107 protein-coding genes, 2 tRNA genes, 1 rRNA gene and 1 other annotated feature (1 of these 111 running past the window's edge) are annotated in these 115,343 nt (G+C 38.4%); of the genes, 30 read left to right on the top strand and 80 right to left on the bottom strand.

The window, feature by feature from the left end; translation table 11 throughout:
* The 7 genes from BAU15_RS11765 to BAU15_RS11735 form a co-directional block, all read right to left on the bottom strand.
* Positions 1-2: a 2-nt sliver of an alpha-N-arabinofuranosidase gene (locus BAU15_RS11765; RefSeq protein WP_161842937.1), read on the bottom strand. It extends 1,438 nt beyond the left edge of the window; a 2-nt sliver of its 1,440-nt coding sequence is all that appears in the window; the start codon is cut by the window's left edge — 2 of its three bases fall inside, at positions 1-2; its stop codon lies beyond the left edge, outside the window.
* Positions 3-35: 33 nt separating this feature from the next.
* Positions 36-1,007, bottom strand: a complete 972-nt coding sequence (locus tag BAU15_RS11760; protein WP_161842936.1) for a glycoside hydrolase family 43 protein — start codon at positions 1,005-1,007, stop codon at positions 36-38.
* Between the two features lie 6 nt (positions 1,008-1,013).
* On the bottom strand, positions 1,014-2,447 hold the full coding sequence (locus tag BAU15_RS11755; RefSeq protein ID WP_161842935.1) for a glycoside hydrolase family 43 protein: 1,434 nt from the start codon (positions 2,445-2,447) through the stop codon (positions 1,014-1,016).
* Entirely contained in the window at positions 2,448-3,059 is a 612-nt protein-coding gene (locus BAU15_RS11750; RefSeq protein ID WP_161842934.1) for a DUF624 domain-containing protein, read from the bottom strand.
* A 13-nt stretch (positions 3,060-3,072) separates the two neighbouring features.
* Complete coding sequence (locus BAU15_RS11745) at positions 3,073-3,909, bottom strand: carbohydrate ABC transporter permease (RefSeq protein WP_161842933.1); 837 nt, start codon at positions 3,907-3,909, stop codon at positions 3,073-3,075.
* Between the two features lie 15 nt (positions 3,910-3,924).
* A complete protein-coding gene (locus BAU15_RS11740) occupies positions 3,925-4,854 on the bottom strand; it encodes a carbohydrate ABC transporter permease (RefSeq protein WP_161842932.1) in 930 nt (309 codons plus the stop codon).
* A 159-nt stretch (positions 4,855-5,013) separates the two neighbouring features.
* On the bottom strand, positions 5,014-6,354 hold the full coding sequence (locus BAU15_RS11735; RefSeq protein ID WP_161842931.1) for an ABC transporter substrate-binding protein: 1,341 nt from the start codon (positions 6,352-6,354) through the stop codon (positions 5,014-5,016).
* Positions 6,355-6,700: 346 nt separating this feature from the next.
* Between BAU15_RS11735 and BAU15_RS11730 the strand changes: the two genes are divergently transcribed.
* Positions 6,701-7,591 carry an ArsR/SmtB family transcription factor gene (locus BAU15_RS11730; protein ID WP_161842930.1) on the top strand — a complete coding sequence of 297 codons (891 nt, stop codon included), beginning with the start codon at positions 6,701-6,703 and terminating at the stop codon, positions 7,589-7,591.
* A gap of 196 nt (positions 7,592-7,787) precedes the next feature.
* Here BAU15_RS11730 and BAU15_RS11725 read toward each other — a convergent pair whose 3' ends face one another.
* Positions 7,788-8,588, bottom strand: a complete 801-nt coding sequence (locus tag BAU15_RS11725) for a helix-turn-helix domain-containing protein (protein ID WP_161842929.1) — start codon at positions 8,586-8,588, stop codon at positions 7,788-7,790.
* A gap of 133 nt (positions 8,589-8,721) precedes the next feature.
* Between BAU15_RS11725 and BAU15_RS11720 the strand changes: the two genes are divergently transcribed.
* From BAU15_RS11720 to BAU15_RS15795, 3 genes are all read left to right on the top strand, one after another.
* On the top strand, positions 8,722-10,884 hold the full coding sequence (locus BAU15_RS11720; protein ID WP_161842928.1) for a glycoside hydrolase family 3 N-terminal domain-containing protein: 2,163 nt from the start codon (positions 8,722-8,724) through the stop codon (positions 10,882-10,884).
* Positions 10,885-12,291 carry a PTS transporter subunit EIIC gene (locus BAU15_RS11715; RefSeq protein WP_161842927.1) on the top strand — a complete coding sequence of 469 codons (1,407 nt, stop codon included), beginning with the start codon at positions 10,885-10,887 and terminating at the stop codon, positions 12,289-12,291.
* Positions 12,292-12,603: 312 nt separating this feature from the next.
* Positions 12,604-13,179: a helix-turn-helix domain-containing protein gene (locus BAU15_RS15795; protein WP_237580190.1), complete on the top strand. Its 576-nt coding sequence runs from the start codon at positions 12,604-12,606 to the stop codon at positions 13,177-13,179.
* Between the two features lie 91 nt (positions 13,180-13,270).
* On the opposite strand, the gene BAU15_RS11705 is transcribed toward BAU15_RS15795, so the two are convergent.
* The 10 genes from BAU15_RS11705 to BAU15_RS11665 all read right to left on the bottom strand — a co-directional run bounded on the left by BAU15_RS11705 (position 13,271) and on the right by BAU15_RS11665 (position 25,119).
* Positions 13,271-14,920, bottom strand: coding sequence for a DUF2326 domain-containing protein (locus BAU15_RS11705; RefSeq protein ID WP_237580189.1), 1,650 nt, complete (start codon positions 14,918-14,920; stop codon positions 13,271-13,273).
* 50 nt (positions 14,921-14,970) lie between these two features.
* Complete coding sequence (locus BAU15_RS15940) at positions 14,971-15,207, bottom strand: ABC-three component system middle component 6 (protein WP_420022127.1); 237 nt, start codon at positions 15,205-15,207, stop codon at positions 14,971-14,973.
* Entirely contained in the window at positions 15,194-16,168 is a 975-nt protein-coding gene (locus tag BAU15_RS11700) for an ABC-three component system protein (RefSeq protein ID WP_161842925.1), read from the bottom strand. The genes BAU15_RS15940 and BAU15_RS11700 overlap by 14 nt, the downstream gene beginning before the upstream one ends.
* 528 nt (positions 16,169-16,696) lie before the next feature.
* The gene (locus BAU15_RS11695; protein WP_161842924.1) at positions 16,697-18,097 is read right to left on the bottom strand and encodes a sensor histidine kinase; all 1,401 of its coding nucleotides are present in this window, start codon (positions 18,095-18,097) and stop codon (positions 16,697-16,699) included.
* Complete coding sequence (locus tag BAU15_RS11690) at positions 18,084-18,743, bottom strand: response regulator transcription factor (protein ID WP_161842923.1); 660 nt, start codon at positions 18,741-18,743, stop codon at positions 18,084-18,086. Before BAU15_RS11690 ends, BAU15_RS11695 begins: the two co-directional genes overlap by 14 nt.
* 19 nt (positions 18,744-18,762) lie before the next feature.
* Positions 18,763-19,803, bottom strand: a complete 1,041-nt coding sequence (locus tag BAU15_RS11685) for a hypothetical protein (RefSeq protein ID WP_161842922.1) — start codon at positions 19,801-19,803, stop codon at positions 18,763-18,765.
* Positions 19,793-21,127, bottom strand: coding sequence for an HlyD family secretion protein (locus tag BAU15_RS11680; protein WP_161842921.1), 1,335 nt, complete (start codon positions 21,125-21,127; stop codon positions 19,793-19,795). Before BAU15_RS11680 ends, BAU15_RS11685 begins: the two co-directional genes overlap by 11 nt.
* A gap of 3 nt (positions 21,128-21,130) precedes the next feature.
* The gene (locus BAU15_RS11675; RefSeq protein ID WP_161842920.1) at positions 21,131-21,973 is read right to left on the bottom strand and encodes a carbohydrate ABC transporter permease; all 843 of its coding nucleotides are present in this window, start codon (positions 21,971-21,973) and stop codon (positions 21,131-21,133) included.
* Positions 21,966-22,826: a carbohydrate ABC transporter permease gene (locus BAU15_RS11670; protein ID WP_161842919.1), complete on the bottom strand. Its 861-nt coding sequence runs from the start codon at positions 22,824-22,826 to the stop codon at positions 21,966-21,968. The genes BAU15_RS11675 and BAU15_RS11670 overlap by 8 nt, the downstream gene beginning before the upstream one ends.
* 22 nt (positions 22,827-22,848) lie before the next feature.
* Positions 22,849-25,119 (bottom strand): ABC transporter substrate-binding protein, encoded by a 2,271-nt coding sequence (locus tag BAU15_RS11665; protein ID WP_161842918.1) that lies wholly within the window; start codon positions 25,117-25,119, stop codon positions 22,849-22,851.
* 300 nt (positions 25,120-25,419) lie between these two features.
* Between BAU15_RS11665 and BAU15_RS11660 the strand changes: the two genes are divergently transcribed.
* Entirely contained in the window at positions 25,420-25,752 is a 333-nt protein-coding gene (locus BAU15_RS11660) for a PadR family transcriptional regulator (RefSeq protein ID WP_161842917.1), read from the top strand.
* Entirely contained in the window at positions 25,739-26,338 is a 600-nt protein-coding gene (locus BAU15_RS11655; protein ID WP_161842916.1) for a DUF2812 domain-containing protein, read from the top strand. Before BAU15_RS11660 ends, BAU15_RS11655 begins: the two co-directional genes overlap by 14 nt.
* 296 nt (positions 26,339-26,634) lie before the next feature.
* Here BAU15_RS11655 and BAU15_RS11650 read toward each other — a convergent pair whose 3' ends face one another.
* Positions 26,635-27,096: a helix-turn-helix domain-containing protein gene (locus BAU15_RS11650; protein ID WP_161842915.1), complete on the bottom strand. Its 462-nt coding sequence runs from the start codon at positions 27,094-27,096 to the stop codon at positions 26,635-26,637.
* A gap of 407 nt (positions 27,097-27,503) precedes the next feature.
* On the opposite strand from BAU15_RS11650, the gene BAU15_RS15790 reads away from it, so the two are divergent.
* Positions 27,504-27,692, top strand: a complete 189-nt coding sequence (locus BAU15_RS15790; protein WP_237580188.1) for a hypothetical protein — start codon at positions 27,504-27,506, stop codon at positions 27,690-27,692.
* 1,050 nt (positions 27,693-28,742) lie between these two features.
* On the opposite strand, the gene arsC is transcribed toward BAU15_RS15790, so the two are convergent.
* The 10 genes from arsC to BAU15_RS11595 all read right to left on the bottom strand — a co-directional run bounded on the left by arsC (position 28,743) and on the right by BAU15_RS11595 (position 37,276).
* Positions 28,743-29,150 carry an arsenate reductase (thioredoxin) gene (arsC, locus tag BAU15_RS11640; RefSeq protein WP_161842914.1) on the bottom strand — a complete coding sequence of 136 codons (408 nt, stop codon included), beginning with the start codon at positions 29,148-29,150 and terminating at the stop codon, positions 28,743-28,745.
* A 2-nt stretch (positions 29,151-29,152) separates the two neighbouring features.
* Complete coding sequence (gene arsB / locus BAU15_RS11635) at positions 29,153-30,235, bottom strand: arsenite efflux transporter membrane subunit ArsB (protein WP_161842913.1); 1,083 nt, start codon at positions 30,233-30,235, stop codon at positions 29,153-29,155.
* A gap of 9 nt (positions 30,236-30,244) precedes the next feature.
* Positions 30,245-31,303, bottom strand: a complete 1,059-nt coding sequence (locus BAU15_RS11630; RefSeq protein WP_161842912.1) for an arsenite efflux transporter membrane subunit ArsB — start codon at positions 31,301-31,303, stop codon at positions 30,245-30,247.
* Positions 31,304-31,330: 27 nt separating this feature from the next.
* Entirely contained in the window at positions 31,331-31,654 is a 324-nt protein-coding gene (gene arsD, locus BAU15_RS11625; RefSeq protein WP_161842911.1) for an arsenite efflux transporter metallochaperone ArsD, read from the bottom strand.
* 81 nt (positions 31,655-31,735) lie between these two features.
* Complete coding sequence (arsA, locus tag BAU15_RS11620; RefSeq protein ID WP_161842910.1) at positions 31,736-33,463, bottom strand: arsenite efflux transporter ATPase subunit ArsA; 1,728 nt, start codon at positions 33,461-33,463, stop codon at positions 31,736-31,738.
* Positions 33,464-33,476: 13 nt separating this feature from the next.
* Positions 33,477-33,842 carry an arsenite efflux transporter metallochaperone ArsD gene (arsD, locus tag BAU15_RS11615; protein WP_161842909.1) on the bottom strand — a complete coding sequence of 122 codons (366 nt, stop codon included), beginning with the start codon at positions 33,840-33,842 and terminating at the stop codon, positions 33,477-33,479.
* On the bottom strand, positions 33,820-34,170 hold the full coding sequence (arsR, locus tag BAU15_RS11610) for an As(III)-sensing metalloregulatory transcriptional repressor ArsR (protein ID WP_161842908.1): 351 nt from the start codon (positions 34,168-34,170) through the stop codon (positions 33,820-33,822). Before arsR ends, arsD (BAU15_RS11615) begins: the two co-directional genes overlap by 23 nt.
* Positions 34,171-34,350: 180 nt before the next feature.
* Complete coding sequence (locus BAU15_RS11605) at positions 34,351-34,614, bottom strand: type B 50S ribosomal protein L31 (protein ID WP_161842907.1); 264 nt, start codon at positions 34,612-34,614, stop codon at positions 34,351-34,353.
* A gap of 98 nt (positions 34,615-34,712) precedes the next feature.
* A complete protein-coding gene (gene rho / locus BAU15_RS11600) occupies positions 34,713-36,008 on the bottom strand; it encodes a transcription termination factor Rho (RefSeq protein WP_161842906.1) in 1,296 nt (431 codons plus the stop codon).
* Positions 36,005-37,276: a UDP-N-acetylglucosamine 1-carboxyvinyltransferase gene (locus BAU15_RS11595; RefSeq protein WP_161842905.1), complete on the bottom strand. Its 1,272-nt coding sequence runs from the start codon at positions 37,274-37,276 to the stop codon at positions 36,005-36,007. The genes rho and BAU15_RS11595 overlap by 4 nt, the downstream gene beginning before the upstream one ends.
* A gap of 192 nt (positions 37,277-37,468) precedes the next feature.
* Here BAU15_RS11595 and BAU15_RS11590 point away from each other — a divergent pair, with 192 nt between their 5' ends.
* The 3 genes from BAU15_RS11590 to BAU15_RS11580 all read left to right on the top strand — a co-directional run bounded on the left by BAU15_RS11590 (position 37,469) and on the right by BAU15_RS11580 (position 38,762).
* On the top strand, positions 37,469-37,636 hold the full coding sequence (locus tag BAU15_RS11590; protein WP_161842904.1) for a hypothetical protein: 168 nt from the start codon (positions 37,469-37,471) through the stop codon (positions 37,634-37,636).
* A 123-nt stretch (positions 37,637-37,759) separates the two neighbouring features.
* Positions 37,760-38,224 carry a hypothetical protein gene (locus BAU15_RS11585; RefSeq protein ID WP_161842903.1) on the top strand — a complete coding sequence of 155 codons (465 nt, stop codon included), beginning with the start codon at positions 37,760-37,762 and terminating at the stop codon, positions 38,222-38,224.
* A gap of 127 nt (positions 38,225-38,351) precedes the next feature.
* Positions 38,352-38,762: a hypothetical protein gene (locus tag BAU15_RS11580; RefSeq protein WP_161842902.1), complete on the top strand. Its 411-nt coding sequence runs from the start codon at positions 38,352-38,354 to the stop codon at positions 38,760-38,762.
* A 150-nt stretch (positions 38,763-38,912) separates the two neighbouring features.
* Here BAU15_RS11580 and BAU15_RS11575 read toward each other — a convergent pair whose 3' ends face one another.
* The 4 genes from BAU15_RS11575 to chvE form a co-directional block, all read right to left on the bottom strand.
* The gene (locus BAU15_RS11575) at positions 38,913-39,779 is read right to left on the bottom strand and encodes a class II fructose-bisphosphate aldolase (protein WP_161842901.1); all 867 of its coding nucleotides are present in this window, start codon (positions 39,777-39,779) and stop codon (positions 38,913-38,915) included.
* 302 nt (positions 39,780-40,081) lie between these two features.
* Positions 40,082-41,284, bottom strand: a complete 1,203-nt coding sequence (mmsB, locus tag BAU15_RS11570; protein ID WP_161842900.1) for a multiple monosaccharide ABC transporter permease — start codon at positions 41,282-41,284, stop codon at positions 40,082-40,084.
* A 1-nt stretch (position 41,285) separates the two neighbouring features.
* Positions 41,286-42,818 carry a multiple monosaccharide ABC transporter ATP-binding protein gene (gene mmsA, locus BAU15_RS11565; protein WP_161842899.1) on the bottom strand — a complete coding sequence of 511 codons (1,533 nt, stop codon included), beginning with the start codon at positions 42,816-42,818 and terminating at the stop codon, positions 41,286-41,288.
* 213 nt (positions 42,819-43,031) lie between these two features.
* Positions 43,032-44,126, bottom strand: coding sequence for a multiple monosaccharide ABC transporter substrate-binding protein (chvE, locus tag BAU15_RS11560; RefSeq protein ID WP_161842898.1), 1,095 nt, complete (start codon positions 44,124-44,126; stop codon positions 43,032-43,034).
* A gap of 285 nt (positions 44,127-44,411) precedes the next feature.
* Here chvE and BAU15_RS11555 point away from each other — a divergent pair, with 285 nt between their 5' ends.
* From BAU15_RS11555 to BAU15_RS11545, 3 genes are read left to right on the top strand one after another with little or no spacing between them, the layout of a single operon-like run.
* On the top strand, positions 44,412-45,350 hold the full coding sequence (locus BAU15_RS11555) for an ABC transporter substrate-binding protein (RefSeq protein WP_161842957.1): 939 nt from the start codon (positions 44,412-44,414) through the stop codon (positions 45,348-45,350).
* 12 nt (positions 45,351-45,362) lie between these two features.
* The gene (locus BAU15_RS11550) at positions 45,363-46,817 is read left to right on the top strand and encodes a sensor histidine kinase (protein WP_161842897.1); all 1,455 of its coding nucleotides are present in this window, start codon (positions 45,363-45,365) and stop codon (positions 46,815-46,817) included.
* The gene (locus BAU15_RS11545) at positions 46,810-48,381 is read left to right on the top strand and encodes a response regulator transcription factor (protein ID WP_161842896.1); all 1,572 of its coding nucleotides are present in this window, start codon (positions 46,810-46,812) and stop codon (positions 48,379-48,381) included. Before BAU15_RS11550 ends, BAU15_RS11545 begins: the two co-directional genes overlap by 8 nt.
* Positions 48,382-48,454: 73 nt before the next feature.
* Here the strand turns inward: BAU15_RS11545 and BAU15_RS11540 are convergent, their stop codons facing one another.
* From BAU15_RS11540 to BAU15_RS11430, 23 genes are all read right to left on the bottom strand, one after another.
* The gene (locus tag BAU15_RS11540) at positions 48,455-50,065 is read right to left on the bottom strand and encodes a CTP synthase (protein WP_161842895.1); all 1,611 of its coding nucleotides are present in this window, start codon (positions 50,063-50,065) and stop codon (positions 48,455-48,457) included.
* 264 nt (positions 50,066-50,329) lie between these two features.
* The gene (locus BAU15_RS11535) at positions 50,330-52,036 is read right to left on the bottom strand and encodes a hypothetical protein (protein ID WP_161842894.1); all 1,707 of its coding nucleotides are present in this window, start codon (positions 52,034-52,036) and stop codon (positions 50,330-50,332) included.
* Positions 52,037-52,039: 3 nt separating this feature from the next.
* Positions 52,040-54,655 carry an ABC transporter permease gene (locus BAU15_RS11530; RefSeq protein WP_161842893.1) on the bottom strand — a complete coding sequence of 872 codons (2,616 nt, stop codon included), beginning with the start codon at positions 54,653-54,655 and terminating at the stop codon, positions 52,040-52,042.
* Positions 54,656-54,670: 15 nt separating this feature from the next.
* Entirely contained in the window at positions 54,671-55,333 is a 663-nt protein-coding gene (locus tag BAU15_RS11525) for an ABC transporter ATP-binding protein (RefSeq protein ID WP_161842892.1), read from the bottom strand.
* A 147-nt stretch (positions 55,334-55,480) separates the two neighbouring features.
* Complete coding sequence (locus BAU15_RS11520) at positions 55,481-56,488, bottom strand: sensor histidine kinase (RefSeq protein ID WP_161842891.1); 1,008 nt, start codon at positions 56,486-56,488, stop codon at positions 55,481-55,483.
* A 2-nt stretch (positions 56,489-56,490) separates the two neighbouring features.
* Positions 56,491-57,150 carry a response regulator transcription factor gene (locus tag BAU15_RS11515; protein ID WP_161842890.1) on the bottom strand — a complete coding sequence of 220 codons (660 nt, stop codon included), beginning with the start codon at positions 57,148-57,150 and terminating at the stop codon, positions 56,491-56,493.
* Positions 57,151-58,178: 1,028 nt separating this feature from the next.
* Complete coding sequence (locus tag BAU15_RS11510; protein WP_161842889.1) at positions 58,179-59,558, bottom strand: glycoside hydrolase family 32 protein; 1,380 nt, start codon at positions 59,556-59,558, stop codon at positions 58,179-58,181.
* A gap of 4 nt (positions 59,559-59,562) precedes the next feature.
* Positions 59,563-61,182 carry a type 2 periplasmic-binding domain-containing protein gene (locus tag BAU15_RS11505; RefSeq protein WP_161842956.1) on the bottom strand — a complete coding sequence of 540 codons (1,620 nt, stop codon included), beginning with the start codon at positions 61,180-61,182 and terminating at the stop codon, positions 59,563-59,565.
* 44 nt (positions 61,183-61,226) lie between these two features.
* Entirely contained in the window at positions 61,227-62,111 is an 885-nt protein-coding gene (locus tag BAU15_RS11500) for a carbohydrate ABC transporter permease (protein WP_161842888.1), read from the bottom strand.
* The gene (locus tag BAU15_RS11495; protein WP_161842887.1) at positions 62,111-63,025 is read right to left on the bottom strand and encodes an ABC transporter permease; all 915 of its coding nucleotides are present in this window, start codon (positions 63,023-63,025) and stop codon (positions 62,111-62,113) included. Before BAU15_RS11495 ends, BAU15_RS11500 begins: the two co-directional genes overlap by 1 nt.
* A gap of 120 nt (positions 63,026-63,145) precedes the next feature.
* Positions 63,146-64,006: a fructokinase ScrK gene (gene scrK / locus BAU15_RS11490; RefSeq protein WP_161842886.1), complete on the bottom strand. Its 861-nt coding sequence runs from the start codon at positions 64,004-64,006 to the stop codon at positions 63,146-63,148.
* 27 nt (positions 64,007-64,033) lie between these two features.
* Positions 64,034-65,005, bottom strand: a complete 972-nt coding sequence (locus BAU15_RS11485; protein ID WP_161842885.1) for a LacI family DNA-binding transcriptional regulator — start codon at positions 65,003-65,005, stop codon at positions 64,034-64,036.
* Positions 65,006-65,227: 222 nt separating this feature from the next.
* Complete coding sequence (locus BAU15_RS11480; protein ID WP_161842884.1) at positions 65,228-65,407, bottom strand: DUF6440 family protein; 180 nt, start codon at positions 65,405-65,407, stop codon at positions 65,228-65,230.
* A gap of 289 nt (positions 65,408-65,696) precedes the next feature.
* On the bottom strand, positions 65,697-66,350 hold the full coding sequence (locus tag BAU15_RS11475; RefSeq protein ID WP_161842883.1) for a hypothetical protein: 654 nt from the start codon (positions 66,348-66,350) through the stop codon (positions 65,697-65,699).
* Positions 66,351-66,560: 210 nt separating this feature from the next.
* Complete coding sequence (locus BAU15_RS11470) at positions 66,561-67,034, bottom strand: hypothetical protein (RefSeq protein WP_161842882.1); 474 nt, start codon at positions 67,032-67,034, stop codon at positions 66,561-66,563.
* 474 nt (positions 67,035-67,508) lie between these two features.
* The gene (locus tag BAU15_RS11465; RefSeq protein ID WP_161842881.1) at positions 67,509-68,561 is read right to left on the bottom strand and encodes a HAMP domain-containing sensor histidine kinase; all 1,053 of its coding nucleotides are present in this window, start codon (positions 68,559-68,561) and stop codon (positions 67,509-67,511) included.
* Positions 68,558-69,229 carry a response regulator transcription factor gene (locus tag BAU15_RS11460; RefSeq protein ID WP_161842880.1) on the bottom strand — a complete coding sequence of 224 codons (672 nt, stop codon included), beginning with the start codon at positions 69,227-69,229 and terminating at the stop codon, positions 68,558-68,560. Before BAU15_RS11460 ends, BAU15_RS11465 begins: the two co-directional genes overlap by 4 nt.
* A 975-nt stretch (positions 69,230-70,204) precedes the next feature.
* Entirely contained in the window at positions 70,205-71,545 is a 1,341-nt protein-coding gene (glnA, locus tag BAU15_RS11455) for a type I glutamate--ammonia ligase (protein WP_161842955.1), read from the bottom strand.
* A gap of 59 nt (positions 71,546-71,604) precedes the next feature.
* On the bottom strand, positions 71,605-71,988 hold the full coding sequence (locus BAU15_RS11450) for a MerR family transcriptional regulator (RefSeq protein ID WP_161842879.1): 384 nt from the start codon (positions 71,986-71,988) through the stop codon (positions 71,605-71,607).
* 363 nt (positions 71,989-72,351) lie between these two features.
* Positions 72,352-73,608 carry a GTPase HflX gene (gene hflX, locus BAU15_RS11445; RefSeq protein ID WP_161842878.1) on the bottom strand — a complete coding sequence of 419 codons (1,257 nt, stop codon included), beginning with the start codon at positions 73,606-73,608 and terminating at the stop codon, positions 72,352-72,354.
* Positions 73,601-74,542, bottom strand: a complete 942-nt coding sequence (gene miaA, locus BAU15_RS11440; protein ID WP_161842877.1) for a tRNA (adenosine(37)-N6)-dimethylallyltransferase MiaA — start codon at positions 74,540-74,542, stop codon at positions 73,601-73,603. Before miaA ends, hflX begins: the two co-directional genes overlap by 8 nt.
* Before the next feature lie 7 nt (positions 74,543-74,549).
* On the bottom strand, positions 74,550-75,284 hold the full coding sequence (locus BAU15_RS11435; protein ID WP_161842876.1) for a glycerophosphodiester phosphodiesterase: 735 nt from the start codon (positions 75,282-75,284) through the stop codon (positions 74,550-74,552).
* Positions 75,285-75,447: 163 nt separating this feature from the next.
* Positions 75,448-75,963, bottom strand: a complete 516-nt coding sequence (locus BAU15_RS11430) for a hypothetical protein (protein WP_161842954.1) — start codon at positions 75,961-75,963, stop codon at positions 75,448-75,450.
* A 181-nt stretch (positions 75,964-76,144) separates the two neighbouring features.
* On the opposite strand from BAU15_RS11430, the gene clpP reads away from it, so the two are divergent.
* Positions 76,145-76,738: an ATP-dependent Clp endopeptidase proteolytic subunit ClpP gene (clpP, locus tag BAU15_RS11425; protein ID WP_161842875.1), complete on the top strand. Its 594-nt coding sequence runs from the start codon at positions 76,145-76,147 to the stop codon at positions 76,736-76,738.
* Between the two features lie 159 nt (positions 76,739-76,897).
* Here the strand turns inward: clpP and BAU15_RS11420 are convergent, their stop codons facing one another.
* Positions 76,898-77,386, bottom strand: coding sequence for a gamma carbonic anhydrase family protein (locus BAU15_RS11420; protein ID WP_161842874.1), 489 nt, complete (start codon positions 77,384-77,386; stop codon positions 76,898-76,900).
* 463 nt (positions 77,387-77,849) lie between these two features.
* On the opposite strand from BAU15_RS11420, the gene BAU15_RS11415 reads away from it, so the two are divergent.
* Entirely contained in the window at positions 77,850-78,038 is a 189-nt protein-coding gene (locus BAU15_RS11415; protein ID WP_161842873.1) for a type II toxin-antitoxin system HicA family toxin, read from the top strand.
* A gap of 34 nt (positions 78,039-78,072) precedes the next feature.
* The gene (locus BAU15_RS11410; RefSeq protein ID WP_161842872.1) at positions 78,073-78,453 is read left to right on the top strand and encodes a type II toxin-antitoxin system HicB family antitoxin; all 381 of its coding nucleotides are present in this window, start codon (positions 78,073-78,075) and stop codon (positions 78,451-78,453) included.
* Between the two features lie 187 nt (positions 78,454-78,640).
* On the opposite strand, the gene efrB is transcribed toward BAU15_RS11410, so the two are convergent.
* Both efrB and BAU15_RS11400 read right to left on the bottom strand, forming a co-directional pair.
* Positions 78,641-80,407, bottom strand: coding sequence for a multidrug efflux ABC transporter subunit EfrB (gene efrB / locus BAU15_RS11405; RefSeq protein ID WP_161842871.1), 1,767 nt, complete (start codon positions 80,405-80,407; stop codon positions 78,641-78,643).
* Complete coding sequence (locus tag BAU15_RS11400) at positions 80,404-82,134, bottom strand: ABC transporter ATP-binding protein (RefSeq protein WP_161842870.1); 1,731 nt, start codon at positions 82,132-82,134, stop codon at positions 80,404-80,406. Before BAU15_RS11400 ends, efrB begins: the two co-directional genes overlap by 4 nt.
* A 475-nt stretch (positions 82,135-82,609) precedes the next feature.
* On the opposite strand from BAU15_RS11400, the gene BAU15_RS11395 reads away from it, so the two are divergent.
* The 3 genes from BAU15_RS11395 to BAU15_RS11385 all read left to right on the top strand — a co-directional run bounded on the left by BAU15_RS11395 (position 82,610) and on the right by BAU15_RS11385 (position 84,873).
* Complete coding sequence (locus BAU15_RS11395) at positions 82,610-82,822, top strand: DNA-directed RNA polymerase subunit epsilon (RefSeq protein WP_161842869.1); 213 nt, start codon at positions 82,610-82,612, stop codon at positions 82,820-82,822.
* A 1-nt stretch (position 82,823) separates the two neighbouring features.
* A complete protein-coding gene (rnjA, locus tag BAU15_RS11390) occupies positions 82,824-84,500 on the top strand; it encodes a ribonuclease J1 (protein ID WP_161842868.1) in 1,677 nt (558 codons plus the stop codon).
* A gap of 160 nt (positions 84,501-84,660) precedes the next feature.
* Positions 84,661-84,873, top strand: a complete 213-nt coding sequence (locus BAU15_RS11385) for a hypothetical protein (protein WP_161842867.1) — start codon at positions 84,661-84,663, stop codon at positions 84,871-84,873.
* A 197-nt stretch (positions 84,874-85,070) separates the two neighbouring features.
* Here the strand turns inward: BAU15_RS11385 and BAU15_RS11380 are convergent, their stop codons facing one another.
* Entirely contained in the window at positions 85,071-86,582 is a 1,512-nt protein-coding gene (locus BAU15_RS11380; protein ID WP_161842866.1) for a helix-turn-helix domain-containing protein, read from the bottom strand.
* 387 nt (positions 86,583-86,969) lie between these two features.
* Here BAU15_RS11380 and BAU15_RS11375 point away from each other — a divergent pair, with 387 nt between their 5' ends.
* Positions 86,970-87,521 (top strand): TetR/AcrR family transcriptional regulator, encoded by a 552-nt coding sequence (locus BAU15_RS11375; protein WP_161842865.1) that lies wholly within the window; start codon positions 86,970-86,972, stop codon positions 87,519-87,521.
* A gap of 282 nt (positions 87,522-87,803) precedes the next feature.
* On the opposite strand, the gene BAU15_RS11370 is transcribed toward BAU15_RS11375, so the two are convergent.
* The 9 genes from BAU15_RS11370 to BAU15_RS15870 form a co-directional block, all read right to left on the bottom strand.
* Positions 87,804-88,004 carry a cold-shock protein gene (locus tag BAU15_RS11370; protein WP_161842864.1) on the bottom strand — a complete coding sequence of 67 codons (201 nt, stop codon included), beginning with the start codon at positions 88,002-88,004 and terminating at the stop codon, positions 87,804-87,806.
* A gap of 150 nt (positions 88,005-88,154) precedes the next feature.
* A complete protein-coding gene (gene radC / locus BAU15_RS11365; RefSeq protein ID WP_161842863.1) occupies positions 88,155-88,850 on the bottom strand; it encodes a RadC family protein in 696 nt (231 codons plus the stop codon).
* 58 nt (positions 88,851-88,908) lie between these two features.
* Positions 88,909-89,568, bottom strand: a complete 660-nt coding sequence (locus BAU15_RS11360; RefSeq protein WP_161842862.1) for an HAD family hydrolase — start codon at positions 89,566-89,568, stop codon at positions 88,909-88,911.
* Complete coding sequence (locus BAU15_RS11355) at positions 89,561-90,871, bottom strand: bifunctional folylpolyglutamate synthase/dihydrofolate synthase (RefSeq protein ID WP_161842861.1); 1,311 nt, start codon at positions 90,869-90,871, stop codon at positions 89,561-89,563. Before BAU15_RS11355 ends, BAU15_RS11360 begins: the two co-directional genes overlap by 8 nt.
* Positions 90,872-90,989: 118 nt before the next feature.
* Positions 90,990-93,635: a valine--tRNA ligase gene (locus BAU15_RS11350; RefSeq protein ID WP_161842860.1), complete on the bottom strand. Its 2,646-nt coding sequence runs from the start codon at positions 93,633-93,635 to the stop codon at positions 90,990-90,992.
* A gap of 401 nt (positions 93,636-94,036) precedes the next feature.
* Positions 94,037-94,257: a binding site (T-box leader), on the bottom strand.
* Positions 94,258-94,366: 109 nt separating this feature from the next.
* On the bottom strand, positions 94,367-94,864 hold the full coding sequence (gene tpx, locus BAU15_RS11345; protein ID WP_161842859.1) for a thiol peroxidase: 498 nt from the start codon (positions 94,862-94,864) through the stop codon (positions 94,367-94,369).
* A 117-nt stretch (positions 94,865-94,981) separates the two neighbouring features.
* Positions 94,982-95,590 (bottom strand): CPBP family intramembrane glutamic endopeptidase, encoded by a 609-nt coding sequence (locus tag BAU15_RS11340; RefSeq protein WP_161842858.1) that lies wholly within the window; start codon positions 95,588-95,590, stop codon positions 94,982-94,984.
* A 233-nt stretch (positions 95,591-95,823) separates the two neighbouring features.
* Positions 95,824-96,471: a redox-sensing transcriptional repressor Rex gene (locus tag BAU15_RS11335; RefSeq protein WP_161842857.1), complete on the bottom strand. Its 648-nt coding sequence runs from the start codon at positions 96,469-96,471 to the stop codon at positions 95,824-95,826.
* An 82-nt stretch (positions 96,472-96,553) separates the two neighbouring features.
* The gene (locus BAU15_RS15870) at positions 96,554-96,682 is read right to left on the bottom strand and encodes a hypothetical protein (protein ID WP_272927918.1); all 129 of its coding nucleotides are present in this window, start codon (positions 96,680-96,682) and stop codon (positions 96,554-96,556) included.
* A 166-nt stretch (positions 96,683-96,848) separates the two neighbouring features.
* On the opposite strand from BAU15_RS15870, the gene BAU15_RS11330 reads away from it, so the two are divergent.
* Genes BAU15_RS11330 through BAU15_RS11320 form a run of 3 tightly spaced genes read left to right on the top strand, consistent with a single transcriptional unit; the run spans position 96,849 to position 97,923 of the window.
* On the top strand, positions 96,849-97,172 hold the full coding sequence (locus BAU15_RS11330) for a PadR family transcriptional regulator (protein ID WP_161842953.1): 324 nt from the start codon (positions 96,849-96,851) through the stop codon (positions 97,170-97,172).
* 52 nt (positions 97,173-97,224) lie between these two features.
* On the top strand, positions 97,225-97,572 hold the full coding sequence (locus BAU15_RS11325) for a DUF1048 domain-containing protein (RefSeq protein WP_161842856.1): 348 nt from the start codon (positions 97,225-97,227) through the stop codon (positions 97,570-97,572).
* Positions 97,573-97,578: 6 nt separating this feature from the next.
* A complete protein-coding gene (locus tag BAU15_RS11320) occupies positions 97,579-97,923 on the top strand; it encodes a DUF1048 domain-containing protein (protein WP_161842855.1) in 345 nt (114 codons plus the stop codon).
* A gap of 74 nt (positions 97,924-97,997) precedes the next feature.
* On the opposite strand, the gene thiI is transcribed toward BAU15_RS11320, so the two are convergent.
* The 3 genes from thiI to BAU15_RS11305 form a co-directional block, all read right to left on the bottom strand.
* Positions 97,998-99,212 carry a tRNA uracil 4-sulfurtransferase ThiI gene (thiI, locus tag BAU15_RS11315; protein WP_161842854.1) on the bottom strand — a complete coding sequence of 405 codons (1,215 nt, stop codon included), beginning with the start codon at positions 99,210-99,212 and terminating at the stop codon, positions 97,998-98,000.
* Positions 99,213-99,224: 12 nt separating this feature from the next.
* A complete protein-coding gene (locus tag BAU15_RS11310; RefSeq protein ID WP_161842853.1) occupies positions 99,225-100,367 on the bottom strand; it encodes a cysteine desulfurase family protein in 1,143 nt (380 codons plus the stop codon).
* Between the two features lie 219 nt (positions 100,368-100,586).
* A complete protein-coding gene (locus BAU15_RS11305) occupies positions 100,587-102,308 on the bottom strand; it encodes a septation ring formation regulator EzrA (RefSeq protein ID WP_161842852.1) in 1,722 nt (573 codons plus the stop codon).
* 341 nt (positions 102,309-102,649) lie between these two features.
* On the opposite strand from BAU15_RS11305, the gene BAU15_RS11300 reads away from it, so the two are divergent.
* Positions 102,650-103,999: an aspartate kinase gene (locus tag BAU15_RS11300; protein ID WP_161842851.1), complete on the top strand. Its 1,350-nt coding sequence runs from the start codon at positions 102,650-102,652 to the stop codon at positions 103,997-103,999.
* A 150-nt stretch (positions 104,000-104,149) separates the two neighbouring features.
* Here BAU15_RS11300 and BAU15_RS11295 read toward each other — a convergent pair whose 3' ends face one another.
* The 3 genes from BAU15_RS11295 to BAU15_RS11285 are packed head-to-tail and all read right to left on the bottom strand — an operon-like array spanning position 104,150 to position 106,370.
* Positions 104,150-104,677 (bottom strand): pyrophosphohydrolase domain-containing protein, encoded by a 528-nt coding sequence (locus tag BAU15_RS11295; protein ID WP_161842850.1) that lies wholly within the window; start codon positions 104,675-104,677, stop codon positions 104,150-104,152.
* 7 nt (positions 104,678-104,684) lie between these two features.
* Positions 104,685-105,527 carry a Cof-type HAD-IIB family hydrolase gene (locus BAU15_RS11290; protein WP_161842849.1) on the bottom strand — a complete coding sequence of 281 codons (843 nt, stop codon included), beginning with the start codon at positions 105,525-105,527 and terminating at the stop codon, positions 104,685-104,687.
* A gap of 9 nt (positions 105,528-105,536) precedes the next feature.
* Entirely contained in the window at positions 105,537-106,370 is an 834-nt protein-coding gene (locus tag BAU15_RS11285; RefSeq protein WP_161842848.1) for a DUF72 domain-containing protein, read from the bottom strand.
* 88 nt (positions 106,371-106,458) lie between these two features.
* On the opposite strand from BAU15_RS11285, the gene BAU15_RS11280 reads away from it, so the two are divergent.
* Positions 106,459-107,427 carry an asparaginase gene (locus tag BAU15_RS11280; RefSeq protein WP_161842847.1) on the top strand — a complete coding sequence of 323 codons (969 nt, stop codon included), beginning with the start codon at positions 106,459-106,461 and terminating at the stop codon, positions 107,425-107,427.
* A gap of 195 nt (positions 107,428-107,622) precedes the next feature.
* On the opposite strand, the gene BAU15_RS11275 is transcribed toward BAU15_RS11280, so the two are convergent.
* Together BAU15_RS11275 and BAU15_RS11270 are read right to left on the bottom strand one after the other, a co-directional pair.
* Positions 107,623-108,360, bottom strand: coding sequence for an acyl-ACP thioesterase domain-containing protein (locus BAU15_RS11275; RefSeq protein WP_161842846.1), 738 nt, complete (start codon positions 108,358-108,360; stop codon positions 107,623-107,625).
* Between the two features lie 184 nt (positions 108,361-108,544).
* A complete protein-coding gene (locus BAU15_RS11270; protein WP_161842845.1) occupies positions 108,545-109,873 on the bottom strand; it encodes a C1 family peptidase in 1,329 nt (442 codons plus the stop codon).
* A 271-nt stretch (positions 109,874-110,144) separates the two neighbouring features.
* Between BAU15_RS11270 and BAU15_RS11265 the strand changes: the two genes are divergently transcribed.
* From BAU15_RS11265 to BAU15_RS11255, 3 genes are all read left to right on the top strand, one after another.
* Positions 110,145-110,531, top strand: coding sequence for a GntR family transcriptional regulator (locus BAU15_RS11265; RefSeq protein ID WP_161842844.1), 387 nt, complete (start codon positions 110,145-110,147; stop codon positions 110,529-110,531).
* Complete coding sequence (locus BAU15_RS11260) at positions 110,528-111,907, top strand: PH domain-containing protein (protein ID WP_161842843.1); 1,380 nt, start codon at positions 110,528-110,530, stop codon at positions 111,905-111,907. Before BAU15_RS11265 ends, BAU15_RS11260 begins: the two co-directional genes overlap by 4 nt.
* 167 nt (positions 111,908-112,074) lie before the next feature.
* Positions 112,075-112,145 (top strand) — tRNA-Thr (locus BAU15_RS11255).
* A 169-nt stretch (positions 112,146-112,314) separates the two neighbouring features.
* Here BAU15_RS11255 and BAU15_RS11250 read toward each other — a convergent pair.
* Positions 112,315-112,965, bottom strand: coding sequence for an HAD hydrolase-like protein (locus tag BAU15_RS11250; RefSeq protein ID WP_161842842.1), 651 nt, complete (start codon positions 112,963-112,965; stop codon positions 112,315-112,317).
* A 133-nt stretch (positions 112,966-113,098) separates the two neighbouring features.
* Here BAU15_RS11250 and BAU15_RS11245 point away from each other — a divergent pair, with 133 nt between their 5' ends.
* Entirely contained in the window at positions 113,099-114,073 is a 975-nt protein-coding gene (locus BAU15_RS11245; protein ID WP_161842841.1) for a ring-cleaving dioxygenase, read from the top strand.
* A gap of 218 nt (positions 114,074-114,291) precedes the next feature.
* Complete coding sequence (locus BAU15_RS11240; protein WP_161842840.1) at positions 114,292-114,912, top strand: flavin reductase family protein; 621 nt, start codon at positions 114,292-114,294, stop codon at positions 114,910-114,912.
* 141 nt (positions 114,913-115,053) lie between these two features.
* Here the strand turns inward: BAU15_RS11240 and BAU15_RS11235 are convergent.
* Together BAU15_RS11235 and rrf are read right to left on the bottom strand one after the other, a co-directional pair.
* Positions 115,054-115,127 (bottom strand) — tRNA-Asn (locus BAU15_RS11235).
* Positions 115,128-115,136: 9 nt separating this feature from the next.
* Positions 115,137-115,252: ribosomal RNA gene (rrf, locus tag BAU15_RS11230) — 5S ribosomal RNA — on the bottom strand.
* Positions 115,253-115,343: the final 91 nt, after the last annotated feature.

The raw sequence follows: 115,343 nt of genomic DNA, 5'->3' as shown, positions 1-115,343 counted from the left end.
ATTTGATTGCCTCACTTTTCAAAGTTTATCGTCCATTATAATTTTGTATTTGCCACAGGTTCACCTAAGAATGGAAAGCCATCCTCAGTCCAAGTAAATTCTTGAGCGATAGCATGACGATTCGGATTGTCTAAAGGGTCACCCATTTTATTTTTTTCTGGCCTTGCGTGATACACGATAATATCTTTTGTGCCATCTTCGCTAACTGTAAATGAATTATGTCCGGGCCCATATTGCTCATTTGTTTCTGAACTAACAAAGATTGGCTGATCCAATTTATGCCATGAATAGCCATCTAATAAATCACTCGTCTCATCAGCCCATAGTAAGCCTATTGCATAATTTTCATCAGTAGCACTTCCAGAATAGGTGATGAAAACTTTCCCATTTCTAATCAAAACGGCAGGTGCTTCGTTGACTAAGAATCCGATTTTTTCCCAACCGTATTCCGGAATAGACAACAGTAATTGCTTCCCTTTTAAAGTCCATGGGTTAGCCATTTTAGACAGATATAAGTTTGAATTCCCTGGGATTCTTGGATCTAATTGGGCCCACACATAATAAAGTTCTTTATTATGTTCAAAAACTGTCGCATCTATACTAAAACTTTCAAACTGGGGCTTAATTTGACCTTTTTCAATCCACTCTGTATTCATTGGCGATTCATTACTATTTTCAATCACAAACATCCGGTGATGGTTTTCTCTATCTCTCAACTCGCCATGGTTACTGGCTGCAAAGTAGATGTACCATTTATTTTCTATAAAATGAATTTCAGGTGCCCAAATTAATTGACTCATCAGACCGATTTCATGAGCCTGCCAAACAGTAATAATTTCACTATTAGACTCTAAATCTTCCAATTTTTTTGCTCTTCTCAGTTCGATTGACTGATAACCTGGAACAGAACCTGTAAAATAATAATAGCCATCTGTATGTTTATAAACCCACGGATCTGCCCGCTCGAATACAATTGGATTTTCATAATAAACTTGTTTTTCACTCATTTTTTTTTACTCCTTAGACTGAATTAAATAGAGAGGAACTCCTTCTTCCGAAACCCCTGTATAGGACATTACTTGTTTCTCCTGATTTTCATCCCACACAGAAATAAACTTTCCTCTATATTCTTTCTCATTAATTTTTATTATTGAATCTTTCTCGATATTATCTGATGATAACGTCCAGCCACCTGTAATTTTTCCTGACAGCTTACCATTTTCCAGCGTAACTTCCTTTGGCTCCACTATTGAATCACTAATTTCTTTTGAAAATTCAAGTAATCGATAGCTTCCATTAACCATAGAAGCAGTATAATTCGCTATCTTTTCGTTAGCGTAACGCACGGGTGTTACAATTGGCCAACCATCCTCTGTAAAATAAAATTGGTGAACTCGGACTTCATGATTTTCTCCACCATTTGGAAATCTCGTATGAAAAATAAGATAGTAGGCATTTTGCTCTTCATTGTAAATAGCTGAATTATGACCTGGCGATACATAACCGGCATTTGTTAAACCATCATCTTCTTCATAAAGAAAGTTGCCCATCAATTTATTACCATAATTTTCAATACTCACATCATCAAAAGTCGTCCCCTCGGATCCTTTCGCTTCAATCATTTCTTGTCCCGACCCATCAATATATGGACCCTCAACAGACTTAGATCTAGCAACACGCATATTGTATCCGCCAAATGAATCGAGACCACCAAATGATGTAAACAAATAATAATATTCAGTTTCAGAGTTATAGAGAATATACGGCGCTTCTATTCGACTATGATTACCGCCTAATAACTTTGTACCGTATGAATTTTCATCAATCGGTAACCCTGTGTCGCCATCCATTTCCATGATATAGATTCCCCCGGAGTAAGAACCATAAACCATCCATAATCTATCATCATTGTCATAAAAAACATGAGGATCAATTACATTTGGGTCAACTGTCGCATCGTAAGTTTTATCAAATTGTGGAGATGTTCCCGAGTACAAAAATGATTCAACCTTTTTATAAGGTCCTTCAATCGAATCAGCTACCGCTACTCCTAGAACTGATAAGGGCGAGGTACCCTGACATAAACAGTAATACATATAGTACTTCCCATTTTTCAGTTGTTGGATATCTCCAGCCCATAATGTATCAGTTTTAGCATAATCAAATTCCTCTTCCAATTCCTTTCGGATATCTTCAAATAAGTTTGTTTGATTTACATTTTCAGACAATTGATTCCAATGAATTAAATCTTCGCTCTTCGCAAATTGCGTATGTGACCCTAGAATATAATAGCTTTCTTCTGCTTTAATTATTGAAGGATCATGAACACTCACATTTTCAAATTGAGGATCTTTTAACACTTGTTCGACTGGTTCTTCATTCTTACAACTAGACAATAGAGACAGTGTTAATAAAGATATTCCCATACGTAAAATCAGTTTTTTCATCTACAAGTTCACCAGCCCTTTCTTTTTAAAAGCAGAAAGAAACAAATGACTTGTCACATAAATGAACGATGGGATTGCAAAAAAGATAAACCATGAATAAGCTAGACTAATCACGAAGAAACAGATAAATAGAATAAAACTAATCACTACCTGTAGTGGCGAAACAAGTAAACTAGCGAATGAAATTTTCAGCTTACTCATTCTTTTTTCTTTTGGAAAAAGATCATCCAACAAAAAGTAATTTATTACTGCTAGACAAATGACGCTTATCAATATAATCAAGGGCCATTGAAATAGGGCCTTCATCAAACTGTCTTGTTGAATAATTACCAAATCAAAATATAGAGTACTCACAAATATCGGCACTACAAGTACTTGCCACGTATACTTCTTGAGTGTCTGCCCATATTGCTTTATAAAGAACACCGTGATTTCTTTATAGGAGTATTCTTCATCAAATAAATGTGGCAGATGCAACACATGAATCAATGCCGCAGTACTTGGAATTAAACCAACCACTCCTACACCAATTAGTGTTCCTATAAACCAAAAACTATTTAGCAAAAATAAAATAACTATCAAATTGATTACTTTCATTAATTTTTGTGTCATAGGACTCTCCTCACTAACCCTTCATTCCTGATAAAGCCACGGATTCGATAATTTGTTTTTGGAAAATAATAAAAACAATTAACACTGGTAAAAGGGAAACCACAGACGCAGCCATAATTAATGGATAATCAGTTTGGATTGCATAGGCTGCATTTAAGTTTGCGATAACTACTTGTAATGTTTGTTTTTCTGGACTATTTAAATAAACCAAAGGTGCTAAATAGTCATTCCAGACACCCATAAACCACAAAATGAATTGTGCGGCTACAGCTGGGCGGATTAGTGGGAAAATCAATTGGAAAAACATTTTTAAGTAGCCCGCGCCATCAATTTTTGCCGCCTCAACGACTGAATCGGGAATATTTGATAAATACTGTCTTAAAAAGAAAATCATTGTGATATTACCAAACATACCAGGAACAACTAATGGCAAAAGAGTATCTACCCAGCCAATTTTTGAGAACATCATAAACTGCGGGATCATGACTGCTGGATAGGGAATCATCAATGCTGCTAATAACATTAAAAACAAAGCATTCTTATAGGGCATTCTGAGTTTGGCAAAAGAGAATGCTGCCATGCTTGATGTAATTGTTCCAATAATCGTAACTGATAATGAGACAATAACCGTATTCTTGATACCAGATGCCAATGTATCAAGCTCAACTAGCCTTTTATAAGCGTCCCACTTTACAGGATTAGGAATCCACTGTGGTGGAAGTTGAAATACACCCGATTTTTCTTTTAATGAAGTCGAAACCATCCATAAGAGTGGCCCAACCATAACAATTGCTCCGATAGATAGAACAATAATGATTAATATATTGGTAAAGTTCCTTTTTTTCGTCATTGAAAGCCCCTCCTGTTAATCCATTGAATAGCTTGAACGATTATTCATATAAAATTGGAATGCTGTAACAGCAAATACTAATACGGCTAAGATAAGCGCCATACTACTTGCATACCCCATTTGCCAATTTTTGAATGCTTTTTGCCAGATATACCAGACAATAGTCGCTGAACTATATTTTGGCCCACCTGTTGGTGTCATAATATTGATTTCTGTAAATATTTGGGAGCCACCAATAATATTCGTTACCACTAAGAAAAAGGTGACTGGCTTCACCATTGGCCAAGTGATATTTCTGAATTTTTGATAGGAAGAAGCTCCATCTAACTCTGCTGCTTCATAATAAGTCTTTGGAACACTCTGAATAGCCGCTAAGTAAAGCAGCATTGAATATCCTAAACCTTTCCAAACACTCATGATAATAATCGCCGGTTTGACAGTATCAGGATTTTGCAGCCAATTTGGACCATCGATACCAAATACTGCAAGAACCTGGTTAACTAAACCAAAATCTCCATTGTAGGCCCATTGCCACAGAATTGAAATTGCAGCTAATGAAGAGATAACGGGAATATAATACACCGTTCTAAAAATAGTCGTCCCTTTAATTCCACGACTCAAAGCCGAAGCCAAAATGAACGATAAAAATAATCCAATTGGAATACCTAACATTAAATACAAAGTGTTAAAAAGTGTTCTATAAAAATAATCATCTTTGAAAAGCTTTTTAAAATTGTCAAACCCAATAAAATTCATCTGACCAAGACCATTCCAGTCAGTAAAAGCAGCATAGGCAGAATAAACTAAGGGAATTAATGAAAATAGAATAAATCCTAAAACTGGTAAAAGGACGAATAAAAATGCCACTCTATGCTCTCTTTTATATAAATTACTTTTTGGCCGTTCATTTCTTTTCTTCTTATTTGTTTTGGTTGACAGCTCCATGATAGTGCCCCCTTTTAAATTAATGACTCCAAAAGATTGAGCTAGAACGCTTACCACTCGCAACCGTTCTAGCTAATTTTCTCTCTATAACTCAATCTTTAAATGCATTGATAAGTCCATTAGAACGCATGGCCACCAATATATTCATTTGATTATCTTTTATTTCGCAGCTTCTTGTTGTTGGATTGCCTCATCTAATTTTTCTTGCATACGAGGTTGCACTTCTTTGACATAATCAGCTGCTGTTTGATCTCCGTCTAAAACCGTTTGGATATTGATAAAGAATTCATCATACCATTCCGCATTATAGGTTGTTGCTGCTGGCATTGATCGTCCATAGTCTTGAACAATTTGAAGGAATTCTTCTTTGTTATTCGGTACCTTATCTGTTTCAGAAGCCCATTTTTCTGCCATATCAATCAAATTAGGAATTTGAATCTGTGCGTCTACTAACTGTTGTTGTCCTTCTTCAGAAGCACTCAAATATTCCACAAGTTTAACAGCCTTTTCAGGTGATTTTGTTTTACTAGATACACCAATTCCTAGAGAACCAATATAAGTAGCTGATTTACCAGTTGAGCCTGCAGGCCAAGGAATCAAATCATATTCGAAGTCCAAACCACCATAAGTACTCATATCCCACGGTCCCACTGGGAAGAATGCAATTTCCCCATTCATCCATCGTTGATAAGTATCTAGTGTTTGAGCATCAGATATTGACGGTGTTAATTTGTATTTGTTCTGAATGTCTGCAAAAAATTGTAGAGACTCTGCAAACTCAGGTGTATCAACGGTTACTTTTGTTTTATCTTCATTAATCCAGTCACCGCCATTACTCCAGGCAAATGCTTGTAAACTCCAATTGACATTAAATCCTGTAGCCCACTGATTCAAATTACCATCACCATCTGTATCTTTTGTTAACTCTTGTGACACTTTGATAAATTCGTTCCAAGTATAAGGTGTGTCTTTATCTGGTAACTCGATTCCCGCATCTTCAAACATTTGTTTGTTATAACCTAGAGCAAAAGGTCCTACATCCTTAGGTAATCCATAAAGCGCTCCACTACCAACTTTCTCTCCATCATAACGATAACTATTAACTCCATATTCCCAAACATTAGACAAATCAAAATCAGATTTCTCAATCTCATCTGTAATATCTAATAAAACCCCATTATCTACATAGGGCATCAAATTACCTTGTTCTATATAAAATACATCCGGAAGATTTCCTCCAGATATTGCCGCTTGCAATTTAGTTGCATATTGATCCGCATCAGTTGAAATAATTTTTACTTTCACATCTTCGGCTTCTTCAAATTTTTTAATCGCCGCACTATATGCCTTCTTCTCATCTTCACCACCACGGAACATAAAGGTTATTTCATCTTTACCACTCGAACCACTACTCTCTTTCGTTCCACTTCCACATGCACCCAAAATTAATGTACTAAGAGTAATTGCTGCAGCTGTTAAAAATAGTTTATTTGCTTTCATTTTAAGACTCTCCTTCTTCATGATTTGTTATCCTTAGATAGTAGATAACTTTTTGATAAGATACATTGCTGACATTAAAAATTTTTGCAGATCCGATGAAACTCAAAAATAAACGAATTATTCCAAACTTAAGTAATTTCTCAAAAATGCAACACCTTTCAATTTATAAGTAAATAATAAAACGAAAAGAAATCGCTGTCAATAGTAAATATGTTAAAAAACAGCAATAATATTAAATATCGATTAATATATTTATTAATTATGAAGAAAAATAATGATTATATTTACAGTTATTAATGAATATGTTAACATAAGGACAAATAATCGATTTAATGAGGTGAAATAGATGCAATTAGAGATTAACGCTGAGGCATTGCCCGTTTATGAAGCATTAGCAAGCAATGTCAGAATCAAAATTATCCAGCTTTTAGCCAAGAATAAAATGAACGTCAAAGAGTTAGCCGCTGAATTAGGGCTAAGTAGCGCAATTGTCACGATGCACATTAAGAAGCTTGAAGAAGCCAAGCTGATTAAGACGGAAAAAGTTGGCCAGCAGAAAATTTCTAGCCTACGGATAGACAAAATTGAGATTAATTTTCCGGAAAAAATCTTTAATGCCTTTGATACGAAGGAAAGTGCTATCCCTGTTGGACACTACACAAATTATTCGATTGAACCAACGTGTGGTCTTGCAACCCTAAGTGATTTCATCGGCCCAGTGGATGAACCAAAATATTTCATGGATCCTAGTCGGATGGACGCGCGGATTCTTTGGTTTACTAAAGGATTTGTTGAATACCAATCACCAAACTTTCTAACTGCCTCAGAAAAACTTGAGATGTTGGAGATTTCCATGGAGATTTCTTCAGAGTTTCCATTTTCTAACGACAATTGGCCTTCAGATATCACTTTCACTTTAAATGGTGTTGAATTGGGTACTTGGACAAGTCCCGGTGACTTTGCCGATATTCGCGGAAAATACACACCAGATTGGTACCCAGATAATTTAAATCAATATGGAATTCTAAAAACGATTCGTGTGATGAATCATGGGACCTATATGGAAGGTGATCCTATGTCAGAAATTCGAATTGCTGATATTCCTAGCCACGAAGATACTTGGCATCTAAAAATTGAAGTCAAAGAAGATGCCAAGCACATCGGTGGCTGTACCCTATTTGGCAAAGGCTTCGGTAATTATGATCAAGATATTAAAATCAAGACTTTCTACAGTTAAAATAGCTTGGATAGTTCATCAAACAAAAAACTCGGCGTACAAGTAAATGTACACCGAGCTTTTTGTATACTCTGAAAATTTGATGATTGCCACTAAATCAAAAAAAGTTTCAAAATTAATTCATAAAAGAGATAAATAATTACACACGTTTTTATTTTTACGCTAAAAATTGTTATTACCTCCAATACAAATAGTCTCACTTACTGATAGAAGTATATTTTTTTCGAAGTTGTTTAGGTGACATTCCTGTGTGCTTAATTACATAGTTAGAGAAATAGCTAGGAGTTTTGAAGCCAGCTAAATAAGCAATATCAGTCATTGAATCCTTCGTAAAAATCAATAATTTTTTTATATGGTTAATCTTTGTTTCATCAATGTAACCTAAAATTGTTTTACCTGTTTCCTTCTTGAATACTTTCATTAAATACGGTTTACTTACGCCCATTTTTCTGACGAGGTCATCAATGACAACCTCTTGCCAATTTGTTTGGATATAGGCTAAGCATTCTGACACATAGACATTTTGAACATTAAAATCCTTTTGAAAATTTCGAGCCCTTGGATGAAAAAAATATAGTAGCAAATAAATTAGCTTGCTCAGTTGATACTCAATAAAATAAGCTGAAACTGCATTCTGACTAATATGTTCATTAAAAATATCTTCAATAATTGGTGCTATTTGCTTGGTAATCTCCCCATCTGAAATCATTGGAATGTGATTCTTTGCAAGCTCATCAAATAACTCGTCTACTAATTCAAATCGTAATGTATAGCATGAATAAGGAAGAATTCCCTGCGTCGTTTGCCCAGGATATCTAAAAATTAAATCTCCTTTTTTTACAGTATAATACTCACCATCTATATACATCCCCCCTCGGCTTTCCGTGATAACCTCTATTTCATAAGAATCAACTAAGCGATGTTCGATGGGCTCAGAAACATACGTATCAATGGGTCTACTAAAGAAGTAACTATCTACTATTTTTAAATCTTTCATAGTTTCATTAATCCCTCCTAGGTTGCTATTTTGTAAAAAAAAGTAATCATATATAAAGAAACCGATTGCAATCATTGTTATTCTTATTACGAACTTAAGCGATTCACCATAGTATATTATAAAAAAACTGGATGTGAAAGTATTGAAAGCTACCTCAGGAATTTTCGAAGATTCATTTATCAAAAGTCTGTTATCCAAGATGACTATTGAAGAAAAAATTGGGCAAGTCAATCAGGTCGGAACCTCGATTTATGGTGGTAAAGAAGAACATTACGAAAAATTAGTGCGCAATGGATCTGTGGGTTCCTTTTTATCAATAAAAGAAATTGAAAAAGCGAACAAACTACAAAAAGTAGCAGTCGAAGAAACTCGACTAGGTATCCCCTTACTATTCGCAGAGGATGTTGTTCACGGGTTCTTAACCACCTTCCCTATTCCATTAGCAGAGTCTTGTACATGGAATTCAGAACTAATAAGAAAAACAGCAGAAATCGCAGCAGAAGAAGCAGCGGCAGCAGGAATTCATTGGACCTTTGCGCCTATGGTCGATGTCAGCAGAGATGCTCGTTGGGGACGAGTAGCAGAATCATTTGGTGAAGATACCTTTCTAACTGAAGAATTTGGGGCAGCTAAAGTCACTGGATTCCAAGGAAATCTCTGTAATGGACAACTAGACCGAAATCGACTAATCGCTTGCGGAAAACATTTTGCTGCTTACTCTGAAGCAGAAGCTGGCCGTGATTACAATACAGTTGATCTCTCTAGTTATAAACTAGCAAATGTGTACCTTCCTCCTTTTAAGCGTTTAATCGATGAAGGTGTTCTAACAATTATGAGTAGTTTTAGTCTATTAAACGGCATACCGGCAACTACGAATAAAAAACTTTTGATCGATATACTACGAGAAAAGCTATCTTTTTCAGGCCTATTAATTTCTGATTGGAATGCATTGCAGGAAACAATTACTCATGGATTTTCAAAAGATTATGAAGACGCAGTCAAAAAAGCAATCGACTGCCAACTAGATGTCGACATGTCTTCCTTGCTTTATCTAAATACTTTGAAAGAATTAATCCATCGTCAAGTAATCAACGAGTCTTCATTAGATAAAGCTGTTTATCGATTACTCTCATTAAAAGTCAAACTAGGGTTATTTGAAAATCCCTATCGCTCCTCTCCAGAGCATTATGCGACTATTATCAATAAAAGCAAAGAATATCGAGAGACAGCTCGACAAGTAGCTGAAGAATCCATTGTGTTATTAAAAAATGAAGAGTTACTCCCCCTTAAAAACACTGATAAAGTAGGCTTTACTGGAAAGTACTTAAACGATCATAATAGTATGCTGGATACTTGGGCTTGCAAAGGAAGTGCTCAAGAGATTATTACAGTTGCTCAGGCAGTATCTGAGAAAAAAAATAAACAGTATTTTATATTAGAGGACGCCTATAATGACTTCAAGAAGGATCGTTCCTTCAAAAAGGAGACTATAAATCTGATCTCTAAACTAGATAAAATTGTCGTGGTCTTGGGTGAAAAAGCTACCGATTCTGGTGAAGCTAAGTCAAAAGCAATCTTAGGTATAGAGCAAGATCAATTAGAATTTACAAAAGCCATTTCAACTGTTAATCCAAATATAATTGTGGCTTTAATGAACGGCCGGCCTATGATTGTTTCAACCCTATTGCCTTACGCTAAGTCTCTTGTTGAAACGTGGCATTTAGGTTGTGAAGCTGGCTCCGCCATCTTAAATATTTTAGAAGGAAAAATAAATCCTTCTGGAAAGCTGACAATGACTTTTCCACGTCACGAAGGACAGTTGCCCATCTATTATAATCATCATCATACAGGGAGACCCTATCAGCTCGAAAAATTCAATACAACTAGATATATTGATATATCCAATGAGCCAGAATTCCAATTTGGCTTTGGCTTAAGTTATACTAATTTTTCAATAGATAATATGCAAGTTTCAAAGCTGAAAAAAAACAGTTGGCAAGTTTCCATTGATGTCGCTAATCTAGGAGATAGGGATGGTCAAGAAGTAGTTCAACTTTACATTGGTGCTAAGTTTGGTACCTATGCCCGACCTGTGAAGGAATTGCGAGACTATCGAAAAATAAAGTTAGTAGCTAAAGAAAAAAAGACTCTTTGTTTCCAAATTGATCGTGATACATTCGCCTATTACGATGAACTTTTTAATAAACTAGTTGATGCTGGTGAGTATCTGATCATGATTGGAAACAGTTCACAAATAGAACAAAAAAATATGACAAGAATTGAGGTCGAAGAGTAAATGAGCTATCAAAATGAGGCAAAAGAAATTATCAAAGGTGTAGGTGGTAAAGAAAATATTGCTGCGCTCACGCATTGCGTTACCAGGTTACGTTTTGTTTTGCACGACGAAAACAAGGCAGAAAAATCATTACTGGAGAGTTTAGAAGTTGTAAAAGGGACTTTTAAGGCAAATGGTCAATACCAAGTAGTCATTGGCCCAGAGGTTTCAAAAGTTTATGATTCAGTCATTGAACAAACCGGATTAGAAAGTATGTCTAAACAAGAAGTCAAAGATGTTGCAGCAGTGGTCAGCTTAAACCCGTTGCAACGTGTCATCAAAATTTTAGGTGACGTATTTGTCCCTATCTTACCCGCTATTGTAACTGCTGGTTTGTTGATGGGTTTAAACAATTTGTTAACCAATCCGGGAATATTTTTTACTGGATCTGTCATTGAAACTTTCCCAGGAATAGCTGACTTGTCTAGCATGATAAATACCATCGCCAACACATCTTTCCAATTTTTACCTGCACTGATTACTTGGTCAACAGTAAAATATTTCAAGGGAAGTCCTTTACTGGGAATCGTTCTAGGACTAGTATTTGTTCATCCTGACTTAATGAACGCTTGGAACTATGGACAAGCATTAACTTCTGGAGACATCCCACAGTGGACTATACTAGGATTTTCAATCACTAAAATGGGATTACAGGCACAAGTTCTTCCAGCATTAGTCTCAGGTTATGTCTTAGCAAAAATGGAAATAGGGTTACGTAAACGAGTACCTGAAACCATTCAATTATTAGTTGTCGCTCCTGTTGCTATTCTAATTACCAGTATTTTAACTTTTGTTATTATTGCACCAGTAACAATCTACATTGGTAATACAATTGTTGGAGGCATTGTTTGGCTATTCAGTCACGTACCTTTCTTAGGTGGAATCGCATATGGTACGGGTTTAGCACCATTAGTTGTAACTGGAATGCATCATGCCTTTTTACCAATTCATATTCAATTAATGGCGAATGGTGGAGACTACATATGGCCTATCGGAGTTATGTCAAGCTTAGCTCAAGGCTCCGCAGCAATTGCTATGAATTTCTTAATTAAAGATAAAAAGTTAAAAGGTGTCGGTTTAGCTGCTGGGCTTTCTGCTTATATGGGCATCACCGAACCAGCCATGTTTGGTATTAATCTAAAATATAAATTTCCATTTGTCTTTGCTATTCTTACTTCTGGATTAATCGGTGGGTTCATGGCTACTCAGCATGTGATAGCAACCTCCGTGGGAATCAGTGGTCTTCCAGGGTTCTTATCTATCCCATTAGAATTTTGGCCAACTTTCTTCATTTGTATGGCTCTAAGCTGTGTCGTTTCTTTCTGTTCAACTTATTTCTATGGGAAAATGAAAAATCAATCGATATAAATAAGTGACAGCTATAATTTAAAGGCGAGTGTAGTATTCATTCTATGCTCGCCTTTAGATTACCCTCTCCTTCTCCACTTACCATCAAATAATTTCGGCCTTTGCTCCAAACGATAAGTAGTATGAATCATCACAAATAGTAATCCTTTTTATATGATTCTCCTTCATGCTATACTCATCTATGGAACACTTAGAGCATCTAGAAATCCTGATTTATCAACCATGCAAGCAGGCCTTGCGCCTTGTCAAACAGAGCTTTCTTGAATAACTACGCTCATTGGACTACCTTAGTAATGAAAGGAGACAAATGAAATGTTTGCACAAATTTTGAAAGAACGAAGAAATGAATTAGGGATTACCCAACAGGAAATGGCAGACAAGCTGTTCGTGACCCGACAGACTGTCTCGAACTGGGAAAACGGTAAAAACTTTCCAGATATTCCTACCCTAATCTCAATCAGTGAAAACTATTCTCTGTCTCTCGACTACATGCTAAAAGGAGATCCTGAGTATATGAAAAAAGTCGACGAAGATTACAAATTGATCAAAAAGAAACGAACGGAACGCATCGCCACCTACATTGCTACCCTCTCGATAATAGCCATTTTATTGCTAAGTATTTTGTCTATATTTTTTGGCGATAAATTCAACGAGAATATCATGGGTTCTCTGGGCATCGCTGTCTGTATCCCCTTAGCACTCTCCAGCTATATCATCTATAAATCGTTCTATAAAAGCGATCACAAGGGACCACAACCTTTATTCATTCCGAAAGCCTACGGAATCGGTATTTCCATAAATCCCAATCATCCTGTTGGCAAATTAATCTGGATACTCTTAGGAGTCGCGCTAGTAGCGTTACTGATTTATAGTTTGTTTTACGAATGAGATCCACTGAACTAGTTCACGCTAAAAAGCTCTGACCCAGTCATAGAGTCAGAGCTTTTTCACATGCACACGCTTAATAAATCCCAAATCCTCAACGCGCTTCAATCTTGAACAGTTTTGACTTTTGAGATAACTCAACAACAATATGCGCATCCGCTAAAACTGTTTCTGGTAATTTATCTTTTAGGATGGACGCTACCAGCTGAACATTATTTTCTTGAACAAATCTGGCGACCTTTATCAATTGATTGTCATGCATGAGCTCTTTTTTATCATTCAATAAGAAATTAAATGTCGGCAAATTTTCTGAATTCGAAAATAAGATATTGGCTAGATCAAAGCAAATGATTTCGCCTTGTTTTTTGCCAGAACTCAGGTTGGCATTGAAGGCATTAAAAACATACACTGAACGTCCATTTTTTTCTTCAATATCGTATTTAAGAGCGTAACGCTCTCCATAAAGTTTAAATGAAATAGTCGAGAATAGCTTATTGAACTTTTCAAGCTGCCCTTTTAATTTTGATTCAAACTCTTCCGAAAAGAGATTTTTATCGATCTTTTCAATTTCCGAAGATAGAGTCGCTATCTCCGTTTCGACAGTCTCAAGTTGGGCAATCACCGTTTCAAATTCACCTTTTTGCCTGTGTTGCTCATTTAATTCGTAAATAACTTTTTCAAGTTCTTCAAAAGAATTTCCTTTTGTTATTTTTTCTGCCAATGTTTTCTCATTTTCTAGAAGACTATTGATCACCACTTCGCAGACACCAAGGGCCGCTTCAATCTTAGGCAAATCTTGAGCAATAAATTTTACTTTTTCGATAATCATTGTATTATGATATGCAACCAATTCTTCAAAAGACTTCTGAATGTCAGAAACATTATGCGTCGCTTCTTGATAGAGTGCGCCTAAAGCTACTACATCAATATCTGCGTGTTCCAACTCGAGCTCCGTTACAGCCTCATTAATAAGCTCTTTTCTAATCATCAGTTTGCTCAATTCAGAACTTTTTTTATTTAGATTGTATTTCACTCTATTGAGTTCTTCTAAATCTTGCTCATAATCTTCATTCAGATTAAAGCGCTCCTTTTTCTTATTTAATCTGCCAATTTCAGCATCTATTAAAGTGAGCGCCACTTCATATGCTGATTTTGTTTGGACCTTTTCCAATCGCTTCTTGAACATTTCTTCCTGCTTTATCTTTGCAGTAAGTACTTGTTTCCGCTCACCATCCACTACTCTACAGCCTAATAAATAAAGGTATAACGCTTCATACTCAGTATTTGCCGTAAATTTATCCAGTGTTTTCGTTGTGTTATTTATGCTAGTATCTTTATATCTGATATTATGAGAAATAATTTGTCTGAACGTCGGTTTGTCGACTGTTTTATCGGGGAAAAGCTGCCGTTCTAGCGCTTCCTCAAATTCTTTAGCCAGTACATCCTCCCCATTAATCTTTCTGATTGCTTTACTTGCAGTGAGAAAATTTCTTTCTATAGATACTTCCTTTGCTGCAGGATCCGCTAAATTTTCAGATAGAATCAGTTTCACTCGAACATCTTCAGTAAACAAAAAGTCCTTTACCAGACTATAGGTCTGTTTTTGATTCTCATCATCTGTATAAATTAGTTTAGACTTCGCACCCAAACAGAAATCTATTAACTTTAGGACTGTCGTTTTCCCAACATTATTTCCTGTCGTCTTCGTCTCGCCCAGCGGTGTGTCATCAACAATTAAATTCATCCCATTTTTAAATTTGAGCGCTCGAATCACTCTATTTGGCGTAAGCAAAGTCAATTCTTTGAGGTACATAATTTAACGCTCCCCTCCTCATTAACCCTTGCTGACTCAATCAAAAATAACCAGTCAAGACACAAGATAAATGTGGTGAATGAGAGATCATTCTTCTTTTTCACTTCTTGATATAACTTAATAAGCGGTAATCCATCCTTTTTATTCAAAACAGCCAATAATAGAGAACTATTATAGTAAATACTCAGTTTAGGGTTGATATTATCAGGTAGTAACATAATTGTAGCCCTCCGGATTCTCAAATATTTTGCATTTTATAAAGGCATCTACCACTAATATCGACGCACAAAGTTCGATTTCTTCATATGGAATCCCGTTGTAATTTTTACTTTTTATGATTAGTTCTATCAGATTATCAATCACTTGAAAAAATATTTCCTGCCCACTACTATCATTTTCCTTACACAAATTCGTGTACAATTTTCGAATCGTCATAAGCACGGAAAAACTTTTATTCGTTCCTAACTTATCAAACTCCGTATATTTTTCATTGATTTTACTATAAAAAATTTTGTAGTCATCAATCGTTGAGGCGCTACTTACTAAGTCGTTATACTCTATTTTCCTTTCGATCTCGAATGAATTAATTTCTGGTGATTCGTAAGGAATAGCAAGATCTTCTTTCGATAAAATAGTAATAATTTCGGTCAGATTGCTATCAATTTTTATTATATCTGCTCCAGGGCCAAGCTCTTCATTAATAAAATTATAGAGCTTTTTTTGCTTACTAAGAGGTAAATTTAGAACGATATTCACAATCGATTTCACATCATAGATATCCGAGAGAGGCGTGAACTCAATCCCTTGAATCGTAGGATACATCTTCGAGCGCAACTCCTTACCATCACCTGTCAAAGCCACAAATAAATACCGATAGCCCAAATAAGTGGTTGTATCAAGTTTACTTAATGAATGCTCAATCTTTTGTTTCGTGCAGGTTGAAGACACCTGAACAATTACTTTATTTAATCTGTCAATTAAGTCTATCCCTTGCGCATTTTGCTTGAGTGCATTGAGGTTCACGAATGAATAGTCAAACAAGAGATTCAGTAACTGGGTATAAAAGACTTCTGAATGAATATTTAGATTCAAGATGTTCAACTTCCCACGCGTTTTGATTCGATAGGACAAGATCATTAATTTTTCTTCAATATAGTCAAAATACGTACTTCTCTTCATGAATACCCTCCTTCACACTTCATAGCAGCCGCACTGAGTATAACACCTTTAACTAACCAATACACGAAGTAGTCAGATATAGGTAGATTTTTCTGCTATTTGAATGACTAACCTGAAAAAAGACTACTCCAAGAAATGGTCTACTAAACTTTGTCTTACCGCTATTTTGATTATTCTGCACCGTTTATGTCTTCATTCAACTCCTCCATAAAACTTAAGAATCTTTGATCTTCTTATAGAATCGTCACTTCTTGATAATCAACAATCAATTTATCATGATGAGTGAATTTATCTTGATAGATGATAATTTACAGAGTACATGATAATTTCAATCACCTACTCTGTTAAACCGAGCTTAACGTAGTTTATCTATTTTCTCCAAAAGCCAACTATTTTCAATCACTAAAACATCGCCACTACAGAATATTTCTCCCACTCTACTCTATTTACAGAAAAGAAGAGCTAATCTTCATGACCAGCTCCTCTACTTACTTTATTCCGACCCCTAACCAACAATCTACTCATCCGTCACAAAAATATCCGATAGATAAATGCTCCGTCTTTCATCTCACACGTTGATTGATAGGTGTAAAATAGCAACATCGACTTTACTAGATACAAGCCTAGTCCGTGAGAAGGATAGTCTGATATTTTATCAGTAGTTACAAAGGGTTTGTGCAAATCTTCGATACTCAAATTGTCCTGTTTTGAAGCCATTTGATTAGTAATCTCAAAACATTTCTTAGATATTTTAATCTGAATCGTACTCTGTTCTGGCGCATACTTAATGGCATTTCCTAGCAAGTTGGAAAATAACTTCTTCAGTTTATTCGTGGGGATAGTCATCATCGCGTCATCATCGATGGTCATCTGAATATTTTGTTTTTTATCCTCCAGCATTTCGCTATATACCTCACTAATTTCTTCCAGTACAGGCACGATCCTCACTTGCTCATTAGTGACAGCTTCATCCACTCGACTCAGCTCCAGGAGTTCGCTTACCAAACGATTCATTCCGGTTAAATAGTCCAATTGTTTCCGTAGTTCTTGCTGTTTCTCAGGATTGCCTTCTTTTGCGTAGATGTTATTCAATGACAATCGCATATTCATAATGGGCGTTTTCAACTCATGGGTAATCCCACTCATAAATAAACGGCGGCTATCTTCCACTTTTTTTACATGCGTAACCTCATCTTCTAAATCCTGCATGGTTTGTCTAAGCTTGGCGTACATTTTGTAGATGTGATTATTCAGCGCTTGTAGCTCATCGCCTTGCTTTTCTATCTGGTTTAAAGGATACGTTTCAGCGGCCATTTCTTCCACGATTGTATTTATTTTTTTGATTTTTCTCGTAAAATATTTCGCATATCCGAGGGCAATTAGACTGGAAACAACTAACGTAATCAAGACGAAGTAAGGGGCAATTGATCGCAGTACACCGACAATTTCATTTTGTGACAACGCGATTGGGTAATAGATGATAATGGTCGTATCCTTCCCATCAATCACCAGACTCGCATCCTTTCGAAAATTCTTTTTAGGATCTATTATCATTTTTGTGTTCGTTGTGACAATAGTTCCAGACTCTGCGACTTCTTCTGTCTCTTCGAATGGCTCAACTTCCGCTTCTTTGGGAAGAACAGGCTCCCTTGTTGTTCCAACCTGCCAGGTATTTTCATCAATCTGAATCGTATAGCCCTGTGCCACATACCGATCTAATGCTTTTGGGTCATCCTTTTTGATGAGCGAGATAATCTTAGTGGACTCCTTCTCAAAATTCGTTTCCTGCGTATCGTAAATCAATGAATCCGCAAAATAACCGACAATTAAAAACAACAAGCCTGTCGTTAGAAAGATCCCGGCCAAAGTCATCAGCCACGTCTTCACAAAGAGCGAACGTATCTTAAAAATGCGTTTAAGCTTTTTCAATTTTATAGCCCACTCCTTTAACGGTACGAATTAAATCCGACCAGGTCTTCTTCCGGATATTTTTGATATGCACATCAATATTACGGATATCGCCATAGTATTCATATCCCCAAACCAAGGTAATCAATTCCTCTCGTTCATAGACCCGACCTTGGTTAGATAACATAACTTGTAAAATATCGAAATCCTTAGCCGATAGTTGCAGCGGTTCCCCAGCAAGGTAGGCTTCGTAATTTTTTGGAATCAAGGTCAAGTGTTTATACACCACTTTTCCTGCCTCTTCCCCATACACTCGCCTTAAGAGAGATTTAATTTTATAGGACAAGATATTCAGTGAAAAAGGCTTCACTACATAGTCATCCACCCGATTCTTAAAAGTCTCTACTTGAATTAGCTCATCATTTAAGGCACTAATAATCAGAACTGGTACTTCACTGGTTTGACGAATTGTTTTCAAAACGGCCTCGCCTCGAAGCTTAGGTAACATAATATCAAGTAGCACCAAATGGATCTCATTCTGAGAAAAAAGTGTTATCGCTTCTTCTCCATCTTCGGCTTCAATAATTTTATACCCCTCTTCCTCTAAGCCGCTCTTAATGGATTGGCGGATACTATAATCATCTTCCACTAATAGGATCGTCTGCATTATTCTTTCCTCGCTTCTGTCATTTAATTAATTTAATTAGCCACTTTTTTAGCGTATGAATTAAGCTTACTATAAGCAATGCCCCTGTGACAACGACTGTTTTCAACAAGCCTTCTATGTAGTGAAACTCTCCTGGATATTTTGCACTTTGTAAAAGTAATCGACTGTTATCAATCATTCGCTTTCCGAGAGACTCAAAAAAAGCAAAATCAGACATTTTAGTAGGTAGATACTCACTAGAGATTTGTGTTTTCTTGACTAAAAAGTAACAGACAACCAAAAGTAACAACCAAAATAAACAACGTAGCGACCATTCTTTAGTTAGTTTTCTTTGCTGAAAAATACTCTTCGTAGCGAAAAATAACTGCCAAGTGGACACAGCCACCATAAAAAATAACAAGAGGGTGTTTACGAACAGCAAGAATATCCGATAAATATCATAATCTAACACTTGTCCCGTGACACCTAGCCGTTCTCCCAAGGTTTCTTTTAATAAAGGCTTGTTGGTATGCTCTTTACTTAATAAAGTCAATCGATTAAGTCCGGTTACTTCTTTATTCCTTGCTTCGTAAACAAAGAAGGAGTGCGAGCTAGGAACTACCGCCAATACCTGGTAAGTTTTCTTTTGATAAATGAGTGCTAGTCCCTTCACTTGGGTGCTACCAAAAAGTTTGGTGGCTAAGGCCGAGCTAATCAAACATTCCTTTTGATTATCTGGCAGAAGTCCCGGACTGTTTGGAAAGAGTATCTGACTATTTCCCTGTAAGGCAAACACTTGCGTTTCTGCTGAATTTCCTAGCTCTTTCGCTACTAGAGATTCCTCCCCTTTTCTACCCCAAATAACCATCGAGAAGCCTTCGGTTAATGTCTCGTTTTTTTGCAATAACTCATGCGCACGTTTACCATCCAATTGGCTATCTTGATTTTCGATTGAAAATTGAACAAAAGACGAGAACTCTGCTAGCTTGTGAATCGTCAGCAAATTATAAACTAGACCAACTAGGAAAAGTAGCAACAAACAGCCTTTGAATAAATGAAGATTGGCTCGTTTACTCTTCATTGACACGTACCGTTGTTCCTTTCCCAATTTCTTTATCAGTGCTTACAACCACTTCTTTTCCATGATTAATTCCCGTCACAGCGGCAAACTGAGTATTTTTATCCAGCAATTCAACTTTGATTTTTTCAAGCACTTTCTCCTTACCCAACACAGTATCCTTAGTCGCTAGGCTATAAACATAATAGGCATTTCCAGATTCCATCTTCAAAGCTTCGATTGGAATGCATTCTTGGTATTTGGTGGCAGGCACATTAATTTCCGCCTTTACTGTTTCACCAATGGCAATCCCCTCTGCGGGCAGATCAACTAACACATTTAAAAGGCTTGGATCCTCCTTATCTTCTGTAATGGACGTGATTTTCTGATTCGCAAGTTTTTCTTTGCCCTCTTCATTCCCCACCACTCGAGCAAGACGAACCTCAGTCCCTAGAGTTAGATATTTTTGTTCTTCCTTTAGAAAAGATAGCTGAAGTCGCAAGCCAGCACGAGGATCAGCCAATAATAGAGGTGCCTCTCCCGTCGTTAACCCGCCAGCTTTAATCCCAATATGGGTGACTAATCCAGCCAAACTCGCTTTAATTTCCCCGTTCGCGGTTTGTAGCCGCTTCAACTGGTTTAGTTCTCTTTGCTTTTGGTCAATATCCTGTTGGTTTTGCTCAATACTCGTCCCCTCACTGACAGGATCTTGCGTCTCTTCCATCCTGCGACGCGCTTCATTGACCTCCTTATCTTTATTAATAATCGCTTCGTCATAAGCTTTACGTTTCTCGGTCACAGCCGCCTCTAGCTGTTTCTTTTCTTCCTCGTAGCTTTCTTTATTTTTATCTAGTGCTTTTAACTGATTTTGCGAATCTTGTAATTCCTCTTGTGCCTGCTGAATGACTTGATTGCCATAACGAATGGCTTCGTCATGGGCTTGTGCTGCTCGCTGAATCGCTCGTTGTTGTTTATCAGCTTCCACCGCACGTTCATTGGCTGACTGCGTATTTTGTAGCTGAAGCTTAGCAATCTCGCCTTCTATAGCCTGTACCTTTTCATCGATTTTTTGGCGGTTTAAACGATATAATAATTGGCCTTTTTTTACTTGTTGTCCTTCTACTACATCTACGCTATCTACGAAAAGCTCTGAAACCATCGTGAGAGACTGCTGCTGTTTGTAGGTAACTAAGCCTTCAGCTACCGGTTGATGGGTAATGAATTGTTCCGTAACTTTCCCGACCTTAACTTTAGGCGTTAGGGCGCTCGTCACCAGTCGTGACAATAAAGTTAGCACCAACATAGCTAGTAAAAAATAACCAATGATTTTCAATCCTTTTTTCTTCATCACTTATTCCTTTGATGCCGAAACGGCAATTCCTTCCTCTAACTCTTTTTGAAACGTTAAAAATAATAAAATAGGTAAAATCATCGCCACCATGGAAGACACAATGGCTACATCCGCCTTTTCCAGACTAATATTCGGTAATTGTAGCGATAAGGGCCACTTCTGTTTATCCTCTAGAAATAGCATCGGTTGCTCGATTAGATTCCAATTTTCAAAGAATGTCAGAAGAAGCGCCGAAATAATCCCAGACTTTCCCAGAGGGATCCCAATTTGAAAAAAGATACGCCATTCGCTCGCACCATCTATCCGCGCGGCCTCTAATGTAATCCGCGGCACTGCCTTAAAAAAATAAACCATAATAAAAACGGGGAAAGTACTAAAGATATTCGGTAAAATTACTGCCCCTAAGGTATCAATCAGATTCAAATTTTTCAACATCAAATATTCTGGTAACATCAAGACCTGAAAGGGCATCAACATTAACACAATATAGATGAAAAACAGCCCTCGTTTTCCTTTAAATTTCCCCTGAGCAAATCCCCAAGCACACGGCGTGGCAATCATAAATTGACCCGCCAGGACACCCAAGCTAATCTTCACTGAATTCCAAAACATCATAAAAAAAGCCGGTGTATCTAGCAAAACTTTGACATAAGACGACAGCGTTGGATACATGGGCAGCCAAGACCAGGTGACATAATTAGTCCCCTTATCCAGCACACCGCCCAAATTATTTCTCAGCTCGTCACTACCCATAAATGAGCCAATGGTCAAGAAAATAAATGGGTAGCAGACCACTAGCGCCACCACACATAAAAAAGCTAAGCGTATGTTATACTTACTCATCCATCGCACCCCATTTCCTTTGTAATAGTAGAATCAATCCCATAATCACCCCAGTATTCAGCACACTACCAGCTGCCATCTTACTGATATCCATTTCCCGAAACCAGTTATTAAACACATGTTGAATTAGATACATACTCTGATGCGGATACTCTCCGGCAACTAAGTAGGCCTCTCGGAAAATTTTAAAGGTGTTGAGCGTAGAAAGGACGGTTGTGATAAAGAACGTCGGCAACAGATTCGGGACAGTGATTCGCCAAAATATCATCCATTGATTCGCCCCATCGACCTGGGCAGCTTCATAAATCGATTCCGAAATCCCTGAAAGACCTGCTAGCCATAAAATCAAATTGTAGCCTAAATTTTTCCAAACATAGGTGAAAACCAATAGCCAAAAAGCTTCTTTGGTGTTCATCCAATCCATAGGTGTGAGGCCAATCGTGCTCACTAATAGATTTAATAAACCCTGTTTTTCGAACACCAGGCGCCAGAAAAAAGCAATCGACGCTACCGGAATGACCATTGGAAAGAGAAAACCCGTCTTCAACCAATGGGTCACACGACTACTCCGCCTTAACATTAAGGCAAACACGAGAGAAAGGCTCAAGAGGATTGGCAGACAGACCCCCACAAACTTTATCGTATTACTGGCAGCTAAGCGAAAAGCCTGATTATCAATAACTTGTTGGTAATTCCGCAAACTGACCCCTTCGTTTTCCATAGGTGACATAAATGACTGGATTAAGACATTCAGATAAGGGAAAAGGAAGAAGAGCGAGACTCCCATCAAACTAGGAAGTATGAAGGTGAGTCCCTTATTTTGTTGATAAATAAGCCGTAGTTTTTCTTTCATGCACTTTTCCCTCCATTTCGTTTTATTCTGCTAGATATAGCTCAATCTTCTTCGCTGCATTACTCACGGCGGTGTCGATATCTTCACCATTGATCACATAGGCTTCTAACTGAGTAAGCACCGCTTCACTGATCACACCATTTAGATTAATTGGCGTATCTAATTCATCCAGAGATTTTACAATTTGCTGAAATTCCTCATCCGTTAGTGGCGAAGTTCCTTCTATCCCTTGGCCTTCACTCTCTTTAAATTCTTTTTCCAGCTGCAGCTGATTCACGGGGATTCCGACAATGCTTTGCCCATCGTCAGCTAAAGTATACTGGATGAATTTCTTCGCTAATTCTTGATTGTCAGAATGAATACTAACGCTTAATAGCCCTGCTGGTATATATTGTTTCGCTTGTTGTCCAAATGATTGAGATTCATATCCCAGTTGAGTCAACGAGTTTAGTGCGTATAAAATATGGGAAAGGCCAATATAATCTAGCGCTACCTTACTCTCTTTTCCGGTTGGATTTTCTTCTGCAAAGAAGTGAAAGTTCCCCGAATATAACGCAGGTGGTTGTTGCATAAAGTTTAATTTATTCGGTTCGTAAGGATTTATTTTCTCTACTAATTCTTTTTGCAATTCGAAAAACTGTTTTAATTTCTCTTTATCAACAGATTTACCATCAAACCATTCCGTTAACCCACTATAATAAAGTAGCGAGGTCAACGAGTTGGCATCATCGACTGCCACACCCACCGGCTCATTCCTAAGATAATTAGCTAACAACTCCCCTGATTTGACTTGCTCCGTTAGCCCCTTTTCAGCCGTCACGCTCATATATGAGAAACCTTGCGGGATGGCATACAAGCCTTTTTCCGTTTGATAAGTTGTCGCAATTTTTTCGAATAATTTATTGGAACGACTCAACTGTTGGTAGAAATCCTTCAGATTGACCAACATTCCTTTTTCGCTATATGTATCAATCGGTAAGCCATCTCCCAAAATGATATCCGGTCCTTCTTTAGCAAGCATTTTCGTATTTAATGTACTCACGGCATCTGCGACTGTTTGCGCGCTATCGTTTTCCATCCCAACTTGAATTTCGATTGATACATTAGGATTTTTAGCTTTAAACCGATCAATCAATAAAGGTAAATCATCTGATTCTCTTAATGTCCAAATGGTTAATGTTTGTGTTTTGGCTTGCTGTTCTTTTGCTTTTTCCCCAGTGTGTTTTTTGCTCAAATAGATTGCTTGACTGAAATCCTCCGAGCTTGTGATACTTGTCAGATAGCGATCATCCTCTAAGACAGTTAACAAACTTGCGTAATCTGTTGTTAAGCGTAAATCACTCTTCGTCAAATCTACTAGCTGATTGACCTTCTTTGTTTCTGTGTTAAAACGATAGGCCCCTAGCCCAGTGGTAAAATCAAGCTCTTCACTCTTCTCACCCTGCATAACAGACGTGCCGATTGTCTTATTCTCAGACGCCGCTTCTTCTAAAGTCTTAGCGATTGTTTGACCTATCGCCGTTTCTTCATTTAACTGTCCCGATTTTTTATCATAAACTAGAAATTCCCTACTCGAATAAAAATAAACAGTCTCTTCATCAGCAAACAAGCTGTCTGCTCCCTCAAATTCTTTTGGTAATTGATAGATCTGTTTCACTTTTCCTGTTTGGCTATCAATCAAATAACCCGTGCTACCCAAATCTGTAGCAAGCAATTCGTTTTCCGATAGAAAAGCAACTTTCGCTAGCGCATTTACTGCCACATGTTCAGAACCAGGTTGATGATTTTTATGCTCTTCTTCCGTTTCAACAATTTCTGCCAATTCGATCGGAAGCTCCACTATATTGTTGTCACTAGATTTAATATAATAGGTACTTTCTTTGCTGAATGTTTCTTCTCGACTCGCTGCGTCTTTCGTTTTCTTAATGAAGGTTTCCCCGTTATCTCCTAGCCAAAATTCGATATAATCGTTAGCTGTCGATTCAACTGCCTCATTGAGCGTATCTTGCTTCTCCCAACTTTCGCCATTATCTTCCGATTCAAATATTCGACTATTCGTTCCATTTTTGTCAGATACCCCTACCCGAATACGCCCATCCTTCAGCTTTTTTATATCGTGGACCAGCTCGTAGGGCTCACCTAGTTCGATTTTTTCTGACTTTGTAATTTCCAATGCAGTAGCCACTTTTCCATCTTTTTTGTCTGTTCCTTTGTTACAACCTATCAGCACCATTAGAACCATACAGATAACTAGGCATACTGATAATTTTTTCGACTTTTTTGATTGTCCCATTTCTTCTTCCTCTACCTTCTTTTGATTTTTCAATTTTAGTAACTTTACTGCATACAATTTAACACGCCTATATGAATCTAATATGTAAGCTTGTTATTTATAGGTAGATTGTGAAAGATACGAATTTAATTGAACGACCTTTCTAATTAGCTATAGCGCGTCCTTCGGCTGATTTTAATCACACGTGGTGTAAAAAAAGGTATCGATTAAATAGATATTCCTAGGTAAGAAACTAAAAAAAAATCAACTATACAGTTGACATGTATAGTCCAGCTATATAAAAAAGAAAGGAACATTTTCATGAATAGAAATAAATTACTCCCCTTAACTGAAACGACTTTTTATATTCTACTTTCCTTAAAAGAGCCTTTACACGGTTACGCAATTATGCAAAATGTCGAAACATTAAGTAATCATCATGTGCGAATTGCGGCGGGGACAATGTATGGAGCAATTGAGAATTTATCTAAACAAAAATTGATACAGGAAGTTCCTAGTGAAGATAAGCGGCGTCGCGTCTATGTTTTAACAGAGCTAGGAAAGGAAATATTAGAGCAAGAGGTGCAACGATTGACTCATATGGTAACCGTTGCTAAAAAAACGATGATAGGAGAAGCCCATGAGAAAATTTAGACTTTTTATTGATATCGAGAAAGAAGAAAAATATTTAGAAAGGATGGCTGAATCAGGTTGGGGGTTAGTCAACTATAACTCACTGGGGTTTTATAGATTCGAAAAAATTGTTCCAGAAAAAAGAAATTATCGGATTGATTATCGATTATTCGCAAACAAAAAAGATTATTTAAATTATCTTACGCTCTTCGAAGACAGTGGTTGGCAAGCGGTTAGCAGTAATCATGGCTCGTCACATCATTTCTTTCTACCTATAAGCAGTGAAAATCAAGAGATGGATATTTTTTCAGATGCTGACTCAAGTAAGGAACGTTATAAACGTTACTTTGCCCTTTCTGCATTCTTTATGGCACTAATGATCATTTGTCTAGGTATCTACCTACCTGGACTTAAAGATATTCCTACTTGGTATCTAGCTCCCGATCCCTTTAACCAGGCTGACTTTGGATTTATCGGGCGAATTTTAGTGAAAACTTTTCTTGCATCCCTAAGAGTAGTGCCTTTATTACTCATTTTAGCTTTAAGCATTTTTTCCATGGTCGCTGCAATCAAGAGCTATCGCTTATTTAAACAGAAAAATAGTTAATCTGAGAAAGTCTTATACATAAGTTTTAGGCAAGCCAAATAGAAGACCGGAAATCGCAAAAAGGATTTCCGGTCTTCTATTTGATGGTTCTATGACCCAGGCTCATTAAACTTTGTCTTACCTGAGTTTTGATTATTCTGGAGTGTTTACCGTATTCTTCGGTTACTATACACTTGGTTTTCATTAGAAATGAGAGGAGCATCTAAAAAAACTTATCGGACTAACATCTGACAAGAATCGTTTTATTGATCCTACTTTTTGTGTCGTAGATTTGCACTATTCTGTCCGAATAAATATTAGGACAAATAATTATAGATTAAAGAAATGATTAAATCAGCACCAACAGCAAGAATAACCATTATATTTAAAATAGAAAGGAATACACCTATATATAAAAATCTGTGATATATTTTCAAATTTAGTTTATTTTTGAATTCCAAAGTTAAATATATCAAAATAAATGCTGCTAATGGAGTAAATAAAGAAGCTATCGCCACCAACAATAGAAAATAGAATTCTTGATTATTAATAGAATCGTTCTCTGCTTGAGGAGAGTGAACCATATGGGTAAAATCATCTATAAAATAACCAATTGGAACGTTGTAAAACTCACTAATTATCTTTAAGTTTTCTGCATCTGGAGTCGAGTACCCTCTTTCCCAATTAGAAATAGTTTGCCTTGAAACATTAATTCTTGTTGATAATTCTTCTTGCGTATACCCGGACGCTTTCCTTAAATTCCTCAATTTTTCTTCCATAGTCGCCCCTCCAACGTTAAATTCCAAAGGTTTGCAAAGTGATTTTGACAGATTATTTCCTGATACTACGCGATACTTATTGAGTAATCCCAATTACTTTATTAAATAATCATAAAGGAGATATTCATATGAAAAAATCAATTTTTCTAAAATCAGGTATTGTTTATTTTAACATTAAGTACCAGTCTAATGCCATTGACATCCTTGGCTGTAGAAAATCACATCACTGACGAAAAAATGGTTCAGTATTCAAATACTTCAGACATAAAAGAACAATTTAATCTTACAGACAACGATTGATATTCTATTGAAAAAACACAATATTTTATCCCACAACAAATCAATTAAAACAAGTTGATAATTTATTTATCCATAACCACAATACCCGTGCATTCGATATTGATGATATGTTAGAATTAATTGCAATTGTAGGAGTCGGTTATACAGCTGGGCGGACAGCAAATGAGGCACATAAACGCTTTGGTCTGTCAGCTGCAAGCTATAAATCAAACAGATGGTGGTGGAGAGCTGGTATCGCTGCTGCTGCAGGAATTCCAGCTGCAGTAGGATTCGATGACTATTACTATGGAATCTAAAAGAAAGACAAAAACAAAGTTAAAACGTCTTCAATATATTTTTCTTATATTGATGATTGTATCATTGATCAGAGAAGTATACTTTTTAGCGTTTAGCTTTGGGATTACATCAAGTATATTTTATCTATTTCAAAAAAGCTATAAAGATAATAATGCATAGATTGGGTTACTCCGCTTCTATGTATTCCAAGAGACCAGTCAAAGTAATAATAATTTTGACTGGCTTTTTATGCTATTTTTAAAATAGAAAGATGAGAGTACCTAACCTATCACTTTTCCTCTTTCAGATATACATAATTATTTTCCATAGCTATATTCCGCAATATTGAGAGAGCCATTTTTGTCTTTTCCTCCATAATAGACAATTTTCAACTTCTTTAAATCAATACTCAACAATAGAAAAGATCAAGTGAAGAAATCAGCTGTATAAGAATAATCATTAACAAAAAAATCCTATTTTTAACAAAATATTGCATAGTAATAAGTACCTGTTTCTTGCCAAGCTCTGACAAAGGGGTGTGACCATGATGCATTAAATATAGATATTTCATCCATCCACCAACCCTTCAGTAATTCTAAGTTATGGCGTTCACTTCAGGACAAGCGTTTAAGAAAAAATCGATAAAATAGAGTCAAAACAAAAAACAGACCGTCCCCGAAGGAGTGGTCTGTTAAACTTTGTCTTACCAATGTTTTGATTATTCTGCAGCGTTTGTGTCTTTGATACCGTATTGATGGCTGGATAGCTGTCTAATAGGGTTTCAAGGACAGAATTAGCTAATCTGCTGGATTCTTGAATAGTTATATTAGCCGGTCACACCTATTTAAATATGAGTGAGAAGGTCAACTATAGGGTCAAAAATTACTCGCCAGTATGTCAGATAGATGAATCCATTTTGATACCAAAAGCAGATACTTTTCCTTTAAAATAGTAAAAAGCCATCGAAGATTTGTGTTTCACTTCGCATGGCTTTTACTTTAATTTTCTAATTTATCAAAAGGACAATTTAAGTATTTCAATCTTTTACCGAGATAGATGACAGTTGCTACCTAATCTAGCAAATTCGTTACACGACTTTTTATATCGTCTCTAATTTCTCTGAATTTATTCATGATTTCTTCTTCTGTTCCAGTTGCTTTGGCTGGATCTTCCAAATCCCAATGAACATGCTCAATCCCTTTTGGAATTACTGGACATTTGTCTTTGGCATCGCCACATAGCGTAATAATTAGGTCTGCTTGATTAAAATAATCCATATCGATCAAATCAGATGTTTGCGTAGAGATATCTATCCCTTCCTCAGACATTACTTGAACAGCTCTAGGATTTAGCCCATGTTGTTCAATGCCGGCGCTTTTAATTTCAAATTCATCTGTTGGTAAAATAGCTTTCCCATAGCCTTCTGCAATTTGACTACGACAAGAATTTCCTGTACATAAAAAGTAAATTTTTCTCATTATTATTTCCCTCCGATATCAGACAATTCTGATGGATTTTGAATGAACCAATTTTTTGTGCGATTAGATATTTTAACTAACAGTAACATGACTGGTACTTCGACTAAGACGCCAACTACAGTCGCTAACGTAGCGCCGGATTGTAACCCAAATAATGAAATAGCTACTGCAACTGCTAATTCAAAAAAGTTACTTGCGCCAATCATACCTGCTGGTGATGCAATATCATGCGGTAGCTTCCAAATCTTAGCCCATCCATAAGCGATTGTAAAAATAAGAAAGGTTTGGATAATTAATGGAATCGCGATAAGTAAAATATGCATAGGGTTAGCTAAAATCTTTTCTCCTTGAAAAGAGAAAATAATAATCAATGTTAATAATAACCCAATAATGGTAACCGAATCAAATTTCTTCAAGAAGACATTTTCAAAATAAGCTAAGCCTCTATTTTTTATAATTATCACGCGTGTGAAGAAGCCTAATAATAGCGGTACAACCACAAAGAGCAACGTTGATAATAGGAGTGTCCCCATTGGAACGGCCACATTGTCAACACCTAGTAAGAACGCTACGATAGGTGCGAATAGAAACAGAATAATCAAATCATTGATAGCTACTTGAACCAAGGTATAGCCTGCGTCACCTTTTGTTAAATAACTCCAAACAAAAACCATAGCGGTACAAGGTGCTGCACCTAAAATGACTGCACCGGCAACATATTCCTTAGCTAGATCCACAGGAATTAGATTTTTGAAGACAACATAAAAGAAGAAGGCCGAAATGGCATACATAGTAAATGGTTTAATCAACCAATTGGTTACACAGGTGATAATTAGTCCTTTGGGTTTCTTTGCTGCACGAGCAATGCTAGTAAAATCAATTTTCAACATCATCGGATAAATCATTAACCAGATTAATATCGCGGTTGGAATAGAGACTTGATAATACTCAAATTTACTTAATGTGTCTGGCACAGCTGGAATAAACTTCCCAATCAGCACACCTACTGCCATACATAAAATAACCCATAAAGTCAGATACTTTTCAAAAATCCCTAATCCTTGTTTTTTATTTTCAGCGCTCATTTTTTCCTCCTAGTGGCTTACGCCTTCTTTCGTAAAATATTTTTGTTTAAATTTCAAAGCAACATTCACTAATGCGATGAGTACGGGCACTTCAACTAGTGGACCGATAACGGCTGCAAAAGCTTCTCCCGAATTAATACCAAAGACACCTACTGCCACAGCAATCGCTAATTCAAAATTATTACTGGCTGCAGTAAAAGAGAGCGATGCTGCGACTGGATAACTCGTACCCATTTTATTAGAAATGAAGAATGAAACAAAAAACATAATAATAAAGTATAAAAATAATGGAATGGCAATTCTTACAACATCAAGAGGTAATTCAATGACTTTTTCCCCTTTAACAGAAAACATAATCACGATTGTAAATAACAAAGCAATTAATGTAATTGGACTAATTTTAGGAATGAATTTTGTTTCAAACCACGTTTTCCCTTTGAATTTAAGTAAAAGAAATCTTGAACTAATCCCAGCAATAAAAGGAATTCCTAGATAAATAAAGACACTTTTGGCAATCTCGCCCATAGTTATATTTACTGAATGCGTTTCTAAACCTAACCATGTCGGCAACACGGTCACAAATATATATGCAAATAGCGAATAGAAAACGATTTGGAAGATCGAGTTAAAGGCGACTAAGCCTGCCGTGTACTCACTATCGCCTTGAGCAAGTTCACTCCAAACAATGACCATCGCAATACATCGAGCAAGACCAATCATGATCAGTCCGACCATGTAGTCTGGATAGTTATGAAGAAAAACTACCGCCAATATGAACATAACAATGGGACCGACAATCCAATTTTGCACTAAGGACAGCAGCAAAACTTTCCAATTCTTGAATACACGCCACATTTCTTCATATTTCACTTTGGTTAAAGGGGGATACATCATCAATATTAGACCGATTGCAATCGGAATAGAGGTTGTCCCGACTTCTAAATGATTAATCATTTTAGGTACGCCGGGTAAGAAATAACCTAGGCCAATCCCTACAGCCATTGCGATAAAAATCCATAAGGTTAAATATCTATCTAATAATGATAATTTTTTTGTTACTTGATTCACTTATTTCATCTCCAAAGTTTCTAGAATTTATTTTATATCTTCTAACTTCAATCCTGTCAATTCACGTATTTGTTCGATAGTAGGGTATTTCCCTTGCAGATAAACTTGTCCATCTACGAGAGTCAGCGGCAATCCTTCTACCCCAGATTCTTTCAGTTTTTGATTGACTACTTCACTTCTTACGAAGGCTTGTGGATTCTGTGACAAATTTCTTCTATAGATTCGATTTTCCTCAGACGCGTTGACTTCTTTTGTGATTGCCGTAATTGTCAATAACTCTGGATCCACAGAGGGACCACACACGCCTGTTGGACAACACATTGCCGGTTCATAAATTTCAATTTTCCTCATAATTATCATAACCTCCATTTAGATTGATGAGTCCCTTTAAGAAAGAAACTCATCTATCGTAAAAGTGTAAAAGTAAAACGTTTAGTGGACTAATTCTGCTTCAAAATTAGGCACCCATTCAGCCACTGCAAAATGTCCATTGGATACTTCAGCCACTTTTTCTATCCATTCAATCTCATTGGCTGCGCGAGCTTTTAAAATTACATTCGAAGTGTCTGTCGCATACATACTCTGATTGACTAGCCACCATGTATGAGCAATTTTTGCTCTATCTAAATCTGCATCAAGCCGCAATGATTCATAAACAGGCGTCGTTTCAGGTAAGGTGACCATTAATACTTCGGTTTCAGCCTTATTTTGTAAACGAGGCAACAGTTTTTTGATAGACTCTGGAACTTCACCGGCACTGCGTTCGACCTCTTTTGCATAGCTTTGAGTAGAATCTAATAATAACAAGGTATGACCGGTTGGTGCGGTGTCTATCACAACAATCTCATTTTCAGCCTTATCGACAATCTCTGCAAAGGCTCTGAATACTGCAATCTCTTGGGTACAAGGGGAACGCAAATCTTCCTCCACATACGCAACATCATCCGCACTCATCGTTTCTCTTGCTTTAGCTAAAACTTCTTCTTGGTAAGCTTGCAATTCCTTCTCTTCATCAATATGGCTCACAGAAATTTCTTTAGTCTCTGCTAAATAAAGACTTAAGTGATCGGCCGGATCCGTTGTTGCTAAATGAACTTTCTTACCAGCTTTTGACAGAGCTTTAGCTATTTGAATCGCAATAATGGTCTTCCCTACGCCACCTTTACCCATTGTAAAAATAATTTTTTTATCTGTTGCGATAAAATCAGCGACAATCTCACTGAGTGTAGGCAATTCAATCGCTGGATTGGCTTGTTCTAAAATCGGTGGTTGATTCTTATCAAGTAAAGTCCGTAGATTCTTGATACCTGTTACGTTGTACGCTCGTAGAGGAACATAGAATTGCTCAAATTTCTTTAATTCTGCGGGCATCTCGCTTAAATCTTTTTGTTGTTGGTCGTAAATCGTTTGTGAAATAGGGTCATCTGCTGTTTCAAGTAACCCATTAACAATTAATTTTTGGCTAAGAATACCTAGTTGACTTAATTCATCAGACGCGCGAGTCGCCTCGATTATTGCCGCTTTTTGAGGGCGAGTAACTAACATTAGTGTGGTCAATTCTTCTTGACTTAACGTTTTAACTGCTTCAGCGTACATTTCTTTTTTATCGCCTAAACCAGATAACTGTCCTAGACAAGAAACACCTGTCGTATTTTCATCTAAGTAATTACTCCACGCAGAAGGCAGCTGCAGCATTCTTAATGTATGACCAGTCGGGGCTGTATCAAAAATGATATGATCGTAGGCTTCTTCAACAGACTTGTCCGTCAAAAAATTTGCAAATTCATTAAAAGCCGCAATCTCCACTGTACATGAACCAGACAACTGCTCTTCCATATTTTCTAATGCGCTATCGGGTAGAATCCCTCTGTAAGGACCAACAACGCTTTCCTTATATTCAGCTGCGGCCGTCACTGGGTCAAAATTAGCTACTTTCAAATTAGGAATGCTGTCGATCATTTTTGGTTTATTGGTCAATTCTGTCTGAAATACATCTTGCAGATTCGAAGCAGGATCCGTACTAACCAACATCACCTTCGCGCCATTATCTGCCAAACTTGTCGCTGTCGCACAAGCAACCGTTGTCTTACCAACGCCACCTTTACCAGTAAAAAATAAGTATTTTGTCGGATTCAGTTGATTTAATTCATATCGTTGCATATTTACATCCCCCTTAGCAGCAGCCAGATCCGCCACAACAACCGCCTGTCTGTTCAGAATTTTGGTTAACAAATACCAACCCAGTGTAGTTAGAAAGTTCATCCATTGTTGGATACGCACCCGTTTTAACGATGGCGCCATCTATCACTGTAACCGGCAAGATTTCATTGCCTTTTTCTTGCATCATCTTTAAGACAGTCTCATTATTGACAAACGCATCTGGGTCACTCGTCAAATTGTGACGAGTCGCTTCAATTTGAGAGACTCCCTCTAGCGCTTCAAAAACTGAGGTAATCATGAGCAATGTTTCATCCACTGAGGGACCACAAACGCCGGTTGAGCAACACATTGCTGGTTCAAATAGTTCTAATTTTTTCATGTACTTCTTCTCCTTTTTCTACACATTCTTTATTCTGACAGATGCACGTTTGCTCGTCACTAGACAGCAGTTGCATCATCGAACTCAAAAATTCTCTGACAAACTCTTCTTGTAACGCATAATGATGCCATTTCCCCTGTTTACTGACTGAAATAATTCCAGCTTGTTCTAGCACCTTCATATGATGAGATAGTGTTGGCTGAGTAAAGTCAAAATGATCCAGTAGATCACATGCACAAAGACTGCCACAAGAAAGAAGATCCACAATCTTCATCCGTTTTGGATCAGCCATAGCCTTTAATAATAATGATGTTTTTTCATAGTTCATAGCTTTTCTCCTTCATATCGATGATTATCTATGTGTATAATATAGATAATCATCTATGTTTTGTCAAATGTTTCTGTCTTTTCATATAATTCGTGAAGGTCAAACACGTGCCCAAACCGAAAAAAAACAGACCGTCCCCGAAGGAATGGTCTGTTAAACTTTGTCTTACCAATGTTTTGATTATTCTGCAGCGTTTGTGTCTTTGATACCGTACTTTTTGTTGAAACGGTCCACACGTCCATCTGCTTGTGTGAATTTTTGACGTCCAGTATAGAATGGATGTGAGTCAGAAGTTACTTCGACACGGATTACTGGGTAAGTATTTCCGTCTTCCCATTCAACTGTTTCTTGTGAAGATTTTGTAGAACCTGACAAGAATTTGAAACCAGTTGTTGAGTCCATAAATACGACTGGATGATATTCTGGGTGGATATTTTGTTTCATCTTTAGTTCGCTCCTTTGCCCTGATTCATTTGCTGAGTCAGAGTTGATTTGTCAATTTACAACAGTAATATCGTACCATGATTTGGTTCAATATGCAATTATCTTTTTGGATTTTTTCGTGGTGCCCGATTGCCAAATGAAACATCTTGGAAGGCTTCGAAAAATTCATCATTGTTTTTCGTTTTCTTTAAGAATTGGATCAACTGTTCAGTATACACTAGTGAATCGCCGGTCATATTGTTTCTTAGTTTCCATAGATCTTCCAGTCTTTCTGGCGCAATTAATAACTCTTCTTTTCGCGTACCAGATTTCTTGATATCGATAGCTGGGAAGATACGGCGTTCTGCTAAATCGCGGGACAAGTGTAATTCCATATTCCCGGTTCCCTTGAATTCTTCATAGATAATATCATCCATTCGGCTACCAGTATCGACTAAGGCTGTGGCTAAAATAGTTAAACTACCGCCTTCTTCAATATTTCTGGCCGCGCCAAAGAATTTCTTCGGTTTGTATAAAGCAGCTGGATCAATCCCACCACTTAATGTTCGACCGCTTGGCGGAACGACTAAGTTATAGGCCCGTGCTAAACGAGTAATACTGTCCATTAAAATAACGACATCGCGTTTGTCCTCGACTAAGCGCATCGCCCGTTCTAAGACTAATTCGGCAACTCGCGTATGGTTTTGTGGTTGTTGATCAAAGGTTGAAGAAACCACATCGCCCTTCACGCTTCTTTCTAGATCAGTCACTTCTTCCGGACGCTCATCAATTAAAAGTAAAATCAGTTCAACATCAGGATGGTTGTCAGTGATGCCATTGGCAATTTCTTTTAAGACGCTGGTTTTCCCGGCTTTTGGTGGCGCAACGATTAAACCACGCTGACCGAATCCAACAGGTGCGAAGATATCAATCATTCGCGTAGACAAACGGCCTGGTGTCGTTTCAAGATTGATCTGTTTATCTGGATATAGAGGGGTTAAAGCTGGAAAATGCGGACGTTCTTTGGCTTCCTCGGGATCTTTTCCATTGACGCTTTCTACATGCATCAAGCCATAATAACGTTCAGATTCTTTCGGTGGACGAGCTTTTCCGGCAACTTTATCGCCATTTCGCAAACTAAATCGGCGAATTTGAGAAGAAGAAATATAAATATCTTCTACACTTGGCCCATAGTTAATCGGACGTAAAAATCCGTAGCCTTCTTGTCCGACAATATCTAAGATCCCTTCCATGTAGAAGAAACCTTGCTTTTCAGCTTGCGCTCGGATGACTGAAAGAGACAATTCTTTTTTATTCATTTGACTATAATAAGGAATTTTGAAATCTTTGGCGTACGTATAAATTTCTTTTAACGTTTTGTTTTCTAATTCCGCCATCGTTAAATAATCACTCATTTTTCAGCCTCCTCTTCAATCATTTCAATATCTGCTCCAAGAGCCGTTAATTTTTCGATAATATGGTCATAGCCGCGCAGAATGTATTCAACATTGTAGATAGTTGTCTCGCCTTCTGCCATTAATCCGGCAATAACTAAACAAGCCCCTGCTCGTAAATCGGAAGCTACAACCTCGGCACCATGTAATTTATTCGGACCGTTTAGAATAATTAAATTCCCTTCAACCGTTGCATTGGCGCCCATTCGCGCTAATTCTGGAATATGATTGACCCGTTTTGAGTAGATAGTATCAGTTATTTCAGCCGTTCCTTTGGCTTTGAGAAGTAGTGGAGTCAGTGGTTGTTGTAGATCAGTCGCAAATCCTGGATAAGGATACGTCATCACATGAACAGCTTTCAAATCGTGCGAAGGTAAAACTTCAATCGCATCTTCGCTGATATTCATCTTGACACCAATCTCTTGTAATTTTGCAATAAAACTTTCTAGATGCTCAAAAATAACATTTCTGACGATAATTCCTTCACCCGCAGCAGCAGCCAAGGCCAAATAAGTCCCTGCTTCAATCCGGTCGGGAATAATTGAATGACGGCAACCGTGTAATTCGGTCACGCCTTCAATCCGAATAATATCCGTCCCAGCGCCACGAATTTTAGCACCCATGTTATTTAAAAGAGTGGCTACATCAATAATTTCTGGTTCACGTGCGGCATTTTCGATAATTGTTTTGCCTTCCGCTTTGACCGCAGCCAGCATCACGTTAATCGTCGCGCCAATCGAGACCATATCCATAAAGATACGCGTCGCTTTTAGTGGACCATTTTCAGTCCGCAGATACATCGCACCATGCTCGTTGTTGACTGTCGCGCCTAACGCTTCAAAACCCTTGATATGTAAATCAATCGGCCGTGGCCCTAGATAACACCCACCTGGGAGGCCGACAACTGCTTCGCCAAATTTACCTAATAATGAGCCCATAAAATAATAAGAAGCTCGTAAACTATTAATTTTGCCACTTGGCATAGGCACAGATACGACTTCTCTTGGATCAATCTCTAATTGATTATCTTCAAATTTAATTTTGGCACCCATGATTTCTAAAATTTCAATCAGGGAATGAACATCTTGAATATCGGGAACCCCTTCTAATATAACAGGTGAATCCGCTAAAATTGCTGCTGGAATCAGAGCTACTGCACTATTTTTTGCACCACTTATTGTCACTTCGCCTTTTAAAGGACGATTACCATTTATTTTAATTTTTTTCATTTTATATTCACCTATACTTTTTGGTTTAAGAACTAAAAAAGTGCCCAATTGCACTAATACTCATTTTACCATATTGCAAGGCAAGAAAAAAGGCTATATCAAGCTTCCTCATAGAAAAATAACTACGGCGAGACTCATGACTCGCTGACTTACTGACGTAAAGAATAGCAAGCGAGTTTAGGTGGCCCTATGATGAACAATGCTGGCGACAAAACTCCGCAAATTCTGACTAAAGCAATTAAATTAATCGACTACTGGCAGACAGGGAAACTCGGTGGGATCTTTATGTCGGAAGATAATCAGCCGCGATCCTTTGACTGCAGATATCTACTGCCCAGAAAAAGTCCTATTGATGAGTGAAAATGAATAAACCGCCCGTCACATGATGCAGTTTGTGCTAAATGTTTAAAATAACAATCGGTATTGACAATTAACTTGGACTTTGCAAAAATAAAATAGATTACAAAAAGGAGGCTCCTCCCTATGGGCGACGATTATGGCGTGTTACTTTTTAAAAGAAAAACCATCAATCTTGCGGTTCGCATTGTTTTATTCGCTCTATTATTTTTATGCCTCTTATTTTCACTGGGGCTGCCGACACTTTCTGGTAAGCTAATGTTCGGAGCATTTGGCATCTATCTCCTCTATTATCTATTCACCAAAGGCAAAGAATCCGTCGCTATTTATGAAAATGCAATTGTCTTAACTGGTAGAACCAACTTAGTAATACGTAAAAATGAGGTACTAAATATCAGCTTTGAAACATTAAATGTGACAGCTGTGGCAGGTCAGTTCCCGCTCACGCGTCATCATTATCCGGTGCTTGTGATCCGACAAAACAATCAAAGGAAAACGGTCCAACTGCCGCTGCCTTTAAATCGTCGTTTTGAGAAAAAAGCCATCCGCGCATTCGGCCAATTTCTTGATACGGAGCTGATTCTTAGTTAAGAGAAACCTACCGTTATACATTTATATTCGGGAGTCCTACATAACATAATTTTCATTTTTTTAATCAGCTAGATACGTTAAATTTATTTATCTTTACCTTACTACAATCAAAAGGAGAGACTAACACTTGTTCAAAGTCACATACAAATTTAATCCAAAAAAATTATTTCTCATTATTCATTTATCATTATTATTTCTAGGAATGCTACTGACTATCGGAAGACATCAGAGTCTAGACACCGATTTTGTCATACTCAACGCCTACATTACCGCACATATCTCGAACTTTTCGCTCACGTTGCTGACCTTTATTGGTATTGGCTATACCTATCTATTGACTGATGCTAAATTTATATGTATCAATTTACTTGCTGTGGGTTTAATTATTGGCAATCTTTTATGCGAGACCGTTATGACTTTCCTAAATACTCCTGATATAGTTGACGCCTACTTTGGGATTGCCGCAGTAATCATCGTCTATATTTTCTTTCTACTTTTCAAAAAATATGGACTTGTACTGATTGAAACAAATACATAATCTATTCTATAAAAAACTCTGCCAAAGATAAGTAAGCTTATCCTTTGGCAGAGTTTTTATTTTTTAGTCACATTGAGCTGACTGTATTTTTAGTTCAAAAAAGACAGCCATTACGACTGTCTTCATGTATAATCTATTATTCGGAATTAATTATGCTTTGTTAGTAGTACCAAACCATTCGATACGTTGTTCAACTAATTCTTCTACTGCTTTAGTTCCTGGTGCTAATAATTTACGAGGGTCAAAGCCTTTACCTTCAAGGTCTTTTCCTTCTTCAATATATTTGCGAGTTGCAGCAGCAAATACTTCTTGACACTCAGTATTTACGTTGATTTTAGATACGCCCATAGAAATCGCTTTTTGAACTTGTTCTAAAGGAATACCAGAACCTCCGTGTAATACTAATGGAATATCGCCAACAGCATCTGAGATAGCTTGTAAATGATCGAAAGCTAAACCAGTCCAGTTGTCAGGATATGAACCATGAATGTTACCAATTCCGCATGCTAGGTAATCAATACCAGTAGCAACCATTTGTTTACATTCTTCAATGTCAGCTAATTCGCCAGAACCGATGATTCCGTCTTCTTCGCCGCCGATTGAACCAACTTCACATTCTACAGAAACGCCTTTAGCATGTGCTTTAGCAACAACATCTTTCGCTTTTTCGATGTTTTCTTCAAATGGTAAATGAGAACCATCAAACATAACTGAAGTATAACCAACTTCGATACATTCTAATGCATCTTCATATTCACCGTGGTCTAAGTGAAGTGCAACTGGTACTGTAATGCCCATTGAGTCTACTAAGTCTTTTACTAAATCGTAACATACTTTGTATCCGCCCATGTATTTTGCAGCGCCCATAGAAGTTTGAATCAATACTGGTGCTTTTTTAGCTTCAGCAGCTTCAAGAATCGCTTTTGTCCATTCCAAATTGTTTGTGTTGAATCCGCCAACACCGTACCCGCCTTCGCGAGCTGCTTTAAGAAATTCTGTTCCTGATACTAATGGCATAAAAAATTCCTCCTAATGTTTGTCTAAACAAATTTGTTAAGGGTTCATCCCCTAACCAACAGTTACATTTTATCAAATATTTCGGTACTTTTCTACTAAAATCATCGAATTTGAAAATTTCCATGCCTATTTTCATGTTAAATATCAATCAAAAAAGCAGTTATTTATTACAAACTGCCTATTCATCAGAAAGAAAACGGTAACTTTGTTCATTAGATAACAGACTTTCATTTAATTATTTTTAGTAGATAAACGAGCAATTATTCCTCTACCATTTTATTCGCTACCTTCGTCTCATCAAATTAAGATATTTTTTTCTTTTTATTATAAATATCTAGAACGACGGCTAATAAAAGTATCAAGCCTTTAATCGCTTGTTGCCAATCCACACCTACGCCTAAAATGGACATCCCATTATTCAAAACACCCATTACAAGCCCCCCAACAATTGCGCCCATAATCGTACCGATCCCACCAGAAGTGGAAGCTCCTCCGAAATAAACGGCGGCCATTGCATCTAATTCCATGGAAGTCCCTGCTTGAGGAGTTGCTGCATTCAAACGAGCAGCCAAGATTATCCCTGCCAACGCAGCCATCATGCCCATATTAACGAATACCCAAAAAGTAATTCGTTTCGTTTTAATCCCTGACAATTCTGCTGCTTTTCTATTTCCACCTGTTGCATAAATTTGTCGACCAACCACTGTTCGATTGGTTAAGAATGAATAAACAAAAACAATCGCACCCAGTAAAATCAGGATGATCGGATAGCCCGAATAAGATGAGAAGATGTAAGTGACACCGATAATAATACAAGCTGTGAAGATAGCTTTAGCTATAAAAGTCCGCGAGTTTTCTATTTCAAATAGATTTTTTCTTCTCTTTTCTCTCGCTTTCCATTGACTAAGAATAAGTAAGAGAGCAATAGTCCCGCCGATAATCATTGATAACAGATGGATATGATCGCCAGGAAGAATATCTGGTAAGTAGCCTGTAGATATTTTCTGGAAGATTGACGGAAACGGAGCTAAAGATTGCCCACCTAAAACAACTTGAGTTAATCCACGAAACATAAGTAGCCCGGCTAGTGTCACGATAAATGCCGGAATGCCCACATAGGAAACCCAGAAGCCTTGCCAAGCGCCGATTATTGCCCCGATGATTAAGCACAGTGGAACAGCTAGCCAGGTGCTCATCTCGAGATTCACCATCAAGACACCTGCAATCGCGCCTACAAAAGCCATTACTGAACCAACAGATAAGTCAACATGTCCTAATAAAACAACCAATAACATACCGGCTGCTAAAACCAAAATATGACTATTCTGAAGCACTAAATTTGTAATATTAAGTGGTCGCCAAAAGATTCCGTCGGTCAATAATTGAAAAATAACTAATAAGAAAACCAGAATAATGACCATACTATATTTACTAAATAGATCTAAAAATTTGTCTTTGATTTGATTCGATTTACTCGTCGCTTTTATTTTTTTTGTTTGTTCCATTTTATCTAACACCCTCTTTTTCCATCGTCATTAATGTCATTAATTTTTCTTGCGTTGCCTCTTTTTTAAGAACTTCGCCAGTTAAACGCCCTTCATTCATGGTATAGATGCGATCACACATCCCGATAATTTCTGGAAGCTCAGATGAAATAATACAAATGCACTTTCCAGCTGCAGCCATTTCTTCGATGATAGTATAAATCTCATATTTAGCTCCTACATCAATTCCGCGTGTAGGCTCATCGAGAAATAAAATATCCGGCTCTGTCATCAGCCATTTGGATAGGACGACCTTCTGTTGATTTCCACCACTTAAACTACCGATATTTTGATAGATTGAATTCATTTTTGTCCGCATTTTACTTTTATAAATTTCAGACACTTGTACTTCTTTTTCGCTATCAATCACCCCGCTTTGGCTGATCTTATTTAAGCTAGCAAGCGTTGTGTTTTCTCGGATATCCATGAGTAAATTTAAGCCAAGAGCTTTTCGATCTTCTGAAACATATGCGAGACCATTTTTAATTGCTGTTGGGACATCTCTCACATCAATCTTTTTACCTTCTTTGTATACTTCGCCTTGAATATTTTTCCCATACGAATGCCCAAAAATACTCATTGCTAATTCGGTTCTTCCCGCACCCATCAGGCCGGCAATCCCAATGATTTCGCCACTTCGGATGGAAAAGTTCACTTGCTTATTAACAATTCTCTCCCCATCAATTGGATGGTGAACGGTCCAATTTTTGACTTCAAAATAGGTTTCACCTAAGTTGGGATGTCTTTCTGGATACCTGTTCTCCAAATCACGACCAACCATTCCTCTGATAATTCGATCTTCACTGATTTCTTCTTTTTCAATGGTTTCAATCGTCCGACCATCTCTTAAAATGGTAATCCGATCAGCGACCGTCACAATTTCATTTAATTTATGCGAAATAATGATTGATGTAATGCCTTGATTTTTGAATTCTTTAATCAGACGTAAGAGATTCTCACTCTCTTCTTCATTCAGCGCCGCAGTTGGCTCGTCTAAAATCAATAGCTCCACGGATTTAGAAAAGGCCTTCGCGATTTCTACAAGCTGTTGTTGACCGACACCAATCTGAGAAGCCAATAGATTGGCATTAACTTTAAGCCCGACTTTATCTAACAATTCAGTCGTTTTCTGCTCGGTCAGATTCCAGTCAATAATGCCGTGTTTTGCTTGCTCATTTCCTAAAAATATATTTTCTTTAATGGATAGATAAGGACTCAGTGCCAATTCTTGATGGATAATCACAATGCCTTTTTTTTCGCTATCTCTTAGATTTTTAAAGGTACATTTCTCCTCATCATAAAAGATATCTCCCTCATAACTACCATAGCCATAAAGGCCACTCAAGACGTTCATCAGTGTTGATTTTCCCGCACCATTTTCTCCACATAATCCATGAATTGTTCCGCGCTCAATTTTGAAATTAACGTTATCCAACGCACGGACCCCAGAAAATTCTTTGACGATATTTTTCATCTCCAGAATATAATCTGCCATGTTCTCACTCCTTTTTTTCAATAAAAAAGAAGCTAGGTTATAAGCTTTATTTCAACTGATTGAAGGAAGCCTATTCGTCAATTAGTCTTCGCTTTTCACCTAGCTCTTGACACCATAACTAATTTTCCACTCGATTATTCTTAATATGATGCCTAAAATAATCCACTAGAAAATCTGATTTATTGCTCATTTGATAAAATTTCCAAAAATAGCTTATTGGCCTAAATCATCTGCACTATAGTACTCAGTATCGATCAACTCTTCTTTATAATTTTCTTTATCGACAGAGATTGGATTTGCCAAGTAGGTTGGTACAACTTTAACGCCATTATCATACGTTTCTGTATCATTCACAGGGACTTCTTTATCCTTTGTGATTGCTTCGATCATTTCAATCGTGTTTTTTGCAAGTGTTCGCGTATCTTTAAAGACAGTCTGTGTTTGTTCGCCAGCGATAATTGATTTAACCCCAGCAATTGTCGCATCTTGACCGGTAATGACAGGAATTGGTTTGTCCGCAGTCCCATAACCGACGCCTTTTAATGAAGAAATAATTCCTAAGCCAATTGGATCATACGGTGAAAGCACTGTATCTAGCTTTTTATCTGTATAATTGGCACTTAGTAGGTTATCCATACGAGCTTGGGCAGTTGAACCATCCCAACGTAGAGTAGCGATTTGATTGAATTTTGTTTGACCAGAAGGAACAACTAATTGGCCACTGTCAAAATACGGTTGTAACACTGAAATAACTCCGTTGTAATTAATCAAGGCATTATTATCATCTGGTGAACCACCAAACAACTCGATATTAAATGGACCTTTGCCATCTTTAAGACCTAATTTGTCTTCAATATAAGAAGCTTGTAAAACACCTACACTGAAGTTATCAAAGGTTGCATAATAATCGACATTTTCTGAATTCATTAATAGACGGTCATAGGCAATTACCTTGATGCCTTCTTTATCCGCTTTTTCTAAGACATCGGTTAAAGCTGAACCATCAATTGAAGCAATAACTAATATATCTACCCCTTTAGTAATCATGTTTTCAATTTGCGCTGCTTGGTTCTCTACCTTGTCTTCGCCGTACTGTAAATCTGTTTTGTAGCCTTTTTCTTCTAATTGTTTAACCATGTTTTCCCCATCAGCAATCCAACGTTCTGCTGATTTAGTAGGCATTGCAATGCCTATATACGCTTTATCCGATTTCTCTGCTTTGTCTGAGCTACTGCCACAGGCAACTAAAGTGATTCCCATAAATAATGTCAGTGCTGCCAACAACCCTTTTTTTAAGTGATTCGTCATTTTTTTAACTCCTCCAAATAATTATTTATTAGTACAATCTAATAGTAGCGGATAATAAAAGCGTTTACATTGATATTTATTCGTAAGTTCTTCAAATCTTTTTTTTCCTCGCCCTTTTTTGGAGGAAAAACTTGAATATTTTTTTATTCTCTTGATTATTTTTCGAACTTTGATTCGATTTTTTGATAGCGATTTCATTAGCTGTAAATATTTGTTACAATACGTGTACAAGAAAAGGGGTTGAAAGGGGTTGGTTGTTTGTTAAAGAAAACTGGATTCTTATTGATGATGCTGATACTCGTTCTTCTTACCTCCTGTACGCAACCGCAAAAGGAGGAGAAAGCGGCAATTGTTGTCGGATTTTCCCAATCAGGGACAGAAAGCAACTGGCGAAAGCGACATACAGAGTCTATTAAGGAAGAGTTAGGCAAAGAAAACTACCAAGTACTCTATCGAAATGGTTTCATGAATCAAGAACGACAGATTCAAGATATACGTACATTTATCGCTTACAAGGTTGATATCATCATTTTTACTCCTTTAAAAGAAGACGGCTGGGAGCCTGTCTTAAAGGAAGCAAAAGATGCTGGCATCCCCGTAATCATAACAGATAGAAATGTGAATATTACAGATAACTCGTTGTTTTTAACACATATAGGACCTAGCTTCAAAGCTGAGGGCAATCGAGCTGGCTTATATGCCTATAACTATTTTAAGGACAAAGAAAAAGAACACATCAATATTCTCGAGCTAAAAGGTCTGTCCTCCACTTCTCCGACGACTCTTCGTCATGATGGATTTATGGAAACTATCCAACGTGATCCACGTATGAACATTACGCTAACAAGAGATGCTGATTATATCCGTCTAAAAGGCAAAGAGCAGATGAATAAACTAATTGAAGAGGGATTATTAGAAGATATTGATATCTTATTTAGTCATAATGATGAAATGACGCACGGCGCCTTAGACGCGTTAGACGCGCACAAGGTGAAAAAGGATCTCGTTATCATCACGATTGACGGGCAAGAAGATATGATTACTCAACTAAAAAAAGGGCGCATAAATGCTGTGGTCGAGTGTAATCCCAATGCAGGTTGGTATGTGCGGAACACTATTTCTCGCTATTTCAACAATCAAAGCATTCCCCAAGAAATCTACATGCCTGAAACGATTTTCTCAGATCAATCCCAACTGGATGCGATCCCGACACGAAATTATTGAGGAGCCTTGATGATGACTAAGACAGACAGCATAAAAAAGATTTTTTCACAATCAAATAAGATGATGTTGCTTATCGCTATTTTACCTATCCTGTTCAGTATATTTTTCTATACTCGTTATATTTTCATCTATCAAAATTCCATAGAAAATATCCAGTCTGCCAATGAAATATCAACAAAGGTGAAAAATAAAGTCTTAGAAGAAATGTGGGATGTGGTTTTTGGGCAAATCAAACCTAGCAGCTATACGCAAAAAGGCATCACCGTTGAATTAAGAGCAGATATTAATAGAATCAGCGAGAATGCGAATACTGCGACTGAAAAAAGCACCCTAGATGTTGCTTTGCGCACGCTAGATACAATGGAAAAATACCTGGAGAAGATTTTAGAGAATGTGACGTTAGAAAAACCTGTGCAAGAAAATGAAGTAATTATGGAACAAATTGATTCAGTCAATCAGCTACTCTATGATATCTTGCAAGACTTCGTCCATGTCGAAATCGATATTGCGGGGAAACGAAGCGCAGAAATAACGAGGTCTATTTTACTCCTGACTTTTGCAGAATTGGTGATTATTGCCAGCATCTTTTTCTTTAGTCGCCGCACCCAAAAGTTTATTGAGAAGAAAATCCAACAGCCAATCGATGATTTAGTCAAATTAGCTACAGAATTTTCTAATGGCCATCTGGACTATCGCTCAAATGTTTCGCCGCTTTCTGAGCTTTCTAATTTAAGTATTAGCATGAACACGATGGCCGATAATCTTAATACATTGATTGGAGAAAATGCCGAGAAGCAGCATCATCTCGCTCAAAGTGAGGTGCGGACCCTGCAAGCACAAATTACTCCACATTTTATCTATAATTCATTGGATGCGATCTTGGCTCTCGTCGATCAAGGAGAGTTACAGACAGTTAAAGAAATGACCTTTGCTCTATCTGATTTTTTCCGGATTTCTTTGAGCAAGGGGAAAGACTGGATTCCCCTCTCAAAGGAAATTCGACATGTCGAGGATTACCTCAAAATATTGAAAATACGTTATGGTAAAATGCTTTCTTATACCATTTCCGTGCCACAAATAGAAGATTATATCGTCTTAAAAATGATTCTTCAGCCGATTATTGAAAATGCCGTTTATCATGGAACTAAATTTATACGAGATGTTGGAACTGTGCAACTCGAGGTGAAAGAAGATAGTGAGGCTCTGTCATTTTACATCACAGATAATGGCATTGGCATGACTCCTGAGCGTTTACAAGAAGTCCGCAATAATTTAAACAATGAATCCCCTTCTACTTTCGAATCTGGTTATGGCCTCTACAATGTTCATCGCCGCTTAAAGCTCTACTATGGCGAAGCTGCAAAACTGAAAATTGATAGTGTCTATAACCAAGGAACGCGTGTCCTCATCTCTGTTCCAAAAAACAATAAAATTCTACCAAAAATGGAGGAATTACGTAATGTATAGTGTATTTATCGTGGAAGATGAACCTTTAATTAGAGAAAATCTCCGTAATCAATTACTTCAGCTTTCTGAGAGTCTAGCGCTGAGCTTTTCGGGAGAAGCTTCAGATGGCGAGATGGGGCTTTCGGCTATTATTGATTTACAACCAGACATTATTTTGACTGACATCAAAATGCCTTTCATGGACGGGGTGACATTTGCCACTGAAGTCAAAAAACGGTTCCCTTGGATACGTGTTCTATTTTTGACAGGCTTTGATGATTTTGGCTACATGAGGACCGCTATTCAAATTAAAGCCGACGAATATTTATTAAAACCTATCAAGGAAAGTGAACTAGCTAACGCTCTGACCCGCGTAATTCACGACTTAGATAGTCAAAGAAAGAATCATGATCGAACCAAAAAGAAAGATGAAAAAATCTTATTTGAATTGAAAAAGAATCACTTCTTAAACTGCCTATTCAAGGGCTCCCTCTCGATGGAAGAAGTTCAAATCAAATCCAATAGCCTAGATCGTTCTTTATTAGGGCAAAAGTATGCCGTTCTACTCGTAAAAAATCAAAATATAAAGAAATTCGAAGAACAATATTATTTTAATAACCAACTAAACTATCTGTTTGACAATGATTCTTCCTTAATTTTCTCTAGTATCTCGTCGAAGTATATAAAATTTTTGGTTTTTCAAAAAGATCGCGCTCAATTACTAGAAACCTGTTATCAATTAGCGGAATCCCTTGTGAGTGAACTACGAAAAGAACACAGCAATCCAGTCTCTGTTGCCTTTGGACCGATTGTGAATCGGATTAGCGAAATTCCTCGCTCCTTTCATTTAACAGAATCACTGCTTGCTACGTATGGTGATTTAAATAAAGTTGAAATTATCAGCTATGATGAAATGTTTAAAGAACGGGATGCGACGCTAATAAATCCATTTCAACTAAATTTGACGAAGATGGTGTCAGCCTTAGATTTGGAAAATATTGATTCCTTTATTAGTGAACTGACGGGCATTCCAACAGATGATGAACAGCAAAACATTTTCTTGCGCTTCTACGTTTTAACTGAATTGATTAAGCTCGTTCAAGGTAAAAATCAAGTGCCTTTACCTACGGAAATTGAAATTTTAACCACAATTGAGGACTTAACGCTGATTGTCTCTTCCTTAACAGAATATAAAAAATTGGTCCGAAAAATTTTACTTTTCCTAATTCAATCACCGCAAAACTCAGTGATGTTTAAACATCAAACAATTATAAAAAAAGCAATCAACTACATTGAAGAAAACTTTTCTGATCCTAACATTTCCTTAAATGTTGTTGCGAATCATGTAAATCTAAGCCCTGCTCATTTCAGCACCGTCTTCTCACAATCAATTGGCAGCACATTTATCGAATACTTGACCAATTGTCGAATCGAATCAGCGAAGAAATTACTAGTAGAAACTAATGAAAAGCTCTCATCTATTGCCTTTGATATCGGCTACAATGATCCTAACTATTTTAGTTATTTATTTAAGAAAAAAGAAGAAATTTCACCGAAAGAATTCCGCAATCGTTCATTTGTATAAAAAAAAGAAGTTTGGGGATTATCCCAAACTTCTTTTTATTGGTCCTATAAATAGCTGCTTAGTCGCTAAGCGATTATTTTTCTTCGCGATTGTCTAGTGAAGCTCCAACAAAAGCTTTGATTAATTTTTGTGGACGGTTTGGACGAGAGATTAATTCTGGGTGGAATTGGCAGCCCACGAAGAATTTTTTCTCTGGAATCTCAACGATTTCCACTAGACGGTTGTCTGGTGAAACGCCTGAGAAGACCAAGCCTTTTGCTTCGAACATTTCACGGTATTTATTGTTGAATTCATAGCGGTGACGGTGACGTTCTTGTACGACTTCTTCATTATTGTAAGCAGCCGCCGTTTTTGTGCCTTTTTTGACTTTACATGGGTACAATCCAAGACGTAAAGTCCCACCTAAGTTTTCAATATTTTCTTGATCTGACATCAAGTCGATAATATTGTTTTTAGCATTTGGATAAGTTTCAGCAGAACCAGCGTCTTCTAAACCAACGACGTTACGGCCAAATTCAACACAGGCCATCTGCATGCCTAGACAAATTCCTAAGAATGGCACATCATTTTCACGGGCAAAACGAATCGCTTCGACTTTCCCTTCAACCCCACGATCACCAAAACCTCCAGGCACTAAGATACCATCTAGATGAGCTAATTTTTCAGCAGCATTTTCTTCGGTAATGTCTTGCGCTTGAATCCAATCAAGCTCGATGTCTGAATCGTACGCGAATCCGGCATGTTTCAGAGATTCAACGACTGACAGATAGGCATCTGGCAATTCAACGTATTTGCCGACTAAACCGATGCGAACTGTTTTCTTCAGGTTCAAGACTTTTTCTTCTAATGCGCGCCATTCAGTCATATCGGCTGCTGGTGCGTCTAATTTCAAATGATCACAAACAAATTGATCCATTCCTTGCGCTTGTAACGCCAATGGAATTGAATACAATGTTTCAACATCGCGCGATTCGATGACTGCTTCTGGTGCCACGTCACAGAATTGTGCGAGTTTATTTTTAACATCTTGAGAGACTGGTTGTTCTGTACGAACCACCAAGATATTTGGTTGAATTCCTAAACCACGTAATTCTTTTACGCTGTGTTGCGTTGGTTTTGTCTTCATTTCACCAGCTGCTTTAAGGTAAGGAATCAGTGTAGTATGAATGTACATCACGTTATCAGAACCGACATCAGCTTTCATTTGACGCAAAGCTTCTAGGAATGGCAGTGATTCGATATCACCCACCGTACCGCCGACTTCTGTGATAATAACATCTGAGTCAGTCATGCTAGCTGCGCGCATAATCTTCTCTTTAATTTCATTGGTGATGTGTGGAATGACTTGAACCGTTGCTCCTAGGTACTCACCTTTACGCTCTTTACGTAAAACCTCAGAATAAATTTTACCTGTCGTCACGTTGGAGTATTTATTCAAATTAATGTCAATAAAGCGTTCATAATGGCCTAAATCTAAATCAGTTTCCGCGCCATCGTCGGTTACAAAGACTTCCCCATGTTGGTAAGGACTCATTGTTCCTGGATCCACATTGATATAAGGATCGAACTTTTGGATGGTCACTTTTAAGCCACGATTTTTTAGCAAGCGACCTAAAGATCCTGCGACAATCCCTTTACCAATAGAAGATACCACGCCGCCTGTCACAAAAATGTATTTTGTCATAAAATGAAAAACTCCTTCTTTAAAATTTTTATGCTTATCTAGGATATTGCCTTAGTAAATAAAAAAAGAAAACTCCCCATTCATAGTGAATAGGGAGCTATTATTTACGTGTAAACAACTGACCTTTTAGAAAGGTGCCCAAGCAATATAATACAAGTTATGACCCCTTGTGTCAAGAAAAATTCTGATTTTACTGTCGGTTCAGTTGCGTAAAATTTTTGGTGCGAATTAGGAGATAGAAAAAGCATCCCACTCCCTGCGCCTTCATAAGGACGCTTGCCTGGTAGCCTTCCGTCTAGCGTTTCTTCTCCAGCCAACTAACGCTATTCCCCAACTTAAAAGTGTCACTGAAATAAAAATCTTCGTCCCTGGCATCTGATAAGAAACTTCGACTTTTTGGTTTTTAATCAGTTCTTTTGGAATAATCGGCGTGCCGATTGTGCCAAACTTGATTTGGTCGTGAGGGATTTCTTTGCCCCCAGAACGTAGCACCGTCTGTTTATAGACAGTAATCGGTAATTCTACTTCCGTTTCTTCCGCGTCGTTATTTTGCTTTACATGGACGACTAAAGTAGAATTTCCGATCTCTTTCTCAAATTCTTTGTTTTTTTGAACGATTTTTTCTTCATATAAGCTGTATTTATTTTTTGTCACTTTTCCATACAAGGGTACATAATCTGGCGTGGGTTTTTCGACCCATGAGAGTGCCAGTTGTTTGTCCTCTGCATGAAAAGCTACTTTGATGACCGAACTATCTTTGTCAGCAAGCGTGACTTTTGAGCCGGCCTTGATATAATCTGTCGGCGACTCCCAAGTGGCTAACGTGACTGCGGATAATAGCAGCACCTGGACACTACTGCCTAAAACCAACAATTTGCCCAGCTTCCCGACATCGACCAGCGCCAAAAATAAATAAATGGCAAGAATCGTCACCGGCACAAAGAAGCGAAAAGGAAACTGAATCAACTCGACGATTTGGATTGAGCGAGCCACCAATTGATTCCATGGAATCAAGCTTGTCGATAAGAGTAAAAAGAACAGCATAATTGAAAACAACAGCTTATTTTGGATTGAAGTTTTCTGCCAACTCGTCAAAATTTTGAACAAAACGATTATCAGAATTACCAACAAGCTGACTGGATTGACTAGCCAATAAAAACTCCCCTGATTGATTGTATTTGAACTCATAGTAGCATTCACAAAAGGTGTTGCCAGTGTATTTTCTCGTGCAACCGTCGCATAAGCAAACCACAGATTAAGGGTTAATAAAACGAAGAGACTAACTTCTCTGATAAATGACCCGACAAATCGTCTCTTCTCTTTACTCTGAATAAACGCGTAAGAAAAGATTGGCAAATAGATTAGTCCACCAAAGAACGCCGTCAGTAAATGCGTCTGAAAGAGCAGCGCCATGCCTAGAGCTAATTTATACTTTGGCACCTTTTTCTGTGCGATAACTTCAAAGATAATACTCAAACTGAGCGGTAAAACGGCCGCACCCCAGCTGGTAAATCCTTGACGCATGACCCAATATAAAATGGCAAAAGACGACATATATAGTACGGCACCTAGTCGACATCTCGCCGTGCTTAAGCCCCCTGACTTTAGGAAAGTTAACATCGAACTACCCGACAGCACATACAAGAGAAAATTGGCGCTAACTTGATAGACGAACCAATTTTTACTGAGTAAGACAATCAAGCCGTGAAGATAGGCTAGGAATGGTCCGTAGAATGCGTTGACGATCCGGCCGGACTGTTGAAAGCCATATTGGCTAATAAAATAATTGAAATTCCCCTCGCGGATCTGTTGGGCGGTATCATAGAAGCGATTAAAGTGGAAAATTGCATCCGAGCCGATAATCATATTTTGGCTCAACAGGTGCGGCATAATGAAGAGGCCCGCGAATCCTGCGATGAGGAGATAACTCTTTTTATTTTGTGTAAAAATCAATTGTATTTTCCCTTTCATCTGCTATTCCATCGTCTCCCGCAAGCGCTCAATCACACTTTGATGAGTAATTCGGCGATAGATAAATAACGGGATGCTAGTACAGATAAGAAATAAACTACAAATAATCACCAACATCGGGAGATATGGAAAGAAAAACTGCGCATAGCCAAGTCGTGATTTGACCAGCTTGAACAGCAGCACTAGCCCAGTTGAACCAATCGTCGCGAGTAATAAGGAAGAGACGCCACTATAAAATAATCCTTCAAGAATCAATAGCTTTCTTAGTTGTTTTCTTGTCATGCCGATACTTTCCATCACAGCAAACTCGCTTCTTCTGCTCAAAAGTCCGCTGATCGTTGTGTTGATATAATTAACTAAGCCTAAACTCACCAGTAAGAAACTGATCGAATACATCGCGATTTTCATCGTTTTAATCTCATCCTGTGCCTCCGCTAATCTCTCAGAATTGATATTTAGATGAGGTAATTTAAATTCCTGTTCACTTGGAGGAAGATCCGCTGTTTTCTTTGCTATGAGTTTTTTTAGCTTTTGTTTAATAACAGGCTCTTTCTCTTCCTCAACATAGAGACTAATCTCTAGCGGTCGTTTTGAAAGCCCTAATTCTAAGAAGCTAGACTCATTCATAATTAACTCTGGCCCTATCTTAAATGGGTAATAGAGGTGTGGCGAGCCTTCAACGGTTGAGTCAAAATAGCCACCGAACTGCTTTGTCACTGGTTGTGAATTTGTTTGAACAGCCGTTAAATGAATTGTCTGGCCAATCTCAGAATAAGTTTTTTTCAATAATTTTTCTGAGAACCCCATACCTTCTGTACTCACGACACTTGTGCCCACTCGTAAGCCTTGCACATCTAGCGGTAATTGATTATCCTGAACATGTTTTTCTAATTGATCAAGATAGCTGTTATCGGCAATTAATAGGGTAGTATACGGGTCCCGCTTCAACTCTTGCATTTCAATCTTAGTATCCTCTTCCCCTAAATTAAACCTCTCAGCACTATCCCTAAGATACGGCTGCCAAACCGTCTCCTCGTAATCAATCTTAATATAACCACCATAGACAACCTCAGCTTTTTCAATACCTTCTAATGAAGTGAGATAGTCAGCTTCTTCTAGCGTAACTGACAAATAAGTTTCATCATAAGTTGTTTCAAGTCCGTCTGGATGATAGGTTGACGTCAGCGTAAAATCAGCAAACGACTTAAAATTATTCGTATAATCCAGTGCCGTAACCACCACAATCGAACCTAAGGCAATCGCCAAGCCTAGAAAAATCGACGTCAGCGACAGGATGGTTGATCGTCTGGTTCGCCACATATTACGCCAAGCCATCCGGAACAATTGCGGACTTTGTTGTTTCTTGCGATTCTTTTTCTGGCTCTTTCTCCGATTATTTTTCTGACTTACTTTCAGTCCACTATAAGCGAGTGATTCCATCGGAGTAATTTTGCCTGCCTTGTACGCTGGAAACAAAATACTAATGAAAGAAATCAGTAAGGCAATCACTAAGCTGACGACTAGAAGAAGTGGTTCAAATCTCATCATTTGCGAAGATAAGCCGTAATTATTTAGATAAAAATTTTCTAGAAGCCGTGGCACAATTCCTAAGACAATCACGAGACTTAGCCCACTGCCTAGTACTAGACCAAGCACAGAAACTTTGGCAAATTGTTGATAAATCGTCTTTCGTATTTGACGATTGGTAGCCCCAATCGTTTTGAGTAATCCGTAATAACGGACCTGGCGATTGATTGAAATGTTCATGATATTGTAATTCAATAGGAACACACATAGCAGCAAAATACCCATGCTGATTAGCGCAATATCATAGCCACCAATCGTACGCATAATCACATTATAGTTGACTGAGTTTTCACTCTCAAAACGCTGCAGTTCATCCATGGTTTTAATGTCACGATACAGCCATTTTTCAACTTCTGTCCCAGTGTACCAATTTTTTTGTTGGATCAATAAATTCGTCGCCTGATTCAGTGAAAGACCCCATTGGTACAGATAACTCTCGGCAAAAAAACCAATCGGCGGCCCTTCAATAGGATGGACATAGTCTGTATAGTAGCCCGATAGAATAAAGGTTTCGTGCTTCGTTTTCCCTGCATCAACATGAATCTCCACTGGGATTTTCATCCCGACTTTTGGTTCTTTAATACCTAACTCTTCTAAGCCTCGCACCGATAGCATCAACTCATCGCTACTTTTAGGATACTTCCCGTGCACATCTGAATAGGCTGGCAAAAATAAATCAGTAAAGACTGCCTCATCTGCGCCCACTCCAGCGAAGCGATCGACACCCTCAGTCTTCGCCACTGCAAAACTATTGATTTTTCCAGTTTTTTCTATGTAGGGTAGATGATCAATTTCTTTCTTCTGGCGCGTGGTCGGTCGATTCAAAATCGCCGTATTCGTCGAGCCATTATGTCGGACCTCCATCAAATATTCCGCATCGATCCGGCCCTTCATAAAGCTGAAAATACAGAATAATACCAAGACAGTCGTTGCAACAGCACCAATCATCAGCCAATTTCTAAATTTATTGTGGGCATAATCGGCTTTCGCCAAGGTACGAATGATCGATCGATTGTTATTTCTTACTTTCATTTTCCTCGCCCCTTCCTAGCACACTTTTCCATCTTCGATACGAATCATGCGGTCAGCCATTTGGGCAATTTCTTCGTTATGAGTGACAATCGCAATCGTCTGATGGAATTCATAGGCAGATGATTTCAATAAAGAGACGACTTCCAAACTATTCTTAGAATCAAGGTTCCCCGTTGGTTCATCCGCCAAAATAATCGCTGGTTTAGTCAACAAAGCCCGAGCAATTGCCACTCGTTGTTGTTGCCCTCCGGAAAGATTCCCTGGTAATTGATCCAGCTTTTCGTGAATCGCCAACTTTTTGGTCACTCGTTCTACATAAGGCTCATCAACCGCAACCCCATCTAACTTTAAGGGCAGCGTCATATTTTCATAGGCACTTAAGATTGGCACCAAATTATAATTTTGAAAGACGAAACCAATATTTCTTCGTCTAAAAACCGTCAGCTCCTCGTTATTTAACTGACTCAAGTCTTTACCTCGCACACTGACACTACCGCTGTCTGGCGTATCGAGTCCCCCCAGCATATTTAATAACGTACTTTTACCACTACCGGAGCTCCCGACAATCGCAATAAATTCCCCCGCTTCTATCTCAATACTGACATCATTCAGCGCATGCACCTGCGCATCGCCAGTGCCATAAGTTTTTGTCAATTGACTCGTCGTCAAAATATTCATAACGTCTCACTTCCTTTTTCTGATACCTTTACTATAACGATCGTTTCTAACAAACTACTAACAAATGAAAAATAAAAGGGTGTGGGACAAAACTAAAAGACGGTTTTGCGCCACACTCTTCAAATTAACGGCTAGAAAAAAGCCAGATCATTTTGGTAAATACACCGTAACTCGCAACCCAGGCTCTTCACGAGTCACTTTCATTAATCCTTCATGTTGATTCACAATTTCTCTAGTTAAATACAAGCCAATACCAAAACCAGCTTGGGTCGAGACTGTTTTCCCGCGATAAAAACGTTGGAAAATCAATGGCTCCTCACCTTTTTGAATGCCAATTCCCTCATCTTGAATGATAATTTGCGTAAACAAATCCGTCTCTGTCAGTTCGATCCTAATTTTCCCATGCTCATGAGAATACTTGATACTATTGTCTAGCAGGTTGTAGATCGCTTCGCCCAGCCAATTGCGATCATGAGGAACCACTAAATTATCCTCCGCTTTCAACTCGATGTGAAGTCCCTTACTCTCTGCCTGCTTATGCAATTGAAAAACGGCAGTCAAGACGGTTTCTTTCAAGGATACCGGCTCTTTCTTCAGCTGAATTAAGCGGCTCTCCAAACGCGACATTTTGATAAAGCTTTCTACTAAAAAGGCTAGCTTTTGTTGTGAGACAGCTAATGCTTCAATCGCCTGTGATTTCTCCAAATCAGAAGTCGTTGGGTGCTTCAAAATTTCCAGATAACCCTCTATAGCGCCCAATGGTGTCCGTAATTGATGGGCAATATCTGTAATTAACTGTTGAATATTCTCTTTATCCGTACGAGCCGTTTCCTTCGTATTGATGATCGTCTCTTCCAAGCGCTGCAGCTGATGTCCCACCTTTGAAACGAGATCATCGGTCCCCTGTGGATAGATTTCCAATGGTCGCTCTTCAAAAATATCTTGAATGGCCTGACTCAAGTTTCCAATCATGCGTTCATACTTATGCCGTTCAATAAAAGTTAGAACCAAATAGAGTAGGAGCAAACCGCCTACCACGAGGCTCACCCAAATAGCCTCCGTCTGCAAATAGACAAAGACCACAATCATCACTGCAAGAAGACAACGAGCCCCCATAATGCCATAATTTTTTAGCCAACCGTTTATCTTATTCATCGTCACTCCCCAAATATATAGCCCATGCCAAAAATATTTTTTATATACTTCGTTTGCCCCTCTACAGGCTCAATTTTCTTTTTCAAACGGTTAATAGTTACGCTCACGGTATTTTCTACGACAAACGCGCCATCAACATCCCAAACCTTCTGTAAAATAAGTTCTTTTGAGAGAACCTGTCCAGCATTTCTTGTTAAATATTCCAACAGCTGAAATTCTTTAGCTGTCAATTGGACTAACTGATTGGCTTGAATGACTTGCTTCTTCTGGTAGTCAATCACTAGCGTATCAAAGCGGAAAATATCCGGCGTTACATTCGTTCTTTTTAAAACCACCTGAATTTTTCTCAGCAAAACTTCCGTCGAAAAAGGCTTCACCACATAGTCCTCACAGCCAGAATCATAAGCCTTCAGCATATCTACCTCGTCATCGCGCGCTGTCAAAAAGATCACCGGTACGTGTTTTGCTTCTTGGCAAACTTTGAATCCTAAGCCATCAGGTAAATTGATATCTAGTAATAAAATATCAGGTTGCTGCTCTAACAATTGGATTCCCGCTTCACAGGTATCCGCCTGAAAAACTTCGAAGCCCTCTTTCTCCAGCAAAATACGTAACGCCTCTTGCAACAATTGATCATCTTCTACAAGCCCAATCTTCGCCATCTAGCCACTCACTTCCCTTTTCTCATCTTTTACAGTCTACTCGAATTTATACATCCGGTAAACCTGTTTTTTTTTGTTTGGTTTATCTTTCACTTCACCAGATTATTTTCAGTCATTGTTATTTTCTCTTTCGATAGTCTTACTTTATCCCCCATTTCTTACTTCAGGTATGAACTCGTTCTTAAATTGATAAAATGAGGAAATAGTAAGTATACTTACTTTTTTGCCCATTTGGCTTTTGAAGAATTTTGACACTTATTAACAGGGCTACCTCAAAAATTTGGTATACTTAATATTTTTGGGTCTGATTTTGGACTTTGAATTTATTATTTCTCAAAAAATACAAAAGGCGCGTTTTCCTTAAAAATTATAAAAAAATTTCGGGAACGATATTTTTTTCTTCTTTCAGTAGATAATTTGAATTTTTGGATTCAAATCTAACTTCAAAATGTGTTATATATCCTTACAGATTGACTAGTAACTTGCTTGATCTTATAAATTTCGACTATTCTAGTATATTTTTGGACCTTTTTATCTCCGCTAAAGCACCAAACGTCCAAGAATGAACTGAAAATTACTCTTAAATGCACTCCTTTACCTGTTATCTTATTGATTTATTTAATCAAATTACTAATTACCACCTCTAGCAACAGGGATTCTTCCTAATAACGAAACATTAAGTATACTTAATGTTTTGCTCTATTTACGATTGAAGAATTTTGACACTTATTTTGGGCTTAACAGAAGGAATACTCCAAAAAATTAAGTATACTTAATCTTTTGGGGTCTAATTTTGGACGTTCAATTTATTTTTCCTCAAAAAATAGAAAAACCATTTTTTCACTACGAATCACAAAAAAATTTTTGGACGATGCTATTAGACTTCTTTCACTGGAGAATCCATTCAAATCCAACCGCAGACGTGTTATATATGGTCCTTACAAATTATGATAGTACACTACACCCCAAAAAAGCGATTTACTCAATTACTCCGAGTAAATCGCTTCTCCTATTCATTTCACTTTCGATTAAATCGAGCGGTATTGTTCAACCTTCAACTCATTGCCTTTAATCCGAATTTCTGGTGTTTCTGTTTCGAGATAGAAGGTCGTTGAGAAGGTAATTTCGTCATTGACGATAATCTCGCAACAAGCTTTATCCACATAAATTTTCACGGTTAAGTCAGCAAATGAGCATGCCCGGCTTCGTTTATCTGAAGAAGCTTCTTCTCCTTCAATCACTTGCTTCAGATGCGTACGATCGACGGTCAATAACTCTCCATCATAACGAAAATCTAGATAATCGTCTGCGCCACCTAATTCGATAGAAAATGGTTGTTTGGTCTCAACCTGCGTCAATGATTCTAGTTGTCCGCGATAGTCTTGGTCGACTTGTTGAGAACTCACAAGTTTCACTGACTTTTGGTATTCAGAAATCACAGTTTGACGTAATTTCCCATCAACTAATCGCAGTTCACGAGGAATAATCATGCTACCAGCCCAACGATGTCCTAGGTCATCTGATGGAATATTGCGACCCCACATTTGTTCCCAAGCAATCATAATCCGGCGGCCTTGAGCATCTTCTAGAGTCTGCGGTGCATAGAAATCTAAGCCTGAATCAATCTCATCATAACTTTCAGCGATAAACGTCCCCTGCTCCCAGTCGACATGACCAACAAAATAAACCGAACTATTCACGTTGGTATAACGATGGCCGTCTGGTGTGAAGGCAATCGGTGAGACGATTAAGACTTCTTTACCGTCCAGTTCAAACAAGTCTGGGCATTCCCAAATTTTCCCTTGCTGGGCTTCAGCGGTTAGGAAGACCGAGGTAAATTTCCAGTTCTCCAAGTCAGTTGATTCGAATAACAAGACATTGCCGATTCCCTCATCTGTCGACGCTACCAGTGAATAATATTTATCGTTTTTCTTAAATAGTTTCGGATCACGGAAATCCGTCGTATTTTTTGACTGGCGCTCATCAATCACAGGGTTATGTGAGGATTTCTCAAAAGTAATCCCATCAGTGCTCGTTGCTAGACACTGAATTTGTCTCGTCTTGCCGTTCACTTCTGAAACGCCTGTATACATCAAAATTAATTTGTCGCCTTCGACTAAGGCCGTCCCCGAGAAACAGCCGCCTTCATCATACGGCATATCCGGCGTTAAGGCTTCTGGTAAATGTTCCCAGTTCAGTAAGTCCCGACTTTTGGCGTGGCCCCAGTGCATCGGGCCCCATTTTGCTGAGTAAGGGTGGTGCTGGTAAAACAAGTGGTACTCGCCTTTGTAATAAACAAAGCCATTCGGATCATTAATCCAACCAATCGGCGCGGAAAAATGCTGGCGCGGTTTATACAACGGGTTTACTAATTCTTGATTCTCTAAAATCCATTTATCAACAGTCATATTCTCATCCTTTTAAGTAGTCATCATAGTTTCTTTGTTTAATTTCTAGCCATTCGTCCAAGCCAAATGCTTTCAATTGTTCTAAATAGTCATCCCATTCTTGGTCGATATTGCCTTTCGTGATCCATTCATCTCTTTTTCTCAAAATGTAGTCTTGCATATCGGCATCAATATCGGCTAAACGCTTGGTATCTTCAGCAGATAAGAAGATATTTGGGTAGTTATTTTCATTTTGAACGTTCGGGAAAATGAACTCGCTCATCAAATCAAGACGCCATTTTGCATCATCTGGCATCGTTGTATATTCGCCATAATAAGTATCCAAAATAGCTAGCGGTCCACCCACTGCTGTTTTCTGACGCACTTCCACAGGTGCAGCACCGTCTAGTGGTTCATGGGTTAATTTATTACTACTTTTATCATAGCTAAAGATATTTTGGCCTTTATCGCCGTACGTACCCCAGTTATTTTGGACAGACTGAATTGGGTCATACATTTGATCAATCCATTTAGCAGTCAGTTCAAGATTTTTATTGGCAGAAGTAATCACAAAACGGTCTCTCGAGAAGCCAAAATTATTGGTTCTAGTAACATTAACCTTGCCTGTTTCATTGGCAACTGGTTGATACATCACATAATCATCGGTATCGCCAGTCACATTGTGGGGGTCCCAAGTGAAGTACAAGCCGTATTTCTGGTCGTTCCCTTTAGCGACATAACGGGCCCAATCCTGCTCGAAGCTTTCTGTATCGATTAAGCCTTCTTCATAGGCTTTGTTAAAGAATTTAACGGCTTTTTTGTAGTTTTCAGTATTAGCAGTAAACTGGACTTTGCCATTATCATCCACAACTAAATGATTGCCATTATCGCCGGTGCCATCGCCAAAAGCGGCAAAGAGCATTTTCAAATCATTGCCATCATCGTTTGACACAAAGCTCATAGGAATCTCGTCCGCTTCGCCATTGCCGTTTGGATCTTGTTCTTTAAAAGCTTTCAAAACATTGTACAATTCTTCGGCATTTTTTGGATGCTCTAAGCCTAATTTAGTCAGCCAAGCTTGGTTAATCCAGCCTAATGAGTTAACTGTATGAATCGATTCCTTGCCTTCCCCTAATTCTTCAATCCAAGGTAATGAATAGATGTGACCATCTGGTGCCGTCAACATTTGTTTGTATTCTGGTGCAGTTTCAAAGACTTTTTGCAAGTTAGGCATGTATTTATCGATTGCCTCTTCTAAAGGTACAATCACCCCGTTTGCACCCCAGTTCAATAAATCCTGCTCACTGGCGCCGGCATTAAAGATTGCGTCTGGTAAGTCGCCTGAAGCAATATCCAAGTTTCTCTTTTCGGCAAAATCATTGGCGTAATTTGTCCAGTTAATATGGACGTTACTCTGTTCCTCTAAACGTTTAAATACCAACATATCATTCGGATCTTTCGGTGCGGTCGAATTTTCTGAGACCAGCATTTTCAACTCAACCTTCTCTTTTAATGGGAAAGCCACATCTGTCAATTCGTAATCCTTACTCGCTGCGGCACTACTGTCGTCTTTCTTGCCACAAGCTCCTAAAGCCAATAACATCGCTGCTGAAATACCGATCATCATTAATTTTTTTGTTTTCATCATTTTTATTTCCTCTCCTATTCATCAAATTAAAATTGGCTAATTTAGCCTTTCATAGAACCCACTAACACACCTTTATCAAAGTATTTCTGGAAGAATGGATACATAATAATTAGCGGTAAACTTGAGATGATAATCGTGGCATATTTGATTAATTGCGCGACTTTTTCCATCTCAGCCATGGCCGCTTGAGAACCAACCATATTGGTATCAATCTGATTTTGAATCAGAATATTACGCAAAATTAATTGCAGCGGTTGTAAATCAGGATCTTTAATATAAATCATGGCATCAAAGTAACTGTTCCATTGGCCAACAAAGGCATATAAGAATAGAACAAACATGATTGGTTTTGCTAACGGCAATAAGATTTTGAAGAAGATTTGCATATTGTTCGCGCCATCAATTTTAGCGGCTTCTTCTAATTCATCCGGTAAGCCTTGGAAATAAGTTCTTGCTAAAATGATGTTCCAAATATTGATTGCACCAGGCAAAATAATCGCCCACGGTGTATCAAGAATGCCTAAATCCTTCACGACCATGTAGGTTGGAACCAAACCACCACCGAAAAACATCGTTAACATGAAGAAAGACATAATGACTTTTCGACCAACGAATTCTTTTTTCGACAACGGATACGCACAAATCATCGTAATGAAGGTTGAAAACGCAGCATAGGCAAATGAGTAAAACATTGAATTGACAAAGCCACGTAAAATTGAGTCATTCGCCAAAACTTTTTGATAGCCTGCTAAGGTCCAATTTTTTAGATTAAAACTAATTCCCTGACTCATCAAGGTATCAGGATCCTGAAACGAGGCAGCTAATACGTAAGCTAATGGAACCACTGTAATGACGACCAATAAGCCGATCAATATGCGATTGACGATTAGGACATTGCGGTCAAATCTCGTTTGTTTATTCAGCATTATAGTCCCTCCCCATCATTTAATTTTTTAACTGTTTGATTGACCACAACGATCAAGACCAGATTAATGACTGAATTGAATAGGCCAACAGCTGTTGAATAACTATAATCGCCAGATTGTAGACCGACTTTATAGACATAGGTCGCGATAATTTCTGAGCTTGGTAAATTCATCGTCGTCTGCATTAAGTATGCTTTCTCGTAACCAACACTCATGATGCCCCCAGCGGCTAAAATGAAACTAATCACCATCACTGGTTTAATCGCTGGCAAGTCCACATGCCAAATTCGTTGCAAGATGTTAGCGCCATCAATTTTAGCAGCATCAATTAATTCCGGTGAAACATTTGAGAGTGTCGCTGTATAGAGAATCGATGACCAACCAATTCCTTGCCAAATCCCAGAGAAAATATAGAGTGGCCGGAAGAAATCTGGCTCAGTTAGAAACGGTAACGTCTTGCCTGTGACTGCTTCATAGAGATGATTGACTGGGCCTTTATTTGAGAAGAATAAGAAAATCATCCCGACAATAATCACGACCGAGATAAAGTTCGGTGCATAAAGAATCAGTTGCAAGCGTTTCTTTAATTTATCACTGGCCAATAGATTAAAGGATAATGCTAAAATAATCGGTGGGAAAAAGCCAAGTAACAACCCATAGACACTAAGCTTTAAAGTATTCCCCAACAGAACCATAAAGTTTGGTGAACTAAGAAATCGCGTAAAATGTTCAAAGCCAACCCAGGTACTTCCCATAATTCCTTGTAGTGGATTGTAATTTTTGAAGGCAATCAGTAACCCGTATATTGGCACGTATTTAAAAATAAAGGTTAAAACAATTGCTGGTAGCACCAATAAGTACAACAAATAATTCTTGCGCATGTATCGTAAATTTTGCTTCACTTTTTGTTTCATTTTTATCCCCCTTCTTTATTGAAACGTTTCCAGTTTGTTCCAAAAAAATAAATCGTCTATTTTTGAAACGTTTCCGATATGGATATTCTATACTAGATGATTTATTTTTTCAACCACTTTTTATAATAAATTTTTCGCTAAAGCAAAATTCCCGAGCGTTGCTGAACCATTTTCTGCTACAGCCGGTAGACATAAATAGCTGTCTAAATCAGTAATTTCGACATAATTATTCATGACTTTTTTGAATTCATTTTTGACTTTCGCTAGTAATTTTTCACTCATTACCCCACCACCTAAGATAATCATCGTTGGTCGCAGCGTTAAGGTTACTTGGACACAGGCTTGCGCAATATAATTAGCCAGCAAATCAAAAACCGCATGATCTAAGGGAACTTTTTCACCGCGAATGCCTAGTCTCGCCTCGATTGTCGGTCCACTAGCAAGTCCCTCTAAACAATCCTTATGATACGGACAGACGCCTGCAAATTCTGAATCTTGCGGATGACGTTTGACTGACACATGACCCATCTCAGGGTGACCCGTCACGCCAATAATTTCCCCATTCAGAACAATCCCCGCACCAATCCCTGTGCCGATTGTATAATACACTAAGCCATCCACTGATTTGTTTCTAGCGATATACTCGCCATAAGCCGAAGAATTCACATCCGTCGTAAAATAAACCGGTACTTGCAATTCTTTCTTAATCGCGCTGACCACATCGGCATCTCCCCAACCTTTTTTAGGAGTACTGGTGATATAGCCATATTTTTCATGTGTCTCCCGATTCTCCAACGGACCAAACATCCCCATGCCAATGGCCGAGATATTTTTACCCTTAAAGAAGCGAATCACCTCGTTAATTGTTTCCTCTGGTGTCGTTGTTGGAAAAACTGTTTTTTCGACAACCTCTAATTGTTCATTGCCAATGGCGCAGACAAATTTTGTCCCGCCACCTTCGATACTGCCATATAATTTCATCCCTGCATTTTCCTTCCACTCATAAATTTAATTAATCGTCGTCCAGCCTTCAATAAAGGTTACTGGAATAATCGTTTTGTAAGCAATTGGCTCGCCATTAATGGCGTTCATAATTTGCTCCACCGCCACTTTAGCCATACTTTCTAAAGGTTGGCGAATCGTCGTCATCAAATAATCGCGCTCCTCTGAAAGTTTGACGCCATCAAAACCGATGATCTGAATGTCTTCCGGCACGCGTTTGCCTAATTTTTCTAATTCACGCATCACATTTAAACCGAAAAAGTCATTGATCGCAAACAAACCATCGATAGTATCATTTTCAATAAAAAATTCACGCACGCGTTCTTCAAAATCGACGAGCGGTTCCTCGAAATCCAATATAGAAACCTTTTTACCCGCAGCTATAGCCGCTTTCTCAAAATAAATTCGGCGATTCTTTGTTTCACTTTCCTTATCTTGATGCGTTCCCATAAAAGCAAAATGTTGGCAGCCTCGTTTGTTTAACTCATCGAAGGCCATCTCACCGCCTTGTTTACTATCTGCCGCGACAATCGCGACTTTACTTGTGAAATGGCGGTCAATACTGACAAACGGAATATCCGACGAGACACTCTTATCGATATCCGTATAGGTAATCCCAATAATCCCATCGACTTTATTCTGCTTAATCATTTGAATATATTCATCTTCAACTTCCGGATCGCCGGTTGAATTACACAAAAATATTTTGTAGCCTAAAGCCTTCAGCTCTTTTTCTACGTGAAACCCAAATTCAGAAAAGAATGGATGCCAAATCGTTGGCACAATCAAGGCAATCGTGTTGGAACGATTCGTTTTCATCCCGCGCGCATAAATATCTGGTTCATAGCCCAACTCTTCAATGGCCCGATTAACTTTCTCTAATGTGCCATCCTTCACACGAACGCCGTTAATCACTCGCGAAACCGTGCCAACGCCGACGCCTGCAAGCTTTGCTACATCCTTCATCGTCGCTTTCATGTCAGCCCTCCTTATTTTTTGTTCTTAGTATAGCACAAGTACGAAGACATTTGAAACGTTTCCGATTTAACTTTTTAAAATTATTTACGCAATTTTTCTGGTGAGCGACTATAGATAGAGCAACTAATTTGTACGAAAAAAACCTAGAAAGTTTTTCACATAAAACATTTCTCTTCTAAGCAAAATTACTTTCTGCCAAGAAAAAAAGACCCCGAAGAGTCTTTATGCTTTATTGATGAGTGGCTTCCCATCAGCATTCAAAAGTGGTGTCAAACCTGAAGCTCCGTATACCGAATCGTACGTGTACAAATACTGAACCCCTGTCGTCTGATCGGTCACTGTTCGAACTACTACTGTTCCTTTATCACATTTCTCTTTAGTCACTGTAAATCTATTTTCCATTGTTCCGCCTCCTCATTTATTTGATGAATTCAGTCTATCAAACGTCAGGATGTAACTAGACAAAACTTCCCCAACGGTTGAAAATGTGGCCTGAACGGTTGTAGAGTGAGGCTAAAAATAACTTTCACACACTCTCGAATACTTAGCTTCCCCTAAGCTCTCTGCACTAATTTTGATATAATTGAAGTGAGTTTTGAAAACAGCTATTCGTTCGTCTTACCGTTCCTTGACTCTGATAATAGTTTGTCTCTGGAATATTAAACAATATTCACGAATTGTTGAGCGGCTGTTAAGTCTTTACTTTTTTTGAATAAACAGCCATTCCTATACCAATCACAATAATCACCAAGCCAACACCTATTCCAAACATGCCATCATAGAAGGAGGTTGGTTGATTGCTGGCAAATGAATTTAACGAAGTTTCCGTCATGACCATCGCCGGCAAAGCCGCCGCGATACTGATTAATTTTTTCCCAAATAATAACAAATCATTCTTTGATTCTCTCTTTTTACCTAAGAGATTATAAAAAGCCATTCCAATATCAATGAAACTGAATAATGCGATACAGATTCCTTCTTCCATTGAGTAGACTCGCTTATTTTCTTGTAAATAAAATAAACCTATGTAAACTATATAGCTACATCCAGCTAAGCCTACGCAAACACCCATCATCCGAAATTTTTTCAATAACAAACCTTCATCTACAATTTTTTCCCGTTCTTTGGCGATAAACTGTCGTTTTGCAAAACCGAATAGCCAGGTATAAAGTCCATTTATACAAAAATAGCCATTCCACGTGATAAACCCGGTAGCGAATTTAATCACTGCAAACAAATAGTTCCAAGCACAGCTAAGCCATATCCTCAAAACTGCTTTTCTTTTATCATCTAAACCAAAATAGCCGCGGATTTCTGCAGATAGTATTTTAAACTCTTGCAACATCTTCTTCTCCTTTTTACATTTTACCTGTCCTAGATTATGTAGTTAGTTCAATATATGCCAGGATTAAATTTTCTAAGTGTCTCTAATAGAATTGTTTAAATTTAAGCATAGTCTTCGAGTACTCCCTCAAATTGATATACTATTTAAGACAAGGATATAATGCATATATTACTAGAACAGATTCTCTGAAATAATATTAACCAGTTACTATTACTTAATAATCGCGTAATCTTCAAAAAAAAGAATCGGTTTTGGCCACTGATCCCGATGAAAAGCTAGCGCATTTTTTATACATTGGACCAACAGGTAAGTCATCAAAAATAGAAATAGCATATAGGATAGCGAGTAAATGCCTCCACTAAAAATGCGACCAATTGTACCGTTCACCAAATTATTTAAGGTGTCCAGAATTCTAATTGTCCAACAAGCAAAAACCGATAAGATTAAAATCCATAATCCTTGATTTGCACAATACTTTGCGTATTTCTCATTTGGACAAACTAAGAGTGGTAACCAAAATAACGTCCCGGTATATGCTAACTCGCAAGAAAGTTTATTCATTCGCTCTCGTTTATTCACCGCCTTTACCTTTACTTTACGGGGGGCTTCTACAGTCGCCCCACACTCTAGGCAAAATGCATCATCTTTATCCAATTCCGCCCCACAAAAATAACACTTATTCATCATAGACGCCCCTTTCTAGACCTATTCTTCTTCCAAGTAAATACTGCTAATCCAATCATTCCCTATAGATAAAGATAGTATGCTTATTTTTTTCATAGTTATTTCTCCTCTTTTTTTTCATTCATTTGTCTTTCTATAGATATTGTAGTCTTCGATTACTTGGAAAATTTTAATAGATTGTTAAGGCTCTGTTAAGAGAAAAAATAAAAATATAACTTACCTCCTTCTTTTGTTTTTTTGATCCCAGTAAGGTCGAGGAAAATTTAGTATACTTAAATTTCTTTGGTCTAATTTTGGACTTTCCACTTACTATTCCTCAAAAAACTAGGTTTCCTTTAAAATTCATAAGAAAAAAGCGTGAGGAAAGACTAAATAATTAGTCTTTCCTCACACTCTAAATCCCAATATACACAGCAGCCAATCTCACGGAAAATAAACGGTTTTCTATTTATTTTCTGAGGTAATCTACCTATTTTATAATGAAACAGTAAAAATTGTGCCCTCATTTTCAATACTATCGACTGCAATCGTACCACCCAGTAATTTAACCACTTCTTTTACCATTGAAAGTCCTAACCCGTTTCCTTTAGTCGCATGGGAAGTGTCTGCTTGATAAAATTTATCAAAAATATAATCCACTTTTTTGTCATTAATTCCACAGCCTGAATCTGCTATGGAAATAGCTAGAGTGGGCGCAGATGAGGGACTAAAAATCTTGACGCTTCCACCGGGTGGAGTAAATTTGAATGCATTGGATAATAAATTGTTCCATACAATATCGAGCAAATCCTCATCGCTTTCGATAAATATATCTTGCTCCAATTGGATATCTAACAAAATATTTTTCTCTTCCCAAATAGATTCAAAGCCTAAAGCGCATCGCCTAATTTGTTCACAGATATTGTATCTTTTGGAAAGGATCGAAATTTTTTGATTTTCCAGTTGACTCATCTGCAATATATTGGTCACCAAGACTGATAAACGACTAGAGGCCTTAACAATTGTTTGTGTATATTTGATTTTATCTGCTTCTGACAAGTGAGCCTCCTGCAATATCGTTGCGTAATTGTGAATAACAGATATTGGCGTCTTTAGCTCATGTGAGACATTTGAAATAAACTCTTTCTTCAACATTTCAGTACTCCCAAGCTCTTCCACCATTGAATTGAAATCTTCAAAAACTACTTCGAATTCATCTTTTTTTCCATCACTTCGAGAAGGTTCAATCCTTACTGAGTAATCTCCCTGAGCAACCTTCCTTGTTGCTGTTTTGATCTTATCAAAATATGCATGGATAAACTTTTTACGCAACCAGGCAAATAATAAAGTAATCAAAAAACTAATGACCACAATATAAGCTCCCATTGATAAGACAATATACTTTAATCCAGATTCTTCTCTATCAATTTGAAGAAAGTACAAGCCAGCATAGCTACCACAGATAAATAAAACGGCTAAAAATAAAAAGAAATAATTAGCTACCCCTATCCTTTTTACATTTATCCTTGGATCTATCTCTTTTTTCATAAAAGCACCGCCTTATAACCGAGTCCACGCACAGTCACTATTTCAAAATCGGTGCATTCGGCAAGCTTTGTGCGCAGATTTGTAATATGCACATCGACCGTTCTTAGCCCACCGTCATTTTCAATCCCACTGAATTCATTAAGAATCTGACTTCTGGTAAACGTCTGTTTAGGATAGGAGAGTAATTTAAATAACACTTGAAATTCACGCAATGTCAGCATGATTTGTTCCCCTTTGACGGTGGCTGTCATTTCATTTTCATCTAAGATAAATTCACCTATTTCAATTCTCTTTTGTGACGAAATCTTTGCTCTGCGTAAGAGCGCTTCGATATGTAATATCAGCTCAGCAAAATCGATTGGCTTTACCATATAGTCATCAATCCCCAGCCTATAACCTCTTTGCTTAGATGAAAAATCATCTTTTGCGGTCATAAATAAAATTGGGATATTACTGTCCATCTGACGAACAGTCTCAGTAAACTCATACCCATCAATGTTTGGCATCATAATATCAGAAATAATCAAATCATACTGTTCTGAGTACAAGTAATCATATGCCTGCGTAGCATCTAAACAGCTAGTCGGTTGGTATCTATTACTACTCAAATATTTACAAACCGCATAATTAAGTTCTTTATCATCTTCGACAACTAAAATATGTATCATAACAACTATCCCCTTATATTTATGAATGAGTAATTCTTTTTGAAATGTGCCTCTTCAGAATACTTAATCCGCTAAATGCTATTCTTTAAGAGAAGTAATTCTCCGAAGGAAATCAAAAATGTTTTTTTCTAACAATAGCATAAATAGGAATCGATTTAACCAACTATTTGTTAAATGGAAAGTTTCTTATCCCTATAGACACGATTAAATTAAGAATACTACAGAATTGTTTAGAGAATGTTAAGGAGAAATCTTCTAGGAAAACAACTAAGCTGTTGGGTAAGAATTGGCGTCATTGGAAAGATAATAGCAAGGTTATTATAGCAAACGATAGAGCTGAAAATAAGGTTGAAAAAATTCTTCACCCAGTAAGTATAAAGGTCATATTTTAATGGCAACATACCATGCTTAGTCTTCGCATCAAGTTCAATATGGATTTTTCATGGATTGTTTATTGAGTATGTCTTCTACTAGATTGACAATTCAATTAAGAGAATAAATAGCAAATCTAGCAGTAGGAATTCCTGTAATCAAAAAGTTCTGCAGTCCTTGAAGGGGAATCATGAATTACCAGCTGTGTTGTCTGTTCTACTTACCAAGTTTCCAAGTAGTAGAACGGTTTGCGTAGGTCGATAAAAGGGAAATTGAAAATTTATCCTCCTTACCCGACCCTAGCCCTTACAGCTGGTTTGAACTGATTTAGCAATGAGATCAACGCCCTTTGTTGAGCTGCTTGCGACCAGACTGCGAACTTTTTTGATGTAAGGAATCCCGGATGCGGCAATGGGGTTATACAAATAAAAAGTGGTTCTTTTGATTTCACAAAATTATTTCTCGATTGATACTCTTTCCTCTATATTCAAATCTTCGTTGCCCCCTTTTTTGCCCCTTTCTCAATAAATTCAGCTTTCACATCAAAAATAAACCGCCATGAACTTCCGTCCCTAGCGGTTTACCTCATCTGTTAAATTATTTTTAATACAATTCTAAATATTGTTCTCTTTCCCACTCAGAAACTGTTTGACGGAAGGCTGCCCATTCCATCCGTTTAGCTTCAACAAAGTTTGTATAGATATGTTGGCCAAGCGCGTCAATCATGACTGGATCTTTGCGCAACTCTTTAATTGCATTGTGAATTGTAGAAGGAAGATCTTTGATTTGTGCTGCTTCGCGTTCTTCTTCATTCATCACGTAAATATTGCGGTCAACTGCTGGTGGTGGTGTTAATTCGTTACGAATTCCATCTAAACCAGCTTGTAATAAAACAGCCATTGTTAGATAAGGATTCGCTGATGGATCTACAGAACGTAATTCCAAACGAGTCGATAATCCACGAGATTCAGGCACACGAACTAATGGTGAACGGTTGTGTCCACTCCAAGCTACATATACAGGTGCTTCATAACCAGGGACTAAACGTTTGTATGAGTTAACAGTTGGGTTGCAGACTGCTGTGTAAGAACGCGCATGTTCTAATAAACCACCTAAGAAATGGTAAGCCGTTTTACTTAGACCCATTTCGCCTTCTTCATCGTAGAACGCATTGCCTTCTTCGGTAAATAGGGACATGTTGCAATGCATACCTGAGCCATTAATTCCGAATAACGGTTTTGGCATGAAGGTTGCGTGTAATCCGTGTTTTCTAGCAATTGTTTTAACCACTAATTTGAATGTTTGGATGTTATCACAAGCTTCTATAACATCTGCATATTTGAAATCAATTTCATGTTGGCCAGGCGCTACTTCATGGTGAGAAGCTTCTACTTCAAAGCCTAAACCTTCTAATTCTAAAACAATATCACGACGGCAATTTTCACCTAAATCAGTCGGTGCAAAATCAAAGTAGCCTCCGCGGTCATTCAAGTCAAGTGTGATTTCGCCATTTTCATCTAATTTAAACAAGAAGAATTCTGGCTCTGGTCCTAAGTTAAATGATGTGAAACCTAATTTTTTCATATCAACTAATGCGCGTTTTAAATTCCCGCGTGGATCTCCAGCAAATGGCGTCCCATCTGGATTGTAGATATCGCAAATTAAGCGTGCAACTTTCCCATGATCGCTTTCCCACGGAAAAATCATCCAAGTAGATAAATCTGGATATAAGTACATATCACTTTCTTCAATACGTACAAATCCTTCAATCGAAGAACCATCAAACATCATTTTATTGTCCAATACTTTAGCCAATTGACTCACTGGTACTTCAACATTTTTAATGGTGCCCATGATATCTGTGAACATCAAACGTAAAAATCGAACGTTCTCTTCCTCTGTGATATGTTTTATCTCTTCTACCGTCTTCGCTTCTTTTGCCATAATTAAATTCCCTTCCTCACACTTCATTTATTTATTTCTATTTCCACAATCAGTTCACCCTAAAACCGAGTATTTCCTGATTGAAATGGATGCTGCTGACCAAATCCACCTTGTGCTAACATCTCGTCGTGCAGAATACGACGAACGTCCCCGTCTGTGAGCGGCTGATTCTTTTTCTTCTCTGCTTTTTCCTCTGACAACTTCATCTCATAAACCCGTTTGATGCCTGCCATATTTAAACCATCCGATAAATAATCTTTGATCTCTAACAAAGTATCAATATCGTTGAGAGAATACATTCGGCGATTACCTTCACTACGTTCAGGATGAATCAAATCCTGCTCTTCATAATACCGAATCTGTCGGGCTGATAAATCAGTTAGCTTCATCACAGTGCCTATCGGGAACACAGACATCGAGCGTCGCAATTCTTTTTCGCGCATGGTAATCTCCTCTCTCACTTCCAATTCTTCTAAACAAAGCTAGTCAAATTCCTGTTTGATACTTATTCAACTAATTAAGTTAGTGTTAGAATAGCAGTTCGAAAAAAGACTGTCAACCCCATATGTTAGGTTTTCTTACATGAAACGAAAAAACTTTTAATTTGACTATACCATTTTGGGACGAACGTTCGGAAATAGCGCTAATTTGTGCAATTTATTTAGCAGAAATCTTAGACCGCTTTTGGATAAAAAAATAAGGATATTTTCCAATTGAGGACAAACGGTCCATTTACGGCTATCCGTTCGATCCTCCATCAGAAAATTATCCTCAAATTATCATCAATCATGCATCACACTTTTTATTCAGTCCTCAGTATCCTCTTTTGCCCTTTCACGTAACCAGCGTGAATTCTTTAAAGCAAAACCTTTCATCGCATAGACGTTGGTTGCTTCTTGGTACTCCTCAGAAAAAACAAATGTTTGGCGTTTTAAATCATTTAGCTCTTGTCCTTTATTACTAGGAATTTCAAGCGCATAAGGCTCCATCAACTCCATCAATTGGAGACGGATAGCCTTAATTAATTTTTCTTTGCCTGCTTGGCTCTTTGCGCTAACCAGTACGTTTGGAAACAACGTTGGCGTAAATTGACTTTCTTCGATTTGATCAGCCTTATTATAGACTGTCAAGATAGGCAGCCGATTCAACGAAAGGCTCTCAATTAATTTCATGACGGTCGTTTCTTGTTGAATACGATCTTCTGAGCTAGCATCTACCACATGTAAAAGTAAATTCATCCCTTGGCTTTCTTCCAAAGTCGAGTGAAAAGCATCAATCAACTGTGTCGGTAAATCTTGAATAAAGCCGACTGTATCTGTCAACGTGACTTCCAAGCCTTCAGGTAAACGCCATTTCTTCGTTAAAGGATCCAATGTTGCAAACAGCTGATCTTTGGCATAGGTTTCGACATTCGTAAGCAAATTTAGAATCGTCGATTTCCCCGCATTTGTATAACCGATCAGACCAATTTGAAACACATCCGCTTGCTGCCGTTTCTGGCGATTTCTTTCTCTATGGGCCGCGACTTCTTTCAATTCTCGCTTGATTATCGTAATCTTATTTCGAATGTGACGACGATCCGTTTCTAGCTTCGTCTCCCCAGGTCCACGAGTCCCAATCCCACCACCTAAACGAGACATCGATTTCCCTTGACCAATCAGACGGGGCAATAAATAATTCAGCTGGGCTAACTCAACTTGAAGCTTGCCTTCTTTTGAACGGGCACGCATCGCGAAGATGTCCAAAATTAATTGAACGCGATCAATCACTGGCAGACCTAACGCCTCATTAAACAGTTGGCTTTGGCGTGGTGAAAGCTCATGATTAAAGATCACTAAATCTGCTTCATAAGCTTCCGCAAACTGAGCTAATTCTGCTACTTTTCCTTTTCCTATCAGCGTCTGGCGATCCACCTGTTTCCTTTTTTGTGTGAGTGAATAGACAACTTCACCATTTGCTGTATTCGTTAGACTTTCTAACTCTGCCATCGATTCATGGAAATTTTTGGCATTGGCCTCCGTTTCGACGCCAACAATAATGACTTTTTCTTGTGGTTTATTCATTAACTCCCCCCTCTTCTAACCAATTTTCGACTGTTTGTTCAATGACTTCAATCGTTTCTGGTTCCTTCACCAAGTCGTACCAATCAACGACCATTCTATTTCTAAACCACGTCAGCTGTCGTTTGGCATATCTTCTAGAATTTTGTTTGATGCACTCAATCGCACTTTCTAACGATTCCGCTCCAGAAAGGTAATCAAACAATTCTTTGTAGCCAATCCCTTTACTGGCTTGAGTATCTGGATAAGCTGCCACTCGCTTGGCCTCCTCCAGTAAGCCCTCTGTCATCATTTTATCCACTCGAGCATTAATTCTTTCGTACAACACCGGCCGATCCGTATCTAAGCCAATGATATAAGCATCATACAATTGTTCAGGCGTTTCTTTAGGCGTCAAAATACTCTGGCCTGTCTCTTCAAAAACTTCTAACGCGCGAATCACCTTGCGTCGATTATTAAAATGGATTTTTTCTGCGGCCAAAGGATCTACAGCAACCAACTTTTGCCACAACGCCTCATTACCATGCTCTTCAGCAAATAATTCATAGACTTCTCTAATTGGCTTCGGTTCATCGGCCGCCTTTTTTTCGTCAGTTCCCAACTTATAATCATAAATCAGCGATTGAATATAGAGACCCGTCCCACCAGCGATGATTGGAATTTTTCCTCTACTACGAATGTCACTGATCGCTTGACGCGCTTCCTGCTGAAATTCAGCCGCAGAATACGACTCATTCATCGCCCGAATATCAATCAGATGATGAGGAATTCCAGCCATTTCTTCTGGCGTCACTTTTGCTGTACCGATATCCAGACCGCGGTAAATCTGCATGGAATCCCCACTGATAATCTCTCCATGAAACTTCTTTGCTAATGCAATACTTAGACTTGTTTTCCCAACCGCCGTTGGGCCAACAATCACAATTATTTTATCCATAATACTCCTACTTTTTCATTCTTCGTTTAAGGCTCATCGCCTGCTCTGGAAAATCAGTAATGATTCCCGCCAAATTCTGGCTAAAACAAGCTTGCATTTCTGCTTCATCATTAATCGTCCACGGACGAACGGCTTTCGGGTACTGCTGGACAGCGGCCCCTTGTTCTTTAACCCAATCAATTTTAGGGTGAATACCTTCAATAAATGAACATTCCAACGCTCGTTTGGCCTTTGATTCTGCTGTCCCCATAATATAATCCAGCTGTGTCGTCGGCTCAAGCTGATGTATTCTTTCTAACGAATTCATATTAAAACTACTGTACCAGTGAGTGAATGGCCACTGATGGCTCGTCAATAAATCCGAAACATCTTTTTCAATTCCTGGATATTCGTACTTATCTGTCTTTAGTTCAATGTTCAAAAATCCGCGAAAATTCTTTTCAACTAGCAGAGCCAACACTTCTTTTAGCGTAGGTACTTTGGCAGCGGAAAATTCATCAGAAAACCACCGACCAGTATGCAATGTCTTTATATCAGCCAAAGTCATTTCTCGAATCAACCCTTTGCCATCTGTCGTTCGGTCCACTGCCTCATCATGCATCACCACAAGCTTGCGATCCTTCGTCAAATGAACATCCAATTCAATCCCATCCGCCTTTGCTCGGACTGCTTCAGAAAAAGCCGGCAACGTATTTTCCGGCCTCGTCCCACTACTCCCGCGGTGTGCCATCACTACTGTCATCGTTCTTCACTCCACTTCATTTTCTATTGTAACACTTGATAGCCTTACAACGCATGTCTCTCTTTTCTCAACAGATAGCAAAAAGAGTCAAACCAAAACACGCACTGTTTTAGATCAACTCTTCATTCTGATATCTCCTTTTCTAACGCTAGCTATTCTCTCTTTACTTCGCTGAAAAGAAGTCCACCTGATCGTTAGTTAGCTGCTTAATTTGAATTTTCTTTTCAGTAATCATCTCAATCAACTCTTCAGAGAAGTTCTCTAAGATAACACGTCCACCTTTATAGGTATAACCGCCAATCTTAACTGTTTCTTCCGGTGAAAGTACAACTTTTCGATGAGAAATATTTTTAAAAAATTGCTCAAGAATATAGTTAGGTAAATAAAAGTTGTTTTGCGAAGTATAAGTTTGTAAATAGACAAAATCATCAATCGTAATATAACAATCATCAAATGCATCAAAACTAACATATTTTTCAAGCAAAACATTCCGTTTTTGCAAAATTTCATTGACCTTTTTATTTAATTCATTCAAAACTTCAATCTCACGCACACGGTTCTCTAAATTCCGGCGGCGCAGTTCTTTTTTTTCTTGGTAACGTAATTGTAGATAAAAAGCTATACTGACAATAGCCGCACCTACAATAACACCAACCAAACCTGCTAAAGCAACACTCAACATACCGTACCTCCTGATTTTCCTCTTCATTTCTATACTACCACATTTCGCTTTTGCATGAGTAGTAGATTGAACGAAACTTTCTATTTGACCTTTTTTGACCTTATGTGTATACTACTTTTTAGATATGAAAAATCTATGGTAAACTATTCCTGAACGAATTTTAAGGAGGAACTATATTATGAATTTAATCCCTACAGTAATTGAACAATCATCTAGAGGTGAAAGAGCGTATGACATTTACTCTCGTTTATTAAAAGACCGCATCATCATGTTAAGCGGACAAGTAACAGACGATTTAGCAAATTCGATCATCGCCCAACTACTTTTCCTAGATGCACAAGATTCAGAGAAAGACATTTATCTATACATCAACTCACCTGGCGGTAGCGTAACCGCTGGTATGGCCATCTACGATACAATGAATTTCGTCAAAGCCGACGTTCAAACAATCGTAATGGGTATGGCTGCTTCAATGGGTAGCTTCTTATTAACAGCTGGTACTAAAGGCAAACGCTTTGCTTTACCAAATGCTGAGATTATGATTCACCAACCATTAGGAGGCGCTCAAGGGCAAGCAACTGAAATTGAAATCGCTGCTCGTCACATTTTACAAACACGTGACCGCCTAAACAAAATTTTAGCAGAACGCACAGGTCAACCACTAGAAGTCATCGAGAAAGATACTGACCGCGATAACTTCATGACCGCAGAACAAGCCAAAGAATACGGCTTAATCGACGAAGTGATGGAAAACAACTCATCATTAAAATAAGAATGATTCAAAAAAGTGTGACCGAAAAATGGTCACACTTTTTTTGCTGTCTATGATTAATTTTATGGTTCCCTATTATTCTTTCTTACTGTCTTCTTTCAATGGTTGGGTGTCCTACATATTTTTTATCTAACATGGGTTTTCTGACACACTGACCTTTTATTCCGTGATTCTCTTATAGTCACCCTTCATGAATTGATGACCTTTCTCGACATAGTGGCGCATATTTGCTTTATTTTGTTGAATTTCTTCCTCGGTTAATGGGCGAATGACTCGTGCTGGGCGACCAAAAGCCAAGACATTAGGTGGAATTACTTTTCCTTCAGTAACTAGAGAACCAGCACCAATCAAAGAATTTTCACCAATCACCGCTCGATTTAAAATCGTTGAGCCCATACCAATTAATGCTCCGTCTTTAATCTCACAACCATGAATGATACATTGATGTCCCACCGTTACTTCTTCACCAATAATAGTTGGCGCACCATGATCGACATGGACAATTGTGCCATCTTGAATATTTGTGCGGGCACCGACCACAATTTTTTCTGCATCGCCACGTAAAACGGCTTGAAACCAGACCGTCGATTCTTCTCCTAATTGTACATCGCCGTACACATCCGCGCTATCTGCAATAAATCGTCCCATCTTTATTCCCCCATTTTAATTTTTTCTATGATTATTTCACTAAGTATACCACAAGGCCTTCCCTGAATTTCCTAAAAAAATAGCCCACCAGAGGGTAGCTGGCGGGCAAAGGAGTTAAAAAATGAAAAAGTGTTTTGTTAGGGTTGTTTGTTGGTATGTATATAATATAACGAATAAGTTTGAATTATCTGTGACCAAACTATAGAAAAACGGTAAAGAAAATGCAACGAAATTCTTAATATCTGGTAAAAGCAACTTTCGCAGCGATTATTTCTTCGTATACTATCCCACTACCAAGTATAGAAATGGGGAGAAAGACAGGCAATTAGTTGATGAATAGATACAATGTGACTGCTAGGTAAAAACGGCTATACTATCTGAAGCATATTTTTTAATACACAAGTCCTCATTGACTATCATGCGCATCATACGTATAATCATATATGTAAGGAGGTATTCCGAAATGCCACTTACTGGAAAAGAAATGTTTCGACTCGCAATCAAGTCTGGATGGAGAGAAGTCCGTGTAAACGGAAGTCATCACATCATGATGAAAGAGGGATATGAACCAGTTTCAATTCCCGTTCATAGTAACAAGGACTTAAAAAACGGAATGGAACAAAAGTTGCTAAGGGGACTTGGTTTGAAATAATAGCCAGCCCCTGGCTTTTAAAGGAGGGGAAATTATGATTAAGACTTATCCAGCTATTTTTCATGAAGAGGATGGTGGGTACTGGATTGAATTTCCGGAGTTTCAAGGCGGAGCTGAAGGTGACACTTTAGAAGAAGCAATGAAGGAAGCTAGTGACTTCTTATCTGGTATGATTGCCTATTATATCGATGAAGGTATTGACTTACCTAAAGCTAGTAACATTCACAACTTAAACGTAGATAATGGATTTGTAAGTATGGTACAAGCAGATGCCACTCCTTTTATCAGAGGAAATAAAGCAATCCGGAAAAATGTTACAGTCCCTGAATGGATTTCAATAAGAGCAGATAAAGCCGGGATTAACTATTCAGAAATACTGACTAATGCGTTATTAGATAAATTACAAATTAGATAGTTTTAGAAATGAAAGTAAGCGAATAGCTATTAAGAAAACCTCGACACAGTTGTCGGGGTTTTTAATCATCCAAGTTTTATAATCCATGTCAAAAAGAAACTCCAGCTAAGCAAGCTCGCTTAACTGGAGACACTGTACTCTATTCAATTTAGCCCTCACCAACACTAGTTGATGCAGTGGCATTTTTTTACTCGTAGTCGCCTTCTTCAGCAAATTGACTATTGTATAGTTTTTCGTAGAATCCACCTTTTTCTAATAGGCTTTCGTGGGTTCCTTTTTCAATGATTTCTCCTTGATTCATTACAAGAATCAAGTCGGCATCACGAATTGTTGAAAGCCGATGGGCAATCACAAAACTCGTTCTGCCTTTCATCACACGATCCATAGCTTTTTGAATTAAAGCTTCCAAACGCGTATCAACAGAGCTTGTTGCTTCATCTAGAATAAGAATCTTCGGATCTGAAATCACGGCACGAGCAATGGTTAATAGTTGTTTTTGTCCAAGGGAAATATTATCACCCTCAGAATTAATTTCCATTTCATAACCATCTGGCATCGTTCTGATAAAGTGATCGACGTTGGCTGTCTTCGCTGCATCAACCACTTCATAATCAGTTGCATCTAAATGTCCAAAACGGATATTGTCGGCAATTGTTCCTTCATATAACCAAGCATCCTGTAAGACCATCCCGAAAATCGACCGCACATCGCTTCGATCCATATCTTTCGTATTAATACCATCTACTCGAATGGCCCCTTCATTTACATCGTAAAAACGCATCAGAAGATTGATTAGCGTCGTCTTACCTGCCCCAGTTGGTCCAACAATTGCGACCGTTTGTCCGGCTTTCACTTCAAAGTTCAAGTCTTGGATTAACGGTTTCTTTGGATCATAGGCAAAAGAAACATGATCAAATTTGACATGGCCTTCTATTTGCTCTGGCATCGGAACGTTAACTTCATTTTGGATTTCTTCTGGTTCATCTAAGATTTCAAAGACACGTGTCGTAGCTGCCGAAGCACTCTGTAAGACAGAAGAAAGCTGCGTAATATTCCCCATTGGCTGACTGACTTGCCAAATATATTGGATAAACGCTTGAAGCTGACCGACAACAATCACACCTGAAATAACATAAAAACTACCCATTACAGCCATACCAATATACGTGGCATAGGCGGTCATTTGTACCAAAGGCATCATTAAACCAGAAATGAAAGCTGAACGGAAGCCGAAATATCTCAGCTTATGGTTGACTCCTTTAAAGCCTTCCAAGGTTTGTTTTTCCCGTCCATAGACTTTCAAGACGCTAAACCCAGTCATATTTTCTTGAACGTAACCATTCAGATCCCCTAAGGAATTTTGCATCCCTTGGAAATATTTCTGAGAGATTTGAACAATTATTTTAGAAATAAAGATAGAAAGTGGAATCATAATCATTGAGATAAGAGCCATCAACGGATGAATATAAAACATCATCGCAATCGCCATGACAATCCCAAGAATTGCATTCACTACGCCAATAAACGCCTGTTGCAACGCACCACTAACGGCATCGACATCGTTGGTCACACGGGACAAAATATTCCCTTGTTGATTCTTATCAAAATAAGAAACCGGTAATCGGTTAATTTTTTCTTCAATATCACGGCGCAAATCCTTCATTGCTTGTTGCACAACATTAGCGATTAACACACCTGATAACAATTGAGAAATTGAATAACCAATCCCCACTACCGTAATCCAGACCAAACACATAATAATGTAGTCAAAATTGATGGCTTCTTTATTTAGAATATTTTTTGAAATCTCTGTCGTCGGTAACCCTGTCACGTACGGCAGCGCCGCATTAAACACGACAGTCAGAACGGCAAAGACAATCACTAAGATAAATGAAACTTTGTAAGGCTTGATATATTGCCCTAAACGCATTAATGAAGAGAATGTTTTTTTCATGACAATTCCTCCTCTGACAACTGAGAGGCCGCAATATCATAGTAAATTGGGCAAGTCTCAAGTAATTCTCTGTGTGTGCCCATGCCCACGACATCGCCTTCGTTCAAGACGATAATCTTGTCGGCGTGCATGATTGTTCCGACACGTTGCGCCACGATCAAGACGGTCGATTTAGTCGTTTCTTTTTTCAAACGAGCACGTAAATTCGCATCCGTCCGGTAATCCAAGGCTGAAAAGCTATCATCAAAAATATAGATTTCTGGATCTCTGATAATCGCACGAGCAATCGCTAAACGTTGTTTTTGTCCACCAGAGAAGTTGGCTCCGCCTTCAGACAGATGCTCATCATAGCCATCTGGCTTTTGCGAGATGAACTCTGAGGCCTGCGCAATATCCGCTGCTCGCTCCATCTCTGCTTGGGTTGCATCTTCTTTACCATAACGTAAATTTTCTGCAATTGTCCCAGTAAAGAGCAGTGCTTTCTGAGGAATGAAACCAATTTTTTGTCTCAAAGCACTTAATTTATACTTTTTAACATCTTCTCCGTCAATCAGGACTTGTCCTTCACTGACATCATAAAAGCGTGGAATCAACTGAATTAAGGTTGATTTCCCACTACCCGTACTCCCGATGAAAGCAACTGTTTCGCCAGGACTTGCCGTAAAGCTCACATTTCGAATAACAGGACTTTCAGAATGTCCAGGGTAGGCAAACGTCACATTTTTGAACTCAATATAACCTTTCGTCCCTGTTTCAGTAATTCCTGTCTCCTCTTCAACGATTGCTGGCTGCGCATCCAATGCTTCTTGAATACGACGAGCTGAAACCGCCGCACGTGGATACATCATGAAAATACTAGCAAACAACATGAAAGAAAATAGCGCATGGAAAATATATTCGATAAAGGCAATTAAATCTCCCACTTGCAAGCTACCTGCTTCAATCTGAACAGAACCGCTCCAAATAATTAAGACCATAACGATATTAAATAAGAAGAAAAAGCCCGGCTGAGCAACAGCCATCAAACGAAAGAGTCGTTTTGAGCTATCTGTGTAATCTTCATTAACTTTTTCAAAACGTTTTTCTTCAAATTTTTCATTCACAAACGCGCGAATTACGCGAAGTCCTGATAAATTCTCCCGTAAAATACTGTTGATGCTGTCTAGATTTTTTTGTTGTTTATTTGATAACGGTTCGGAAATTCTCGCAATAGCCACCACCGCTAACAATAGGAACGGTAGCGCGCCTAGCACATACCAGCCTAAGCTCACGCTGGTGCGCATAACCATATATAAACTCACAAAGAACATCATCGGCGTCATAAAACCTGTCCGCAAAATGTTCTGTAGAAACAACATAATTTGGTACGCATCATTCGTAGTTCTGGTAATTAACGAAGAAACCCCAATCGTTTCATATTCAGTATGAGAATAGGTTTGCACCTTTTCAAATAAATCATCACGAATATCCGCAACAATATTTGTTGTGATTCGTGCAGAAAAGAATCCTAATAAAATATTCATTATAATTCCAATAACGGTAATCACAATCATAAGAATTCCTTGTTGTTTCACATAGTCATAATCCTTTTGTCCTATGCCTAAATCGATCATTTTTGCCAAAATTGTTGGCAGTCCTAACTCAATTAAAATAAATCCGAATACACAAACGAAGTCTAGAAACAATAATTTCTTATACCGCATTGTGTAATGCCACATTAGTTTCAATTAATCAGCTCCCCTCTTTTTTATCGATTATTTCTAATATAGCACATCAATTTTTTTATGGCACCCGCATATTTGAAAAAAAGTTTATTTTCCTTTAAAAAACACGGCATTCACTCCTTCTTACTCCTTGTTTTCATTAGAGAACGATTAAAATAACAACTCAATGATCGTGAATTTGGAAGTTTCCCTTAAATTCTTTCCAATCCCCTGCTCATGTTTCTATACTTATCAATTATTCTATGATAAAATATCTATAATTGTTGTATCTTGCATACAAAATGTCCGGTGAAAAAGTATTACGATTAGCGGGAAAGCAATGTTGAGGCTTTCTCTTCTTTCATTACAAGAACGTATGGAAGAAGCATACAGAGTAAACTTTAGGTGGCGGCTATGCCCCCCGTTTTTTGCTGTGCAAAAGAAGGTCAACTAGTTAGATTACTGCAAAAAGCAGACACAGATAAAGGAGACGAACTATATGATTTACAAAGTTTATTACCAAGAAACAAAAGAACGCAATCCAAAAAGAGAACAAACACTTTCTCTTTACATTGAGGCTGATAATGACGTAGTGGCCCGTCAATTAGTCGAAGACAATACCCCGTACAATATTGAATTCGTACAAGCTCTTGAAGGAAGCCATCTTGAGTATGAAAAAGAAAATGCTGAATTCACATTAACGGAGTTTTAGAATGAAGCCTTTTATTAAAAACAACGAGACAGGTGTTTTTGCTATTGGTGGATTGGGCGAGATTGGAAAAAACACATATGGGGTACAATTCCAAGATGAGATTATCTTGATTGATGCAGGGATTAAGTTCCCTGAAGATGACCTTCTAGGCATTGACTATGTGATTCCAGATTACAGCTACATTGTCCAAAACATTCAAAAAGTGAAAGCCTTAGTCATCACCCATGGTCACGAAGATCATATCGGCGGTGTGCCTTACCTATTACGTCAGGCAAATATTCCGATTTATGCTGGACCACTAGCACTGGCTCTAATCACTAATAAATTAGATGAGCACGGCTTATTGAGAGATGCTGTGATGCATGAGATTAATGAAGAAACAATTATCCGTTTCCGCAAAACAACGATTAGTTTCTTCCGGACAACGCACAGTATTCCAGACGCTTTAGGAGTAGTCGTTAAGACGCCTTCTGGAAATATTGTTGCCACTGGTGACTTCAAATTTGATTTCACACCCGTTGGCGAGCCAGCAAACTTGCATAAAATGGCCCGTATCGGTGAAGAAGGCGTCCTTTGCCTACTTTCTGATAGTACCAATGCTGAGATTCCAACTTTCACGAAATCTGAGAAAACGATTGGTGCCTCGATTCAACGAATTTTCGAAAAAATCGATGGTCGTGTCATATTTGCCAGCTTTGCTTCAAATATTTTCCGTTTGCAACAAGCAGCAGATGCAGCCGTTGCTACTGGACGAAAAATTGCGGTCTTTGGCCGAAGTATGGAAAATGCCATTGTCAACGGCCAACGCCTAGGGTATATTAATGTGCCCGATGGAACGTTTGTCGATGCCCATGAAATTAACCGATTGCCAGCCAACGAAACCATGATTCTGTGTACCGGTTCCCAAGGTGAGCCTATGGCCGCCCTTAGCCGAATCGCAAATGGTACGCATCGCCAAATTCAAGTTCAACCAGATGATACTGTAATCTTCTCCAGCTCACCAATTCCTGGAAACACAACAAGTGTTAACCATTTGATTAACCTGTTATCAGAAGCTGGTGCAGATGTTATTCACGGAAAGATTAACAATATCCATACCTCTGGTCACGGTGGACAAGAAGAACAAAAATTAATGCTTCGTTTGATGAATCCTAAGTATTTCATGCCTGTGCATGGCGAATTCCGGATGTTAAAAATCCATACCTCATTAGCTCAGGATACAGGAGTACCGGCCGACAACTGCTTCATCTTAGAAAATGGAGACGTCTTAGCTCTCACTGCTGATAGCGCGCGCGTAGCTGGACACTTTAATGCAAGTGATGTTTATGTAGATGGGAACGGCGTCGGTGATATCGGCAATGTCGTCTTACGTGATCGCCGTATTCTTTCTGAAGAAGGACTTGTCTTAGCTGTTACAACCGTCGACATCGCTAAGAAAGAAGTATTAGCAGGACCAGATATTCTTTCACGCGGATTTGTCTACATGCGCGAATCTGGTGAGATGATCAGTGAAGGCCAACGAATTTTATTCCATGCCTTACGTGAAGTGCTAAATGCGCCGGATTGTACCGAAGCAAAACTTCGTGATGCAATGACTGGTGCGTTACAACCTTTCTTATTCGAGAAAACGGAACGTCACCCAATGATCTTACCTATGATTATGACACCCGATAAATAAATAAATTTTTAGGAGCTGCGCAAGAAATTAGCACAGCTCCTTTTGCTCTAGCTAAATTTGCCATTCTCATTCTAGATAATTATCGAATGGCACTTAAGGTAGATTTCTTAATCAGAACCAAATCATCCGATTACTGATGACAAACGAGGAGATGAAGCGTATGAACGCGCACGAAAAAGAGCAACTAGTCGCAGAAGTAGTCGACCAAATCATCAAACGTAGCAACAAAAAAATCAAAATTAAAACGAAAACGGTCAAAATAAAACGCAAATTCGCTAGCCGTAGTGCAGCTAAAAACTACGAACTAGAACTTCGAGAATCTTACACAGCTCAATTACTAGCAGAACTCAACCGACTCTTGGAAGAAGAATAAAAAAGCATCAGATAGTTTGGAAGGAAAACAGGTCAAACTGACCTCTCCTGTCCACTTATCTGATGCTTTTTCTTATATCCCTTGGACCCCATTTAAACCTTGATCTTATGGCAGCTTATTTTAGGTCCCTTTATCTCGATACTTCGTCTGTTACTCTTCTGCTGACATAGTTCTATATCTAGCAATTCCACAAAAGACTAGTTTGCATTTTTTGTATCTATTCGCTCTTCTAACAAGCCTAACACCGTATCCAGTAAATACTTCCATTGGTATTGATTATTCAAATCCTCTAAGAAGAAAATGCTCGCTTTAGGATTGCGTTCCTCTTCTACCGCATCTGAAATAATTAAATCAGCCTCGTGGATATCACTCACAACTGTGACTGTTTTAGGATTAAACATATTTTCTAAGCGATAGCGAATCAGCGACTCCCCTGACATGCCTTTTAATGAATTGTGGATATATAACTTAATCTGTTTCTTCTCCAAGCGAACAGACGTCGCAACTAATATTCCGATAATAAATATTTTATTATTGGTCAGGAAGAATTTATACTCTTCAGGACTTTTTCTTTCCATAAAGTAGTTTAGGAAATCAGTAACTTCGATTTTCTTCTTCGGTACATCATAATTAACCGCCGCATAATGATAAATCACTTCGACAAACTTATCCTTACCATAAACCACATACTTGTCACGGATATAAGGAAATACCAGCTGATACATCAATAAAGAAAATTCATGCTCTGACATCTCAAAGCCGAAATACTTATCATATTCTTCCATCATTTGATTAAAGAACTTAATAATCTTAAAGTCCAATCGACGGATTTGATCCCCAATCTTTTTTAAATGCGGCGCTAATTCGGCTACTTTAGATAACTGTATTTGTGTAATGAAGGTACTAAAATACAACTCTTTTTGATAATCGGCTGGATCAATCTCATAAATATAAAGCTGCTTCGGTTTGAAGATTGGATAATCCTTCGTGAGTAGCTGTAAAATTTCTTGGCTCTCCTCATCCAATTCTTCAATCATATGACCTTGCGATACACGCAGCGTATTGACAGCATGCCAGTAATAAATCGTCTCCTTTTCAGAGAATGATTTTCTTTCCAAAAAGTTCCGATAGCTCACCGTCATTTGTTGGGTAATTTGTTGCTCAGTTATATGCGTAAATGGCCATTGTATGCCAAGATAAGTATGACTAAATAAATAATAGCCTAACAGCCGAATAGACGCTTCATCACCTTTAAAGGTCAATTGCTTTTGTTGCGTCACTAGCTTTATGTGAAAATCTTTCAGAAATAAATTTGTTTCATTGATTACTTTGTAGCAATACGCTTCTGAAATATTCATTTTTTCACAACAAATCGGAACCGTTAACTCATTTTCGAGATAATTTAACTGCAACATCTGAAACACTGCACTCTGTTGGCAATAGTACAATATGAGCTGATGATAAATTCCCGAAACCTCTTCCGTCTTGTTAACAAATGAATAAGAAAATTCTGCTGACTGAACGATCTCTCCCTCAATCTGTAGCGTGGCCAAATCATTGGATACCTCTTGAAGCATTCGCTTGATGGTCGTTCGAGAGAACTGGAACGTATCCATTAACTCTTTAATTGAGACTGGATTTTGAATCATGATATAACGAAATAATTCGAGTCTTTTCCCGGTACTTTGTTTTAATAATTTTTTTATCAAGCACTACACCTCTTTTCATAAAATAATCAATTTGCCACTATAAAATAACCAAACATATATTTTAGCGCAAAAAAAATAATTCCTATCTCCTATTCTATCAGACTTTTATAACAAATTGGGAACTTCCTTGCCGATTTTTGATGATTTTTTATTAAATTCTTATGTTATTCTCTAAGAATAGAGACATTTTCTCATGTCTTTCTTAATTTTTCTCGATTCAGTCTCCTAAAAATTTTGGCAGCCATTCGCACTACATAATCTCAATCATTCCGTACTGCCTACATAACTCATAACACTTCTTCTCAGAGTGAGTCAGTCCAGTATTTTCATAATGCAGATGTTGTCGATTTTTTAGCGACTTAAATAAACGTAAAGGAGTTCATCAATATGGTTCGTACAAAAAAGATTTATCGTGAACAGCTTCTACAAGGTGCTTATCAATTAGTTGTAGATGAAGGATTCAAACATTTCCATGCGCGAAAAGTAGCCAAAGTCATTGCTTGCTCTACTCAGCCAATCTATCGAGAATTCGAAAATCTGACTATCTTCAAAACGGCAACGAGTGAATACATTATTCAAACAGTTGAACAGTTTCTGACAGATAAAGAACGAAGTGACTTACCTTCTTTTTCAGAAGTCATCTGTCAATATGCTGAGAAAAAACCCGCAGAATTTGAACGCTTCTTTTTACAAGACGAAACTTGTCGGCCACTGATGCGTGAGCTGATTGGTATTCATTTTAAAAACTTAGTCGTCTCACTGCCAGAATATCAGACGATTTCATCTGAGCGATTGGATCAATTATTTGATCTATTTTGGTTCTATACACTGGGAAAAGCAGCCCAACGTGCTCATGCCCAAGCAGACGATGAAGAATTAGCTGTACATATTAGTCTCAATGAAGTCACTAATCTATTTATGCAAGAAGTCACTTCATAGTATTTTGATAGCCTTTCATACATAAATGTCAAAAAGTTCTCGCAAAAAAAGCTCACTCCAGGCGCATTCCACACGAATTGCGAAGGAGGAGCAAAAAGAAGGCTCTTAGGTCACTAAAGCTCGAAAAAGGCCGACATTTATCCCAAAAAATAACCTATCAAATTTAAAAGAAAACAAAATCCTTTATTTAAAAACAGGGAGATAAGACAAAATATTGTCTTATCTCCCTGTTTCATTGAAAAAACCTGCAAACTTAATTGCAGGTTTTCTTGACGTAATCAATTAGTTTTTTTCTACGTTTACAGCTTGAGGGCCGCGGTCAGAATCTTCAACATCAAAAGTAACAGGTTGTCCTTCTTCTAATGTTTTGAATCCGTCTCCTTGAATTGCTGAAAAGTGAACGAAAACGTCGCTTCCGTCTTCACGAGAGATGAAGCCAAATCCTTTTTCAGCGTTAAACCATTTAACTGTACCATGTTCCATAATAAATATCCTCCTCGTGCTTAAGCACTTAATTAATTGTAACATTGCTCGAGTCCGATAGAGGTGTGACAGGTGTTACAACTTCTATTGCCCAACAAGATTACAGTTATTATTGTACCGTTGAATTTTTCGTTTTGCAAGATATAGCCCTTATTTTTTCTTCAATAACTCTTCTTCTTTCAAACTCGTGTACGTGTTCTGCCCCGTAATAATATGATCCAATAGCTCAATCCCCATCATCTCCCCACATTGACTTACTCGTTGAGTAAACAAAATATCTTGTCTTGAAGGCGTCGAATCTCCTGACGGATGATTGTGAGCAATAATAATACTAGCTGCATGATACCTGACTGCCCCATGAAAGATTTCTCTCGGATGCGCAACCGATTGATTTAGCGATCCAACGAATAAAGTGACTTGCTTAATAATCTCATTCTTTGTGTTCAAATAGATACAGATGAAGTGTTCCTGTTGATAGTCCTTCAGCGTATGAATTAAGCGCTGTGCCAATTCAAAACTCGCTTGTATCTTACCGACCTTAGGTTGCATCGCTTCTTCCATTCGATTACCTAACTCTATAATCGCTCGAATCTCGATTGCCTTGACTTTGCCGATTCCTTTAATCTCCATCAACTCTTCCACCGATGCTCCTTTTAAGGTATAGAGATTGGCAAATTTGTCTAAGACGTTAGCCGCAAGCTCCATCACATGAATCGGATGTTGCCCTGTGCGCAAACAAATGGCTAATAGTTCTTGATCAGAAAGTGACTGCTCGCCCTGCTTCAGCAAACGTTCTCTTGGCAATGAACTACTGGGTATTTCTCGTAACAATAGTTTTTCTTCCATAAAAAAACTCCTTCGCGTCCTATCATAATGAAGCTACGCAAAGGAATCTGACTATTTTTTATTTTTGTAAATAAGCTAAAACATCAAACAAAGAATCCACGATGTCTACTGTTTTCTCATTCAGTTCCGCTGTCGCTGGCACCAAATCAGGCACCATAATGACCGGTATGCCCGCAGCCTCTGCCGCTAGAACGCCATATCTCGAATCTTCTAAAACCAGCGTTTCTTCTTTTCTCGTGCCCAATGTCTCGCAGGCTACACAGAAAATCTCTGGATCTGGTTTTGCGCGAGTCACATCTTCTGCTGAAACAATCGCTGTAAATTTGTCTCGCAAGCCAACCTGCTCTAACAACAGTTCGATCGTTGGTCGATTGTTACTCGAAGCTACCACTCTCGGGATATTGTTTTCTTCAAGAAAATCGATTAACTCCCTCACCCCTGGTTTCAATTTAGCCGCACCGGACTTAAACAAACGCGAGGTTTCGCTATATGAATCAGCAATAAATTTTTCGATTGTCTCTTTCCCAAAATCAGCGAAATGTTGATGATATCTTTCTTCCAATTCTGCATCCGAAATCCCAATAAATTGGGTATATGTTTCGAGACTAAACGGCATCCCTAATGCGTCTGCTATCTTTTGCGAGGCTTCGTAATACACCATCTCCGTCTCAAAAATTAAGCCATCCATATCAAATATTACTCCATTTACCTTAGTCATCGCTGCCCCCTATTGTTAATAAAAATTCTCGTACTTCAGAAATAAAATAGAGTGATCCTGTCACAAGTAACAAGTTTTCACTGTCCATTTTTTCTAATATTTCCGCCAAGCCAAATTGCCACATAGAAACAATTGTTACTTTTTCATCGGCAAGTCCCGAATAGTTCTTTAATTCTAACGCTTTTGGATAATCAAAAGTGGTTAAATAGATATGCGCCTTGGGAATCGTTTTTAATAATGATAACATTGCTTCAATATCTTTGGTTGTCAAAGCCGAAAACAAAATATTGATTTCGTATTCTTTAAATTCTTTTTTCACTGTTTGAACCAAGCGTTTCATGGCATGTTCATTATGGGCGCCATCCAAAATAACTAATGGCTCTTGACTTAATCGTTCCATACGCCCTGGCCAGCGTGCATTTCCCAGTCCTGCCACGACTTCCTTTTGTTGAAATGGGATATTGTTCAGCAAACAATATTGATAAAATAACTCAATCGCGACACCCGCATTCTCTGCTTGATGGCGACCTAGTAAGCTCGTCTTGACCTTCTGCAGACGCCCCGCCTCATTATAGAAATTAAAGACCTCACCCCAATGTTCATCCGGATGCAAATAGTCCACTTGATAATCCTTACCAAACTGGTGAACGGATGCCTGTTTCTTCTCAGCTTCCGCCAAAATAACAGCCAACGCCGCTTCGCCAATATTCCCCGTCACAACCGGAATTCCTTCTTTAATAATTCCGGCTTTTTGAAAAGCAATCTCTTCAATTGTATCCCCGAGAATATCCGTGTGATCTAAGCCAATCGTCGTGATCGCTGTCAGCATTGGCACAGCCACATTGGTACTATCTAGCAGTCCACCTAAGCCAACTTCAATAATGGCTACATCGACTTTTTCCTGTAAAAAATAATCAAAGGCCATCGCCGTTAATGTTTCAAATTCAGTAATCCCCGAAACAGCTTCTGTTTGATCAAGTTCCTCAACTAGGCTTTGATATTTCTCAGCATACTGAATAAATTTCTCATCAACAATTGGTTCCCCATTAATCGCTATCCGTTCATTAAATCGTTCAATATATGGTGAGGTAAACGTCCCCACTCTGAGCCCCAACTCTTCAAGTAGACAACGCAAATCTGTCACCGTTGAGCCTTTCCCATTGGTTCCTGCGATATGAATCGTTGGTACTTTTTTCTCTGGGTGATCAATCTGATCCAGTAAGGCATTCACGCGGTCTAATCCAGGTCGAGAGCCAAACGGCAGACGACTGTGAATCCATTCAATCGCTTCTTCAATAGTCATCGTATCACTCCTTCTCTGCCATTATAGCAAACTTTGAAATGAAGCATGCAAAAAAGAACAACAAAGCTGCTAATAATTCGCAAACTTTGTTGTTCTTAAGTAAGACTTCCTCTTACATTTAGCTAATGGTACGTAAACTTTGGATTCGATCTTTCACGGCTGCTTGTTTTTCCAAGTAATCTTTCTCTTTTTCCTTCTCCGCTGCTACCACGTCATCTGGCGCGTTGGCTACAAAGCGTTCATTAGAAAGTTTTCCTTGAACACGTTTCACTTCGCCGTCCCATTTCTTCAATTCTTTTTCAAGACGTTCGATTTCTTCGTCAATATTAATCAAACCAGCTAATGGCAGATAGATTTCTGCCCCTGTTAAGACAGCTGACATCGCCAAATCTGGTGCCGTCAATTCCGCATCGATCACTAATTCTTCTGGGTTACAGAAGCGCTCGATGTAGCTAGTATTGGCTGTTAAGAATTTATCAATCGCTGTATCCGTTGTTTTAATCAATAACGTAATTGGTTTAGACAACGGTGTATTAACCTCTGAACGAATATTGCGGACTGCTCGAATCAATTCTTTCAAGACTTCCATGCCGTTCGCCGCTTGTTTGTCATCAAACTCTGGATGAACTACTGGATAGTCAGCTACAACTAATGACTCCCCTTCATGCGGCAATTTGCCCCAAATTTCTTCGGTTACAAATGGCATAATTGGGTGTAATAAGCGTAAAATTTGATCCAATGTATAAACTAAAATACTGCGGGTTGTTTGTTTAGACGCTTCATTTTCACCATACAGAACTTCTTTACTCATCTCAATATACCAGTCACAGAAGTCATCCCAAATGAAGTTATACAATTGACGTCCAGCTTCACCAAATTCGAAACGATCAAATAGATCAGTGACTTTTTCAACGGTTTCATTCAAACGTGTCAGAATCCAACGGTCAGCAACCGTTTTTTCACCAGTCAAATCAATCTCTTCGACTGTCATGCCTTCAACATTCATCAAGACAAAACGTGACGCATTCCAAATTTTATTAATGAAATTCCATGACGCATCCATTCGCTCATAGCTGAAACGCATATCTTGTCCTGGCGCTGAACCATTTGAAAGGAACCAACGCAACGCATCTGCGCCATATTTTTCGATCACTTCCATCGGATCAATCCCATTACCGAGAGATTTACTCATCTTGCGACCGTCTTCCGCACGAATTAAACCATGCATTAAGACATTCTTAAATGGACGTTCGCCCGTAAATTCTAAACTTTGGAAGATCATCCGGCTCACCCAGAAGAAGATAATATCGTAACCGGTAACTAATGTGCTAGTTGGGAAATAACGTTTGAAGTCTTCGTTATTTTCATCCGGCCAACCCATCGTTGAAAATGGCCATAATGCTGAGCTGAACCAAGTATCCAATACGTCAACATCCTGTGTCCAATTTTCAGCATCAGCAGGAGCTTCCATACCGACATACATCTCACCTGTTTCATTGTGGTACCAAGCAGGAATCTGATGACCCCACCATAATTGACGAGAAATCACCCAATCATGAACATTATCCATCCAGCGAATGAAAGTTTGATCAAAACGCGGCGGGAAGAATTCTACCGCATTGTCGGTTTCCTGATTTTCCATCGCTTCTTTGGCTAACGGTGCCATCTTCACAAACCACTGGGTAGACAAACGTGGTTCAACTACAACCCCTGTCCGCTCAGAATGACCCACGCTGTGAACCATGGTTTCAATTTTTTCAAGACGACCGATTTCTTTCAAATCAGCAATCACTAATTTACGTGCTTCAAAACGATCTAAGCCAGCATATTTACCAGCAAGCTCATTCATCGTGCCGTCTTCCGTCATAACATTCACGCGTGGAAGATCATGGCGGTTACCCACCTCAAAGTCATTTGGATCATGAGCCGGTGTAATTTTCACAACGCCAGTTCCAAATTCCATATCGACATATTCATCCGCAATAATCGGAATTTCTTTGTCAACTAATGGTAAAATAACTGTTTTACCAATCAGCGCTTGGTAACGCTCATCTTCAGGATGAACCGCCACCGCTGTATCTCCAAGCATCGTTTCTGGACGAGTTGTCGCAATCTCTAAAACGCCAGAACCATCCGCTAACGGATACGTCATATGGTAAAAGGCACCCTCGATGTCCTTGTGAATCACTTCAATATCAGATAACGCCGTGCGGGCTTTTGGATCCCAGTTAATGATATATTCGCCGCGATAGATTAAGTCTTTTTCATATAAAGAAACGAAAACTTTGCGCACCGCTTCAGATAAGCCATCATCCAAGGTAAAACGTTCACGGCTATAATCTAGCGACAAGCCCATTTTTGCCCATTGTTCACGGATATGACTCGCATATTCTTCTTTCCATTCCCAAACTTGATCGACAAATTTTTCACGCCCTAAATCATAACGAGAAATGCCTTGCTCTCTTAATTTTTCTTCAACTTTTGCTTGTGTTGCAATCCCCGCATGGTCCATACCAGGTAACCACAACGTGTCAAAGCCTTGCATCCGTTTTTGGCGAATAATCATATCTTGCAACGTCGTATCCCACGCATGTCCTAAATGCAGTTTCCCGGTCACATTTGGCGGTGGAATCACGATTGAATAAGGCTCAGCCTTTTTATCTCCATTCGGTTTAAATAAATCCTGTTCTAACCATTTTTCATAACGACCCGCTTCGACAGCCTGCGGATTATACTTGGTCGATAAGTTATTTTCTTCAGTCATTGATGATCCTCCTTTGATTTTCGGTAGTGCTTATTTACTTAAATGAACTATTTCAGTTCAGTTATTACTCTGTGCTGATGGTTCTGGTAGATGACTCTATACTAATTGAACTAACTGCTGGCCATACAATCTTTGTTGATCCACACATCTCGTCCCGCTAGTTAGTCACGATAAAATCGAACTGACAGCTAGGGCCAGGTAATGTATGAAAATGTCCCATTTTCCTTATCGGCCTACGCCTACCATTCCGCTACTATGATACTTGGTAAGTGGAACTGGCAAGCTAGGGGCAGGTACGGAAGTGAAATGTTCCATTTCACAATTATTGCCCTACGCATATCATTCCGCTAATGTACTTAAGTTAGCGGAACTGACAAAAAAAGCCCTAAAATACTTTCGTATTTTAGGACGTAGTTTACGCGGTACCACCTAAATTGCAGAACAAAAATTCTGCCTCTCATGCGTGAGTTAACGGTCACGATGCGTTTGATTTTACTTGTTTTTTCGTTCAAATCAAAGACTCCCAAGCTACTTTCACTAGATTCATCTGAAAATCTTTCAGCGATTGATTTTCTCTCTAAAAAAATGAGTGCTAGTTACTCCTCTTGTTCTTCGTCTTGATTCATTTTACAACGAAGTATTTTCAAAGTCAATTCAGCTTTTACGCGACTGACAATTAACTTTGAATCGACTGTGAATTAATCTGTTTTCTACTTATATTTTCTGTTTAATTACGCTTCGACTAAAGCTTTGGCTGCTTCCAAGGCCTGGGCATAATCGGGTTCGTTGGTTTGTTCTTCCACCAATTCTTCATAAGCAATCGTGCCTTTAGCATCGACTACAAATATTGAACGAACAAAGCGTCCTGTTTCGGGTACAAATAAACCATAGGCTTGCCCAAAAATTGATTCTGGGTCGTGTAACATTAACATATCGACGCCTTCAGCGGCACACCAATTGGCTTGTTCTTCCCGAGTATTGTTGGAAATTGTCACAAAATGAATCCCAGCTTCTTTGGCTGCTTCTTGATTGAAACGTTTCGTTTGAATCGAACACACGCGCGTATCAATATCTGGTACGACACTAATCAAGACTGGTTTCCCTAATAAATCAGAGAGATGTACAATTTGTTTCTTTATGTTCACCAATGAGAAATCTGGTGCTTTTTCTCCTACCGCAGGCTGGATTCCTGGAACCTCCATTGTTTGCCCTTTTCTAGTAATTTTCACAAAATCACGTCCCTTCCCTTTGAGTATAGTTGAAAACGTAAATTCTTAAAAGAAAACTGCTTACAAACACATCGCTGTCTCCAGATACTCATTTTAGTCAGGTGATTTTTTACTTAACTAACCAATATTGAACATATCAAATAATGCCGCAATAAAGTTGGCTGTGCCATGAAAAAGCCAACTAGGAAGAATCGATCCTTCAGCATAATGTTCATTCAGGTAACCACAGAGCCAGCCGATTGTCGCCGTAAAGAGGAACACAGCTACAGCCGGAATAATTCCCACAATCGACACCAACATTGCCCCATGCAGATAGCCAAATATCAATGCTTGAATCAGATTTCCAATCACAAAAGAAAATTTTCTGCTCAAAGCTTTACCAAGAAATCCTCTAAAAAACAGCTCTTCAGCAAAGCCTGTTTTGATAAATGAAAAGATTAAAGCAGGTACGATGGCTTCTGTTTTCAATCCTGCAAAACGTTGCGAAGCTAATTGGACAGTGTTAGGAATAAATAAATCAACGACAAAAGACATCATGGTAAAAAAGAGAATAGCTAGGATAAAGAACAGGATGAAACGTTTCTTATTCGCAACTAAGGGCTTTTTAATCCCTAGCCACCTGAAAAAATTACTGGATTTCCGATGAAAGAGAAGCCACCAAATAAAAGGAATCACCAGAAAAACTGCGACGTTCAGTATAGCGTTAATCAATTCCTCAAAAATCATAAACAGCCCTCATTCCTAGGTATTTATCCAAGTATAGCAATTAAGTGCACGAGATACTCTTAACTCTTTCTTAAATCTGCCTGCGAACTCTGCGCATTCCTTAAAAAATAGAAAAATCACTCATAATTTTCCGAATAAGCGGAAAAATTCTGAGTGATTCATTAACTATTCATAAAATATGGACAGCAAAATGCTGACGGCATGAATTGACTCTATCCATCAAACCTAGCTATCTAACTTTTGACCAAATTTTCATCAAAATAAATCAAGGTTTGTAACTCCGTTGTCAGATCAATATATTGAACATGAACACCTTCTGGTACACTCACGCGGTCCGGCGCAAAATTCAGAATAGCTGTGATACCACTGTCGACAATCACATCTACAGCACTTTGAGAATATTGGCTAGGCACCGTGGTGATCGCCACTGTCACTTCTTCTTCTTGACTAATCGTATCAAATTCGTCCATCGAATGGATTTCAAAACCATCAAACGTCTGTCCAATCAGTTCAGGATTGTTATCAAAAACGCAGACAATTTTCAAGTTTTCATTTCTTCTAAAATTATTATTTACCAGAGCTCGACCTAAATTTCCGTAACCAACTAAGGCAATCCGTTTTTCTTCTTGGGTATTTAAAATACTGTTAAATACTTCAATCAAATAAGGCACATCATAACCATAGCCACTACGACCCAGTTCGCCTAAATGAGAAAAATCACGACGAATGGTTGCGGACGCCACTTGAGTCACTTCACTAAACTCTTTCGATTTTATTCTAGTTACACCTGATGCACCTAAAATTTTTAAATAGCGTAAATACAACGGTAATCGTTTGGCTGTCGCTTTAGGTAGCTCTTTGCACTTTGTTTCATTTATCATCTTATCCCTCCTTTGTTACGAAATTCACATATTAATTTTATCATGTAACGAAAGTAAGCGCAATAGATTGTGAAATTTTTACTTATTTTGCCCTCACAGGCCGATATATTTCTAGTTTGAAGCCTTCGCTACTCACTGTAGCAAGAATCATTTTACCAATAACCGTTGATTTAATCAGATTGAGCATCCCCTTATTAAACAGTCCTCTCAAATCGACAATCTCCTCATACGATTGACTTCCTTTCTATTTTTTGAAGGAATATTTCACAAATCTATTTTTCACTACTTAGTCTTACAAAGTAGTTGACATCTACACTACTTAGTATTATTATGTAGCAAGACAAAACTTAATTGGAAATTTCGAAAGGATGGTTGTATTGAAAGGAATGACTGAACTCTTAAAAGGCGCTTTAGAAGGTGTCGTGTTACAGGTAATCAAGAATACTGGCGAAACGTATGGCTACGAGATTACGAATACCCTAATACATGCTGGCTTTCAGGATATTGTCGAAGGAACCGTTTATACTGTCCTTCTGCGTTTAGAAAAGAAGAATTTAGTAACCGTGGAGAAACGAAAATCGGAGTTAGGCCCTGCCAGAAAATTTTATCGCTTAACCGCTGATGGTGAGACTTACTTAGAAAACTTTTGGACAAAATGGTCTTTTTTAGTCGACAAACTAGGCTCAATCAAGGAAAACTAAGCATCCTCAATTGTTGTTGCTAAATGGATAGAAACTTTAGGAGGCATATATGATGAACTTTTACGATAAAGTAACAGGAAATGACATGAACAAAAAACAAGCGGAATTTCAGAAACGGATTGAAAAATTACCGCAAGACTATCAAGATTCTTGGCTTTTGATTAACCAAAAAATATGGAAATACAGCGATTTTACTGGTCGCAATCTTTACCCAATGCTGGAAGGAATCCTTGGTCTGTATGAAGAAAGTGCTGCACAGGGAATCGAGGTCAACCAAGTTGTTGGCGAACCACTGGATGCATTTATCGCAGAAATTGCGACTATTGAAGGGGCGCTCAGTCACCGGGACAAGCTACGCCAACAACTAAATAAAAATATCGCAAAAAAATTAGGGAGATGAACAACTATGGGAATTAAAGAAGCCTTCGAAGGAAAGAAAGAATGGCGGGCGTTACAGAAGAGAGCTCGCGCTTTACCTAATGAGTATCTCATCGTCTATCAAGAAATCCAGGACTATTTTATGAAAGTTGACCCCATCAATTTGACCAATAACTTTCAGCCACTGACTGAACTACTAGACTTATTTGAGTCAGGTGCTTCACAAGATAAAGATGTACTGGACGTGACTGGTCCAGATGTCGCGGCTTTCGCTGACGCACTCTTAGGCGATCACGAGACCTTTGATGAAACCATTCAAAAACAAGTCGATCAAGCAGTGGAGCAGTCAATGAGTGATTGGCTCAAAAAATAATAACAAGTAAAAAAAACAACAAATAAAAAAGGAAACGAAAGCGGTCAATCCCGTTCCCGTTTCCTTTATTTTTGCTATAACAAATCTGAAAACTCTTCGTCTAACGCTTCTTTTGGTGTCGCCACATCGATTTGAGAAAACTTCAAGCCTGCCATCGAACGGGCAATCATCCCTTCAATATCAAGACGTGCTTCGTATTCTTCAACCTTATCCAATCGTGGACGCGTCTTCGGTTGTGGTGGCGCAAAGATTGTACAGCAATCTTCGAATGGTTGTACAGATAATTGGAAGGTATCAATTTTTTCTGCTAATTCGATAATTTCCAACTTATCCATCGTAACAACTGGACGAATAATCGGTGTCGCTGTGACTTCATTAATCGCCACCATACTGTGCAATGTTTGTGAAGCAACTTGGCCTAATGACTCGCCATTAATAATGACCAATCCTTTACGTTGTTCACGAATCGCATCTGTTAAACGCAACATCATTCGACGAGTGACAGTCATCCAATATCCTTGTGGTAAAGATTTTTTAATCTCTTCTTGAATCTCTGTGAAAGGCACCTCAATAAATTGAATACTGCCTACATATGGCGCTAATTTAGCCGTTAGATCTTTGGCTTTTTGCAGCGCTTGTTCACTCGTGTAAGGTGGACTTGCAAAATGGACAGCTTCAATCTCTACGCCGCGTTTCATGGCTAAGTAGCCAGCTACTGGTGAATCAATCCCACCTGAGAGCATCAGCATCCCCTTGCCACTCGTTCCAACAGGTAACCCCATCGCACCTTTAATCGTTTCATAGGAAAGATAAGCACCATCTTGTCTAATCTCCACACGCAGTAGAATATCCGGTTTCTTCATTTGCGCTTTAATAGTTGGAAAGACATCAAAAACAGCATTTCCCAAGACTTGATTCAGCTCATTACTATCCAATTCAAACTGATGGTCACTACGTTTAGCATTGATTTTAAAGGTCTCTTTGCCTGTATAGATTTCCTTCATAATCGCTTGGACCGATTCTTTTAAAACCGTCACATCTTTTTCCACACGCACACTAGGTGAGAAGTTTTGGATACCAAATATTTTTTGTAGCTTAGGGATAATCAGCTGACTATCTTCCCCATTTAGAATTAAATGCATCCGGTCTCTGTCTGCATGAATCCGCATAGCAGGAAACTCTGCTAAAGCACGTCGAGTATTTTGAGCAAGCTGCATAATAAATGTTTTACGGTTTTTCCCTTTAGTTGAAAGCTCGCCATAGCGAACCATAATTTCAGTATATTTCACGCGATACGCTCCTTAATTAATTGTCGAAAACTTTTTATATAATTGATGAAAAACGATTAAAAATTGTTCAATCTCAGCCATTGTGTTACTCTCATCCAGACTTACTCTGACAGCTGAAGTCGCCAAATCATTGGGCACATGCATCGCACCTAGTGTTGAACTCGACAGTTTCTTACGACTCGAACAAGCACTCGTCGTCGAAATATAAATCTGCTTCTCTTCTAACGCATGAACCAACACTTCCCCACGAATCCCTTTAAGCGCAAAACAGATAATATGCGGCGCAAAGGCATCTTTCTTGGAAAATAATGTCACTTTTTCGTACTCATCTAAAGCACCCATCAAGTATTCCTTCAACAATGCCACGTGATTCGGACGTTCCGCTTTTTTCGCAAAAGAAATCCGTAACGCTTTGGCCATCGAAACGATCCCCGCAAGATTTTCCGTACTACTCCGTTGATTATTCTCTTGGCCACCACCTGTCAAAAGCGGCGCTAATTTACGGCCTTTTTTCCAATAAATAAAACCTACTCCTCGTGGACCGTGAAATTTATGAGCAGAAAATGTTGCAAAATCGACACGCTCAGTCAGCCATTCTTCTTGAGGGACTTTCGCAATTGCCTGCACTGCATCCACATGAAAATGAACTTTCGGATAATCAGCTAGCACGCGACTAATTTCTTTAATCGGCTGAATTGAGCCAATCTCATTATTCACGGCAATCACTGAGACCAAAATGGTTTCTTTCTTAATCAAGCTAGCTAACTCAGCCACCTTGACAAAGCCCTCGCCATCCACGGGCAAGATACTGACTTCTAATCCTAATTGGCGCAGTTGCTCAGCCGTTTCACTGACTGCTGGATGTTCAATCCCCGAGATAATGATATGATTACCAAATTCTCGCTTAGCCATCGCCGTGCCCTTAAGCACCCAGTTATCGCCTTCTGTTCCGCCACTGGTAAAATATATTTCATCTGTCGCGACACTCAACTGATCAGCAATCTGTTTGCGTGCCTGCTGTAATAAACGATTCGCCTGATTTCCCAAGTCATGCAGACTAGATGGATTCCCTTGAATACGTTGACTCGTTTTCATAAATGTATCTAATGCCTGAGGATCAATCGCTGTTGTTGCACTATTATCAAAATATATCATACCGAAAAACTCCTCTTATTTGAAATTCTTTCCTATTATACCTGTTGTCCTATAAGCTTTCAAGTTCTGGCCTTGGCCATTCGTGAAGACATCTGTTATCGTCAGCTATTCATTCAATGGACTCCGCCATTCAAACTGCCCATTTCAGGTGCTATTTACGAACTTTTTAAGAAAAGAAGAAGCTACCTTCCAAACGGAGAGTAGCTTCTGTCATTCTTACTATGCTAAATCTTGATTATTAAAGTAGAAGGTTTCGATTCGCTTGAAAGCGCCGCTTTCTACATGTTCTAACGCTGTACCAATCTCATCCAAAGCATCTTGGTAGCGATACTCTTTACTAAACAAGACCAATGTTTTTTCGATTGCTTGTCTAATTTCTGGATGTGTGTGACGGTAACGATTCGCATATTGCATCATTTGCTCAGTCAATGCAGCTGCATCCACTAAGTCATAGGTTCTCTTTTCAAGTAACTCTAAATCTTCTTCACATAGATTGACTAACTTATTAATCTCTTCCATGTTGATACGCATCCGGTTAAGCGCACGTGATAATTCTTCTAAACGATCCGTTGCTACAAAGAAGAATTCTAGATAATCTCCAGGCAGACCCGGTAAACGTTGTTTTTCAACAAATCGTTTCAGATTACGTAAGCTAAATTCAAGCTTCTCGATTTTCTCTTGCGCGACTTTTTCACCTTTACGCAATTCACGTAATGATTCATCAATCTCAACTTGCTGCGCTTCAATATCATCTAATATCTTGAAGGCATTCTTGTAGAATTGTTGCACATCAGAATACGCAACTTCATGCTTCGCTAATAGTGGTTCCATCTGGCTATTGCGGCGAGATAACTCATCGACTTCTGTTTGGAAGCCACGCGCACGACCTACTTGATTATGGTTTAAAGTATAGCTTTGAGAAGTATGATCCAATTCGATCAAAAGTTGACGATTATTTTTCGTCGCATGATCAATATAATCTTGAATCACTTTTTGACTTTGAACGACATATTTTTTCGCTTCAATTTCTCGTTCCAAAATATCGTATAAAGCATCAATTGAATTCGCTGTGTCAATGTTAGCAACCTCAACAGATTCGACTTCTGCCTTCTCTAAATCGCTCATAGAATTTTCGACACGCTTTTTCGCTCGTTTAATGTCATCCGCAAAATTTGTTTCAGGGAAAACATAATATTGTTCGATCATGCGTTTGTATCCATCTTCAATCTCTTTCAATTGATCTGGATAAGTCTTACTTAACTCTTCATACAATGGCGGAATTCGTTTCATCAAATCATCCACTTCATACGTATGACGTTCGGCTTGTTCTAATACTTCGCGTGCTTCGATTGGATCACCTGAAGTATTCAAGGTAACGAACTGAGTAAATTCGATTTCGATATTTTTGATTTGTTTTTGTAATTCAGAATAAGCTGGACCATAGACACTGCTGTCTTCTTTAAGACCATTCTTTAATTCTTCATATACATCAAGCGCCTTTTGAACTTCTAATGAATTACGTTCTTCACTCTCACGGAGTTCACGAAGTCCCGCACGAATCTCAGCAACCTGTGTTTCCATCTCATCCATGGTTTCTTCCGCTTCAATCACCATTTTTTTCCCTTTAAGGAAATGTAGGTTCTCATTAAGGTTCTCAACTTCAAAAATTTTCGTCTCTAAATCAGCAAAGGAAGTGGTGGAAATGTCTGTCCATTTCTGACGCCATTCTCTGAAGGTATTTTGACTTTGGCCAACTAAATGCATGCGTTTCACATCATCGACTTCTTCGACAACTGGTAAATCGAATAAATCTTCACGCCTTTTCTCTAACAAATCCAGTCGCTCTTGGTTTTTCTTTCTCATAAAATGGCCGACTAAATATAACACCGCCGCCACGATAATTATTGCAATGATGATTCCAATGATAACATTACTTCCCATTTAAGGTTCCTCCATTTTCCTATATGCCTCTAAAGTAAATGAACCTCTTGTCCATTCGACCTAATTATCTAAAATTTCTGGTTCCTAGTCTTATCAAAACAAAAGACGTCTACGCTAGATTATATCATAAACAAAAAAAGCATTCACTATCTAACACCAAAAACTTTACAATTTTCTTTGTTTTTTTGACTCTTTTAAAAAAAACACTTCCTATAACGACAACAATTCTATTTTTCTTATGAAATTTTCTCGTTATTTTACATATTTATCTTGAAACCGCCTTGATTTTACAAGGTGAATTTTGTATCCTTAGGAAAAGATTAAAAACGGGAGTGAAATAGATGAAAGTCGTAAAATTTGGTGGTAGCTCGCTTGCTTCTGCCAGTCAATTAGAAAAAGTGATCCAGATCATTAAAGAAGATGCACAACGTAAGTTTGTCGTGGTCTCAGCGCCTGGTAAGCGAACGAGTGATGATACGAAGGTCACCGATCTATTGATTGCTTATTACGAAGCAACTATCAACCACCTACCTACGACTGATCTGACCACTCAAATCAAGCAGCGGTACCAAGAAATTGCCGATGCTTTTCAGGTAGATTCAACAATTATGACAGCCATTAGCCAAAACATTGATGCATTACAAGAATTAGACTTAATCAACAATCCCCATTTAGCCGATACCTTCTTGGCCAGTGGTGAAAATAACAATGCCAAACTAGTTGCCGGAATTTTACAGACACAAGGCTTAGCTGCGCGTTACATTAGTCCGAAAGAATTAGGTTTATTGGTGAGTGATGAGCCGGGAAATGCCCGTATTCTCCAAGACTCTTATGCTGAAATTTATAAATGGCGCGACGAAGCCGAAATTCTAGTTATCCCTGGTTTCTTCGGCTATACAGAAGATGGCCAAGTCTGTACTTTTTCACGCGGTGGCTCGGATATTACTGGCTCAATCATCGCTGCCGGTATGAATGTTGACTTATATGAAAACTTTACAGATGTCGATGGCATCTACGTCTCACATCCAGGTTATGTCCATCAACCTGAAACCATTAAAGAATTAACCTATCGTGAAATGCGTGAATTAGCCTACGCCGGTTTCTCTGTGTTCCATGATGAAGCCTTGATGCCTTCTTATCGAGCAAAAATTCCGGTAGTCATTAAGAATACCAACAATCCGCAACATCCAGGTACCTTAATTACAACCAAACGTGACATCAGTAAACAAGCAGTGGTCGGCATCGCCAGTGACCAAGGCTTTGCCAGTATCTACATTAGTAAATATTTAATGAATAGAGAAATCGGTTTTGTTCGCCGAATTTTGCAAATCTTCGAAGAACTTTCATTAAGCTATGAACATATGCCCTCAGGAATTGATGACGTTTCGATTATTTTGCGCGAACGCCAGCTGACCAAAGAAAGTGAAGAAGAACTGATGCGCCGACTAGCCTTCGAATTGGATCCAGATGAGCTACGTATCACTCATAACCTTTCGATGATTATGGTCGTCGGAGAAGGTATGCGCCAACGGATTGGGGTCACCGCAGAAAGCACCAGTGCCTTAGCTAGAAAAGAAGTCAACTTAGAGATGATCAACCAAGGATCCTCTGAAGTTAGTATTATGTTCGGCATTCAAGAAGCCCAAGAAGAAAAAGCCATTCGCGCTCTTTACTATACTTTTTTTGATTAAACAAGAGTCTATCGGAGGCTACAATAGACATACTGTATATCAAAAATTTTGAGCGGTCGCAAGTCTCGTATCTCAAAAGCACACCACGTCATTTTTTTAGACGTCGTGTGCTTTTCTTTTGTATTTTTTTGCTATTCACTCAGTTTTGATTCAACTCTTGTCAGCTTCTGCTGCCATTCGTTGGCGTTCAATTTCTTCGGCAATCTTCGCCTCTGGTGCGTAATCTTTCGCCCAATTTTCAGGCTTCAATACCTTATTCGTGATGGGATCATAATGCGGTTTCCCATCTGGAAATAATTTGCCCATATTCGCTCGATGCACAATCTCAAAAATCGGCATTGGATTGACACCCATCAGTGAGAAGGAGCCATAGGTGAAATAAAGCATGTCCACTAAGGCATCGACTTCTTCCACCAAAACATCCGCCACGGGTTCATTTTTGGCTAAAACCTTCGCTTTGGCTGTGAGTAAATCTTGTTGCAATTGCTCCGTTAACTGTTCAAAAAGAGCCAAGTCGTTATTACTCGCTGCATACAATAACTCAACTAGTTCCTCTTGTTTAAATCCTGCCCGAAAACTGGCTTCTTCCGCAGAAAATGCGGTGGGCACAGCAGGCCTTCGAGGATCAAACGTCCGATGAAATTCCTCTGCTTGTTCAAATGGTGTTTGCTTCGCCACTACTTACTCACTCCCCGATAATGTTAAAATGTCGCAGTGCTTTAGCAATACCATCTGCTTCATTTGTATCCGTAATATAATCTGCTGATTGTTTGGTAGTCGTTCGACCATTCCCCATGGCCACACCAATTCCGACGCCAGCCAGCATCTCATTGTCATTAAAATTATCCCCAAAAGCCATCACTTCGGCGCGCTCAATCCCCCGCGTTTGCAGGAATTGATCTATTCCTCTCAATTTAGACCCCCCCTTAGGAATTAAATCCACTGAGTAAGGATTCGAACGTTGCAAGGAACATTTTGGAAATAGCGCTTGTAGCTTCTCATCCTCTGCTTCTGGACTAAATAGAATGCATTGGTAGATCGGTTGATCTAATATTTCCAGTTGCTCATAACGCACCTTTCGCCGATTGGGACTAAACTTTTGCAACAAAACTTTAACTGTCTGCACTGGAAACCATTTAGGTAAATAAGTACTGACTTTTTTAACCCAGCGTGCTTGCCCCATTAACAGTGTGGTGCTACCGTCTACTTTATCTTTGCCACCAAAAAGAATCTGGCGGTGTCGCTCATCCGCAAATGCGACAATTTCTTGTAACACCTCCGGTTGAAAAGCTTCCTCAAAAATCACTTCATCGGCTGTATAGACATACTGTCCATTGTAGGTAATGAACATATCCAGATGGAGATTATCAGTAATTTGTTGAATTCGCACCGGGCTTCTACCTGTCGCGACGCCACATAACACACCCTTTTTTTGGGCCGCAGCAATCGCTTCTCGGGTGCTCGTTAAGGCTTTTGAACTGCTTGTAACCAGCGTGCCATCAATATCAAAAAAGATTGCTTTAATCATAGGCCCTCCTTAAAATAGATCAATCTGTGCCGGATTCAAATCATCGTAACTAATTCCTGCAATGCGCTTTAATGCCATAGCATTATCTGCCGCATCGCCTCCAGAATTGTTATTGAATATAATTCCGACTTCCTTTGTTTGCGCTTGAACTTCTGTCAGCATCGCCAATATTTCACTAAGTTCTTGCTGATTATAGCGATACAAGGTCCGCTTTTTACGCCAGTCCGCATCATTACTTTGCCATCCATTGGCGTTTCTACCATGTAATCTAAACAACGCAAACTCTGGATTCGTTACATACGGATCAAATGGTACAGTTGTATTTAATAATTGTGGTTCATCAATAATTGCTAAAGAAAATTTGTGTTGCTCCATGAAGCTTCTCATACCCTTAATCATTTTGTCAGAATACCAAGAAAAATCTCTCAATTCAATCGCAATCGGAAGTTCGCCAAAATAGACACGGATTCGCTCAAGGTAGGCGACACTTTCTTTGGTACATTTGAAGGTCGATGGAAATTGAACCAAGAAACAATAGAGCTTTCCTGATTGAATCATTGGCGCCATCGCTTCTAAAAAGCGCGTAAACATCTCTGCTTCAGAGGCATAATAATCCTGCCATTTACCTTGCCCGCTAATCCCTTGATAGACTTTTACGACAAAGCGGAAAGAGGTTGGCACTTCAGCCACCCATTTCTCAACACTGGTTTTTCGTGGAATCCCATAATACGCGGTATCTAGCTCAACAAACGGCAAATAACCCGCATACTCATACAAGGTATTATTCGGTTTTCCCGTTAATTTATCATGCTCTTTGAAGGAAGTTAAGCCGATTCGAATCATTTAGATGCCCCCAGTTTTTTTTTCTTACTTTTATAGTATACAATAGGTGTCGAAGCTGTTGCAAAAAATTCCTACAGAAGGTGACTTAATGAAAAAAATCCTTGTATTACACACAGGTGGCACGATTGCCATGAAAGAAGACCTGATCACCGGCGGCGTCAGTCCCGATGTGGTAAATCCTTTAATGGATGCTGAGATTACCATTCCACACGATGTCGAACTCTTTGTTGAGGATATCTTTAATGTCCCCTCGCCACATATTATGCCTGAGCACATGCTGCTGCTTAAAAATAGAATTCTTGACGCTCATTCGCAACAATTTGAAGGTATCGTCATCACTCACGGGACTGATACTTTAGAAGAAACAGCCTTTTTCTTAGATACCACTATCGGCCATAAACTGCCAATTGTTCTGACTGGCGCTATGCGCTCAAGTAATGAACTCGGCAGCGACGGTCTTTATAATTTTGAAAGTGCCATTCGTGTAGCTGCTTGTCCTGAAGCGCGAGGCAAAGGTGTCTTAATCGTTATGAACGATGAAATTCATTCCGCACGTTATGTCACGAAAACACATACCACCAATGTCGCTACCTTTCGGACACCTACCTTGGGACCCATCGGTATTGTAACGAAGCAGCGCATCTTATTTATGCAAGAATTATTGGAAACGGAGCATTTAGATACGCCCAGAATGGACGGCCTGATTCCGATCGTCAAAGCCTACGCGGGTATGCATGGCGACCTTATCACCACGTTGGCCCAATCTCAAATTGATGGTTTGGTTATTGAAGCCTTAGGTGCCGGCAATTTGCCTCCCGATACCGTTCCAGCCATTCAACAACTATTAGAAAAAAAGGTTCCTGTTGTTCTTGTTTCTCGCTGCTTCAATGGAATTGCCGAACCCGTCTATGAATACAAAGGCGGCGGCAAAGAGCTCCAGGACCTCGGCGTGATATTCTGCAACAATATCAATAGCCAAAAAGCTCGCTTAAAACTATTAATCGCCACAAATAATCAGTTATCGAATAAACGCCTGACTACATTCATGCAATCCTAAAGACTGTTATTATAGCTAGATAACTAAAAACTTTAATCAATCAAAATACAGCTACCCTTATGGATCATCCTAGAGATAGGAGTGATCAATCCAGTAAGTAGACAAAAACACATGAAAAGCTATCTAGTCCTGACAAGGAACGGTAAAAAATCCATTCCAGCTTGTCAGTCTATGATTTTCTTTCATGTGTTTTTCTTATTTCTTTTTCCACTGAATGGCCGCTTCACAACAAAGCAAGTCACCAATTTTTATCTCATGTCGGGTTTCAACATGCGTCTCTAACTCAAGAATTTCATAATGGCTGTCAATCATGCTGCCATACTCAACCTCTTTATCAAAACGAATATTGACATCGATTGGCTCGTGGGTTGTCAAAAATTCATACCCTAACACATCAATCATCCAATTAAAATAGATCGCATTGTTGACGTGTTGATTACTATCGATATCATAAAAACGAACACGGTAAGGCACTACCTCACCCTGCGCAATCTTCTCAATCTTAGGCGCACGCTTAATTTTCTTGATTTTTTCACTCTCATAAGGCGTAATAATTTCTTCCACTACGCTACTCATTTTACGATTTTCTAAATCCATTAAGACAAACACCGATTCAATCAAGACTAACTCATTACCGTCTTGATCATGAAACCAAAAATTTCGATAACAAAAATATTTATTATATTCCAAAGCCTGTGTCGTCACATCGACAATTTCACCAACTTTTGGCAAGCGTGTAATCGTCATTTGATAATTAGTAATGACCCACGTCAATCCAAAGCTAGCAACGAAATCTGACCCTCGACCTAACTTATCACTCTGCTCTTCAGATGTTTTCACAGCAACGCCCAACATAGAAGGAAAGGTCATCGTCTGATTGATGTCACATTCATAATAGGCAACTTCATGTTTCGTTGTATATTTTTTCGCCACAAGGATTCCTCCTATTTTTCAAATTTGTTCCTTTTCTAATTCCTTTTTATTTCGTTTATCCCGATTGCTTCTTCAACTGACATTGACTGAAAAAAGGGGCGACAAATAGCTTGTCAGACCCCTCTTTCCACCGAATAACCAGTCCGCCAGAAGTAACTCATCAGCCACTTCTGGCATAACCTTTTTAGGCTAACGCACCCATTGGATCCCATGGTGCTAATAATTTAGGTGCTTCTTCAAAAGCAGCCAATTGTTCTGGACTTAATAAATCTTTTCTCACCACGATTTGGTAAGTATATTCATCCATCCACTCATCGCTCATCACAAAGAAGCCTTTGTCGCCGACTTTATCGCCCCAGCTATTTTCAACTTTCCATTTTGTTGATTTGCCATCGATGATATCAACGCCTGTCAAGACCATCGCATGGGTCATTAAACTTTCGCCATGATCCAAACGTTCAGCCTTAGTCATCGTGAAATCAACATCGAATAAATCGTTCATATCGTAAGCATCTAGCGCCATAATTCCGCTGTCACGTGTTGAAGATTGACCGACATCACAACCGAACCAGACTGATTCGCCTTGTTCTAATTGAGCAATCGCTAATTTTTTGAACGCTGACATATCCACGTTCAAGTATTTAACTTCTTTACCGCCAACAACGTTCCCTAACATTTCTACTGTGTAAGATTTGTCATAAGGTTTGTCAGCAGTCGGTGCATTGATAATGCTGACATAGTCGTCCAAATTAACACCGACATATTTTTCATAAAAGCTTTGAGGTGTCATATCGCGATCAATGTGGTAATTTTTTTCTTCATCACGGTATTCAAAATCAAAGGTTTCTGGCGGTGTGCCTAATGAAGTGGCTAAGAAATTGTAGACATCATGTAACATGCCTTCTTTAGCTGCTTGAATCTCCTCAGCTGTTTTGCCATCTGCAACTAATTGGCGTAAAGTCACTGCATCTTTACGTAATTTTTTGTTCAAGTAGTTATTTAAATCTCTTGAATTTGAGCTATTGCTACTTTCTGGCATCGCTGATTTAGGTACAATTCCGTATTTTTGGAAGATAGACACGATCATGTCCCATTGTCCGCCATCTTGTTGAGGCATTGCCAATAAGAATGCCACTTTACGGCTTTCTAATGAATCATTCGCTGTTGTTAAAATATTTTCATAGAAATAGTTCGCTTTTTCATATTTATCCCAGAAGAATGTATAATTTTGAGACAATTCGAAGTCTTTTAATTGATAGCTTGTTAATAATTTATGACGGAACGTATTTAATGCAGCAAACATCCAGCAACGTCCTGATTGTTTTTGGTTTGATACTTTGCCTGTTGCCACATCCACTGAAAATACAGGCACGTTGTTAACATGGGCAGAAATATTTTCTGCTGAAGCTGAAATCCCATTTTTCACAACGCCACGTTGAAGAGCTTGTTGTTTATTGTTCGCCAAATATTCTTGTGTAAACTTTTTCGTTAGTTCTTGATTAATTGCTGTCATCTATCTCATCCTTTCAAATCATAATCCACTATTCATTTTACTCCTCTTCAGAAATGAACTCAACCATCTGACAGAAAAGTCAGACAATATTTCAGACTTTCTCAAACTATTGATTCGTCAGCTAGCGTAAATGCCTATTTCTGCAGTCTACTTAATCTAAAAAAAAGCCACAGAACTTTCCGGAAATAACTCATTTGTTCGTTATCAAATTTATTTTGCTTGCCTTTTTGTATTCTTTGTATTAGTATTTGTAATACAGAGAGGTGAAACTATGTTATTAACAATTGATCCACATTCAGATGAACCAATTTATCAACAAATCAGAAATCAAATTATTTTAGGCATTGCTCGACACGAAGTCGCACAAGATGAAGTGCTCCCTTCCGTGCGTCAATTAGCAGACGAAATCGGCGTCAACATGATGACCGTTTCCAAAGCCTATACCCAACTGAAACAAGAAGGCTACATAGTAACCGATAGACGGCAAGGAACTAAGATTGCCTCCTTACCTATTTCAGACGATCGCTTCTTACCTAATTTTGAAGAAAAGCTTTCCTTACTCTTAGCGGAAGCGGTGATTCATAGCCAATCAAAAGAAGTCATTCTCAAACAAGTAGAAGAAATTATTTCAACGTTTGAACAGGAGGAAGAAAAATGAATTTTATGCTAGTTGCCATATTAATTGTCACTATTTTTATTGTTGCTCTATCTGCGAGAATCACTGCTAATCCTCATAAAAATATTATTCTAGAAAACACGATTCAACAGGAACATTTAAATGAACCCGAGATTACTAAATTAAGAAAAGAGTACAAACTTCGCTTGCTTCAAATTGCTGGAGTTATTTCTCTGCTCAGCTTGTTACTGTTACTTTGTCCCTATGATTCACTGTTGATGCTGGGATTTTTGGTTATTGTAATTGGTTCAATCGCTAGCCAATTCTACTGTCAAGTTTACTACATCAGAAAAATGCGCCTATTGATTGTCAAGAATCACTGGACAGTCGAGGTCAGCCCAATGGTGATTGACACAAAATTAGTCGCCGAGAAAAATAAAAAAATGCTTTCTATGTGGTGGCTATTACCCGCACTCTTGTTAACGATTGCCGGTTGTATCTATACGTTGGTTGTTTTAGGATCAACTACTATCGCCTGGTTGTTTATTGCTATTTCAGTTATTTTGACGGTGTTATTCGTAGCGATGTATTATTCGCTCAGTCGACTACCCGTTAAATCCTACACCGCGGATACGGCAATCAATAAACAATACAACAATCTCTTTCGTCATCACTGGTCTGTCATCCTTGTAGCCTTATTTTGGGTATTTGTGCCTATCTCTATTCTGCCTGTCCTCTCTTTACAAATGGACTATCAACTCATGCAATATCTGATGATTGGATTTATGGCCTTTGTTTTTTTAGATGTCCTATTTTCAATATACTACTTGTATGACTTGAGAAAAAAACAAGACAAACTAATTGAACAAGCTCCCGCTTATCGCTATACCGGAGACGATGCCTATTGGAAATTTGGTATCTATATTAATCCAAATGATTCCAGATTAATGGTTGCTGATCGGGTGGGTATGAATATGAGTATCAACCTAGGCAAGAAATCCGCAAAAGTCATTATGAGTCTTACAGGTATCTTGCTTTCTTGTCTGTTCTTTATTACGTTAGTGCCGATGTTTTTAGCCGACTTTGGTCACTCACCGTTTCAAGCAACTATTTCTAAAGAACAAGTGACCTTGCAAGCACCTTTCAGTGAAACAAGCCTCTCTCTAAATGATATTGAGGAAGTTTCTTTGATTAAACAATTGCCTAATGATCGCGTTCGCGTCTTTGGCACTGGCACTGAAAACTATCAACTAGGGGAATTTAAAGTAGATGACAAAGCAGCTACCCTATATGTCGATACCAGTTCGAGCCCCATTTTAAAAATTCAAACTAAAAAGAAAGATTATTATTTCACCTCGAAAGACTCTAAAAACACTGAAAGTACCTATACTAAATTAAAAGATCGACTAACTGAATGACTATTCGATACCGGACAGCACGCCCATAAATCGAAGAGACTTATGGGCATCAGTAACAAACTTACTTCGAACACAAATTAGCAGAAACGGAAACTAGCTAAAATTTACCAGACGTTATTGACAAAGTAGTCTATATTCTGTATTCTAATATTTGTGTTCAATAAGTTGCCGCTTTAGTTCAATGGTAGAACGCGAGCATGGTAAGCTCGAGATGAGAGTTCAATTCTCTCAAGTGGCTTAAAAAAAGAAACCTTGAATTTCAGGGTTTCTTTTTTTTGACTAGATTATCGATTATCCATATACAGGCTTTACTATACATTATCCTTGTAAATTATCAGAGAATCTTATGCATCTAGCCGATTAACGCTTCTTTATTACTGCTAGTCTTACTTCTCCGCTAAGACATTTTAGTTGAATTTCTCTAGTACACAAAGAATATCTTTCGGCCGTGCGGCAAGTTGATCTGTCCCTGCTCCCAGCAATTCTTCCTTCGAACCGAATCCATATAGAACGCCTAATGTCTGCATCCCATTCTCTTTGCCACCTAAAATATCATGCTCTCGATCCCCAATCATTATCGCTTCTTTTGCTATGATTGTCGGGTGATGAGCTAGGGCATAGGAGATAACTTCAGCCTTCTCGCTTCGTTTCCCTAATAAATCCGCCCCATAAATCCCTTCAAAATACTTCGATAAATTTAAATGATTAAGAATTTCACGCGCAAATTTTTCTGGTTTTGATGTAGCAATATAAAGTGAATTCGTCTGACTCAAAACTTCAATCACTTCGATAATGTCTTCATAAGGGGTAATTTGAAACATACCAGTGACGCCATAATTTTCCCGATAATAAGCGACTGCTGCATCTGCGGTCTCTCCGTCTAGCTGACAATATAGTTCAAAGGATTTTTTTAAAGGGGGACCAATAAACTTTCTCAAGGTTTCCTTCGTCGGTTCCGCCAAATTTAACTGCTCCATAGCAAAAATAATTGACTTGTATATTCCCTCACTGGAATCAATTAATGTTCCATCTAAATCAAAAAATAATTGTCTTTTCATCGATTATTCTCCTCCATTCTCTTTCATTATACCTAATACTTTTACCTATAAGCTAGATTAATTGCTAAAATCCGTTTCTTCCTTTATACTTACTTTTAGTAAGTTACATATTATTCATTAGGAGGAATCATTCATGAACAATCAAATTCTCGGGCTACATCATGTCACCGCAATCACATCTAGTGCTGAAAAAATCTATCACTTCTTTACAGACATCTTAGGTTTGCGCTTAATTAAGAAAACTGTCAATCAGGATGATATTGAAACCTACCATCTCTATTTTACTGATGATTTAGGCTCCCCAGGAACAGATATGACCTTTTTTGATTTCCCTGGCGTGCCTAAGGGTCTGAAAGGAACGAACACGATTTCTCGAACATCCTTCCGTGTAAAAAATGATGCCGCACTCACCTATTGGGTCGCACGTTTTGATGAGTATCAAATTGAGCACGGTGAAATTTCTCAACGCTTTGGTAAAAAATATCTAGAATTTGAAGATTTTGATAATCAACGTTACCAGTTAATTTCTGATGAAACTAATACTGGTGTGCCCGCAGGAGTGCCGTGGAAAAATGCCAATGTTCCAGCTGAATCAGCACTCATCGGTTTAGGCCCCAGCTTTGTTACCGTAGAAAACCTTGATCATATGAAATTAGTCTTAGAGCAAGTCTTAGGCTTTAAGCACATTTCTACCGATGGTCAATTTCATTTGTTTGAAGTTGGTGAAGGTGGCAATGGTGCGAGTGTCATCGTCGAACATCGAACAGATTTGCCAATCGCTAGAGAAGGCTTTGGCGCAGTCCATCATCTTGCCTTCCGAGTTGAAAACCGTGAATCATTAGAGTATTGGATTAAACGACTCAGTCAACTAGAATTTCCGAATTCCGGCTATGTTCAACGGTATTATTTCGAGTCCGAATATTTCAGAGCAGCTCCAGGAATTCTATTTGAGCTAGCTACGGATGGCCCTGGTTTCTTGGAAGATGAAACCTATGAAACGGCTGGTGAAATACTAGCTTTACCGCCATTTTTGGAACCTAAACGACAAGAAATTGAAGCCTATGTCCGCCCTTTTGATACATCAAAGACCAATCAACAACGTAGCTAATTATATTAGGATCTCGCCAATTTTACACAAATTTCTAAAATAAATAGTCATACCAGATGAACGAACAAAGACCGATCCAATCAATGGTTCCGGTCTTTTTCGATAACATTTGGCGAATGTAACAACGAACAAAATATTCAAAAATTTACTACTCACTTATTTTACTTGTATACTATAGAAGAGACACTCACTTTTATTTACAAAAAGGAGCATACTTTATGATTCACTATTCATCTAAAAAACTCAATACAAAACAGCATTACAAATTTTTAACTGGTTCGATTATCCCGCGGCCAATTGCCTGGATTACCACAAAAAATCTGGAAACTTCTGTCGTCAACCTAGCGCCGTTTAGCTACTTTACCGTTGCTGCAAAAGATCTACCTTTAGTGACTATTTCCATCAATCGTAAAGGCGACACAATGAAAGATACGGCAGCCAATCTCCTAGCCAATAAAGAAGGCGTCATCCATCTCGTGAATGACGCTCTATTAGAAGCTATGAATGCAACCTCTGCCTCTCTTCCTTCAGAGGAAAGTGAACTCTCCTTGATTGATGTAGTGCTAGAAGATAGCCATTCAGTTGCTGTACCTGCATTAAAAGATGCGCCTATTCGAATGGAAGTCCGGGTTCATCAGTATTTAGCACTGACTGACCATGAAGAACGAATAATCAGTGACTTATTTGTTCTAGAAGTACTTGATTACTATTTTGATAAAAGCGTCTTCGATGAATCACAGGAATATATTCTCCCTGAGAAATTATCGCCTGTCTCTCGCTTAGCAGGAAACTTCTACGGTCATCTTGGAACAATAGATGAGTTAAAACGTCCCCAATAATACGGAGTCTTGCAAATAAAGGAATAGCCAAAATGATTTTCAGATCATTTCTAGCTATTCCTTTATTTTATCGATTATATATTTCTATAGAGTTATATAAAAGAGTACAAAAAAAGAGATAGATACACTATCTCTTAATGACTCCGGCAGTAGGACTCGAACCTACGACATCATGATTAACAGTCATGCGCTACTACCAACTGAGCTATGCCGGAATGCTATAAGCGTGGCGACGTCCTACTCTCACAAGGGGAAACCCCTCACTACAATCGGCGCTAAGAAGCTTAACTTCTGTGTTCGGCATGGGAACAGGTGTATCCTTCTCGCTATCGCCACCACACTTAGGTGATGTTGTCTTATTGAGTTGTGCTTTCGCTCACTCAAAACTGGATTTGAAGTAAGTAATTTAGTTTGTAACTCTCCGAGTTCGT

The sequence above is a fragment of the Candidatus Enterococcus huntleyi genome, from assembly GCF_009933175.1.
Taxonomy (GTDB): domain Bacteria; phylum Bacillota; class Bacilli; order Lactobacillales; family Enterococcaceae; genus Enterococcus_K; species Enterococcus_K huntleyi.
Note: the sequence above shows the minus strand (reverse complement) of the source record. Positions and strands in the feature narration are given on the sequence as shown.

Coding starts and splice junctions, on each gene's coding strand:
- BAU15_RS11760 (WP_161842936.1), bottom strand. CDS start 1,007: ATGAGTGAAAAACAAGTTTATTATGAAAATCCAATTGTATTCGAGCGG.
- BAU15_RS11755 (WP_161842935.1), bottom strand. CDS start 2,447: ATGAAAAAACTGATTTTACGTATGGGAATATCTTTATTAACACTGTCT.
- BAU15_RS11750 (WP_161842934.1), bottom strand. CDS start 3,059: ATGACACAAAAATTAATGAAAGTAATCAATTTGATAGTTATTTTATTT.
- BAU15_RS11745 (WP_161842933.1), bottom strand. CDS start 3,909: ATGACGAAAAAAAGGAACTTTACCAATATATTAATCATTATTGTTCTA.
- BAU15_RS11740 (WP_161842932.1), bottom strand. CDS start 4,854: ATGGAGCTGTCAACCAAAACAAATAAGAAGAAAAGAAATGAACGGCCA.
- BAU15_RS11735 (WP_161842931.1), bottom strand. CDS start 6,354: ATGAAAGCAAATAAACTATTTTTAACAGCTGCAGCAATTACTCTTAGT.
- BAU15_RS11730 (WP_161842930.1), top strand. CDS start 6,701: ATGCAATTAGAGATTAACGCTGAGGCATTGCCCGTTTATGAAGCATTA.
- BAU15_RS11725 (WP_161842929.1), bottom strand. CDS start 8,588: ATGAAAGATTTAAAAATAGTAGATAGTTACTTCTTTAGTAGACCCATT.
- BAU15_RS11715 (WP_161842927.1), top strand. CDS start 10,885: ATGAGCTATCAAAATGAGGCAAAAGAAATTATCAAAGGTGTAGGTGGT.
- BAU15_RS15795 (WP_237580190.1), top strand. CDS start 12,604: ATGTTTGCACAAATTTTGAAAGAACGAAGAAATGAATTAGGGATTACC.
- BAU15_RS11705 (WP_237580189.1), bottom strand. CDS start 14,920: ATGAATTTAATTGTTGATGACACACCGCTGGGCGAGACGAAGACGACA.
- BAU15_RS15940 (WP_420022127.1), bottom strand. CDS start 15,207: ATGTTACTACCTGATAATATCAACCCTAAACTGAGTATTTACTATAAT.
- BAU15_RS11700 (WP_161842925.1), bottom strand. CDS start 16,168: ATGAAGAGAAGTACGTATTTTGACTATATTGAAGAAAAATTAATGATC.
- BAU15_RS11690 (WP_161842923.1), bottom strand. CDS start 18,743: ATGCAGACGATCCTATTAGTGGAAGATGATTATAGTATCCGCCAATCC.
- BAU15_RS11685 (WP_161842922.1), bottom strand. CDS start 19,803: ATGAAGAGTAAACGAGCCAATCTTCATTTATTCAAAGGCTGTTTGTTG.
- BAU15_RS11680 (WP_161842921.1), bottom strand. CDS start 21,127: ATGAAGAAAAAAGGATTGAAAATCATTGGTTATTTTTTACTAGCTATG.
- BAU15_RS11675 (WP_161842920.1), bottom strand. CDS start 21,973: ATGAGTAAGTATAACATACGCTTAGCTTTTTTATGTGTGGTGGCGCTA.
- BAU15_RS11670 (WP_161842919.1), bottom strand. CDS start 22,826: ATGAAAGAAAAACTACGGCTTATTTATCAACAAAATAAGGGACTCACC.
- BAU15_RS11665 (WP_161842918.1), bottom strand. CDS start 25,119: ATGGGACAATCAAAAAAGTCGAAAAAATTATCAGTATGCCTAGTTATC.
- BAU15_RS11660 (WP_161842917.1), top strand. CDS start 25,420: ATGAATAGAAATAAATTACTCCCCTTAACTGAAACGACTTTTTATATT.
- BAU15_RS11655 (WP_161842916.1), top strand. CDS start 25,739: ATGAGAAAATTTAGACTTTTTATTGATATCGAGAAAGAAGAAAAATAT.
- BAU15_RS11650 (WP_161842915.1), bottom strand. CDS start 27,096: ATGGAAGAAAAATTGAGGAATTTAAGGAAAGCGTCCGGGTATACGCAA.
- BAU15_RS15790 (WP_237580188.1), top strand. CDS start 27,504: ATGTTAGAATTAATTGCAATTGTAGGAGTCGGTTATACAGCTGGGCGG.
- arsC (WP_161842914.1), bottom strand. CDS start 29,150: ATGAGAAAAATTTACTTTTTATGTACAGGAAATTCTTGTCGTAGTCAA.
- arsB (WP_161842913.1), bottom strand. CDS start 30,235: ATGAGCGCTGAAAATAAAAAACAAGGATTAGGGATTTTTGAAAAGTAT.
- arsD (WP_161842911.1), bottom strand. CDS start 31,654: ATGAGGAAAATTGAAATTTATGAACCGGCAATGTGTTGTCCAACAGGC.
- arsA (WP_161842910.1), bottom strand. CDS start 33,463: ATGCAACGATATGAATTAAATCAACTGAATCCGACAAAATACTTATTT.
- arsD (WP_161842909.1), bottom strand. CDS start 33,842: ATGAAAAAATTAGAACTATTTGAACCAGCAATGTGTTGCTCAACCGGC.
- arsR (WP_161842908.1), bottom strand. CDS start 34,170: ATGAACTATGAAAAAACATCATTATTATTAAAGGCTATGGCTGATCCA.
- BAU15_RS11605 (WP_161842907.1), bottom strand. CDS start 34,614: ATGAAACAAAATATCCACCCAGAATATCATCCAGTCGTATTTATGGAC.
- rho (WP_161842906.1), bottom strand. CDS start 36,008: ATGAGTGATTATTTAACGATGGCGGAATTAGAAAACAAAACGTTAAAA.
- BAU15_RS11595 (WP_161842905.1), bottom strand. CDS start 37,276: ATGAAAAAAATTAAAATAAATGGTAATCGTCCTTTAAAAGGCGAAGTG.
- BAU15_RS11590 (WP_161842904.1), top strand. CDS start 37,469: ATGAACAATGCTGGCGACAAAACTCCGCAAATTCTGACTAAAGCAATT.
- BAU15_RS11585 (WP_161842903.1), top strand. CDS start 37,760: ATGGGCGACGATTATGGCGTGTTACTTTTTAAAAGAAAAACCATCAAT.
- BAU15_RS11575 (WP_161842901.1), bottom strand. CDS start 39,779: ATGCCATTAGTATCAGGAACAGAATTTCTTAAAGCAGCTCGCGAAGGC.
- mmsB (WP_161842900.1), bottom strand. CDS start 41,284: ATGGAACAAACAAAAAAAATAAAAGCGACGAGTAAATCGAATCAAATC.
- mmsA (WP_161842899.1), bottom strand. CDS start 42,818: ATGGCAGATTATATTCTGGAGATGAAAAATATCGTCAAAGAATTTTCT.
- chvE (WP_161842898.1), bottom strand. CDS start 44,126: ATGACGAATCACTTAAAAAAAGGGTTGTTGGCAGCACTGACATTATTT.
- BAU15_RS11555 (WP_161842957.1), top strand. CDS start 44,412: ATGATGCTGATACTCGTTCTTCTTACCTCCTGTACGCAACCGCAAAAG.
- BAU15_RS11550 (WP_161842897.1), top strand. CDS start 45,363: ATGACTAAGACAGACAGCATAAAAAAGATTTTTTCACAATCAAATAAG.
- BAU15_RS11545 (WP_161842896.1), top strand. CDS start 46,810: ATGTATAGTGTATTTATCGTGGAAGATGAACCTTTAATTAGAGAAAAT.
- BAU15_RS11540 (WP_161842895.1), bottom strand. CDS start 50,065: ATGACAAAATACATTTTTGTGACAGGCGGCGTGGTATCTTCTATTGGT.
- BAU15_RS11535 (WP_161842894.1), bottom strand. CDS start 52,036: ATGAAAGGGAAAATACAATTGATTTTTACACAAAATAAAAAGAGTTAT.
- BAU15_RS11530 (WP_161842893.1), bottom strand. CDS start 54,655: ATGAAAGTAAGAAATAACAATCGATCGATCATTCGTACCTTGGCGAAA.
- BAU15_RS11525 (WP_161842892.1), bottom strand. CDS start 55,333: ATGAATATTTTGACGACGAGTCAATTGACAAAAACTTATGGCACTGGC.
- BAU15_RS11520 (WP_161842891.1), bottom strand. CDS start 56,488: ATGAATAAGATAAACGGTTGGCTAAAAAATTATGGCATTATGGGGGCT.
- BAU15_RS11515 (WP_161842890.1), bottom strand. CDS start 57,150: ATGGCGAAGATTGGGCTTGTAGAAGATGATCAATTGTTGCAAGAGGCG.
- BAU15_RS11510 (WP_161842889.1), bottom strand. CDS start 59,558: ATGACTGTTGATAAATGGATTTTAGAGAATCAAGAATTAGTAAACCCG.
- BAU15_RS11505 (WP_161842956.1), bottom strand. CDS start 61,182: ATGAAAACAAAAAAATTAATGATGATCGGTATTTCAGCAGCGATGTTA.
- BAU15_RS11500 (WP_161842888.1), bottom strand. CDS start 62,111: ATGCTGAATAAACAAACGAGATTTGACCGCAATGTCCTAATCGTCAAT.
- BAU15_RS11495 (WP_161842887.1), bottom strand. CDS start 63,025: ATGAAACAAAAAGTGAAGCAAAATTTACGATACATGCGCAAGAATTAT.
- scrK (WP_161842886.1), bottom strand. CDS start 64,006: ATGAAATTATATGGCAGTATCGAAGGTGGCGGGACAAAATTTGTCTGC.
- BAU15_RS11485 (WP_161842885.1), bottom strand. CDS start 65,005: ATGAAAGCGACGATGAAGGATGTAGCAAAGCTTGCAGGCGTCGGCGTT.
- BAU15_RS11480 (WP_161842884.1), bottom strand. CDS start 65,407: ATGGAAAATAGATTTACAGTGACTAAAGAGAAATGTGATAAAGGAACA.
- BAU15_RS11475 (WP_161842883.1), bottom strand. CDS start 66,350: ATGTTGCAAGAGTTTAAAATACTATCTGCAGAAATCCGCGGCTATTTT.
- BAU15_RS11470 (WP_161842882.1), bottom strand. CDS start 67,034: ATGAATAAGTGTTATTTTTGTGGGGCGGAATTGGATAAAGATGATGCA.
- BAU15_RS11465 (WP_161842881.1), bottom strand. CDS start 68,561: ATGAAAAAAGAGATAGATCCAAGGATAAATGTAAAAAGGATAGGGGTA.
- BAU15_RS11460 (WP_161842880.1), bottom strand. CDS start 69,229: ATGATACATATTTTAGTTGTCGAAGATGATAAAGAACTTAATTATGCG.
- glnA (WP_161842955.1), bottom strand. CDS start 71,545: ATGGCAAAAGAAGCGAAGACGGTAGAAGAGATAAAACATATCACAGAG.
- BAU15_RS11450 (WP_161842879.1), bottom strand. CDS start 71,988: ATGCGCGAAAAAGAATTGCGACGCTCGATGTCTGTGTTCCCGATAGGC.
- hflX (WP_161842878.1), bottom strand. CDS start 73,608: ATGAATAAACCACAAGAAAAAGTCATTATTGTTGGCGTCGAAACGGAG.
- miaA (WP_161842877.1), bottom strand. CDS start 74,542: ATGGATAAAATAATTGTGATTGTTGGCCCAACGGCGGTTGGGAAAACA.
- BAU15_RS11435 (WP_161842876.1), bottom strand. CDS start 75,284: ATGACAGTAGTGATGGCACACCGCGGGAGTAGTGGGACGAGGCCGGAA.
- clpP (WP_161842875.1), top strand. CDS start 76,145: ATGAATTTAATCCCTACAGTAATTGAACAATCATCTAGAGGTGAAAGA.
- BAU15_RS11420 (WP_161842874.1), bottom strand. CDS start 77,386: ATGGGACGATTTATTGCAGATAGCGCGGATGTGTACGGCGATGTACAA.
- BAU15_RS11415 (WP_161842873.1), top strand. CDS start 77,850: ATGCCACTTACTGGAAAAGAAATGTTTCGACTCGCAATCAAGTCTGGA.
- BAU15_RS11410 (WP_161842872.1), top strand. CDS start 78,073: ATGATTAAGACTTATCCAGCTATTTTTCATGAAGAGGATGGTGGGTAC.
- efrB (WP_161842871.1), bottom strand. CDS start 80,407: ATGAAAAAAACATTCTCTTCATTAATGCGTTTAGGGCAATATATCAAG.
- BAU15_RS11395 (WP_161842869.1), top strand. CDS start 82,610: ATGATTTACAAAGTTTATTACCAAGAAACAAAAGAACGCAATCCAAAA.
- rnjA (WP_161842868.1), top strand. CDS start 82,824: ATGAAGCCTTTTATTAAAAACAACGAGACAGGTGTTTTTGCTATTGGT.
- BAU15_RS11385 (WP_161842867.1), top strand. CDS start 84,661: ATGAACGCGCACGAAAAAGAGCAACTAGTCGCAGAAGTAGTCGACCAA.
- BAU15_RS11375 (WP_161842865.1), top strand. CDS start 86,970: ATGGTTCGTACAAAAAAGATTTATCGTGAACAGCTTCTACAAGGTGCT.
- BAU15_RS11370 (WP_161842864.1), bottom strand. CDS start 88,004: ATGGAACATGGTACAGTTAAATGGTTTAACGCTGAAAAAGGATTTGGC.
- radC (WP_161842863.1), bottom strand. CDS start 88,850: ATGGAAGAAAAACTATTGTTACGAGAAATACCCAGTAGTTCATTGCCA.
- BAU15_RS11360 (WP_161842862.1), bottom strand. CDS start 89,568: ATGACTAAGGTAAATGGAGTAATATTTGATATGGATGGCTTAATTTTT.
- BAU15_RS11355 (WP_161842861.1), bottom strand. CDS start 90,871: ATGACTATTGAAGAAGCGATTGAATGGATTCACAGTCGTCTGCCGTTT.
- BAU15_RS11350 (WP_161842860.1), bottom strand. CDS start 93,635: ATGACTGAAGAAAATAACTTATCGACCAAGTATAATCCGCAGGCTGTC.
- BAU15_RS11340 (WP_161842858.1), bottom strand. CDS start 95,590: ATGATTTTTGAGGAATTGATTAACGCTATACTGAACGTCGCAGTTTTT.
- BAU15_RS11335 (WP_161842857.1), bottom strand. CDS start 96,471: ATGATAAATGAAACAAAGTGCAAAGAGCTACCTAAAGCGACAGCCAAA.
- BAU15_RS11325 (WP_161842856.1), top strand. CDS start 97,225: ATGAACTTTTACGATAAAGTAACAGGAAATGACATGAACAAAAAACAA.
- BAU15_RS11320 (WP_161842855.1), top strand. CDS start 97,579: ATGGGAATTAAAGAAGCCTTCGAAGGAAAGAAAGAATGGCGGGCGTTA.
- BAU15_RS11310 (WP_161842853.1), bottom strand. CDS start 100,367: ATGATATATTTTGATAATAGTGCAACAACAGCGATTGATCCTCAGGCA.
- BAU15_RS11305 (WP_161842852.1), bottom strand. CDS start 102,308: ATGGGAAGTAATGTTATCATTGGAATCATCATTGCAATAATTATCGTG.
- BAU15_RS11300 (WP_161842851.1), top strand. CDS start 102,650: ATGAAAGTCGTAAAATTTGGTGGTAGCTCGCTTGCTTCTGCCAGTCAA.
- BAU15_RS11290 (WP_161842849.1), bottom strand. CDS start 105,527: ATGATTAAAGCAATCTTTTTTGATATTGATGGCACGCTGGTTACAAGC.
- BAU15_RS11285 (WP_161842848.1), bottom strand. CDS start 106,370: ATGATTCGAATCGGCTTAACTTCCTTCAAAGAGCATGATAAATTAACG.
- BAU15_RS11280 (WP_161842847.1), top strand. CDS start 106,459: ATGAAAAAAATCCTTGTATTACACACAGGTGGCACGATTGCCATGAAA.
- BAU15_RS11270 (WP_161842845.1), bottom strand. CDS start 109,873: ATGACAGCAATTAATCAAGAACTAACGAAAAAGTTTACACAAGAATAT.
- BAU15_RS11265 (WP_161842844.1), top strand. CDS start 110,145: ATGTTATTAACAATTGATCCACATTCAGATGAACCAATTTATCAACAA.
- BAU15_RS11260 (WP_161842843.1), top strand. CDS start 110,528: ATGAATTTTATGCTAGTTGCCATATTAATTGTCACTATTTTTATTGTT.
- BAU15_RS11250 (WP_161842842.1), bottom strand. CDS start 112,965: ATGAAAAGACAATTATTTTTTGATTTAGATGGAACATTAATTGATTCC.
- BAU15_RS11245 (WP_161842841.1), top strand. CDS start 113,099: ATGAACAATCAAATTCTCGGGCTACATCATGTCACCGCAATCACATCT.
- BAU15_RS11240 (WP_161842840.1), top strand. CDS start 114,292: ATGATTCACTATTCATCTAAAAAACTCAATACAAAACAGCATTACAAA.